General features: G+C 65.3%; 117 protein-coding genes and 4 tRNA genes (1 of these 121 running past the window's edge). 50 read left to right on the top strand and 71 right to left on the bottom strand.

From position 1 onward, the window contains the following. From CH262_RS08575 to CH262_RS08565, 3 genes are all read right to left on the bottom strand, one after another. Nucleotides 1-385, bottom strand: partial view of a transglutaminase family protein gene (locus tag CH262_RS08575; protein WP_027496965.1) — the start only. 524 nt of this gene lie to the left of the window's left edge; only the first 385 of its 909 coding nucleotides appear in the window; it begins with the start codon at nucleotides 383-385; its stop codon lies off the left edge, out of view. Next, nucleotides 382-3066, bottom strand: a complete 2685-nt coding sequence (locus tag CH262_RS08570; protein ID WP_094717444.1) for a circularly permuted type 2 ATP-grasp protein — start codon at nucleotides 3064-3066, stop codon at nucleotides 382-384. The genes CH262_RS08575 and CH262_RS08570 overlap by 4 nt, the downstream gene beginning before the upstream one ends. Nucleotides 3067-3192: 126 nt before the next feature. Beyond that, on the bottom strand, nucleotides 3193-6582 hold the full coding sequence (locus tag CH262_RS08565) for a transglutaminase family protein (protein ID WP_094717443.1): 3390 nt from the start codon (nucleotides 6580-6582) through the stop codon (nucleotides 3193-3195). A gap of 230 nt (nucleotides 6583-6812) precedes the next feature. On the opposite strand from CH262_RS08565, the gene CH262_RS08560 reads away from it, so the two are divergent. Then, nucleotides 6813-7856 carry a hypothetical protein gene (locus tag CH262_RS08560; protein ID WP_094717442.1) on the top strand — a complete coding sequence of 348 codons (1044 nt, stop codon included), beginning with the start codon at nucleotides 6813-6815 and terminating at the stop codon, nucleotides 7854-7856. A gap of 81 nt (nucleotides 7857-7937) precedes the next feature. Here the strand turns inward: CH262_RS08560 and aspS are convergent, their stop codons facing one another. Next, complete coding sequence (gene aspS, locus CH262_RS08555) at nucleotides 7938-9725, bottom strand: aspartate--tRNA ligase (protein WP_027496961.1); 1788 nt, start codon at nucleotides 9723-9725, stop codon at nucleotides 7938-7940. A gap of 169 nt (nucleotides 9726-9894) precedes the next feature. Between aspS and ypfJ the strand changes: the two genes are divergently transcribed. Next, entirely contained in the window at nucleotides 9895-10812 is a 918-nt protein-coding gene (ypfJ, locus tag CH262_RS08550) for a KPN_02809 family neutral zinc metallopeptidase (protein WP_032370624.1), read from the top strand. Nucleotides 10813-10823: 11 nt separating this feature from the next. On the opposite strand, the gene CH262_RS08545 is transcribed toward ypfJ, so the two are convergent. After that, the gene (locus CH262_RS08545; RefSeq protein WP_094717441.1) at nucleotides 10824-11852 is read right to left on the bottom strand and encodes an Rv2578c family radical SAM protein; all 1029 of its coding nucleotides are present in this window, start codon (nucleotides 11850-11852) and stop codon (nucleotides 10824-10826) included. A 128-nt stretch (nucleotides 11853-11980) separates the two neighbouring features. Between CH262_RS08545 and CH262_RS08540 the strand changes: the two genes are divergently transcribed. Further along, nucleotides 11981-12451, top strand: a complete 471-nt coding sequence (locus CH262_RS08540; protein ID WP_032370476.1) for a DUF3237 domain-containing protein — start codon at nucleotides 11981-11983, stop codon at nucleotides 12449-12451. A gap of 13 nt (nucleotides 12452-12464) precedes the next feature. Here CH262_RS08540 and CH262_RS08535 read toward each other — a convergent pair whose 3' ends face one another. The 3 genes from CH262_RS08535 to CH262_RS08525 are packed head-to-tail and all read right to left on the bottom strand — an operon-like array spanning nucleotide 12465 to nucleotide 15059. Then, nucleotides 12465-13103, bottom strand: a complete 639-nt coding sequence (locus CH262_RS08535; RefSeq protein ID WP_032365086.1) for a hypothetical protein — start codon at nucleotides 13101-13103, stop codon at nucleotides 12465-12467. Beyond that, on the bottom strand, nucleotides 13093-14364 hold the full coding sequence (hisS, locus tag CH262_RS08530; RefSeq protein WP_032388471.1) for a histidine--tRNA ligase: 1272 nt from the start codon (nucleotides 14362-14364) through the stop codon (nucleotides 13093-13095). Before hisS ends, CH262_RS08535 begins: the two co-directional genes overlap by 11 nt. A gap of 2 nt (nucleotides 14365-14366) precedes the next feature. Further along, nucleotides 14367-15059 carry an MBL fold metallo-hydrolase gene (locus CH262_RS08525; protein WP_032370475.1) on the bottom strand — a complete coding sequence of 231 codons (693 nt, stop codon included), beginning with the start codon at nucleotides 15057-15059 and terminating at the stop codon, nucleotides 14367-14369. 191 nt (nucleotides 15060-15250) lie between these two features. Here CH262_RS08525 and CH262_RS08520 point away from each other — a divergent pair, with 191 nt between their 5' ends. Both CH262_RS08520 and CH262_RS08515 read left to right on the top strand, forming a co-directional pair. After that, nucleotides 15251-16114, top strand: coding sequence for a peptidylprolyl isomerase (locus tag CH262_RS08520; protein WP_027496954.1), 864 nt, complete (start codon nucleotides 15251-15253; stop codon nucleotides 16112-16114). After that, complete coding sequence (locus CH262_RS08515) at nucleotides 16111-16908, top strand: peptidylprolyl isomerase (RefSeq protein WP_052053307.1); 798 nt, start codon at nucleotides 16111-16113, stop codon at nucleotides 16906-16908. The genes CH262_RS08520 and CH262_RS08515 overlap by 4 nt, the downstream gene beginning before the upstream one ends. Nucleotides 16909-16980: 72 nt before the next feature. Here CH262_RS08515 and CH262_RS08510 read toward each other — a convergent pair whose 3' ends face one another. The 12 genes from CH262_RS08510 to CH262_RS08455 all read right to left on the bottom strand — a co-directional run bounded on the left by CH262_RS08510 (nucleotide 16981) and on the right by CH262_RS08455 (nucleotide 30197). Further along, nucleotides 16981-19236: a RelA/SpoT family protein gene (locus CH262_RS08510; RefSeq protein ID WP_167327864.1), complete on the bottom strand. Its 2256-nt coding sequence runs from the start codon at nucleotides 19234-19236 to the stop codon at nucleotides 16981-16983. A gap of 299 nt (nucleotides 19237-19535) precedes the next feature. Next, the gene (locus CH262_RS08505) at nucleotides 19536-20093 is read right to left on the bottom strand and encodes an adenine phosphoribosyltransferase (protein ID WP_051365142.1); all 558 of its coding nucleotides are present in this window, start codon (nucleotides 20091-20093) and stop codon (nucleotides 19536-19538) included. Continuing rightward, nucleotides 20090-21793, bottom strand: coding sequence for an ABC transporter substrate-binding protein (locus tag CH262_RS08500; protein WP_032365085.1), 1704 nt, complete (start codon nucleotides 21791-21793; stop codon nucleotides 20090-20092). Before CH262_RS08500 ends, CH262_RS08505 begins: the two co-directional genes overlap by 4 nt. A gap of 20 nt (nucleotides 21794-21813) precedes the next feature. Then, nucleotides 21814-22995, bottom strand: a complete 1182-nt coding sequence (gene secF, locus CH262_RS08495; protein WP_094717440.1) for a protein translocase subunit SecF — start codon at nucleotides 22993-22995, stop codon at nucleotides 21814-21816. Nucleotide 22996: 1 nt separating this feature from the next. After that, the gene (gene secD, locus CH262_RS08490) at nucleotides 22997-24766 is read right to left on the bottom strand and encodes a protein translocase subunit SecD (RefSeq protein ID WP_032365084.1); all 1770 of its coding nucleotides are present in this window, start codon (nucleotides 24764-24766) and stop codon (nucleotides 22997-22999) included. Nucleotides 24767-24926: 160 nt separating this feature from the next. After that, on the bottom strand, nucleotides 24927-25352 hold the full coding sequence (gene yajC / locus CH262_RS08485) for a preprotein translocase subunit YajC (RefSeq protein WP_027496947.1): 426 nt from the start codon (nucleotides 25350-25352) through the stop codon (nucleotides 24927-24929). Between the two features lie 138 nt (nucleotides 25353-25490). Beyond that, a complete protein-coding gene (ruvB, locus tag CH262_RS08480; RefSeq protein ID WP_045841916.1) occupies nucleotides 25491-26519 on the bottom strand; it encodes a Holliday junction branch migration DNA helicase RuvB in 1029 nt (342 codons plus the stop codon). Nucleotides 26520-26573: 54 nt separating this feature from the next. Continuing rightward, nucleotides 26574-27179, bottom strand: coding sequence for a Holliday junction branch migration protein RuvA (ruvA, locus tag CH262_RS08475; RefSeq protein ID WP_027496945.1), 606 nt, complete (start codon nucleotides 27177-27179; stop codon nucleotides 26574-26576). Then, on the bottom strand, nucleotides 27176-27793 hold the full coding sequence (gene ruvC, locus CH262_RS08470; RefSeq protein ID WP_032370470.1) for a crossover junction endodeoxyribonuclease RuvC: 618 nt from the start codon (nucleotides 27791-27793) through the stop codon (nucleotides 27176-27178). Before ruvC ends, ruvA begins: the two co-directional genes overlap by 4 nt. Nucleotides 27794-27899: 106 nt before the next feature. Beyond that, nucleotides 27900-28658, bottom strand: coding sequence for a YebC/PmpR family DNA-binding transcriptional regulator (locus CH262_RS08465; protein WP_027496944.1), 759 nt, complete (start codon nucleotides 28656-28658; stop codon nucleotides 27900-27902). 88 nt (nucleotides 28659-28746) lie between these two features. Next, nucleotides 28747-29349 (bottom strand): pyridoxal 5'-phosphate synthase glutaminase subunit PdxT, encoded by a 603-nt coding sequence (pdxT, locus tag CH262_RS08460; protein ID WP_027496943.1) that lies wholly within the window; start codon nucleotides 29347-29349, stop codon nucleotides 28747-28749. Further along, nucleotides 29346-30197, bottom strand: a complete 852-nt coding sequence (locus CH262_RS08455; RefSeq protein ID WP_027496942.1) for an acyl-CoA thioesterase — start codon at nucleotides 30195-30197, stop codon at nucleotides 29346-29348. The genes pdxT and CH262_RS08455 overlap by 4 nt, the downstream gene beginning before the upstream one ends. A gap of 40 nt (nucleotides 30198-30237) precedes the next feature. Here CH262_RS08455 and CH262_RS08450 point away from each other — a divergent pair, with 40 nt between their 5' ends. Next, on the top strand, nucleotides 30238-30891 hold the full coding sequence (locus CH262_RS08450) for a hypothetical protein (RefSeq protein WP_256988745.1): 654 nt from the start codon (nucleotides 30238-30240) through the stop codon (nucleotides 30889-30891). Nucleotides 30892-30913: 22 nt separating this feature from the next. Here the strand turns inward: CH262_RS08450 and pdxS are convergent, their stop codons facing one another. The 9 genes from pdxS to CH262_RS08405 all read right to left on the bottom strand — a co-directional run bounded on the left by pdxS (nucleotide 30914) and on the right by CH262_RS08405 (nucleotide 39115). Continuing rightward, the gene (gene pdxS / locus CH262_RS08445) at nucleotides 30914-31789 is read right to left on the bottom strand and encodes a pyridoxal 5'-phosphate synthase lyase subunit PdxS (protein ID WP_094652899.1); all 876 of its coding nucleotides are present in this window, start codon (nucleotides 31787-31789) and stop codon (nucleotides 30914-30916) included. A 239-nt stretch (nucleotides 31790-32028) separates the two neighbouring features. Then, a complete protein-coding gene (locus CH262_RS08440; RefSeq protein WP_094717439.1) occupies nucleotides 32029-33054 on the bottom strand; it encodes an NUDIX hydrolase in 1026 nt (341 codons plus the stop codon). Next, nucleotides 33054-34178: a glycosyltransferase family 4 protein gene (locus tag CH262_RS08435; RefSeq protein WP_027496938.1), complete on the bottom strand. Its 1125-nt coding sequence runs from the start codon at nucleotides 34176-34178 to the stop codon at nucleotides 33054-33056. Before CH262_RS08435 ends, CH262_RS08440 begins: the two co-directional genes overlap by 1 nt. Then, entirely contained in the window at nucleotides 34175-35080 is a 906-nt protein-coding gene (locus CH262_RS08430) for a phosphatidylinositol mannoside acyltransferase (protein ID WP_032370467.1), read from the bottom strand. Before CH262_RS08430 ends, CH262_RS08435 begins: the two co-directional genes overlap by 4 nt. Further along, on the bottom strand, nucleotides 35077-35760 hold the full coding sequence (gene pgsA, locus CH262_RS08425) for a phosphatidylinositol phosphate synthase (RefSeq protein ID WP_094717438.1): 684 nt from the start codon (nucleotides 35758-35760) through the stop codon (nucleotides 35077-35079). The genes CH262_RS08430 and pgsA overlap by 4 nt, the downstream gene beginning before the upstream one ends. Before the next feature lie 25 nt (nucleotides 35761-35785). Further along, nucleotides 35786-36340, bottom strand: a complete 555-nt coding sequence (locus tag CH262_RS08420) for an HIT family protein (protein ID WP_094717437.1) — start codon at nucleotides 36338-36340, stop codon at nucleotides 35786-35788. 1 nt (nucleotide 36341) lies between these two features. Continuing rightward, complete coding sequence (gene thrS / locus CH262_RS08415; protein ID WP_032388436.1) at nucleotides 36342-38402, bottom strand: threonine--tRNA ligase; 2061 nt, start codon at nucleotides 38400-38402, stop codon at nucleotides 36342-36344. Between the two features lie 101 nt (nucleotides 38403-38503). Further along, the gene (locus CH262_RS08410; RefSeq protein WP_094717529.1) at nucleotides 38504-38896 is read right to left on the bottom strand and encodes a TIGR02611 family protein; all 393 of its coding nucleotides are present in this window, start codon (nucleotides 38894-38896) and stop codon (nucleotides 38504-38506) included. 147 nt (nucleotides 38897-39043) lie between these two features. After that, nucleotides 39044-39115 (bottom strand) — tRNA-Val (locus tag CH262_RS08405). Nucleotides 39116-39380: 265 nt separating this feature from the next. Between CH262_RS08405 and CH262_RS08400 the strand changes: the two genes are divergently transcribed. The 7 genes from CH262_RS08400 (at nucleotide 39381) to CH262_RS08380 (ending at nucleotide 40487) form a co-directional block, all read left to right on the top strand. Continuing rightward, nucleotides 39381-39452, top strand: a tRNA-Gly gene (locus CH262_RS08400). A gap of 17 nt (nucleotides 39453-39469) precedes the next feature. Further along, a tRNA-Cys gene (locus CH262_RS08395) sits at nucleotides 39470-39540 on the top strand. A 38-nt stretch (nucleotides 39541-39578) separates the two neighbouring features. Then, nucleotides 39579-39653: transfer RNA gene (locus CH262_RS08390), tRNA-Val, on the top strand. A gap of 168 nt (nucleotides 39654-39821) precedes the next feature. Beyond that, entirely contained in the window at nucleotides 39822-39983 is a 162-nt protein-coding gene (locus tag CH262_RS27520) for a hypothetical protein (protein WP_179274952.1), read from the top strand. Next, a complete protein-coding gene (locus tag CH262_RS28110) occupies nucleotides 39980-40114 on the top strand; it encodes a hypothetical protein (protein ID WP_256988744.1) in 135 nt (44 codons plus the stop codon). The genes CH262_RS27520 and CH262_RS28110 overlap by 4 nt, the downstream gene beginning before the upstream one ends. After that, on the top strand, nucleotides 40114-40293 hold the full coding sequence (locus CH262_RS08385) for a hypothetical protein (protein ID WP_094717436.1): 180 nt from the start codon (nucleotides 40114-40116) through the stop codon (nucleotides 40291-40293). The genes CH262_RS28110 and CH262_RS08385 overlap by 1 nt, the downstream gene beginning before the upstream one ends. Continuing rightward, nucleotides 40290-40487 (top strand): hypothetical protein, encoded by a 198-nt coding sequence (locus CH262_RS08380; protein WP_094717435.1) that lies wholly within the window; start codon nucleotides 40290-40292, stop codon nucleotides 40485-40487. The genes CH262_RS08385 and CH262_RS08380 overlap by 4 nt, the downstream gene beginning before the upstream one ends. A gap of 300 nt (nucleotides 40488-40787) precedes the next feature. On the opposite strand, the gene CH262_RS08375 is transcribed toward CH262_RS08380, so the two are convergent. Then, on the bottom strand, nucleotides 40788-41018 hold the full coding sequence (locus CH262_RS08375; protein ID WP_094717434.1) for a hypothetical protein: 231 nt from the start codon (nucleotides 41016-41018) through the stop codon (nucleotides 40788-40790). A 53-nt stretch (nucleotides 41019-41071) separates the two neighbouring features. Then, a complete protein-coding gene (locus CH262_RS08370) occupies nucleotides 41072-41329 on the bottom strand; it encodes a hypothetical protein (protein ID WP_094717433.1) in 258 nt (85 codons plus the stop codon). A 53-nt stretch (nucleotides 41330-41382) separates the two neighbouring features. Here CH262_RS08370 and CH262_RS08365 point away from each other — a divergent pair, with 53 nt between their 5' ends. Beyond that, the gene (locus CH262_RS08365) at nucleotides 41383-41601 is read left to right on the top strand and encodes a hypothetical protein (protein WP_143547088.1); all 219 of its coding nucleotides are present in this window, start codon (nucleotides 41383-41385) and stop codon (nucleotides 41599-41601) included. A gap of 15 nt (nucleotides 41602-41616) precedes the next feature. On the opposite strand, the gene CH262_RS08360 is transcribed toward CH262_RS08365, so the two are convergent. From CH262_RS08360 to CH262_RS08310, 12 genes are all read right to left on the bottom strand, one after another. Beyond that, entirely contained in the window at nucleotides 41617-41856 is a 240-nt protein-coding gene (locus CH262_RS08360) for a hypothetical protein (protein ID WP_143547087.1), read from the bottom strand. Between the two features lie 461 nt (nucleotides 41857-42317). Continuing rightward, nucleotides 42318-42776, bottom strand: coding sequence for a phage protease (locus CH262_RS08355; RefSeq protein WP_179274951.1), 459 nt, complete (start codon nucleotides 42774-42776; stop codon nucleotides 42318-42320). A 19-nt stretch (nucleotides 42777-42795) separates the two neighbouring features. Beyond that, nucleotides 42796-43674, bottom strand: a complete 879-nt coding sequence (locus tag CH262_RS08350; protein ID WP_094717429.1) for a major capsid protein — start codon at nucleotides 43672-43674, stop codon at nucleotides 42796-42798. Between the two features lie 13 nt (nucleotides 43675-43687). Next, nucleotides 43688-44053 carry a capsid cement protein gene (locus tag CH262_RS08345; RefSeq protein WP_094717428.1) on the bottom strand — a complete coding sequence of 122 codons (366 nt, stop codon included), beginning with the start codon at nucleotides 44051-44053 and terminating at the stop codon, nucleotides 43688-43690. Continuing rightward, nucleotides 44053-44670: a hypothetical protein gene (locus CH262_RS08340; protein ID WP_143547086.1), complete on the bottom strand. Its 618-nt coding sequence runs from the start codon at nucleotides 44668-44670 to the stop codon at nucleotides 44053-44055. Before CH262_RS08340 ends, CH262_RS08345 begins: the two co-directional genes overlap by 1 nt. Nucleotides 44671-44690: 20 nt before the next feature. Continuing rightward, nucleotides 44691-44870 (bottom strand): helix-turn-helix domain-containing protein, encoded by a 180-nt coding sequence (locus CH262_RS28105; protein ID WP_373453774.1) that lies wholly within the window; start codon nucleotides 44868-44870, stop codon nucleotides 44691-44693. A gap of 203 nt (nucleotides 44871-45073) precedes the next feature. Continuing rightward, nucleotides 45074-45541 (bottom strand): hypothetical protein, encoded by a 468-nt coding sequence (locus CH262_RS27510; protein WP_179274949.1) that lies wholly within the window; start codon nucleotides 45539-45541, stop codon nucleotides 45074-45076. Beyond that, nucleotides 45538-45810 (bottom strand): WhiB family transcriptional regulator, encoded by a 273-nt coding sequence (locus CH262_RS28400; protein WP_179274948.1) that lies wholly within the window; start codon nucleotides 45808-45810, stop codon nucleotides 45538-45540. The genes CH262_RS27510 and CH262_RS28400 overlap by 4 nt, the downstream gene beginning before the upstream one ends. Nucleotides 45811-46186: 376 nt before the next feature. Further along, nucleotides 46187-47650: an AAA family ATPase gene (locus CH262_RS08325; RefSeq protein WP_094717424.1), complete on the bottom strand. Its 1464-nt coding sequence runs from the start codon at nucleotides 47648-47650 to the stop codon at nucleotides 46187-46189. Continuing rightward, a complete protein-coding gene (locus CH262_RS08320) occupies nucleotides 47647-48060 on the bottom strand; it encodes a hypothetical protein (protein ID WP_143547085.1) in 414 nt (137 codons plus the stop codon). The genes CH262_RS08325 and CH262_RS08320 overlap by 4 nt, the downstream gene beginning before the upstream one ends. 144 nt (nucleotides 48061-48204) lie before the next feature. Next, entirely contained in the window at nucleotides 48205-48387 is a 183-nt protein-coding gene (locus CH262_RS08315; RefSeq protein WP_094717422.1) for an excisionase family DNA-binding protein, read from the bottom strand. 211 nt (nucleotides 48388-48598) lie between these two features. Then, nucleotides 48599-49726, bottom strand: coding sequence for a tyrosine-type recombinase/integrase (locus tag CH262_RS08310; RefSeq protein ID WP_256988742.1), 1128 nt, complete (start codon nucleotides 49724-49726; stop codon nucleotides 48599-48601). A 305-nt stretch (nucleotides 49727-50031) separates the two neighbouring features. Between CH262_RS08310 and CH262_RS08305 the strand changes: the two genes are divergently transcribed. Genes CH262_RS08305 through CH262_RS08295 form a run of 4 tightly spaced genes read left to right on the top strand, consistent with a single transcriptional unit; the run spans nucleotide 50032 to nucleotide 52076 of the window. Further along, on the top strand, nucleotides 50032-50382 hold the full coding sequence (locus tag CH262_RS08305) for a hypothetical protein (RefSeq protein ID WP_080732059.1): 351 nt from the start codon (nucleotides 50032-50034) through the stop codon (nucleotides 50380-50382). Beyond that, complete coding sequence (locus CH262_RS08300) at nucleotides 50375-51082, top strand: alpha/beta hydrolase family protein (RefSeq protein WP_032372509.1); 708 nt, start codon at nucleotides 50375-50377, stop codon at nucleotides 51080-51082. Before CH262_RS08305 ends, CH262_RS08300 begins: the two co-directional genes overlap by 8 nt. Before the next feature lie 17 nt (nucleotides 51083-51099). Next, on the top strand, nucleotides 51100-51552 hold the full coding sequence (locus tag CH262_RS28100) for a hypothetical protein (protein ID WP_032372510.1): 453 nt from the start codon (nucleotides 51100-51102) through the stop codon (nucleotides 51550-51552). Then, entirely contained in the window at nucleotides 51549-52076 is a 528-nt protein-coding gene (locus CH262_RS08295; protein WP_032387311.1) for a GNAT family N-acetyltransferase, read from the top strand. Before CH262_RS28100 ends, CH262_RS08295 begins: the two co-directional genes overlap by 4 nt. A 21-nt stretch (nucleotides 52077-52097) precedes the next feature. Here CH262_RS08295 and zapE read toward each other — a convergent pair whose 3' ends face one another. After that, on the bottom strand, nucleotides 52098-53111 hold the full coding sequence (gene zapE / locus CH262_RS08290; RefSeq protein WP_032365070.1) for a cell division protein ZapE: 1014 nt from the start codon (nucleotides 53109-53111) through the stop codon (nucleotides 52098-52100). 34 nt (nucleotides 53112-53145) lie between these two features. On the opposite strand from zapE, the gene CH262_RS08285 reads away from it, so the two are divergent. From CH262_RS08285 to CH262_RS08260, 6 genes are all read left to right on the top strand, one after another. After that, nucleotides 53146-53931, top strand: coding sequence for a pyrimidine reductase family protein (locus CH262_RS08285; RefSeq protein ID WP_032387310.1), 786 nt, complete (start codon nucleotides 53146-53148; stop codon nucleotides 53929-53931). 48 nt (nucleotides 53932-53979) lie between these two features. Continuing rightward, on the top strand, nucleotides 53980-55554 hold the full coding sequence (locus tag CH262_RS08280; protein ID WP_094717420.1) for an alpha/beta fold hydrolase: 1575 nt from the start codon (nucleotides 53980-53982) through the stop codon (nucleotides 55552-55554). Nucleotides 55555-55601: 47 nt separating this feature from the next. Beyond that, complete coding sequence (locus CH262_RS08275; RefSeq protein ID WP_205914089.1) at nucleotides 55602-56879, top strand: glycosyltransferase family 87 protein; 1278 nt, start codon at nucleotides 55602-55604, stop codon at nucleotides 56877-56879. Nucleotides 56880-56906: 27 nt separating this feature from the next. Next, a complete protein-coding gene (gene msrB / locus CH262_RS08270; protein WP_094717419.1) occupies nucleotides 56907-57335 on the top strand; it encodes a peptide-methionine (R)-S-oxide reductase MsrB in 429 nt (142 codons plus the stop codon). Between the two features lie 125 nt (nucleotides 57336-57460). After that, nucleotides 57461-58273, top strand: coding sequence for a polysaccharide pyruvyl transferase family protein (locus CH262_RS08265; protein WP_094717418.1), 813 nt, complete (start codon nucleotides 57461-57463; stop codon nucleotides 58271-58273). 88 nt (nucleotides 58274-58361) lie between these two features. Then, nucleotides 58362-58820: a MaoC family dehydratase gene (locus CH262_RS08260; protein WP_027496923.1), complete on the top strand. Its 459-nt coding sequence runs from the start codon at nucleotides 58362-58364 to the stop codon at nucleotides 58818-58820. On the opposite strand, the gene CH262_RS08255 is transcribed toward CH262_RS08260, so the two are convergent. Genes CH262_RS08255 through hemE form a run of 5 tightly spaced genes read right to left on the bottom strand, consistent with a single transcriptional unit; the run spans nucleotide 58798 to nucleotide 64943 of the window. Further along, nucleotides 58798-61119 (bottom strand): molybdopterin-dependent oxidoreductase, encoded by a 2322-nt coding sequence (locus CH262_RS08255; protein ID WP_256988741.1) that lies wholly within the window; start codon nucleotides 61117-61119, stop codon nucleotides 58798-58800. The two genes, CH262_RS08260 and CH262_RS08255, sit on opposite strands and share 23 nt — an antisense overlap. Further along, entirely contained in the window at nucleotides 61116-61820 is a 705-nt protein-coding gene (locus CH262_RS08250) for an HAD family hydrolase (RefSeq protein WP_228139211.1), read from the bottom strand. Before CH262_RS08250 ends, CH262_RS08255 begins: the two co-directional genes overlap by 4 nt. Further along, nucleotides 61817-62512 carry a hydrogen peroxide-dependent heme synthase gene (gene hemQ / locus CH262_RS08245; RefSeq protein WP_027496920.1) on the bottom strand — a complete coding sequence of 232 codons (696 nt, stop codon included), beginning with the start codon at nucleotides 62510-62512 and terminating at the stop codon, nucleotides 61817-61819. The genes CH262_RS08250 and hemQ overlap by 4 nt, the downstream gene beginning before the upstream one ends. A 5-nt stretch (nucleotides 62513-62517) precedes the next feature. Further along, nucleotides 62518-63873: a protoporphyrinogen oxidase gene (locus CH262_RS08240; RefSeq protein WP_094717417.1), complete on the bottom strand. Its 1356-nt coding sequence runs from the start codon at nucleotides 63871-63873 to the stop codon at nucleotides 62518-62520. After that, complete coding sequence (gene hemE, locus CH262_RS08235; protein WP_032387502.1) at nucleotides 63870-64943, bottom strand: uroporphyrinogen decarboxylase; 1074 nt, start codon at nucleotides 64941-64943, stop codon at nucleotides 63870-63872. Before hemE ends, CH262_RS08240 begins: the two co-directional genes overlap by 4 nt. Nucleotides 64944-65107: 164 nt before the next feature. Here hemE and CH262_RS08230 point away from each other — a divergent pair, with 164 nt between their 5' ends. The 8 genes from CH262_RS08230 to CH262_RS08190 all read left to right on the top strand — a co-directional run bounded on the left by CH262_RS08230 (nucleotide 65108) and on the right by CH262_RS08190 (nucleotide 75290). Beyond that, complete coding sequence (locus CH262_RS08230) at nucleotides 65108-65707, top strand: DUF3000 domain-containing protein (RefSeq protein WP_027496917.1); 600 nt, start codon at nucleotides 65108-65110, stop codon at nucleotides 65705-65707. Between the two features lie 59 nt (nucleotides 65708-65766). After that, nucleotides 65767-67047, top strand: a complete 1281-nt coding sequence (locus CH262_RS08225) for an HRDC domain-containing protein (protein ID WP_032387308.1) — start codon at nucleotides 65767-65769, stop codon at nucleotides 67045-67047. 72 nt (nucleotides 67048-67119) lie between these two features. Continuing rightward, nucleotides 67120-68346 (top strand): thiolase family protein, encoded by a 1227-nt coding sequence (locus tag CH262_RS08220; RefSeq protein WP_032387307.1) that lies wholly within the window; start codon nucleotides 67120-67122, stop codon nucleotides 68344-68346. Continuing rightward, nucleotides 68343-70448, top strand: a complete 2106-nt coding sequence (locus CH262_RS08215) for a 3-hydroxyacyl-CoA dehydrogenase NAD-binding domain-containing protein (RefSeq protein WP_032387306.1) — start codon at nucleotides 68343-68345, stop codon at nucleotides 70446-70448. The genes CH262_RS08220 and CH262_RS08215 overlap by 4 nt, the downstream gene beginning before the upstream one ends. Before the next feature lie 97 nt (nucleotides 70449-70545). Beyond that, complete coding sequence (gene sigJ / locus CH262_RS08210) at nucleotides 70546-71406, top strand: RNA polymerase sigma factor SigJ (protein WP_094717415.1); 861 nt, start codon at nucleotides 70546-70548, stop codon at nucleotides 71404-71406. 92 nt (nucleotides 71407-71498) lie between these two features. Continuing rightward, a complete protein-coding gene (locus CH262_RS08205; protein ID WP_032387304.1) occupies nucleotides 71499-72245 on the top strand; it encodes an SDR family oxidoreductase in 747 nt (248 codons plus the stop codon). 218 nt (nucleotides 72246-72463) lie between these two features. Next, the gene (locus CH262_RS08195) at nucleotides 72464-73861 is read left to right on the top strand and encodes a sugar porter family MFS transporter (protein WP_032365061.1); all 1398 of its coding nucleotides are present in this window, start codon (nucleotides 72464-72466) and stop codon (nucleotides 73859-73861) included. A gap of 100 nt (nucleotides 73862-73961) precedes the next feature. Then, entirely contained in the window at nucleotides 73962-75290 is a 1329-nt protein-coding gene (locus tag CH262_RS08190; RefSeq protein ID WP_037167951.1) for an MFS transporter, read from the top strand. On the opposite strand, the gene dxs is transcribed toward CH262_RS08190, so the two are convergent. Beyond that, on the bottom strand, nucleotides 75277-77157 hold the full coding sequence (gene dxs / locus CH262_RS08185) for a 1-deoxy-D-xylulose-5-phosphate synthase (RefSeq protein ID WP_032387302.1): 1881 nt from the start codon (nucleotides 77155-77157) through the stop codon (nucleotides 75277-75279). The two genes, CH262_RS08190 and dxs, sit on opposite strands and share 14 nt — an antisense overlap. A gap of 180 nt (nucleotides 77158-77337) precedes the next feature. Here dxs and glsA point away from each other — a divergent pair, with 180 nt between their 5' ends. After that, a complete protein-coding gene (gene glsA, locus CH262_RS08180; protein ID WP_094717414.1) occupies nucleotides 77338-79164 on the top strand; it encodes a glutaminase A in 1827 nt (608 codons plus the stop codon). 59 nt (nucleotides 79165-79223) lie between these two features. Here glsA and CH262_RS08175 read toward each other — a convergent pair whose 3' ends face one another. Further along, the gene (locus CH262_RS08175; protein WP_094717413.1) at nucleotides 79224-79982 is read right to left on the bottom strand and encodes an anti-sigma factor; all 759 of its coding nucleotides are present in this window, start codon (nucleotides 79980-79982) and stop codon (nucleotides 79224-79226) included. Next, on the bottom strand, nucleotides 79979-80734 hold the full coding sequence (locus tag CH262_RS08170; RefSeq protein WP_027496905.1) for a sigma-70 family RNA polymerase sigma factor: 756 nt from the start codon (nucleotides 80732-80734) through the stop codon (nucleotides 79979-79981). Before CH262_RS08170 ends, CH262_RS08175 begins: the two co-directional genes overlap by 4 nt. A gap of 164 nt (nucleotides 80735-80898) precedes the next feature. Here CH262_RS08170 and CH262_RS08165 point away from each other — a divergent pair, with 164 nt between their 5' ends. Together CH262_RS08165 and CH262_RS08160 are read left to right on the top strand one after the other, a co-directional pair. Then, entirely contained in the window at nucleotides 80899-81912 is a 1014-nt protein-coding gene (locus CH262_RS08165) for an ATP-binding cassette domain-containing protein (RefSeq protein WP_094717412.1), read from the top strand. After that, the gene (locus tag CH262_RS08160; RefSeq protein ID WP_027496904.1) at nucleotides 81909-82748 is read left to right on the top strand and encodes an ABC transporter permease; all 840 of its coding nucleotides are present in this window, start codon (nucleotides 81909-81911) and stop codon (nucleotides 82746-82748) included. The genes CH262_RS08165 and CH262_RS08160 overlap by 4 nt, the downstream gene beginning before the upstream one ends. A gap of 22 nt (nucleotides 82749-82770) precedes the next feature. On the opposite strand, the gene CH262_RS08155 is transcribed toward CH262_RS08160, so the two are convergent. Beyond that, nucleotides 82771-83292: a CGNR zinc finger domain-containing protein gene (locus CH262_RS08155; RefSeq protein WP_179274947.1), complete on the bottom strand. Its 522-nt coding sequence runs from the start codon at nucleotides 83290-83292 to the stop codon at nucleotides 82771-82773. A gap of 25 nt (nucleotides 83293-83317) precedes the next feature. Between CH262_RS08155 and CH262_RS08150 the strand changes: the two genes are divergently transcribed. Then, a complete protein-coding gene (locus tag CH262_RS08150; RefSeq protein ID WP_037219315.1) occupies nucleotides 83318-83515 on the top strand; it encodes a hypothetical protein in 198 nt (65 codons plus the stop codon). On the opposite strand, the gene CH262_RS08145 is transcribed toward CH262_RS08150, so the two are convergent. Genes CH262_RS08145 through CH262_RS08135 form a run of 3 tightly spaced genes read right to left on the bottom strand, consistent with a single transcriptional unit; the run spans nucleotide 83467 to nucleotide 87772 of the window. Next, nucleotides 83467-84462, bottom strand: a complete 996-nt coding sequence (locus tag CH262_RS08145) for an iron-siderophore ABC transporter substrate-binding protein (RefSeq protein ID WP_256988740.1) — start codon at nucleotides 84460-84462, stop codon at nucleotides 83467-83469. The genes CH262_RS08150 and CH262_RS08145 overlap by 49 nt on opposite strands. Nucleotides 84463-84506: 44 nt before the next feature. Next, entirely contained in the window at nucleotides 84507-85778 is a 1272-nt protein-coding gene (locus CH262_RS08140) for a class I SAM-dependent RNA methyltransferase (RefSeq protein ID WP_094717411.1), read from the bottom strand. Continuing rightward, entirely contained in the window at nucleotides 85775-87772 is a 1998-nt protein-coding gene (locus CH262_RS08135; protein WP_032372799.1) for an APC family permease, read from the bottom strand. Before CH262_RS08135 ends, CH262_RS08140 begins: the two co-directional genes overlap by 4 nt. Before the next feature lie 180 nt (nucleotides 87773-87952). Here CH262_RS08135 and CH262_RS08130 point away from each other — a divergent pair, with 180 nt between their 5' ends. Both CH262_RS08130 and CH262_RS08125 read left to right on the top strand, forming a co-directional pair. Beyond that, nucleotides 87953-88618: a potassium channel family protein gene (locus CH262_RS08130; protein WP_179274946.1), complete on the top strand. Its 666-nt coding sequence runs from the start codon at nucleotides 87953-87955 to the stop codon at nucleotides 88616-88618. A gap of 49 nt (nucleotides 88619-88667) precedes the next feature. Further along, nucleotides 88668-89327, top strand: a complete 660-nt coding sequence (locus CH262_RS08125) for a potassium channel family protein (RefSeq protein ID WP_032365054.1) — start codon at nucleotides 88668-88670, stop codon at nucleotides 89325-89327. Here the strand turns inward: CH262_RS08125 and CH262_RS08120 are convergent. Together CH262_RS08120 and CH262_RS08115 are read right to left on the bottom strand one after the other, a co-directional pair. Then, entirely contained in the window at nucleotides 89301-89960 is a 660-nt protein-coding gene (locus CH262_RS08120; protein WP_027496897.1) for a DUF3159 domain-containing protein, read from the bottom strand. The genes CH262_RS08125 and CH262_RS08120 overlap by 27 nt on opposite strands. A gap of 112 nt (nucleotides 89961-90072) precedes the next feature. Next, nucleotides 90073-90450 (bottom strand): OB-fold nucleic acid binding domain-containing protein, encoded by a 378-nt coding sequence (locus CH262_RS08115; protein WP_027496896.1) that lies wholly within the window; start codon nucleotides 90448-90450, stop codon nucleotides 90073-90075. Nucleotides 90451-90617: 167 nt separating this feature from the next. Here CH262_RS08115 and CH262_RS08110 point away from each other — a divergent pair, with 167 nt between their 5' ends. Continuing rightward, entirely contained in the window at nucleotides 90618-91328 is a 711-nt protein-coding gene (locus tag CH262_RS08110) for an alpha/beta fold hydrolase (protein WP_256988739.1), read from the top strand. Nucleotides 91329-91334: 6 nt separating this feature from the next. Here CH262_RS08110 and CH262_RS08105 read toward each other — a convergent pair whose 3' ends face one another. Beyond that, nucleotides 91335-92162 (bottom strand): DUF3710 domain-containing protein, encoded by an 828-nt coding sequence (locus CH262_RS08105; protein ID WP_094717409.1) that lies wholly within the window; start codon nucleotides 92160-92162, stop codon nucleotides 91335-91337. Nucleotides 92163-92240: 78 nt separating this feature from the next. Further along, nucleotides 92241-92708, bottom strand: a complete 468-nt coding sequence (dut, locus tag CH262_RS08100) for a dUTP diphosphatase (RefSeq protein ID WP_027496893.1) — start codon at nucleotides 92706-92708, stop codon at nucleotides 92241-92243. A 196-nt stretch (nucleotides 92709-92904) separates the two neighbouring features. On the opposite strand from dut, the gene CH262_RS08095 reads away from it, so the two are divergent. Then, nucleotides 92905-93399 carry a DUF3093 domain-containing protein gene (locus tag CH262_RS08095; RefSeq protein WP_032400856.1) on the top strand — a complete coding sequence of 165 codons (495 nt, stop codon included), beginning with the start codon at nucleotides 92905-92907 and terminating at the stop codon, nucleotides 93397-93399. An 86-nt stretch (nucleotides 93400-93485) separates the two neighbouring features. Here CH262_RS08095 and CH262_RS08090 read toward each other — a convergent pair whose 3' ends face one another. After that, on the bottom strand, nucleotides 93486-93788 hold the full coding sequence (locus CH262_RS08090; protein WP_027496891.1) for a DUF4193 domain-containing protein: 303 nt from the start codon (nucleotides 93786-93788) through the stop codon (nucleotides 93486-93488). A gap of 545 nt (nucleotides 93789-94333) precedes the next feature. Here CH262_RS08090 and cei point away from each other — a divergent pair. After that, entirely contained in the window at nucleotides 94334-95014 is a 681-nt protein-coding gene (gene cei, locus CH262_RS08085) for an envelope integrity protein Cei (protein WP_094717408.1), read from the top strand. A 48-nt stretch (nucleotides 95015-95062) separates the two neighbouring features. On the opposite strand, the gene CH262_RS08080 is transcribed toward cei, so the two are convergent. After that, complete coding sequence (locus tag CH262_RS08080) at nucleotides 95063-95962, bottom strand: inositol monophosphatase family protein (protein WP_373453773.1); 900 nt, start codon at nucleotides 95960-95962, stop codon at nucleotides 95063-95065. A gap of 198 nt (nucleotides 95963-96160) precedes the next feature. On the opposite strand from CH262_RS08080, the gene ppgK reads away from it, so the two are divergent. Further along, entirely contained in the window at nucleotides 96161-96985 is an 825-nt protein-coding gene (gene ppgK / locus CH262_RS08075; protein ID WP_094717526.1) for a polyphosphate--glucose phosphotransferase, read from the top strand. 160 nt (nucleotides 96986-97145) lie between these two features. After that, nucleotides 97146-98474, top strand: a complete 1329-nt coding sequence (locus CH262_RS08070; RefSeq protein WP_094717406.1) for an RNA polymerase sigma factor — start codon at nucleotides 97146-97148, stop codon at nucleotides 98472-98474. 78 nt (nucleotides 98475-98552) lie between these two features. On the opposite strand, the gene CH262_RS08065 is transcribed toward CH262_RS08070, so the two are convergent. Continuing rightward, nucleotides 98553-98912, bottom strand: a complete 360-nt coding sequence (locus tag CH262_RS08065) for a DUF952 domain-containing protein (protein WP_094717405.1) — start codon at nucleotides 98910-98912, stop codon at nucleotides 98553-98555. Between the two features lie 71 nt (nucleotides 98913-98983). Continuing rightward, entirely contained in the window at nucleotides 98984-99913 is a 930-nt protein-coding gene (locus CH262_RS08060; RefSeq protein ID WP_094717404.1) for an EamA family transporter, read from the bottom strand. Between the two features lie 233 nt (nucleotides 99914-100146). Here CH262_RS08060 and CH262_RS08055 point away from each other — a divergent pair, with 233 nt between their 5' ends. Continuing rightward, entirely contained in the window at nucleotides 100147-100341 is a 195-nt protein-coding gene (locus CH262_RS08055) for a DUF7455 domain-containing protein (RefSeq protein WP_027496884.1), read from the top strand. A gap of 148 nt (nucleotides 100342-100489) precedes the next feature. Here CH262_RS08055 and CH262_RS08050 read toward each other — a convergent pair whose 3' ends face one another. Beyond that, entirely contained in the window at nucleotides 100490-102229 is a 1740-nt protein-coding gene (locus CH262_RS08050; protein WP_032370441.1) for a DEAD/DEAH box helicase, read from the bottom strand. Nucleotides 102230-102420: 191 nt separating this feature from the next. On the opposite strand from CH262_RS08050, the gene CH262_RS08045 reads away from it, so the two are divergent. Then, the gene (locus CH262_RS08045; RefSeq protein ID WP_045841788.1) at nucleotides 102421-103485 is read left to right on the top strand and encodes a YihY/virulence factor BrkB family protein; all 1065 of its coding nucleotides are present in this window, start codon (nucleotides 102421-102423) and stop codon (nucleotides 103483-103485) included. 38 nt (nucleotides 103486-103523) lie between these two features. Here CH262_RS08045 and CH262_RS08040 read toward each other — a convergent pair whose 3' ends face one another. Next, a complete protein-coding gene (locus CH262_RS08040) occupies nucleotides 103524-103760 on the bottom strand; it encodes a DUF3039 domain-containing protein (protein WP_027496881.1) in 237 nt (78 codons plus the stop codon). A 91-nt stretch (nucleotides 103761-103851) separates the two neighbouring features. Here CH262_RS08040 and CH262_RS08035 point away from each other — a divergent pair, with 91 nt between their 5' ends. The 3 genes from CH262_RS08035 to CH262_RS08025 all read left to right on the top strand — a co-directional run bounded on the left by CH262_RS08035 (nucleotide 103852) and on the right by CH262_RS08025 (nucleotide 106888). Next, a complete protein-coding gene (locus CH262_RS08035) occupies nucleotides 103852-104220 on the top strand; it encodes a DUF3099 domain-containing protein (protein WP_027496880.1) in 369 nt (122 codons plus the stop codon). A 45-nt stretch (nucleotides 104221-104265) separates the two neighbouring features. Beyond that, nucleotides 104266-105747, top strand: a complete 1482-nt coding sequence (locus CH262_RS08030; protein WP_094717525.1) for a N5-glutamine methyltransferase family protein — start codon at nucleotides 104266-104268, stop codon at nucleotides 105745-105747. A gap of 169 nt (nucleotides 105748-105916) precedes the next feature. Further along, nucleotides 105917-106888: a sigma-70 family RNA polymerase sigma factor gene (locus tag CH262_RS08025; protein ID WP_027496878.1), complete on the top strand. Its 972-nt coding sequence runs from the start codon at nucleotides 105917-105919 to the stop codon at nucleotides 106886-106888. Between the two features lie 138 nt (nucleotides 106889-107026). Here the strand turns inward: CH262_RS08025 and CH262_RS08020 are convergent, their stop codons facing one another. Together CH262_RS08020 and CH262_RS08015 are read right to left on the bottom strand one after the other, a co-directional pair. Next, nucleotides 107027-109684 (bottom strand): bifunctional acetate--CoA ligase family protein/GNAT family N-acetyltransferase, encoded by a 2658-nt coding sequence (locus CH262_RS08020; protein ID WP_027496877.1) that lies wholly within the window; start codon nucleotides 109682-109684, stop codon nucleotides 107027-107029. A 64-nt stretch (nucleotides 109685-109748) separates the two neighbouring features. After that, entirely contained in the window at nucleotides 109749-111017 is a 1269-nt protein-coding gene (locus tag CH262_RS08015) for an acetoin utilization protein AcuC (RefSeq protein ID WP_051365138.1), read from the bottom strand. 185 nt (nucleotides 111018-111202) lie between these two features. Between CH262_RS08015 and CH262_RS08010 the strand changes: the two genes are divergently transcribed. Together CH262_RS08010 and galE are read left to right on the top strand one after the other, a co-directional pair. Continuing rightward, on the top strand, nucleotides 111203-111889 hold the full coding sequence (locus tag CH262_RS08010) for a metal-dependent transcriptional regulator (protein WP_027496875.1): 687 nt from the start codon (nucleotides 111203-111205) through the stop codon (nucleotides 111887-111889). A 46-nt stretch (nucleotides 111890-111935) separates the two neighbouring features. Further along, nucleotides 111936-112916: a UDP-glucose 4-epimerase GalE gene (gene galE / locus CH262_RS08005; protein ID WP_032387297.1), complete on the top strand. Its 981-nt coding sequence runs from the start codon at nucleotides 111936-111938 to the stop codon at nucleotides 112914-112916. A gap of 12 nt (nucleotides 112917-112928) precedes the next feature. Here the strand turns inward: galE and CH262_RS08000 are convergent, their stop codons facing one another. From CH262_RS08000 to CH262_RS07990, 3 genes are all read right to left on the bottom strand, one after another. After that, nucleotides 112929-114044 (bottom strand): DUF4192 domain-containing protein, encoded by a 1116-nt coding sequence (locus tag CH262_RS08000; RefSeq protein WP_094717403.1) that lies wholly within the window; start codon nucleotides 114042-114044, stop codon nucleotides 112929-112931. A 169-nt stretch (nucleotides 114045-114213) separates the two neighbouring features. After that, the gene (locus CH262_RS07995; RefSeq protein ID WP_371828541.1) at nucleotides 114214-114888 is read right to left on the bottom strand and encodes a DUF5642 family protein; all 675 of its coding nucleotides are present in this window, start codon (nucleotides 114886-114888) and stop codon (nucleotides 114214-114216) included. Nucleotides 114889-115033: 145 nt separating this feature from the next. Then, a partial coding sequence (locus tag CH262_RS07990) for an MBL fold metallo-hydrolase (protein ID WP_143547084.1) occupies nucleotides 115034-115343 on the bottom strand: 310 nt, incomplete at its 5' end.

Raw genomic sequence — 115343 nt, 5'->3', positions numbered from 1 at the left:
ACTCCACCGCCGATGAACGTGCCGAGTCCGCTGCATCGGTCCTGGTGGGGTCGAACATGGCCATCCGGGCCGATTCCCACGGGGCAGTCGCAGGCCACGACGTGGTCTCGTCCACCGGCCGCGGGTACACCTCGACGAGCGAATCCGCCGTGACGACCAGCTTCTCGTGATCGTTGGTCACGTGGAAGTACACGTCTTCGTTGCCGTAGACATCGACGCCGAACGATTGATCGGTGGGTGGCGGCTCCACCGTGACCGACTTCTCGACGCAGTGCTGCCCGTCCATGTCCCGCGGCGCGAGAAATCCTCGCCCGTAGGACGACGTGACGCGATCGGAGTAGGTGTACGTGGTGATGTGCTTGATTCGGTACCGACGACTCGTCATCGTGCCCCGCTTCCGATCCGCGCACCGACGCTGCCCCACAGCGGCTGGGTACCGCCCGGCAGCGACATGTGCGTCGCGAGAACAACTCGGGACAGTTCTTCGAGCGAATCGTGGATACCGTCCACGAGCTCGATCAGTTCCACCCGCCGCCCGGTGGCGTCGACCGACTCCAGATCACCCGGGTCGACGCGCCGCAACCGAACCCGCATTTGCTCGACGAGCTGTTCGGGCCGCGAGCTACCGGACGCGTCCGGTAGCGCCCCGAGATCGTCACGAAGGCGGTCGAGTTGGTACACCAGTGCGCGAGGATTGCCGGCGTCGAACAGCAGCAGCTGCGCAACTGCAGCCGGCCGTGCACGACCACTGTTGCGTCGGCGATAGATCACCGAGGACTCTGCCGCAGACAGCACCGAATCGATGACCGCCTGTTCGGTGGACGGCGTCAGGGCGTGACTCAGAGTCGCTGACAGCAACGCTGTCAGTTGCAATCCCCGCTCTATTCGCTTGCCCGCGTCCATCAGGTACCAACCGGCGTCCCGAACCATCGACTCCGACGCCAGTCCGGACAGCGCGAGCAGACCACGCAGCACGCTCGATTGCGATGCAGCCAGCTGGGCACCGTTATTGACGGCCGACTCGCCCAACTCCTCGAGCGCGGTGTCGATGCGAGCGAGCACTGCCCAGGTGTCGTTCGAGAGTTGATCGCGCACCGCACGAGCTGCCTGTTGCATCCGGTCGACCGACTGCGCCAGTGAACCGAGGCGCTCCACCGAGAGCATCAGCGAGCGCATTTCGGCCATCGCATCGGCGCGGATCGTCTCGTCGAAGAATCCCGGTCCCGTGCGCGATACCTTCGTGACCGCTTCCAGCAGAATCGGCAGGCTGTCGCTGCCGTCGAGCCACGGCATCGAGCGATAGTCCTGATCCCGCTCCCGGGCGGCGATGAGCAGACGCGTCATGTCCTCCGCGCGTTCGCTGTACCGACCGAACCAGAAGAGATCGCCCAGCACACGCGGGGAACTGACCACCTCGACGTTGGACGCGGCGTACTGCGGCAACTCCTCCACCGTGGCAGGCGGGGTGTGCGGAGCAGAATCGGCCGGAGTGACCCTCTCCACCGACTTGACCCACACGTCCTTGGAGGCGACGGTGATGAGTGGTTCGGTGACCGGCGCCGTGATCATGACCTGACCCAGACCGCCTCGCATCGGGGTGTAGCCGACCCGCTGCGCGACGGTGAACAAGCGCATTCCGACCTGGGCGGGAGCAACCGCCAACTGCTCCCCCGACCCGCTGCCCCAGGACGAACCCACCGGAGCCAGTGAGAACTCCGGCACTTCCTGACCGGTCCATTTCCACGGAGCTGCCTCGACCTCGTCCCACAGCGCCCGGGCCGCGTGCTCGGTGAGATCGTGACCCACGACCGCGCGTCGGGACACGGTGGATCTCAATACCAGCGATCGGAAGCGAGTTCGCATGTGCGAGAGGGCAATCGGATCACCACCCCAATAGGTGGGGACCGAATCGAGAGTCAGATCCTCATCCAGCAGAGCCCGGCTCAGAGCCGGCAGCAACGGTGTCAGTGCGGGATTCTCGAGGACTCCGCTACCGAGAGTGTTGACCACGCTCACCGCACCGCGCCGCAGGACCTCGACCAGACCGACCACGCCCAGATGCGAATCCGGGCGCAGATCGAGTGGGTCAACGAACTCGGCGTCGACGCGCCGCAGCACCACGTCCACCCGACGCAGTGTGCCGAGCGAACGCATCCACAAACAGCCGTCCCGCACCACCAGATCGGCGTTCTCGACGAGCGGAAAGCCCAGAACCGTTGCCAGATAAGCCTGGTCGAATGCCGTCTCGGAATGCGAACCCGGCGTCAACACCACCACGACAGGATCCTCGGCCGATGCAGGTGCGGCGTCACGCAGCGCCAAGCGCATCGCCCTAGCAAAAGTCGACAACGGCCTCGGATTGCTCGCCTGGAACAACTCGGGCATCGCCCGCGACATCACTCGGCGATCGGCCAGCGCATACCCAACCCCGGACGGTGCCTGAGTGCGATCCGCAACGACCGAGAACCGGCCGTCGGACCCGCGCGCGATGTCGGCTGCGTGCATGAACAACTGATGCGGACCCGGGACGGTGATGGCATGCGCCGGTCGAAGATAGCCGGGGTTGCCGAAGATCAGCTCGGGCGGAATCAAACCGCGCCGGACTGTCTCCTGCGCTCCGTAGATGTCGGTCAGGATGGCGTCGAGCAGTTGCGAACGCTGGACCAGCCCCGCTTCGAGCCGATCCCATTCGTCCGCTGCAACGACGTACGGGACGCTGTCCAGTCCCCACCGCACGGAACTGGGCCCGGGCTCGTTGCCGCCCGTCGGAATCGGGTTGTAGGTGATTCCGTGGTCGTCGACGAGCCGGCTGACCCGAGACTGCAACGTCTGCATCGCACCCGGGCCGGCGTCGCGCATACCGTCGACCAGCTCCGCCCAGTGCGGACGCACCGTGTCGTCGGCACCGAGCATTTCGTCGAACAGATCTCTGCGACCCGTCACGGCCTCACGTCGACCGTGGTATTCGAGCCACGGTGACACCAGGTCGGGTGACACGGGGTCGGGCGCACCGGCCGCCGTCTCGTTGCGGCCCGCCTCACTGTGAGCGGTATCCACGGGCACCATCGAGCCGTTGTTCCTTCCGTCGGTCGATCACACTCCGTCGCCGGATGAGGTGTGGTCGTTGCCGAATCCACCCGTTCCGCGTCGGACCGCAATCGCTACCGGTCGACTCGTTCTTTTCTGCCCGCCTCAGGGCGTGTGAACCCCGGTCCGGCGCAGGTCCAGCATGCCGGGCGCAGTCACGTCGATCGCTTGGCGAGCGTGCATCTCGAGCAATCTTGCTATGTCCACCTTGCCGGACGTGAACCCGCCCTCCTCGAAACGACCGTTGCGTCGCGCTTCCGCCTCCACCGAGTTGACCGGTGGACCGTCGTACGACCGTCCGCCGGGGTGCACCACGTGATACGAGCACCCGCCGACTGCGCGTCCGGTTTGCATCTCCACCAGATCGAATCGCAAGGGACTCTGCACCTCGATCGTGGGGTGCAGCGCGCTTGGCGGTTGCCAGGCGCGATAGCGAACTCCGGCGACCTGGACGTCCTGTCGCTCGGTGCGCAACATCGGTACCGGCACCCCGTTGCAGGTCAACAGGTAGCGGCCCACATCGGCACCGGCAACGCGAACCTGGATGCGCTCGACCGAGGAGTCCACGTAGCGCGCCGTGCCCGACGACGTCGACTCCTCCCCGAGCGTGTTCCACGGCTCGATTGCACCGCGCAGTTCGATCTCGGCATCGCCGACGACGGTGGTACCGATGCGCGGGAAACGAAACTCGGTGAACGGGTCCAGCCAGCTGGTATCGAATTCGATGCCGTGCTCGCGGAGGTCCTCGGCGACCCGGCCGATATCACCGATCACGAAGTGCGGCAACATGTATCGACCGTGCAGGTTGGCACCGTGCCGAATCAGTGGTGCTTCGAGCGGGGTATCCCAGAATCGCGAGACCATCGAGCGCACGAGTAAGGACTGCACCATCGCCATCTGATGATGCGGCGGCATCTCGAATCCGCGAAGTTCGAGCAGACCGAGCCTGCCGCGGGTGGAGTCGGGGCTGTACAGCTTGTCGATGCAGAACTCGGCACGGTGCGTGTTCCCGGTGATGTCGGTGAGCAGGTGCCGCAGCGCCCGATCGACGACCCACGGCGATGCCGAACGGTCGGCACCGGTCAGACGCTTGATCTCGCTGAACGCAACCTCGAGCTCGTAGAGCGACTCCTCACGACCTTCGTCGGCTCGGGGGGCCTGCGAGGTGGTACCGATGAATCGACCCGAGAACAGGTACGACAGCGACGGGTGACGTTGCCAGTGTGTCAACAGAGACACCAGCAGGTCCGGTCGGCGCAGCACCGGCGAATCGGACGGTGTGACGCCACCCAGAGTGATGTGGTTACCACCGCCGGTGCCGCGAGTGGTGCCGTCGTTGTCGAAACCCTCGGTACTCAACCGTGATTTACGCGCCTCGAGATACAAGCGCTCCATCAGCTCGTTCTGCTCCGCCCACGACGACGTCGGCTGAACGTTCACCTCGATGACCCCGGGATCCGGAGTGACCGTGAGGGTTTGGATACGGGGATCCGAAGGCGGGCCGTAACCCTCGAGGACGACCGGTGTCTCGATCGCGGATGCGGCGCGCTCCACCCGAGAGACCAGATCGACGAAGTCGTCCAATCGATCCATCGGCGGCATGAACACGTGCAGTACGCCGTCGCGTACCTCGGCGACCAGTGCGGTCACCGCAGTTCCACCCACTCCGGACGTCTCCCGCACCGCCTGCGCGTAGCGCGACTCGGCCGGGTCGACGGCCCGGGGTGGTTGCTGCGTCAGCTGCGGGGTCGGCAGATCGGGTTTCGGTGCGGTGGGATCGGCCGGGTTCTCGACCGGACCCCCGTCCCACGAGATCGCTCGTAGCGGCAGACGGAGCCCGGCGGGAGAATCCCCCTCCAACAACACGATTCGCCCACGTCGCAGCTTCCAGTCTGCGCTCTGCCAGCCAGTGCCGTCCTCGGTCCGCGAGATCGGCAGCACGAATGCCGCCGGTTCGTCGGTACTGGCGTCGAGCCGTTCGAGGAGAAGCCTTCTCGCAGCTGCGGAATCTGTCCCCGGTTCGAGATCGTCGGCGTCGGCCGGAGGATCCCCGTAGGGCTGACGCACCAGATCCAACAGCTTGACGAGCGGATCCTCGTAGGCCGGACGCGCTTGCGAGGCGGGCAGACCCAATCCGTCGACCAGTCGGTCGATCAGCTTCTGCGATACGGAATTGTCGACTGGATCAGGACGCAGATCGTGCGCCGACCACGGATCGGCTATGAGGTCCGAGTCGTGCCACAGTGCCTGGCCGTCGGTGCGCCAGAACAAACCCACCTGCCATCGTGGGAGAGGCTCACCGGGATACCATTTGCCCTGGCTGCGCTGGACCATGCCGTCGGGCGCGTAGATGGTTCGAAGTCGTTCTGCGAGAACGCTGGCCAGCTTGCGCTTGTGCGGACCGTCTGCGGTGGTGTTCCACTCGGGCGCTTCCTGGTTCTCGATGGCGACGAACGTCGGCTCACCACCGACGGTCAATCGAATGTCCTGATCGAGCATGCGCCGGTCGATCTTCTCGGCCGTGGCCTCGATCGCGTCCCACTGCTCGGCCGTGTATGGCAACGTTGTACGCGGATCCTCGTGAACACGCACCACAGTGTTCGAGAAGTCCAGTTCGGCTGTGCATTTGCTCGTCGCGCCGGAAATTGCGGCCGCGGTCGACGGATGCGGCGTGGCCGACAGTGGAATGTGCCCCTCGCCGGCGAACAGGCCCGAGGTGGGGTCCATTCCGACCCAACCGGCACCGGGGAGATACACCTCGGTCCAGGCGTGCAGGTCGGTGAAGTCCTCGACCGGCCCGGACGGACCGTCCAGCGATTTCACGTCCGAGGACAATTGGACGAGGTAACCCGAGACGAAACGCGCGGCCAGGCCCATCTGACGAAGGACCGACACCAGCAACCACGCGGAGTCGCGGCACGATCCCACGGCGGACGTCAACGTCAGGTCCGGGGTCTGCACTCCGGGCTCCATCCGCACGGAGTAGCCGACGTCCGCCATCACGGCCTGATTGGCCATGACGAGAAAGTCGATGGTGCGCAACGATTCTCCCCGCTCGACGACGGCGGCCTGCAGCTTTTCCACCCACGCGGACACGACCGGTCCGGGCCCGGAACCGGCCTTGTCCTCGTCCACCGGGCGAAGATAGGGCTCGAGATCGGGCAGATCGTGTTCCTCGTATGCGAAGCCGAAGTGCTCCGCCCATTCCTCGACGAAAAAATCCAACGGATTGATCGACGCCATGTCCGCAACGAGTCCGACCGTGATGGACAGATGGTCGGTTCGCTCGGGGAACACCACGCGGGCGAGAAAGTTGCCGAAGACGTCCTGCTGCCAGTTGACGAAATGCTCGGCCGGCTCGATCTTCAGCGAATACGCCTCGATGGGAGTGCGCGAATGCGGTGCCGGTCGCAGCCTGATCTCGTGCGGAAAGATCTTGACCGTGCGGTCGAATCGGTAACTGGTGCGATGTTCGAGTGCAACCTTGATGCCCACGGCGAGCCCCTCGTGATAGTCCCGGTATGGGTAGAAACAACAACCCTAGTGGGCCCCGGCCCGGTGCGCTCGGCAAGAATTCGAACCATCGACGATGCCCGACGGTATTCGGGCCCGCACGACCGTCCACGTGTCGAACGCCTTGACACGCCTCATCGGTCTACGGTTCGCTCAGCTTCGAAAATGCGGACGAATCGTCGACGTACCACGCCAGACATGAAGGGTGAACCGTGAGTGAAAACCCGCCCGACGGACCGCAATACGGTCGCGGACCCAACCCGGACCAGCCGGACCCGAACACGCCGCAGACACCGGGAAACGGGTACCCACCACCCGGCAACTACCCGCCTCAGGGCAGCTACCCGCCACCGCCCGGCAACTACCCGCCCCAAGGCAACTACCCGCCTCAGGGCGGCTATCCTCCCCCTCCCGGAAACTACCCACCGCCGCCCGGAAACTACCCACCTCAGGGCGGCTATCCGCCTCCGGGCGGCTACCCACCCCCTCCCGGAAACTACCCACCGCCGCCGGGAAACTACGGGAACTACGGAAATCAGAACTACGGACAGACACCTCTCGGACCCAACCCCGGTCGACTCGACGTCGGTGCTGCACTGAGCTACGGCTTCGACAAGTTCAAGGCCAACACCGGACCGTGGCTCGGTATCACGGCCATCGTGTGGGCGGTCAGCGTCGCCGTGTTCATCGTCACGTTCGCATCGACCCTGACGGCCGCGGTCGCTGCTGCCGACCGAGGTGAAAGTACTGCCGTCGCGGCGACGTCGGGCGCATTCCTGGTGGTGACCACGATCGCGACATTCGTGTCCTACTTCGTGAATGCGGCATACGTACGGGGAGCGTTGGACGAAACGGGTGGGCCACAGAAGCCGACGTTCGGCAGGTTCTTCCAACTCACGAACGTTCCGCAGATTGCGGTACTGGCTTTGATCTGGACGGTGGCCAGCGTCGTGCTGAGCTTCGTTCCTTTCCTGGGCACCGTCCTGCTGGTCGTGATCGGTTTCCTCGCGAACTTCGCACTGACTTTCCTGATCGATCGAAACCAGTCGGCGATCGAGTCGATCAAGTCGTCTATCGACCTGACGGTCAAGAACTTCGGCCCGGTCCTGCTGCTGTTGCTGGCCCTCGCCGCCATCAACTTCATCGGCATTGTGCTGTGCGGCCTCGGTCTGCTCGTCACCCTTCCGGTCTCGGTGATCGCCACCAACTACGCCTACCGCGTACTCACCGGCGGGCCCCTGACTCCCGCGCGCTGATCTCGCACCACGACAGACGCGAATGTCCCCGTAACGCACTGCGTTACGGGGACATTCGTTCTTGCGGACCTCGGGTGGAGGCTAGGCCTCTGTCGGCGCTTCTTCCTTCTTCTCCGGCGTGAAGTCGACGCCCGATTCCTTGCGCTGCTGCGCGGTGATCGGTGCGGGCGCGTCGGTCAACGGGTCGATGCCGCCACCGGACTTGGGGAATGCGATGACCTCACGGATGGAATCGACTCCGGCAAGCAGCGCGGTGATGCGATCCCAACCGAACGCGATTCCGCCGTGCGGCGGCGCGCCGTAGCTGAAGGCATCGAGAAGGAAGCCGAACTTCTCCTGGGCCTCTTCCTTGCCGATCCCCATGATCGCGAACACTCGTTCCTGAATGTCCTTGCGGTGGATACGAATACTGCCGCCGCCGATCTCGTTTCCGTTGCAGACGATGTCGTAGGCGTAGGCCAGAGCAGATCCCGGATCGGTGTCGAATGTGTCCATCGACTCCGGCTTCGGCGACGTGAACGCATGGTGCACGGCCGTCCACGCCCCGGACCCGACGGCGACGTCGCCACTGGCGGTGGCGTCGGACGTGGGCTCGAACAGCGGCGCGTCGACGACCCACACGAACGCCCACGCCTTGGGGTCGATCAGGTCGAGCTTGCGTGCGATCTCGCCGCGGACGGCGCCGAGCAGTCCGCGGGAGGCCTTGACCGGACCGGCGGAGAAGAAGATCGCGTCGCCGTTCTTCGCGCCGACGTGCGCAGCGAGGCCGTCCCGTTCGGCGTCGGTCAAGTTCTTCGCGACCGGGCCGCCGAGGGTGCCGTCCTCACCGACCAGCACGTAGGCCAGGCCCTTGTGTCCACGCTGCTTGGCGAATTCCTGCCAACGGTCGAGCTGCTTACGGGGCTGCGACGCACCGCCGGGCATGACGACCGCACCGACGTACGGAGCCTGAAAGACGCGGAACGTGGTGTCGGAGAAGAAATCCGTGCACTCGACCAGTTCGATGTCGAATCGAAGATCGGGCTTGTCGGAGCCGTACCGGCGCATGGCCTCGGCGTAGGTGATCCGCGGGATGGGTGCCGTGAAGTGGTGCCCGACGAGCTTCCACAGCGACGCCAGAATTTCTTCGGCCAACAGGATGACGTCGTCCTGGGTGACGAAGCTCATCTCGACGTCGAGCTGGGTGAACTCGGGCTGACGATCGGCCCGGAAGTCTTCGTCTCGATAGCAGCGAGCGATCTGGTAGTACCGCTCGATACCTCCGACCATCAGCAGCTGCTTGAACAGCTGCGGGCTCTGCGGCAGTGCGTAGAAGCTACCCGGCTGCAGACGAGCGGGAACGAGGAAGTCCCGTGCGCCCTCGGGGGTGGAACGCGTCAGCGTCGGGGTCTCGACCTCGACGAACTCGTGGTGCGCCAGAACCGATCGGGCGGCGGCGTTGACGTGCGAACGCAGTCGAATCGCATGGCCGGGGCCCTCACGGCGCAAGTCGAGGTAGCGGTATTTGAGGCGTGCTTCCTCACCGGGCTGATCGTCGAGCTGGAACGGCAACGGTGCGGCCTCGGACAGGACCTCGATCTCGGATGCCTCGACCTCGATGGCACCGGTGGGGATCTCGTAGTTCGCGTTGCCTTCGGGACGACCCTCGACCTTGCCGGTCACCTTCACCACGTACTCGGCGCGCAGTCGGTGGGCCTGCTCGAGCGCTGCTCCCTCGCGGAAGACGACCTGAGACACACCGGATGCGTCACGCAGATCGATGAAGATGACGCCACCGTGATCGCGTCGACGGGCCACCCATCCCGTCAACGTCACAGTTCGGTCGACGTGCTCGGGGCGTAATGAGCCGGCGAGATGGGTGCGCAGCACGGGTGTCCTTTCGAGAAAAATCCGCTGATCGTGTTCTTCGCTCACCGATCCTACGGAGCGCATCGCCGCAGAAGGAAACGAGATCCCGTCCCGGCATGCGAAGCTAAGACCGACAGTGGCGGTATCGGTTCGCACGGAGTATGCGGGCTCGGCGGAGGGGAACTCCAGCATGACGTTCAGAGAAGGCTCGCAAACGACACCGGGCCGAGTCTCCGTCGGTGGTAGCGGCGGAGGCGGCGGACGCGGCAAGTTGGCGATCGGCGGTGGCGCGGGTGGGCTGGTCATCATCGTCCTCGCGCTGCTCTTCGGCGGCGACCCGGGAGCAATACTGAACCAAATCAGTGGGGGCGACAGCTCCGCCGGGCAGGGCGAGGACGGGTCGTCCGGAACACTCGACTGCGACGTAGCAGACGCGAACAGCAACGTGAACTGCCGCGTCGACTTCACGGTGGGAAGCCTGGACACCGTCTGGGAATCGCAGCTGCAGCCTCAAACCGGCGTCGCCTACGTCCAGCCGGACGTGCGGTTGTTCTCCGGAGCAACGAACACCGGCTGCGGCAACGCCACCAGCGCCGTCGGGCCGTTCTACTGCCCGGCCGATTCCACGGCGTATTTCGATACGAGCTTCTTTCAGGTCCTGGTCGATCAGTTCGGCTCCAGCGGTGGGCCACTGGCACAGGAGTACGTCGTGGCGCACGAGATCGGCCACCACATCCAGAACCAGTTGGGCGACATCGGGCGCGCACAGCAAGACCCTCAGGGTCCCGAGTCCGGTGGCGTGCGGGTGGAATTGCAAGCCGATTGCTACGCAGGAATCTGGGCGCACTACGCGGCCGAGACCGTCGACCCGAAGAGCGGCGTCCCATTTCTCGAACCGCTGACCTCCGCCCAGATCGACGACGCACTGTCCGCCGCATCCTCGGTGGGCGACGACCGGATTCAGCAGGCGTCCACCGGCCGGGTCAACCCCGAGGGCTGGACGCACGGCTCGTCCGCCCAGCGCCAGGCGTGGTTCTCCACCGGCTACGAGACCGGACAAGTGGCCGCCTGCGACACGTTCTCGGCTCGCGACCTCGACAATCCCTGAACCAGTACTGCTCAGAACAGCGTGAGTGCCGGCCCCGAGGTCACCAACCCGCGGGGTTCGGCAGGCTCGTTCGCGGGCAACGCGCGGGTCTGGTCGGCGGCGAAACCGTAGGTGTCGAGCAGCGGATCGATTCTCGCCTTCAGCCACTGCTTGTACTCCGGAGTGACGTACGCCCCGTGTCCGTAGAGCTGGCGGTATCTGCGTACCAACGCCGGGTGCTCCTTCACCAGCCAGCTCATGTACCAGTCCTTGGTGCTCGATCGAAGATGCATCGGCAGCGCCGTGACGGTCGTCGCCCCGGCCTCGGCCAGCGCAGCGATCAGCCCGTCGAGTTGTTTGGCTCCGTCGGTGAGAAACGGAATGACCGGCGCCACCAGCACACCGCAGTCGAGTCCCGCATCCCGCACGGCGCGGATGAGGTCCAACCTTGCTCGCGGACTTGGTGTTCCGGGTTCGAGCTGCTTCTGCAAATCTGCATCGTGGATCGCCAAACTGATGCTCACGTGTACGTCGACCTTCTGTGCAGCCAGGGTCAGCAGCGGCAGATCCCGTCGCAACAGCGTTCCCTTGGTCAGGATCGAGAACGGCGTACCCGACTCGGTCAACGCGCGAATGATGCCGGGCATCAACCGATATCGCCCCTCGGCGCGTTGATAGGGATCGGTGTTGGTCCCCAGCGCGACCGGCTCCCGCTTCCAGGATCGACGTGCGAGCTCTTTGCGGAGGACTGCCGCAACGTTCGTCTTGACGACGATCTGCGAGTCGAAATCGTTGCCGGAATCGAGGTCCAGGTATTCGTGTGTCGGCCTCGCGAAGCAGTACCGGCACGCATGCGAGCATCCGCACATCGGATTGACGGTCCACGAGAACGGCACCTGCGATTCGCCCGGAACCTCGTTCAGGGCACTCTTGCACAGCACCTCGTGAAATGTGATGCCCTCGAACTCCGGGGTCTGCACGCTGCGGACGAGCCCGGACCGTTCCAGCCCCGGTAGCGCGCCCTCGTCTGCGGCATCGAGAGTCTGACCGGCCCATCGCATGCACACAGTCGAACATTTGTTCTATGCCGTGTCAAGGTCGGCATCGCTCCCCCGCATCCCCCGGTCGGGTCCGGCAGCCGACAAGCGATAGCGTAGGGCCCGAAGTCGATCCTAGGAGTGCACCGCACGTGACCGCCCCGAACACACCGACCCTGGAACCCATTCTGCGCCTGGGCCTCACCCTGGGACCGGCCATCGAGATCGGTTCGGTGCCCGAAGGCGACCGAGTCGTCACCACCGTCCTCGGCGGGGCCGCACCCGGCCCGGACATCGAGGGCACTCTGGCTGCTCGATCGACCGTCGTCAGCGTCACCCGGCCCGACGGGTGCACCGAGTTCAGCAGCGATCTCGTCCTCGAATTGGCAACCGGCGGTTACCTTTCGCTCGACTACCGAGGAGTCCAGTTCGGACCGGCCGAGGTCATCGACGCTCTGAACGATCCCGACCGAGAGGTCGACCCGGCGACCTACTACTTCCGCGGCACGTTGCGAGTGTCGACCGCTGTTCCGAAGTTCACGTACCTCAACCGGGCCCTCGTCGTCACCTCCGGCTCACGATCGGCCGAGGCCGTGGTGCTCGACGCATTCCTGGTGACCTGAGAGCCGTCCGCTCTCATCCGAGCAGCTGCGCGACCTCCCGGTCGGTCAACGTCGCGTGCGGAGTGCGACCCTTGCTGCGAACCAGTTCGATCGCTCGGTAGAGGGGCCGTTCGTCCAGCCCGGCGTCGCGCGCCTCGGCCCGCAGCTGATCCACCAGCACCGACGCGATGGCCGCCGCGGGAACGAGTTCGGTGGTCCACAGCGAATCGGCGAGCGTGCGCAACGCAAGAATCGGCAGTTCGCGGCCGCCACCCCTGGTGTAGAGCGCCAACGGCAGAACGATACGAGTACGACCGTCGTAGAGCCGCAGCGAGATCTGGTCGATTCCGGCCGTGCGGATGGTCATTTCCGCCGTCACCACCTCCGGCATGTTCAGCCGTCGGGTACGCAGTCCCCGAGCGCACAGCCGTGGCCCGTCGATCCACACCCGGCGGCGCAATCCCAGCCAACCCGACAGCGCCGCCGGACCACCGACGATCACTCCGACGAGGACTGCCACCCACACGGGGACGACGAGCGCCAGAACGACGCCCAGCACGACTCCGACCAGTAGCGAACCGACCACGATCTTGCGCAACCGCGGCGCGAGGAACTCCGCCGAGACCAGATCGAGGGCTACCGGACCCGCCGAGGGCCGAGGGTCATCGGCCAAGGTGCACTCCGAGGACGTCGACCACGTCGGCCAACGCGACCGTCTCCTGCTCGCCGTTCGAAAGGTCTTTCATCACGATGGATTCGGCCGACAGCTCTTGATCGCCCAGCACGAGTGCGTATCGGGCTCCCGAACGATCGGCCGCTTTCATCGCTCCCTTCATGCCGCGATTTCCGTACGCCATGTCCACCGCGATGCCACGTTCACGCAACTGCGCCGCGATGTCGACGATCGCGAGTTTGGCCGCGGCACCCATCGGGATGCCGAACACCTGACACCGCGACGTCGTGCCTGCGGTCTTGCCCTCGGCGGCCAACGCGAGGACGGTGCGGTCGACACCGAGCCCGAATCCGATACCCGACAGCGCCTGCCCGCCCAACTGCTCCATCAGGCCGTCGTAGCGGCCGCCGCCGCCGATGCCCGATTGGGCCCCGAGGCCGTCGTGCACGAACTCGAACGTCGTCTTCGTGTAGTAGTCGAGTCCACGAACCATGCGCGGGTTGACCAGGTACGGAACATTCATCACATCGAGGTAGGCCAGCACCTCGTCGAAGTGCTGCTTCGCAGAATCGGAGAGATGGTCGAGCATCAACGGCGCGTCGGCAGTCATCTCGCGAACCTCCGGCCGCTTGTCATCGAGAACCCGCAGCGGGTTGATCTCGGCGCGTCGACGCGTGTCCTCGTCCAACGGAAGCGCAAAGAGGAACTGCTGCAGCAACTCTCGATACTGCGGGCGGCAGGTGTCGTCACCGAGCGAGGTGATCTCGAGCCTGAAGCCGGTAAGACCGAGGGCGCGGAACCCGGCGTCGGCCACGGCGATGACCTCCGCGTCCAGCGCCGGGTCGTCGACGCCGATCGCCTCGACACCGACCTGCTGCAGTTGGCGGTAGCGGCCGGCCTGCGGGCGCTCGTACCGGAAGAACGGTCCGGCGTAGGCCAACTTGACCGGCAGCGCCCCGCGGTCCAAGCCGTGCTCGATCACAGCGCGCATGACCCCGGCGGTGCCCTCGGGACGCAATGTCACCGATCGGTCGCCGCGATCGGAGAAGGTGTACATCTCCTTGCTGACCACGTCGGTCGATTCGCCGACTCCCCGGGCGAACAACCCGGTGTCCTCGAAGATCGGGAGTTCGATATGGCCGTACCCGGCGGCGCGGGCGGCACCGAGGAGGCCCTCCCGGACAGCGACGAATTCGGCCGAATTCGGGGGGAAGTAATCGGGAATGCCCTTGGGCGCGGAAAAGGTGGTCGGCTTGCTCACGGTCACAGCTTTCCTTGCTCGGGGTCGCCGAGTCCAACGAGGAACGGATTGGACCCGCGCTCCTGACCGATGGAACTCTGTCCGCCGTGTCCGGGGAGCACGACGGTCTCGTCGCGCAGCGGCAGCAACCGCGACGCGATGGACCGTAGAAGTTGATCGTGGTCGCCGCCGGGCAGATCTGTCCGGCCGATCGACCCGGCGAACAAGGTGTCGCCGGTCAGCGCCAACGGAACCGTCCCGTCGGGACCGTTGGCCTCGGTGAGGAACACCACCGAGCCCTGCGTGTGCCCTGGAGTGTGCACGACCGTGAAGTCGATTCCCGCGAGGCTCAGACGTTGCTCGTGCGCCAACTCGATGACCTCGTCCGGCTCGTGGAACTCGAGGTCGCCGAGCACGGCAGCGAGCGTCGGACCGGTCCCTTTGATCGGGTCCGCCAACATGTATCGATCCTCGGGCGCGATGTATGCGGGGATTCCGTACTTCGAGCAGACCGGCTCCACGGACCACGTGTGGTCCAGATGACCGTGGGTCAGCAGCACCGCCGTCGGGTTCAGCGAGGATCGCGTCAGGAACTCGACCAACGGATCGGCGGCATCCTGGCCGGGATCGACCACGACGCACTCGGATGCGTCGTCCTGAGCGAGGATGTAGCAGTTCGTCTGAAACATTCCTGCGGGGAATCCGGTGACGAGCAAGACAATCGCTCCTAAGAGGCAGAGGCCGAAGTACCGAGCCAGCTTAGTGGGGAGGTTCTCGTCGGGTCCCCCCAGCATGCTCTCAGGCAATGATGGCAAACTCGCGTTGGCCGATTGTCGGCCGGCTACCACACGACCCACCCGCTCAGCGAGCAGGCGTGGTCGAACCAGGACAAGCGGGAGGACACGAATTGCCCAGCAACGAGCAACGGCGCGAGGCTGCCAAGCGAAAGCTCGAACGCCAACTCGTACGACGTGCAGAGCGAGCACGACGTCGGAAGCAGTTGACGATCGCCGGCTCCATCCTCGGTGTGGTTGCGGTCGTGGCCGTTGTCTCGGTCGTCTTCGTGGTGACCCGCGGTGACGACGACGCGAGCACGGCGCAGGACTCGACCACGTCTGCACCGGCCGATTCGATCATCGCTGCGGGCCGTACGGAACCGCTGCCCGAGACGGTGAACTGTTCCTACCCAGCCGCCGCGCAGCCGGCCGCCAAGCCCAACACCCCTCCCCGCACCGAGAACATCCCCACCAGCGACGAGCCCTTGAGCTACAGCATGGCCACCACCGCCGGCAACATCGGCCTGACCCTGAACAACCCCGAATCCCCGTGCACGGTGAACAGTTTCGTGTCCCTGGCCAATCAGGGCTACTTCGACGGCACCACCTGCCACCGCCTGACGACGGGTGCCGGCCTGCAGGTGCTGCAGTGCGGCGATCCCACCGGCTCCGGTAGTGGCGGGCCGGGCTACCAGTTCGCCGACGAGTTCCCCACCGACACGTACGCCGAGGGCGATCCTGCCGCGCAGACTCCCGTCCTGTACCCCCGCGGAACCCTGGCGATGGCCAACGCCGGCCCGGGAACCAACGGCAGCCAGTTCTTCCTCGTCTACGGCGATTCGCAACTCCCGCCCGCCTACACCGCCTTCGGCACGATCGACGAGACCGGTCTCGCCACCTTGGATGCCATCGCGGCCAAGGGGGCGCAGGGCGGTGCCTCCGACGGTGCACCGGCCGAGCCGGTGGACATCACCTCGATGCAGAGCGACCTGTGACACGCGTACCCGGTCTGGTGATCGCAGCCTCCGCTGCGGCACTTCTTCTCGCCGGCTGCTCCGGATCGACGGAGACCGCTGCCACGCCCACTCCGGCCGGTTCGACGACCGCTGCCTCGACGTCGGCCACGACGACCACCCCGCGGCCGCCTCTGAATCTGTCGCGGTTCGGTGCGCTGCCGCCCGTTCCGCAGCCGACCACCGATACGGTCTCGTGTGCGTACCCGGCGGAGTCTCCGGCTGCCAAGGAGGTTGCTCCGCCTCCGACCGAGAACATCGACGTCTTCGGAACGGTCGACGTGACGCTGTCGACGACCCAGGGCGACATCGGAATGACGCTCGACCGTACCGAGGCCCCGTGCGCCGTCAACAGTGTGGTCAGCCTGGCTCAGCAGGGCTACTTCGACGGCGCACCGTGTCATCGGTTGACCACGTCCCCCGGCCTCGAAGTGTTGCAATGCGGCGACCCGTCGGGATCGGGCCGTGGCGGCCCCGGCTACAGCTTCGCCAACGAATACCCCACAACGGCGTTCGCCGACGATCCCGCGCAGGCCCAGAACCCGGTCGTCTACCCCCGTGGCACCCTGGCCATGGCCAATGCAGGCCCTGACACCAACGGCAGCCAGTTCTTCCTGGTGTACGCCGACTCTGTGCTGCCGCCGCAGTACACGGTGTTCGGCACCATCTCCGATGCCGGCCTGCAGACCCTGGACGCCATTGCGGCCGGTGGAGTCAGCGGCGGTGCAGAGGACGGCGCACCAGCGAATCCGGTGGTCATCACCTCGGCAACCTGAGGTACCGCACGACGACGACAGGGTGAGCAGAAATTTCTGCTCACCCTGTTGTCGTATCGGGTCGGAATTCGGTCAGGCCGCCGACGTGAGCCTGTACACGTCGTACACGCCCTCCACGTTGCGCACGACGTTCAGCACGTGCCCCAGATGCTTGGGGTCACCCATCTCGAACGTGAACTTGCTGATAGCCACCCGATCGCCCGACGTCGCGACGGATGCCGAGAGGATGTTGACCTTCTCGTCGGCCAGAGCCTTCGTGACGTCCGAGAGCAACCGATGCCGGTCCAGGGCCTCGATCTGAATGGCCACGAGGAACACCGAGGAGGCCGACGGTGCCCATTGCACCTCGATGAAGCGCTCGGACTGCTCCTCGAGCGACCGCGCATTGGTGCAGTCGGTGCGGTGGACGCTGACCGACCCGCCGCGGGTGACGAACCCGAGTATCTCGTCCCCGGGCACAGGGGTGCAGCACTTGGCGAGTTTTGCCACGACACCCTCGGCACCGGTGACCAGCACCCCGGCGTCTCCGACCTGACGCGGTCTGGTCGGAATGGTCGACGGCGTAGAGCGCTCCGCGAGCTCTTCCTCGACGTCACCGACACCACCGAGATGAGCGACCAGCCTCTGCACGACGTGGCGAGCAGAAACGTGGTTCTCACCGACCGCGGTGTACAGCGCCGACACGTCCACGTACCGCAGTTCGTGGGAGATGGCCGACATGGACTCGGCATTCATCAAGCGCTGCAACGGAAGTCCGCCGCGACGGACCTCTTTCGCGATGGCGTCCTTACCGGCTTCGAGGGCCTCTTCGCGACGTTCCTTGGCGAACCACTGACGGATCTTGGTCTTCGCACGCGGTGACGCGACGAAGCCCTGCCAATCTCGACTCGGCCCGGCCGTGACGGCCTTGGACGTGAAGACCTCGACCACCTCGCCGTTGTCGAGGGTCCGTTCGAGTGCCACCAGGCGACCGTTGACCCGGGCTCCGATACAGCGGTGACCCACTTCGGTGTGCACCGCATAGGCGAAGTCGACCGGACAGGATCCGGCGGGAAGCGTGACGACATCGCCCTTCGGGGTGAAGACGAAGATTTCCTTGACCGCCAGGTCGTAGCGCAGAGATTCGAGGAACTCGCCCGGGTCGGCCGCTTCACGCTGCCAGTCGAGCAACTGGCGCATCCACGCCATGTCGTCGACCTCGGCGTTGTCCTGAGAGTGCTTGCCCTTGGTCTCCTTGTATCGCCAGTGAGCAGCGATACCGAACTCCGCGGTGCGGTGCATGTCCCTGGTGCGAATCTGCACTTCGAGTGGCTTGCCCTCGGGCCCGATCACCGTGGTGTGCAGCGACTGGTAGACGCCGTACCGTGGCTGCGCGATGTAGTCCTTGAAGCGGCCCGCCATCGGCTGCCACAGCGAGTGCACGACGCCGACCGCGGCATAGCAGTCGCGGATCTCGTCGCACAGAATGCGCACTCCCACGAGGTCGTGGATGTCGTCGAAGTCGCGGCCCTTGACGATCATCTTCTGGTAGATCGACCAGTAGTGCTTGGGACGTCCCTCGACGACGGCGCTGATTCTCGATGCCGCCAGTGTGGCGTTGATCTCGGCCCGTACCTTCTCGAGGTACGTGTCGCGGGACGGTGCCCGATCTGCGACCAACCGAACGATCTCGTCGTACTTCTTGGGATGGAGAATGGCGAAGGCCAGGTCTTCGAGCTCCCATTTGACGGTGGCCATACCCAGCCGATGAGCAAGCGGCGCAATGACTTCCAGTGTTTCCTTGGCCTTGCGGGCCTGCTTCTCCGGGGGCAGGAATCGCATCGTGCGCATGTTGTGCAGTCGATCGGCGACCTTGATGACCAACACCCGCGGGTCCCGCGCCATCGCGATGATCATCTTTCGGATGGTCTCGCCCTCGGCGGCCGTCCCCAGTACGACCTTGTCCAGCTTGGTGACCCCGTCGACAAGATGGGACACCTCGTCACCGAACTCCTCGGTCAACTTGGCCAACGAGTAGCCGGTGTCCTCCACCGTGTCGTGCAGCAGGGCCGCAACCAGCGTGGTGGTGTCCATACCCAGTTCGGCGAGGATGTTCGCCACGGCAAGTGGATGGGTGATGTACGGGTCGCCGGACTTGCGCATCTGTGTGGAATGCAGCTCGTCCGCGACGTCGTAGGCCCGCTGCAGCAGCGTCAGATCGGCCTTGGGATACAGCTCGCGATGCAGACTGACCAGAGGTTCGAGGACGGGCTTGACCGCCGCGCTGCGTCCGGCCGTGATGCGACGAGCGAGCCGCGCCCGAACTCGACGGGAGGCCGAGGTGGGCACGGGTGCCGAATTGCGTGCACCCGACGGCGCCTGGTCGTCGGCCTGCGCCGAATCACTCGACACCGGCTCGCGCACGCCCGGTCTGTCCACCACCGGATCGTTGACCACTGCGGTATCGACGACCGCGCTCGTATCGCCGGACGCGACCGAATCCGCACCGGTTCCCGGCCGATCGGCGACTGCGGGCCGCTCGGGCAAGGGCTGATCGATGTAACGGGTCACTCTCATCACCTCCTGCCACACATTCGCGCCGACGCCAGGACAGATCCGGTCGACGCTGTATCAGTCGACTTTAGTCCTCAGACTCGAACCAGGCAGGCGAGCGGGTAGTCACTGCACTTGCTGCGGCCGTCGAGCGCCTCGATTTCCAACACCACGGTCGCCCCGACCACCACCGCGCCCTGCTCGGCCAACAACCGAGCTGTCGCATCGACGGTACCGCCGGTGGCGAGGACATCGTCGACCACGAGCACCCGTCGACCGGCCAGCTCGATGGAGGTCGGAATCTGCAGTTCCGCGGTTCCGTATTCGAGATCGTAGGTTCGCGAGTGCACGGGCGGCGGCAGTTTGCCCGCCTTGCGTACAGCGAGCACCCCGCAACCGAGCTCGAGTCCCACGCCCGCTCCCAGCAGAAACCCTCGGGCATCGATGCCCGCCACCAGATCGACGTTCTCGAAACCCTCCGCCAATGCCGTGACGACGCTGCGCAACGCGGGCCCCTCCGCGAACACCGGGGTCAGGTCGCCGAACCGCACCCCGTCCACGGGAAAATCGTCCACCCACCGCGTCAACCGATGCACGGCCGACACGGCATCACCGCGCACCCCGCCGTCCTGAGTCACTGTCGCATCGCTCATTTCAGAAGTACCCACCGATCCATGTTCCAGCCGGCACCGGCCGCCGTGGGGTTGGCCACGACGTCCTGCATACCGTCGCTCACGACGGTGGTGCGCGGCTCGCTGTACAGCGGAAGCGACGGCATGTCGTTCCACAGAATGTTCTCGCCCTCGGTCGCCAACGCCAGCACGCGCTCGGGATCGTCGGTCACCGCCAGCTGGTCGACGATCGAGTCGATCCGCCCGTTGCTGTACCCGCCCACGTTGAGGCCGATACCGGTTCGCAACGAGTACCGTGCAACGACGGACGACGCCGAGCCGGTCGGCCCTGGCAGCGACCCCGCGCCGCCGAGAACGGCGTCCACTGTTCCGGCACGAAGCGCGGACGGCGTGAACTCCGGTGAGCTCGCGTCCTCGACGGTGATCCCCGCCGCCGCACAATCGGTCGCCATTCGGCTGACCAGCTGAGCGCGGCGCGCGTCCGGTGCCAGGTAGCCGACGCGTACGGTCAGCGCACTGCTACCCGATGCGGCCAGTTCCTTGCCCGCGCGGTCCAGGTCCGACCGCTGGTACCGGTCGCCGACCGTCGCGGCAACCGAGGGGTACACCAGAGTGTCCGGTTGCATCAGCCGAGAATCGACGACGCTGGAGCCGGGCCCGGCCGGCGGTGCCTCGAAGCCAGGGTGCCCGAGTGTGTCGAACAGGTCCGTTCGCGGGATGCATGCGGCCACGGCCCGGCGAGCACTCGCTTCCGCCAGCGCGCCCTGGGTCGCGAACGTCAGCTGCTCGACGCCTCGCGACGGTTCCGTGACGGTCTCGAACCCCTCTGTCGAACCCAGATCGTTCGCGCCCGCACCCTGGTCGATCACGTCCAGAGATCCATCGTTGATCTTCGCCGGGACGTCGGTGCCCTTGGGCCAGATCACGACTCTCTGCGTCTCGGGCGGAATGCCCCACCAGGCGTCGTTCGCGACCAGAACCAACCCGTCCTCGGCGGTGTACGAGTCGACGCGGTACGGACCGGCCGACGGCAACAGAGACGTGTCGACAGAACCGGGCGTCAACGTCCACCCGGTGTTCCAGAAATCGGCGATCCGAGAGACGACACCGTCATCGCCGGCCACTATGGGATCGACGACGTTCGGTACCCCGGCCGCGCGCGCAGCCACGTGTGCGGGCAACAGATCGGTGGCACCGAACAGAGCTCGCCAGTTCTGGTAGCTGCGGCCCGGGGCGAAGACGACGGTGGCGTCCTTGGACCCGGGGACGCAGTCGATGCTCGCGATGTCGGAGTATCCCGCCGTCGACGCCGCGTCGAACAGGGGACGGTCGGTGGCGAACCGGCCGCTGTTGGCGGCCCACGCCAGCACCAGGTCATCGCACGCCATCGGTGCGCCGTCGGAGTATTTCGCCGCAGGCGCGATCGTGTACTGCAGCGTCAGAACGTCCCCTGGCACGACCGCGACGGTACCGATGTCGTTGTCCGACAGCGCATCACCGTCCGGTCCCAGATAGCTGAACCCGACCTGGACTCGTGTGAACGCCTGACGCGCTCCCGACGCAGCCCCGTCGACGGTCCTGGCGTTGTAGTTGTTCACCACGTTGTCGAACGAGTACCCGATGGAAGGCACCTTGTCCTCCGAGGCCGAACATGCGGTGAGCGACGCTGCGGCCAGACCCGCTGCCAGCAGTGCCGCGCTCCACCTACGTTCCACGTGCACTCTCCATCTCTACGATCTCGCTATCGGCGCTTCTTGTTCCGCTTCCCAGTGGGGCGATTGCCGGGCTGCGATGCCGACGCCTTGCTGACATCCACGCCGACGGCCACCGGTTCGGGTGCGAGACCGGCGGCGCGCGCCGCCGCGTCGGCACGCTTGGAGTGGACCTTGCGAGTGTGGACCGCGACCGGGCCCCACTTCTCCTTCAGGGTCACCAACAGCGGCGTGGCGAAGAAGATGGACGAGTAGGCACCGACGATCATGCCGACGAGCTGCACGAGAGCGAGATCCTTGAGCGTTCCCACGCCCAGCAGCCAGACCGCGACGATCATCAACGCGATAACCGGCAGAACGCCGATCACGGTCGTGTTGATCGATCGCATCAGAGTCTGATTCACGGCAAGGTTGGCCTGCTCCGCGTACGTCTTGCGGTGCAGGTTCAAGATGCCTCGGGTGTTCTCCTCCACCTTGTCGAACACCACGACGGAGTCGTACAGCGAGAATCCCAGAATGGTCAGCAGACCGATCACCGTGGCCGGGGTCACCTCGAAGCCGACGAGTGAATAGACGCCCGCGGTGACGACGAGGTCGAAGCCCAATGCGGCCAGGGCCGCCAGCGCCATGTCCCGTTCGTATCGGATGGCGATGTAGATGCTGACGATCACCAGGAACACCGCGAGGGCTATCAGAGCCTTCTGGGTGATCTGACTCCCCCATGTCTCACTCACGTCGGAGACGCTGATGGCATTGGGCGTTGCGGTGCCCGAGTTGTCCTGCGGCTGGAAGGACTGGAACAGCGCCTGTCGAAGAGTGTCGACTTCGGCTGGATCGAGCGCCTCGGAACGGATCTGCACCGTGGCCGCGGCACCCGAGCCGACCGTCTGGACCGACACCGGGGGCATACCCAGCGAGTCGTTGTAGACGGTTTCGACCTGCTCGGTGGAGATGTTGTCCGCGGCGGGCAATGCGATGCGGGTGCCGCCCTCGAAGTCGATACCGAGCGTGAACCCACGCACGAGGAAGCTGAGCAGGCAGATCAGCACGATGACGCCGGTCAGCACGTAGTAGAACCTGCGGCGTCCGACGATCTCGAATGCACCGGTGCCGGTGTAGAGACGAGATAACCAACTGTGCCTGGGCTGCGTGGACTGGTCGACGCTCGAATCGTCGAGAGGCGATGGGGTCGAGGTGGCCGTATCGGACATGTCATGCCTCCTTCGACGGCGACGCGGCGCCGGTCTTGACGGCGACTGCCTTGTTGGCGGCGCGCTTTCGTTCGAGCGCGATCTGCTGGACCGCGCCGAGACCGTTGACGGACGGCTTGGACCAGAATTTCGACTTCGACGCCAGATTCACCAGCGGCCACGTCACCAGCACCACGACGATGACGTCGAGGATGGTCGTCAGTCCCAGGGTGAACGCGAAGCCGCGCACCTGACCCACTGCCAGTACGTACAGAACGGCAGCGGCGATGAAGCTGACCGCGTTGCCGGACAGGATGGTCTTGCGTGCGCGGGCCCAACCGCGGGGCACTGCTGATCGGAAGCTGCGGCCCTCGCGAATCTCGTCCTTGATGCGTTCGAAGAACACCACGAAAGAGTCCGCGGTCATACCGATACCGATGATCAGGCCGGCGATGCCGGCGAGGTCGAGGGTGAAGCTGATCCACCTGCCGAGCAGGATCAGAATGCCGTAGACGACGAGCCCGGCCAGCGCCAACGACAGAGCCGTGAGCAGGCCGAGGGCTCGGTAGTACAGCAGGCAGTAGACCAGCACGAGTGCCAAGCCGATGGCACCGGCGATCAGGCCTGCTTCGAGTGACGCCAATCCCAATGTGGCCGAGACCGTTTCGGCCTCGGAGGACACGAACGACAGTGGCAGCGAACCGTACTTGAGCGTGTTGGCCAGTTCGGAAGCGCTCTGCGCGTTGAAGTTGCCGGTGATCGACGTGGCACTACCGGCGGGAGTGGCACCCTGAATGACCGGCGCGCTGATCACCTTCGAGTCCAGTACGAATGCGGCCTGCTTCTGCAGGTTCGCAGCCGTGAACTGCGCCCAGGTGTTCGACCCCTCGGAATCGAACGTCAGGCTCACCTGGAACTGAGCCTGCTGGTTGTCGAATCCCGACGTCGCGTCGGCGATCTGCTGACCGTCGATGATCGTCGGACCGAGAAGGTAGACAGCTGTTCCGTCGGTGGAGCAGGCCACGAGCGGGAGTGCAGGATCGTCGTTGCCGGCAAGCGGGTCCGCGGCGTTGCAATCGAGCGACTGCATGGCGAGCTGCTGTATCTGCTGATCCTCGCTCTGACGAAGCGCCTTCGCGTCGGCGATCTCCTGGGCTGCGCGATCGGCGTCGGACAGCGACGCGTTTTCGGCGGGATCACTCGAGGTCGGGGCGTCCGTCGCGGGTGCGTCCGAGGCCGGAGCACCGGTTGTCGGAGCGGGGGTCGGGTCTACCGTCGTCGGATCCTGCGCCGGAAACACCCGACTCTGCGGAGCAGCTGGAGCAGCAGGATCGACGGCTGTCGCCGGATCTGCCGGCGCAGCCGGGTCCGTCGGGGTCTGCGGAGAACCCGGCGTCGCCTGGCCTGCGGATGGTGCAACCGACCCCACCACCGGACGAATGAACAGTCGAGCGGTCTGCCCCAGAGTTCTCGCCTGAGAGCTGTCGTCACCGGGCACCGTGATGACGAGATTGTCGCCGTCGATGACCACCTCGGAACCGGACACGCCGAGACCGTTGACGCGGGTCTCGATGATCTGCTGCGCCTGCTTGAGGCTGTCCTGCGACGGCGCATTCCCGTCGGGCGTGCGTGCAGTCAGCGTCACTCGCGTGCCGCCCTGCAGGTCGATTCCCAACTTCGGCGAGGGGTCTTTGTCTCCGGTGAAGAAGACCAGGGCATACACCGCCGCCATCAGCACCGCGAAGACGGCGAGATAGCGGGCGGGATGCACCGATCCGCTGGAAGGTGCCACGGTGTGTGATTCTCCTCTGGGCGGTGGAAAAGTGTCTGTTCCTGTTGGCTCGTGCCTCGTTGTGTCAGCGGCGGGCGGTGCGATTGTGCACCACGACGCACACCGCAGACGAAACCGCTGCCGGATTGTGTCTCCGACAGCGGTTCGGATCTTCGTTACGTCACTCTTTTTCGAGGCGCTTCGTCGTCTGCTCGACGGTTTCGTCGGCGGGGTTCCCGACGTCCTTGTGCAGCGACGGAGCTGCCGGCTCGGTGGGGCCGACCGCGGCGGTGCCGGCGCCGGGCACCGAATCGAAGGTGTTCTCGTCCGACTCGCCGTCGTCGAACTCGGTGTCGTCGGGCAGAACCTCACGCACGACGGCGCGTGACCACGTCGTGATGACGCCGTCGGCGATCTCGAGGTCGATCGTGTCGTCCTCGACGAGGACCACTCGTGCATACAGGCCTGCGGTGGTGACGACCTCGTCGCCGACCTTCAGCGAGTCCTGCATTTCCGTGGTCTTGGCCAGCACCTTCTTCTGTCGGCGCGCGTTGAGAAACAGCGGTACCAGAAGGGCCACGATCAGCAGCGGAAACAGCAAATCCATCGGAAGGTCAGTCCTCGAAGTTCGGTTCGATAATCGTCATTGTCTCGTGCGAGAACATCGCTGGTGCGGGCCTCGCAGCTACCCAGTGTGCCATCACCTGTGGCCCGCTCGGTCCGTTCGTCTCGTGTTGCGGCCGTTTCACTCGAATAATCCCTGCTGGACCTCGGCCGATCGCACCGAAATTCCCCCGACTGCGAGGTCCGGCGGTGGGGTGAGACCGAGGTGGTGCCAGGCGGCGGCGGTGGCGACGCGACCGCGCGGCGTGCGGGCGATCATCCCGGCCCGTACCAGGAACGGCTCACACACTTCCTCGACCGTCGAGGGCTCCTCGCCGACGGCGACAGCGAGAGTGGACACTCCCACCGGTCCCCCGCCGAAACTTCGGATCAGCGCGCTGAGGACGGCACGGTCGAGGCGATCCAGTCCGAGCTTGTCCACGTCGTAGACCACGAGCGCGGCCTTGGCGGTGTCCTGGGTGACGGTGCCGTCCCCGCGCACGTCCGCGTAGTCGCGAACTCGGCGCAGCAGTCGGTTCGCGATTCGGGGTGTGCCACGCGAGCGTCCTGCGATCTCGGCGCAGCCGTCACGGTCGATGGGGACACCCAGAATCCCGGCGGATCGCATCAGAATTCGTTCGAGTTCACTCGGCTCGTAGAAATCCATGTGCGCCACGAACCCGAAGCGGTCGCGCAGCGGTCCGGTGAGCGCGCCGGACCGGGTGGTCGCACCGACGAGAGTGAACGGGGCGACCTCCAAGGGAATGGATGTCGCTCCCGGCCCCTTGCCGACGATCACGTCGACACGGAAGTCCTCCATGGCCAGATACAACATTTCCTCGGCCGGCCGGGCGATCCGATGAATCTCGTCGATGAACAGCACGTCCCCTTCGACGAGGTTGCTGAGCATCGCGGCCAGATCGCCCGCACGCTCGAGGGCGGGCCCGGAGGTCAACCGCAGTGACGTGCCGAGTTCCGCGGCGATGATCATCGCCATGCTGGTCTTTCCCAGGCCGGGCGGACCCGACATCAGGATGTGATCGGGGGTGCCGCCGCGCATCTTCGCCCCCGAGAGCACCAGCTGCAGTTGCTCACGCACCCGAGGCTGACCGATGAAATCGGTGAGGTTCTTCGGACGCAGACTGGTCTCGATGTCGAGGTCGTCGGACATGGCCTCCGCACCGACCTGGGATTCCCCGAACTCGTCGTCCTCGGTCACGCCGACCTACCTGGACTTACCGAGGTACGCCAACGCGGCCCGCAGTGCGGTGGACGTCGTGGCCTCGGGCTGCTGTGCGAGTACCGCGTCGGTGGCCTCCTCGGCCTGCTTCGCCGGAAATCCGAGACCGATCAGGGCTTCGACGATCTGATCGCGCATCGAGTTGCCGGCCCCGGAACCGGGCACCGCGGAACTGCCGGCGCGGCCGACAACGGCGTCGACCTTGTCTCGCAGCTCGACCACCATCCTCTCGGCCCCGCGCTTGCCGATACCGGGAACTCTGGTGAGGGCCCCGATGTCGCTGTCCGCCAAAGCTGTTCGCAGGGAGTCGGGTTCGTGTACCGCAAGTGTGGCCATCGCAATTCGTGGCCCGACTCCGGAAACCGTGAGCAGCAGCTCGAACAGCTCACGTGATTCCTTGTCGGGAAACCCGTACAGCGTTTGCGAGTCCTCGCGCACGATCATGGTGGTGAGCAGAGTGGACTCGCTCCCCCGATGCAGCGTCGCCAACGTCGCCGGTGTGGCATTGACGCGATATCCGACACCGGCCGCCTCGAGTACTGCGTGATCGAGAGCGATGTCGATCACCGACCCGCGAATGGATGCGATCACCGTGCGCCCGCCTCCTTCTTGGCCAGTTTCTCGATTTTGCGCGCCACGGCGGCGCGAGCTTTGCGTTCCTCGGCCAGACGCGCGTCGTACTTGCGCTTCTGTTCGGCGGCCATCGCCTCGGCTTTGGCCATCCGGGCGATCATCGGGGCGCGCCAGCAGTGACAGATACCCAGAGCCAACGCATCTGCGGCATCAGCGGGAGTCGGCGCGGTCTGCAGCCCGAGAATGCGCATGACCATGGCGGTGACCTGCGCCTTGTCGGCCGAACCGTTGCCGGTGACGGCTGCCTTCACCTCACTGGGAGTGTGGAAGCAGACGTCGATACCGCGCCGGGCCGCAGCCAGTGCGATGACGCCGCCTGCCTGCGCGGTGCCCATGGCCGTCCGTACGTTGTGCTGAGCGAACACTCGCTCGATCGCCACGACCGACGGCTTGTGTGTATCGAGCCAGTATTCCGCTGCTTCGGATATCCGCAGCAGACGCTGCGCGAGATCCATGTCGGCGGGAGTCCGGACCACATCCACGTCGAGAGCGACGACTGTGCGACCGACGCCTCCCTCGATCAAACTGAGCCCACACCTGGTGAGACCGGGGTCGACACCCATCACCCGCACGCCACCACACCTTCCGCTTACGAACTGTTGTTCGATAGCGTAGCGGAGCGCACCGACGGATCAGGGCTACGACACCCGGTCGATCACCGTGAGCAAAAGGACCGGGTCAGTCCTCGTCGTCCAGTTCGGCCATGACCTCGTCCGACAGGTCGACGTTGGACCAGACGTTCTGCACGTCGTCGCTGTCTTCGAGGGCGTCGATCAGCTTGAAGACCTTGCGCGCTCCGTCCGCGTCCACCGGGACGTTGACCGAAGCCTGGAAGCTCGCCTCCGCGGAGTCGTAGTCGATGCCCGCGTCCTGCAGTGCGGTACGCACTGCGATCAAATCGGTCGGCTCACTGACGATCTCGAACGTGTCGCCGTTGTCGTTCACTTCCTCGGCACCGGCCTCGAGAACCGCCATCAACACGTCGTCCTCGCTCTGTCCGTTCTTCTCGAGCGTCACGACGCCTTTGCGTGAGAAGAGGTAGGACACCGAACCCGGATCGGCCATGTTTCCGCCGTTTCGAGTCATTGCTACTCGAACCTCGCCTGCTGCACGATTGCGGTTGTCGGTGAGGCACTCGATGAGGATGGCGACACCGTTGGGGCCGTAACCCTCGTACATGATGGTCTGCCAGTCGGCTCCGCCCGCTTCTTCGCCGGCTCCGCGCTTGCGCGCACGTTCGATGTTGTCGTTGGGAACCGACGTCTTCTTCGCCTTCTGGATGGCGTCGTAGAGCGTCGGGTTGCCCGTGGGGTCACCACCACCCGTGCGGGCCGCCACCTCGATGTTCTTGATGAGCTTGGCAAACGACTTGCCGCGTCGGGCGTCGATCACCGCCTTCTTGTGCTTGGTGGTGGCCCATTTTGAGTGGCCGCTCATGCGATAGAGCCCCTTCCTGCTCGAATTCGGTGTTGTCGACTTTACTCGCCCGTGTCATCGCTCCGCCCCAACCGGCGATTACGGGTTTCTACGCGCTGCGCACCATGTCCACGAAGAGTCGGTGCACTCGATCGTCTCCGGTGACCTCGGGATGGAAGCTGGTGGCCAGCACTCGGTTCTGCCGCACGGCAACCACGCGGCCCGCAGCTGGCCCGTTCGGGACGGTGGCGAGTACTTCGACGTCCGCACCGACACGCTCGACCCAAGGCGCACGAATGAACACTGCGCGCATCGGTCCGCCCTCGATCTCGGCGAATTCGAGATCGGTCTCGAACGAGTCGACCTGTCGGCCGAAAGCGTTGCGGCGCACGGTGATATCGAGACCGTCGAGGTGTTCCGCGTCGGGCCTGGTGTCGAGAATGTCCGACGCCAACAGGATCATCCCCGCGCACGATCCGTACGCGGGCATACCCTCGGCCAGACGAGCGCGCAGCGGCCCGAGCAGATCGAATACACCGAGCAGAGTGCTCATCGTCGTGGATTCGCCGCCGGGAATGATCAACCCGTCGATTCGGGCGAGTTCGTCCGGCCTCCGCACGGTGATTCCGTGCGCACCGCTCGACTCCAGTGCGGCCAAGTGCTCGCGAACATCGCCCTGCAGTGCGAGTACGCCGATCGTCGGCGGCGTCACTTCAATCCGAAGGGATCGACGTGTGGCTTCGAGGTGTCCCGCTCGAAGCGCATCAGTCCCTCTTGGACGACGGCGGCGACCATACGACCGGAGATGTCGAAGATTCGCCCCTGTGCCAGTGCTCGTCCGAAATCAGCGGACGGCGACGTCTGGTCGTAGAGCAGCCATTCGTCCGCTCGGAACGGCCTGAGGAACCACAGCGCGTGATCGAGGGAGGCCGTCTGCGTGACGGCGTCCGGGTGCGGCACCTTGGCCGATCCGATGAGCGTCATGTCGCTCATGTAGGCGAGCGCGCAGACATGGAACACCTGATCGTCGGGCAGCGTGTCGCGGTACCTGAACCAGACCCGTTGCTGCGCAGCGAAACTGGGATGCTTGACGGTCTGATCGTCGGGAATGAGACGGATGTCCCATTCGGACCACTCCTTGTAGTAGGAGGTGTCGTACTCCGCCAGAGTGGTCGGGTCGGGCAATGATTCCGGTCCGACTACCTCGGGCATGAGGTCCTGATGGGAGATCCCGTCGTCGTCGCCGTGGAACGAGGCGGACATCGTGAAGATGGCCTTGCCGTGCTGAATTCCGGTCACTCGACGGGTGCAGAACGACCGGCCGTCCCGAATGCGATCGACCATGAACACGGCCGGCTCGTTCGGGTTACCCGGCCGAAGAAAGTAGCCGTGCAGCGAATGCACGCGGAACTCGGGTGCCACGGTGCGCACGGCCGCGACGAGCGCCTGGCCGGCAACCTGGCCGCCGAACGTCCGCGGCAGCCGGCTCGGGAACGTGCGTCCCCGATAGATGTCGTTCTCGATTCGTTCCAATTCGAGAATGTCCTCGATGCTGGCCATGGCTGTGTCCACCTTTCTGTGACAACGGCTCAGGCTAACAATGAGTGGACCAGGCAAGATGGTCGGTGTGGGTCAACCGATACCGATATTTCCCGATCTTCTGACCAGGTCGATCGTCGATGCGTGCCCCGCCGAGTCGCGAACGATCGTTGTCGTCGACGGTGCCGACGCCGCGAAGCCGGTCGACTTCGCCTCTCGCACAGCCGAACACGCCCGCTCACAGGGCAGGCGTGCCGACGTCGTCGACCTGCACGATTACGTCCGGCCGGCGTCCATTCGATTCGAGTATTCGCGAACGGACGAATTGAGCTACCGCACTGTGTGGTTCGACTACGATGCCGTGATCCGCGAGGTCATCGCGCCGCTGCGTGCCGGTGGCCGAGGTCACTATCTGCCGCGTCTGTGGGATGAGGCAACCGATCGATCCGCCCGCGCTCGTACCGTCGAGGCCGCGCCGAATCACATAGTCCTGATTGCCGGTCCGATGCTGCTGGGCCGAGGACTGGACGTCGATCTTCGAGTGCAGTTGCGGTTGTCCGAGGGTGCGCTGCGTCGGAGAACCGACACGGCCGACCAATGGACCTGCACGGCACTGCTCGAGTACTACGACTCGATCGACGAGTACGCCGAGCGGCCGGACTTCGCGGTCCGGTGGGACCATCCGGACCGCCCGGCACTGGAACGCAGTCAGTAGCTGCGCAACCGGAAGAGGACGGTCACCAACCGCGCTCGGCGAGACGGTGTGCGACGGGCAGGTCGTCGACGTTGATGCCGACCATCGCCTCGCCGAGTCCACGGGAGACCTTGGCGAGGACATCCGGGTCGTCGAAGAAGGTAGTGGCCTTGACGATTGCCTCGGCACGTTCTTTCGGGTTGCCGGACTTGAAGATTCCCGATCCGACGAACACTCCCTCGGCACCGAGTTGCATCATCATCGCTGCGTCGGCCGGGGTGGCGATACCGCCGGCGGTGAACAACGTGACGGGCAGCTTTCCGGCACGGGCGATTTCGACGACGAGATCGTACGGAGCCTGCAATTCCTTCGCCGCGACGTAGAGCTCGTCTTCGGGAAGTGATGTGAGACGACGAATCTCGTCGCGAATCTTGCGCATGTGGGTCGTCGCGTTCGAGACGTCGCCGGTGCCGGCCTCGCCCTTGGAGCGAATCATGGCTGCGCCCTCGGTGATTCGACGCAGTGCTTCACCCAGGTTGGTGGCACCACACACGAACGGAACGGTGAAATTCCACTTGTCGATGTGATTGGCATAGTCGGCCGGGGTGAGGACCTCGGACTCGTCGATGTAGTCGACACCCAGGCTCTGCAGGATCTGCGCCTCGACGAAGTGCCCGATGCGGGCCTTGGCCATCACCGGAATGCTGACCGAGGAGATGATGCTGTCGATCATGTCCGGATCGCTCATCCGCGACACCCCGCCCTGCGCGCGGATGTCGGCGGGAACGCGCTCGAGCGCCATGACGGCAACGGCACCGGCATCCTCGGCGATCTTCGCCTGGTCTGCGGTGACCACGTCCATGATGACGCCGCCCTTGAGCATCTCGGCCATACCGCGCTTGACGCGAGCGGTGCCGATTCCGTTCTCGTTGGACCCGCCGTCAGCGGATCCAGTGGAAGCAGCGGGCGAATTGGGGGCGTGTGGGGTACTCAAGCCAACTCCTGTGTTCTCGGCAGTCCGGATCTTCGCGCAGAGCCGCGGCCCTGCCCGCGAAGGGGCGGGCCGGCGCGGCGACGCGCCCAGAACTGTAGGCCGCTACCGCGTCGTTTCCCATAACCACTTGAAGATTGCTGGACTGGTCGGAAAGGTCCAGATTGTCAGCGGATGGCCCTGACGTCCGGGTCGCCGCGTCGCGCGAGCGCTACGTTGACCTCGTCGAGAAGTTCGGCCAGATCCTGTGGGTACACGTTTTCGCCGACCGCACTCAGCGCCCGGATGTCTGCCTCGGTACACCAGCGATGCCCGGTGACGGTTCGTCGCTCGAAGTCCGTGAACCCGGCACTCTCGGGATCGAACTCCTGCGTCCGATGCGCGAAGAACAGTTCCTCGGACCGAATCAACGTTCCGTTGAACGGGAAGGTCGCAACTCGACGCCACAGCGGTCCGCGCAGGTCGGACGCGTCGACGGTCAGGCCGGTCTCCTCGTGCACTTCGCGTACCGCTGCCTCGCGAAGGGACTCCCCCTTCTCCACCGCACCTCCGATGGTGAACCAGAAGAACGTCTCGGGCACCGTGGGGTCGTGTCCACGCAGGAGCAGGACACGGCCACGCTCGTCGAGCAACACCACCCGGGCCGAGGTACGCGGCGTGGCCCGATTCTCACTGCCGAACGTTGCCGCGGCCGAGCGCTCCGCGATCTCGAAGTACGACGGCAGGGCCGCGGTGCCGCCGAGATGCAGCCACCGGACCGGTCGGCGGACCCGCAGAGCGAGGGTGTCTCGGACGGCGTCGTTGTGGAAGCGTCGTGCGATCAACACGCGTGCTTCGGCGTCGGCGAGTTCGGCGACCAGTTGTGGTGGCAGCGCAGCCGGTTCGACAACGGCGAGTGCCATGGACACCGCGTTCTCCGCTTCCTCCCGCTGAGACCGGTCGGCGCGTTCGGCTCGATCTGCCAGTGCGGCAAGCTCTTTGCTCGACGACACCGAGCCCCGGGTGGCGGCCGACACGGCTCGCGCGACGACGGCTCGGCGCGCGAGTGCAGCATCGAGGGCCTGCCAGGCGAGGTCGGTGCGAACGTGGAGCCGATCGAGTCGGTTGGCGGTTCCGTAGGCCCACAGCCCGACGACGAGGATCAGAACCGCGATCAGTCCGAGGACCAGGATGGTGACGGCAGACAGTGTCATCAGCTCGCGGCTCGCACTTTCTGTCCGCCGAGGGTGACCGTCTCGTACACGCGCAGGATCTGCTCGGCGACAACAGGCCAGTCGTACGTGGACACGGCCGCCGAGGCGGCGTCGACGAGACGCTCGCGGACGGCGTCGTCGGACAGAATGGAGGTGACGGCTGCCGCGAGGGCCGCGGAATCGTCGATCGGAACCAGCAGGCCACATGCGCCGTCGCGTAGGACCCGACGGAACGCGTCCAGTTCGCTTGCCACCACGGGGGTTCCGGCTGCCATCGCCTCCACCAGAACGATGCCGAAGCTTTCGCCGCCGAGGTTGGGGGCGCAGTACACGTCGGCACTACGCATCGCGGAAGCCTTCGTCGCGTCGTCCACCTGGCCGAGGAAGGTCAGATGCGAGGCCAGCGCGCCTGCTTCCTTGCGAAGCTTGTCCTCGTCGCCCCTGCCGACGATGAGAATTTCGATGTCGGGGTGAGATTCGACGAGGGCCGGTAGCGCGCCCAGCAGCACGGCCATTCCCTTGCGCGGTTCGTCGAAGCGGCCCAGGAACAGCACTGTCCGGCCCGGACGCGGATAGCCGTCGAGCACGTCTGCGTCGGCGAACGCCGGCACGTCGACTCCGTTCGGAATTTCGACCGCATCGGACCCGAGCGCCTCGACCTGCCATCGCCGTGCCAACTCGGACACGGCGATCCGGCCGCTGATCTTCTCGTGATAGGGCCGCAGCACGCCCTGGAACGTGCTGAGCACGAGAGACTTGGTGGTGGATGTGTGGAACGTGGCCACGATCGGGCCGTCCGCGGCCTTGAGTGCCAGCATCGACAGACTCGGCGCATTGGGCTCGTGAATGTGCAGCACGTCGAAGTCGTTCTCCGAGATCCACTTTCGGATCCGTGAGTACGTCACCGGGCCGAATCGCAGCCGGGCGACCGACCCGTTGTACGGAATGGCCAAGGCTTCTCCGGCCGACACCACGAATTCGGGGAGCTCGACGCCGTCCGAGGCGGGAGCCAGCACGCTGACCCGGTGACCGCGTTCGATGAAGACCTCGGCCAGCTGCTGGACGTGGGCCTGTACTCCGCCCGGCACGTCGAACGAGTACGGGCACACCATGCCGATTCTCATGTGCCCTCGATTCGGGCCCGGCGCTCTGCCGACCAGTCGCTCATCCACAGCGGCTGCAGCATGTGCCAATCGGCGGGATGAGCGCGGATACCGGCGGCGAAATGATCCGCAACCGTCTGAGTCGCAGCGGCTACTCCCTGCGAGACGTCCACCGCGGGCGAGATGTCGAATCCCCAACCGTCGCCGTCGAAATAGCCGTGTACCGGGAGCAGCGTGGCACCGGTGTCGATGGCGAGCTTGGCCGCACCCGCCGGCATTCGTGTCGGTTCCCCGAAGAAGGTCACTGGTACTCCGTGCTTGGCCAGGTCTCGTTCGCCGAGCAGGCAGACCACCTTGTTCTGGCGCAGTCTGTCGGACAACGCGAGCAGGGGCGGTTGCTCGCCGCCGCTGAGCGGAAAGATCTCGAATCCCAGGCTCTCGCGATACGCCACGAAGCGTTGGTACAGCGACTCCGGCTTCAGCCTCTCGGCCACGGTCGACAGGCCACCGTGCGTCCGTACCAACCACATTCCGGCCATGTCCCAGTTGCCGCTGTGCGGTAGTGCGAGCACCACTCCCTTGCCAGCACCGAGCGCCGCTTCGAGATGTTCCTTGCCGTACACGCACCGATCGATGACGGCCGCCTGAGCGGCCAGGTCCATGGACGGCAGCCGGAATGCCTCACGCCAGTACCGGGCGTAGGAGCGAACACTGTCTCGGATCAGGTCATCCGGGACCTGCTCGGCCGTGGTCCCCAGCACGCGAGCGAGATTGCGGCGCAGCTGATCCGGGCCGCCGTTACGGGACGAGGCGAAGTCCGCGCCGCGGTCGAACAACCGACGGGCGACACCCTCGGGTAACGACCGGACGAGACGCCACCCCGCGGCGTACCCGGCGTCGGACGCGCGTTCCGACAGATTCATGTCGGCTCCACACCGCCGTCGTCGGAGACCGACGGAGCCGGCGGCACGATGATGTCGCGGGCACCCTCGGATCCGCGGACGGCGAGCACTCGTTGGAACACGGTCACGATGCTCAGCGCGGCAAGAATCCACATTGCGGGATAGATGAGACTGTCCAGCCACGGAATGTCGAAATGTCTTCCGACACCGGTGAGCCCGGCCCCGACCAGAACGATGACGAGGCGGTCGGGTCGTTCGATCCAACCACCGTCCGCGGACAGGCCGCTGGCCTCGGCGCGCGCTTTGGCGTACGAGATGACCTGCGAAGTGACCAGGCAGACGATAGTGGCAACGAGCAATAGCTTGTCGTTCTCGGAATACACGGCCCACCAGGCCAAGCCGCCGAAGATCGCTCCGTCCGCAACGCGGTCGCACGTCGCGTCGAGAACGGCACCGTACTTGGTGCCGCCTCCTCGTGCGCGAGCCATCGCACCGTCGAGCATGTCGAACAGAACGAACAGGGTGATGACGATCGAGCCCCACCACAGGTAGCCGGCAGGGAACATCGTCACCGCAGCGGTCACGGTGACGACCGTGCCGATGATGGTCACCGAGTCCGGAGTCAGGCCGGTGCTGTTGAGCGCTCGGCCCAACGGGGCCGTCAACTTCGAGACCGGCGCACGGCCGAAGATGCTCAGCACGCCGCACGCTCCCCTTGCCGGTGGTTCATTCGTTCCAGGCCGAGGCAAGCAGGGCCCGAGTGTCGCGGAGCAGTTGCGGCATCACCTTGGCACCACCGATCACCGTGATGAAGTTGGCGTCACCACCCCACCGCGGCACGATGTGCTGGTGCAGGTGCTCGGCCAGCGAACCGCCTGCAGCCGCCCCGAGGTTGAGGCCGACATTGAAACCGTGCGGGCTCGACACTCGCTTGATCACGCGAATCATCTTCTGCGTGAACGCCATCAGCTCCGAGCTCTCGGCGGGCGTGAGATCCTCGAGCGCCGCGACACGTCGGTACGGCACGATCATCGTGTGGCCGGGGTTGTACGGGTACAGGTTGAGTACGGCATACACCGATTCGCCGCGCGCGACGACCAGTCCGTCCTCGTCCGTCATCTTCGGGATGTCGGAGAACGGCTCGGTCGACTTCGCCGAACCCTCCGCCGAACCCTGTGGGGCCTCGGCTATGTACGACATCCGATGGGGAGTCCACAATCGCTGCAGCCGATCCGGTTCACCGGCACCGGTGGCAACGATCGACTCGTCGTGTTCTTGCATGTCAGCTCACTCCGGCGGTACTGGTCTGCACGAGTTCGGCGGTCGGTGATGCGTTGTTGCGCGCGGCGATCCACTCGGTGATCACGGTCACGGCCTCCGCCACCGGAACCCCGTTGACCTGAGTGCCGTCCCGGAATCGGAAGCTGACGGCACCTGCTTCGACGTCGCGCTCGCCGGCCAGCAGCATGAACGGGACCTTCTGCGCTGTCTGATTGAAGATCTTCTTCTGCATTCGGTCGTCGCTCGCGTCGACCTCGGCCCTGACTCCGCGCTTCTTCAGTTCCTTCACCACCGCGAAGAGGTGGTCCTGATGCACCTCGGCCACCGGAATTCCGACGACCTGCACGGGCGCCAGCCAGGCCGGGAAAGCACCGGCGTAGTGCTCGGTCAGCACACCGAAGAACCGCTCGATGGATCCGAACAGGGCACGGTGAATCATCACCGGGCGCTCCTTGGTACCACCGGAACCGGTGTACTCGAGCTCGAAACGCTCGGGCAGGTTGAAGTCGAGCTGAATGGTCGACATCTGCCAGGTGCGGCCGAGCGCATCCTTCGCCTGCACCGAGATCTTCGGACCGTAGAACGCGGCACCGCCCGGGTCGGGCACCAGATCGAGACCCGACGCCGCGGCCACCTCGGCGAGGGTGTTGGTGGCCTCTTCCCAGACCTCGTCGCTGCCGACGGACTTCTCCGGATTACGAGTCGACAGTTCGAGGTAGAAGTCGTCGAGTCCGTAGTCCTTGAGCAGCCCGAGAACGAATTCGAGGGTGCTGGTGAGCTCGCCGCGCATCTGTTCGCGAGTGCAGAAGATGTGCGCGTCGTCCTGGGTCATGCCGCGCACTCGGGTCAGACCGTGGATGACGCCGGACTTCTCGTAGCGATAAACCGAGCCGAACTCGAACAAGCGCAGCGGCAGTTCACGGTACGAGCGGCCGCGGGAGCGGAAGATCAGATTGTGCATCGGGCAGTTCATCGGCTTGAGGTAGTAATCCTGGCCGGGCTTGCGCACGTCGCCGTTCTCGTCGAGTTCGGCATCCAGGTGCATCGCCGGGAACATGCCGTCCCGGTACCAATCGAGGTGACCGGAAACCTCGTAGAGATGGCCCTTGGTGATGTGCGGGGTGTTGACGAACTCGTAGCCCTCTTCGATGTGGCGCTGACGTGAGTAGTTCTCGAGTTCGTTGCGGATCACGCCGCCCTTGGGGTGGAACACCGGAAGACCGGAACCCAGTTCGTCGGGAAAGCTGAACAGGTCCAACTCGGAACCGAGCTTGCGGTGATCACGACGTTCGGCTTCGGCGAGCAACTCGAGATGCGCATCGAGCGCCTCCGTGGACTCCCACGCGGTGCCGTAGATGCGTTGCAGATCGGCATTGTCCTGGTTGCCCCGCCAGTACGCAGCCGAGCTGCGGGTGAGCTTGAACGCCGGCACGTACTTGGTGGTGGGGATGTGCGGGCCGCGGCACAGATCGCCCCAGATGCGTTCACCGGTACGGGGATTGAGGTTGTCGTACGCGGTGAGCTCTCCCCCGCCGACTTCCATGACCTCGGGATCGTCGATCCCGGACTTGTCGTCGATCAGTTCGAGTTTGTAGGGCTCGTTCGCCAACTCTTCACGGGCCTGATCCACCGATTCGTATACCCGACGCGAGAACCGCTGCCCGGCCTTGACGATCTGCTTCATCTTCTTCTCCAGCGCAGTCAGATCCTCTGGGGTGAACGGCTGCTTCACGTCGAAGTCGTAGTAGAAGCCGTCCTTGATGAACGGTCCGATGCCCAGCTTGGCATCGGGGAAGAGTTCCTGAACGGCCTGAGCAAGAACGTGCGCAGCCGAATGCCTGATGACGCTTCGCCCGTCCTCGGTGTTCGCCGGCACGGGCTCGACCTCGGTATCGGAGTCGGGAGCCCACGACAGATCACGGAGCTTGCCCTCTGGATCTCGCACGACGACGATCGCGTCGGGACCCTTGTTCGGCAGACCGGTGTCGCGTAGCGCCGTACCTGCGGTCGTTCCTGCCTGCACCGAGATGCGGGCGGGCGAGACGGCGGCGACAACGGGCATGCTCACAGCGATGTACTCCTCGATCGGTTCATCTGGCCAGGAAGGCCTCCGACAGCCTATCGGCAACGGGCCACCGCGCGGCCCTCAGCGCGGCGCGTGCGTCACAAGGGACTGTCGAGCCAGGTCCAGTCGAGGCCGAACCAACCTCCGACCAGCGCGAAAGTGCCCAGAAGCCACAGTGTTGCGAGCACGACGACCGTCGTGAACAACACGCCGAGTCCCTTGACGACGATCGACTGCTTCGAGAACCAGGCCATGAACGCGTCGTACCTCTTGCGGACGAAGCGCAGCGCGCCCTTGGCCCACTCGAACTCCGAGGCCAGGATGCCCAGTCCTGCGAACACGATCAGCCAGCCGGGGCCGGGGTACGGAATGGCCAGCACACCCAACGCCAACACCAGAGCTCCGACGACACCGACAGTGATCCGGTAGGCGAGATCGAGCGACTTGTTCTCGGCGATGCGAGACCGAAACCGTCGATGCTTCTTCGCCAGCTGCTCTGCCGGACCACTCGAGTCCGCTGTGCTGGTCTTGCCGTCCGCCTCGCGGGACGTGGATCCGTCGGTGCTCACCGGGTCAGATTACCGGGACAGAACACGAAAAAGCCCGCACCGACAAGCGGTGCGGGCTTTCTTCGTCTGTGGTCCCGGCTGGGATCGAACCAGCGACCTTCCGCGTGTGAAGCGGACGCTCTTCCACTGAGCCACGGGACCGAACGAGGCAAAACATTAACACGAGGTGTCGCAGTGGATCGAATCGCCTGCTCCGGCTCGTCCATGTCGCATTCGACGCCCGTGTCGAGCGCAGAGCTCGCTCCCCCGGACCCGGTCCGACCCCATCTTTCACACGGTTCACAGCCGCCAGAGACCCGAATTCTGGGGCTGACCACGAGATTTGTGAGTTTCACTCCCGTTGGGTTAATGTTTTCCCCGCACCACGGAGACAGCAACTGCCCAGCAGTGATTGCCTCCGGGGTATGCGGATGTGGCGCAGTGGTAGCGCATCACCTTGCCAAGGTGAGGGTCGCGGGTTCGAATCCCGTCATCCGCTCGAGGGTCTCGACCCATGGTGGAGTGGCCGAGTGGTGAGGCAACGGCCTGCAAAGCCGTGCACACGGGTTCGATTCCCGTCTCCACCTCGCTAGTGCATCGGTTGTGAAGGCCGATGCGAGGACATGCGCGATTAGCTCAGCGGGAGAGCGCTTCCCTGACACGGAAGAGGTCACTGGTTCAATCCCAGTATCGCGCACCACAGTTTGTGCAGGTCAGCCCCGGTTAACACCGGGGCTTTTCTGTTTCTGCACAACATATGCACCACTAGCTGGTGCAAGTCAGGGCGAACGGTAGCCGCACAAAAGCGGCCCCGGTACGGGCTTCCCTCCCGTAACCGAGGCCTGCGGCCCGAACGGAAGACACTCCGTTGAACCGTCCCCACACCATATCCACGCCCACCGACACATCGAGTCGGCAACCTCACCCCGCTCTCACCGCTCTGTTCGCCGCCCTCGTTCTCGTGGGCGGCTACCTCGCGTTGTCGGCCGTCTGCCGACTCATCATCGCGCTGGGCTGGTACGTCTCGTGAACTCGGAATCGACCCGCGCCGCACTGGCCGCTGTGGAGCCGCTGGACCGTACCCAACTCTGGGAGGCGTTGAAGTTCCTCGCCTACGCCGATCCCCTCCTCGTTCTCGACGCAGTTGGGACGGTGCGGTGATGGCCTACTTCGAAACCACGTCGGACGTGGACCTCGGGAACGCGACCGTCAACACCGACCCCGAGAGCAACGGGTTCGTCATTGCCTGGGCCGGTTTAGGCCTGTCCGTTGCGCTCAACCGCACCGAAGCGGAACACCTCTTCGAGGCCTTGGACGACGCGCTGGGAGAAGGCGAATGATGCTCGCACTTCTCGTCGCCGTGCTGGCCGTGTTCGGCCACTCCCCCGCCACAATTCTCTCGGAGATCCCCGACGCGCCCGCCGTTGTGCGGATCTCACTCGGAGACGACAACGCCGACGGCGCGATCGACGAGGACGAATCGGGCTGGAGCTGCACCATCGACGGCAACCGTCGATGTGGACCGCCTCGGTAGCCGAGGCCAGTCCACCTTCTCGTAGACCCTCCGTGCTCCACGTCGCTATCTGCACGAGTCCGACGTAACCCGACCGTGCCCTGTTGAAGTGTCGACAATCCCGATGACCAGGCCTCGGGAGCCGTAGCCCCGTCCGATCACCGAGGCCCCGGTCAACTCTCGGCCGCTCACGCCTTCACGCGTGAGCGGCTACGAGTCGTGGGTGCGAACGGTCGGCGGGACAAACTGGGGCGCTCCACTGGGGCATCAAGACACAGGGCGGAGCTCCGTTCGGTGCAACCCCGCCGCCGTAGGCGTCCGCTAAACGAAGGTCGCCCTCGGCTTGATCGTCTGCTTCTCCGGCGCTGGGTCTTCCAGCTTCACCCACGCCCCCGGGCCCCACACGATCTGCCCCTCCACGCCTTCTTGCTCCACAACCAACGCGCCCGAATTGGCCACCTCGTAGATCCCGGTGTACGTCGTCTCGTGCCGACTGGCAACGGGTGAGTGTGTGACCCGAAACTTCCCGATCCCTGTATTTTTGATAGTCATTCGCTCAGTGTGACACCGGGCACCGACAGTATCGGCTCGCCACCAGGTCTCGGCTACGCCTTGACCACGACGACGTTTTCCTTGTCGAGATACCGAAGGATCCGAGTTCCGTCGACCACGCTCACGGATACGGACTGACGTGTGCCTTCGTTCGCGTCATCCACCGAGACCTCCTCGATGACACCCCACATCTCCTGCCCCGCTGTTTTCAAGTGGCCGTTGTAGGCGATCCAGTCCCCAACATGGTCGACCAATTTGGGTGCCTTCACGCTCAGGTGCAAACTCTTGTCCGCGAAGTTCGGTGTTGTCATGGGTGGGACCGTATCGCAGCGCGCGCGTGGGCGGCCGTGGTTGCATTGTGCCCATGTGGAACGAGCGGGCAATACGCGAGCGGTGCGCCGAGGCCGGAATGACCGTGGACCAAGCAGGCAAGCGGTCGGGCATCGTTGACCTGGAACGCGAACTCACCCACGACCAGATCCCGGTGGTTCTAGACGCCCAGGCTTTGGCCAAGACCCTCGGGTGCCACTCCGATGACTTGATCGGAACCATCCCCGAAAGCGGCCACGAGCAGGCTCTATAACGAAATCGTAACGGCTTAGACGCCATCCGAGGCGACGGGGAGCACGTCGAACTCGGCGGCCTCGGCCGCGGTCATGTCGAACGCGTCGGCCCCGTCTACCGGCGCGACAAGAACGGTCCGCCCGTCATCCTGGGCGGCGATGATCCGGCCCCACTTCTCGGTCTCGTAGCGCACGAGGCCGAGGCGGTACTTCCCGAGGTCACGGCCTCGCACGGTGACGATACGAGCCGGGTCGATGATCGTGTTCGTAGCCATGCTGGCACCGTACCCGAACATGTAATGCCATGGGGCGCAACACCTTTGGGTATCCGAAACCCGTTGAAACACAACGGATCCGAAGCCTGAGACCCCGTGGATTGTTGGCCGTCAAACAAAAAAAGGACACTAACCGATGGAGGAGTGTCCACGGGGGGTGCCTGATAAATCCCCAGGTCATGGCCGTACGACCCGCTGTAGGCGTCGTGGAGTCCCTGGCGCTGGCCCCGGGTAGTCCAGTAGACCCCGGCCACACAGGCGAGTACCCCGCCTCCCCAAGGGATGGGAGTCCGCGAAGGAGACGGGGTACTCGTTGGGCTTCGGTTGCGGGTGGGCACTCAACCCCCGTTCACCGAAGCCTGGTTGGTCATAGAGCCCGCCGCGGCTCCATGACCGGTTCCCCGAGCGTCGTGGCCGACACAGGCAAGGAGTTACCAAACCACAACGCTCGGGAAGACTTGTCAGCGAATCCAGGGGGCCGGTTCGACCACGTCCCCGCCGGCATGGGAGTCGGGGCCGGGGTCCGAGTGACCCAGTTCGTCGTGACCGACCGAAACGATCTTCGGCATCGACGCGAGCACCGTTGCGGCTTCGGGCGACTGCTCGAGCAAGGTTCGCCACTTCGGTGCGTTCGATGGTGCGAGCCGGCCTTCCTTGATTGCCTTCTCGATCTTCGACTCTCGGTCCCGCTTGGCGGCGGCGAGACGAAGGGTCTCACCTTGAGCGGCCGCGGCCTTGAGCTCTTCGTACTTGACGATGTCGATGGGGATCGTGGCCCCGCCTGCCGAGGCGGCCAGAGCCGGGTCCGGTGCCGTGGTCACGAGATCCTGGACGGCCAGTAGGACCGTCTCGGCGTCTGCCCCCTCCTCCAGGCCGAGGGCTTCGATGAGGGCGGTGGTCTGTGCTTCGTCGAACTCCATGATGAATCCCTCCCGCCGCTTACGCGACGACTCCGGTGATGCGCTTGATTGCGAACGGGCGGTCGACCGCGAACGCGGGAACGATGTACGTCTGGACCCACTTGGACCGGGTTGTGCGATCGTCGATGACATCGGTGGTCAGGGGCACCTCGAAACCGACCTGCCCTGCTCGGCCCTTCTCCAGCGCGTACGCCGAGTTGAGGTCGATCCTCGTGGAGGTGACAAGCTCCAGGCCGCTGGACTTGAGCACTTCCTCCAGACGATCCCCGTAGACGACGCGCAGGGCGTGGGCACCGGCGGGCGAGACGATCAACGCGTCGTGACGCACACCGAGACGTTGCATGTCGGCCTTGAGCTGTGCGGCGCTCCAGTCGGCGGTGGGACGCGAACCCGGGACGGTCGGGGTGGCACCGTCGAGAACGGTGTCCGCCCAGATGTGGCCCGCCACGATGTTGTCCGACGCCAGGGCCTCCTCCACGGCGGCGAGCGCGGCTTCGTCCACCCGCTGCTGTACCTCGTTCGCCAACTGGTCGATCTTCAAGTCGACGGCGGAGACGTTGTTGCGGATCCGCTCCTCGTCGAGGATCTGGATTCGGCCGCCCCAGTCCTGCGGCTTGGCCAACTTCGGCTCGATGGGGTCGCCGTCGAGGACCTTGTATTCGCCACCGGGCGCGCGCTTCTCGGCCGGGACGTTGGTGTAGAGATCCGAGGCCTTGGCGACCGAGTAGATGAGGCCACCGCCCTCCACGCGTGCGCCTGCCGTCGAGAAGAAGAATGGGGTTACCAAGCCCTTGTCGGCCTGGGTGGCGACCCGATCACGAAGGGCCGTCGGGTGGTTGAGCATCGCGTCGACGGTGAGGGTTCGGCCATTGAGTTCGGGAGAAAGACTGTTTGCCATGGTTCAATCCTGTTCAGTAGAGGGCGATCTCGGCCACGGCGTTGTTCGCGGCCCCGGTGATGGCGTAGCCGAGGGCGACACCGGATGTCTTGGTCACTGCGACTCCGGCCGCGCCGGCTTCGACTTCGGCCCCTGCTGCGATGGCTCCGCCGGCAGTGACGCGAACGACCCCGCCTCGGAGGACGTTCACGAGCTGGCCGATTGCGGCGTCGTCGGCCGCTACGCCGAACGCTCGACCACCGGCGGCGGCCGGTGCGATGGCGACGTTCCCGCCGACGCGGTTACCCGCGATGGCAACGAACCTCCGGTTCACCACTGCGGTGGTCGGTCGGCCGGTGACGTTCTCACCCGGTGCGTAGACGCGATTCTGTGTGGGCATTAGCTGGTCCCTCCGTTGAGCTGGTCGAGAGCGAATGCCGCCCGACGAGAGCGCCGACGAGACGCGGCGACACTCAGGGCGGCGGCTTGCTGGGGTGTGCGAGAGCGTGGGGTCACCCGTGGCCGTGGGGCCGAGGCCTGGACGAGGTGAACCAGTCGAGTCGGTGCCGACGCCGCTACGCCGCCCGAGTAGAGGCGTTCGACATCGGAGAGGCTTCGGATCGTGGGGATGCCCGGGCCGGTCACACCTAGGAGCGCGACGGCCGTCAACTGCATCGTGCCGTCCTTGAACTCAACGGCCTCAACCGATCTCGATGGATACGCCGATGCCATCACGCCCGCCAGCCACGCCGGGACCCCGACGTAGTCACCGACGAGCGTCTGCCCGTTGTCGGCCAATCGCAGGTTGTCGACGTAGCCGACCGACGGCGATCCGCTGAATCTTGGGTCGTCGTGTCCCAGCCTCAACGGCGGTTTGCGGTGCCCGCCGGTCTTGAAGGTCTGGACGGCCGAGGCCAACAACTGGGGCGTGACCTTCCACGTCCCGGTGGAGATCTCCCAGGTGCCGACCTTCGCCAACTCCACGCCTCGGATCGTGCGCAGGTCGGGCCTAGGCACGGTGCGCTCCGGTGATGGCCTTACCGAGTTCTCGAAGCTGCGAACTCGTCCAGGTCTCGTCGTCGGAACAGCCATCGACCGCCGGCCTTGGTTGCAGAGAGTCGGCCACGTCTTCGTAGATCCCGTACTCCGTTGCCGGTAATGCCGAGAACTCGTGCGGCGTCGGCACTGTCGAGAAGCTCATCTCCGCAGTGAATCACAGGATTGGCCGTAATCCACTGGGGCACTGGCGTTCTGGCGTCCACGCCAGTGACGCCGCCAGAGCCTCGAAGACCGGCGCGTACCCGCTCCAGCTCGGGGGTCAACCGTCGACCCTGCTGTCCCGTCCCGAGCACGTCCAAGGCCCTGGCCAACAACTCGGCCGTGGCCGGATCGATGACGAGGTGCCCATCGAGACGGGCGATCACCGCTCGTCCTCGGGATCGAGGTACGACGCGAACCGTGCCGCGTCGGCGCGCGCGGTCTCGATCCGTGCGCGGAGTTGCGCGCTCGTCATGAACACCATGACTGGGAGCAACGCGTCGTAGAAGGCCCGAGCCATCTCCCGCGTGGCCTCGAGATCCTTCCCGAAGACCAGGCGTAGCACTGCCAGCACGTCCCAATCGGATTCGATGCGCTCCGTTGGCGCGAGCCGCACGAGCTCGGATCCCAGAGGGGCATCGGTCCAATCGGAATCGTCGACGGTGACAACGGGATGGTTCAAATAGAACCAGGTGTAGATGGCCGCCTGGGCCGCTCCACGGAGTGGCCATCCGGCGGCCCGCCCGCCTGGTGCCCGTATGCCCTTCTCGATCAGGATCTCGTTCATTCGGGTCTCGACCCACACCGAGGCCTCGGAGGTCACGTCTTCGTACAGTCGGGGCTCGTTCATGATTCGGTTTCTCTTTCTCGTTGACGACGGTTGGCAACGGCAGTGATCGACGGGATGACCATCCCGCCGGCAACAACTCCGTTGAGCTCGTAGTGACGCGAGGACGCGACCCACTCGTGGCAGGGCGCGAACTCAGGACACGCTCGGCAGACGGCTACGGCTCTGTCCGTGCGCTCGTCTCTCGTTCGCGGCGTCTCGGCGGCGTACGTGTCCGAGCTCCACAACTCGGGGTCGGTTCCTACACACGCCGCGCGGGGCAAGTCGGGCACCGAGGCCACGAGAGCCCTCAACGTCCCGTTGGGTCCACGGTTCAACGACTTACTTCCCTTCCGAAACCGATGCCCTTCGAGGCCTCGGATTGAGTTGCTTTTTCTCTCTCGTTCACGGCTCCCCCAGACCCGTCCGCCGCGTCCGCTGCTCTATAGAGCAGCAGCGGACTAGCGGACTGGGAGACGGCCACGTCCGCTAAGGGGGTGTAGCGGACTACAGCGGACACAGCGGACGCGGGTATTGGCCCTGGTGAAGAGCCATATCCGTCCGCTATGCCACTTAGCGGCCCCGGTTGCCGGGAGGCCTCGAAACGTCCGCTAAAAGGTCCGCCGTCGGGGCACCCCTCCATAGCGGACCGAATCGGACAATTCCGGCTCATTTCGAGGCCTCGGAAACCGGGTCGGTTGCGACCGTTTTCGACGTGTCCGGACCGGGATGCATGTACTTCCCCACGCCCTTGGTGACCAGGTGTGCGCGGCCTTGGTCAACGAGCCGATCCTGGGCCGCCTTGATCCGCTTCTCGTCCTTGAGATCCGGTGGGCGTACGTCAGTGCCCTTGTTCTTCTTCGAGGGTGACTCGTAGTACCGAGACCGGGCCAACCCCGGGTTGGTGACGATGGCGGTCAGCACTGCCTCGTCGTCCGCCACGGCCTGCTCCTCGAAGGCCATGATGGCGTCCCCGGCCACGATCACGAGGGATCCGCCGACCGTCTCCAACCCCAGAGCTCGATCCTTCGGCGGCGCGTCGTTCTTCGACTTGGTGGTCTCGAGGACGATCTGGGTCTCGGTCCCGTCCCGGGTCACCGCCCACGCTTGATCGGCGGCGGCGAACAGGGCACCGCTACCTCGGCCGGTCTTGTCGCCGGCCTTCGTCGTGTGATGCACCACGAGCACGTGGGCACCGGTGCGGGCCACGAGCTTGGCCACGTTGCCGTTGACGACCGACATGTCCTTGGCCGCGGACTCGTCGTGTCCCTCGGCGTAGCGGTTGAGTGTGTCGAAGACGATGAGCTTGGGCGGATCGGCGGCCACGCTCTCGGTGAACGCGGTGAACGCGACCCCGTCCTCGAGGCCGATGTCGAACGCCTCGGTGAACACGGTGAGGCCTTCGGCCCGTAGGCCGTGGTGGGTCTCCCAGGCGTGGACCCGCTTCTTGATACCGAGCACGCCCTCACCCGCGCAATAGACGGCGCGCCCCGAGGTCACCTCATGTCCGAGCCAGGCGGTACCGGTGACTATCGAGCAAGCCCAGTCCAGTGCCAGGAACGACTTGAACGAACCCGATTGACCGACCAGGAGCCCGAATGCGGCGGCGTCCAGAATGCCCTCGATCAACGGCTCGGGATTCGGAATCTCGTCCAGCGCGTCCCGGCCGACGAACTTCGCGTCGAACGATGCCAGGAACGCCTCGTTCTGTTCTCGGTCGAGTTCGCGTCGGCCGAGCCGTCGACCACGCTCGGTGGTGAGGAACTTGTCGGCCGCCTCGTGGACGCGCTTAGCCTCGTATACGTTGCGCAGCATGGCCGTTCGGTCCTCGGCCAGTGTCTTGAACTGTTCGATGGCGTAGCGCCAATCGCTCCCGAGCGGCCAGTTCTGGGCGGTGAGGATGAAGAGCGGAAGATCGGCCTGGGTTCGCGCCTCGGCCATGAACCGAGAGACGATCACCCACGCCTCTCGGGGCCAGGCCATCGCGTCCATATAGAGCGGCGGGTCACTGGGGCCGTAGTAGTCGGCCATCCAGTTGAACGTGTTCCGGCGAACGTCGTCGTCCTCACCCAAGGCCAGAACGGCCTTCTCGGCTACGTCCGCGATCAGCAATCGCTCGAGGTCTCGATTCACGACGACACCTCCGCTGCCTTCATCGCGTAGGCGTACTGGAGGGTTCGGTCGAACGACCACTTGGCCTCAGCCGCCGATACTCCGCATCGGCGGTCGTGGTCGATCACGACCCGGCCGACATCAACCAGGCCGGCGCGAAGGTTAGTCACCGCCTCGGGATCGGGCACGTCCGCGAACGCGGCCGGGTACTGCCCCATGACCGCCTCGACCGCGTAGAGGGGCAGCGCGGCGTAATCCTGAGTCATCCAACCCGGCAGGGTGATCGGAGGCTCTGAACGAACGGGCGTCGCCTCGGGGTTGTCCCGAACGTCATCGAGAACAACCTCGTTGTCCCCGAACCAATTCGCGGCCATCGTGATCGACGGAGCAGATCGGGCCTCGGCCAACTTCTCGGATAGTTGTTCGGCCACGCCGCCGGTGTAATCTGGTGCCACAACGAAACCCCATTCGTTCCCTGGACCTCGACGGCCATCCACCGTCGGGGTTCTCTTTTTGTAAGGACTACTTCTGTGGTGGGGTGTTCGAGAGTTATTGAGCAACAACATCGTTCGGGATCACTTGTGCCGACCGATCGGCGTCAACAGGTTGTCGAGATCGCTCTCGTCGACCTTCACCAACCGAGGCCCCATCCGCCACGCGGGAAGTCGGCCGTCCGCGATGTACGTTCGGATCGTTCGGGGGTCGACGCCGAGGTAGTCGGCGGCGAACTCGATACTGCGAAGTCGCTTGCTAGCCATGAGGATTCTCCGTCTCACGTCGTGAGGAATCTTGGTGATTCCGCGTGAAACAGACAGTGGCGAAGGGAAACTCAGCGCACCAGTGATTCGTCGGTGCGCGACATCGAGCCCCAGCTAGCTGCCCTAGTGCTTAGGACGTTTCGGCTAATTGGTGGACTTTTCCTTGGACCAACAGTTGGGCCAGAGCATCGACACCTATTTCCCGACGCTGCTACGAACCGTGCTCTGTTTCAACAAGCTTCGACAGGGCGGAGGCAATCTGAGCGTCCCGGCCTCGGCTCGCATGCTGGTACCGCATTGCGGCTTGCGGGGACGAATGCCCCAGGCGCGCCATGAGCTCGGCCAATGTCGCACCGGTCGACGCTGCCAGCACAGCGCCGGTATGGCGGAGGTCGTGCCAGCGGAGGTCGTCGCGACCCGCCGCCTCACGAGCCTTGTAATACGGCCTGTAGAGCGCGGCCGGGGCCAAGTGCCGGTCCGCGTCACCCGCGGACGGGAACAGGAGCGCATCTCGACCTGGAGCCGTATGGGCTCGAAGGTGATCCTCGATAGCCGGGAGCAGATGTGGCGGAACCGAGATGTCGCGTACCCCCGCTGTGGTCTTGGGCGTAGTCACCTTGAACCCGCCACCCACGCGAACCACTCCCCGACGTACGCGGATGACCCCGTGGATCACCTCCACGTCTTTCCGACGCAGCTCGGAGAGTTCTCCGTAGCGCATGGCGCACCAGGAGGCCAACAGAACCATGACCCGAAGTCGCTCGGGCATCTCCTCCACGATCACGCTCAGCTCGTCCAACGTCGCTGGCCGGATCTTGACGGCGCGCTTCGCTGTACCGGCGCCGGAAATACGGCACGGGTTGGACTCGATCACGTCGTCTCGCACTGCCGTCTCCAGGATCGTCCGCAGCAACGAGTAGGCGTGGGCGCGCATGGTCGGAGTGCCGACGGCGGTGGTGGCGTACCAGCGGCGAACCGCGGCCGGGTCGATCGACGACAGGGCGACCGGTGCGAACGTCGGGAGGATGTGGTTATCGAGGAGCTTGCGGTAGTGCTCCCGCGTCCGATCCTTGATCGAGTGTTGCGCCATCCACCCCTCGGCGTACTCCCCGAAAGGCGCATCGGGAATGTCATTCTGCCCAGACTTCGGGCTCCACAGATCTCGGTCGATTTCTCGGCGTCGATCCGTCAGCCAAGCCTCGGCGTCAATCTTCGCCGCAAAGGTCTCGGGAGCCTCGTAGAGCATCCCGTCGGGGCCCGTATAACTCGCCTTCCAACGGCCCGATCGGAACTGCCGAAGACGCCCGAATCCGCGCCGCGCCGGCTTCTTGGCCGTCACTGGGTCTCCCGCTTGCACCACATATGCACCACATGAGCCTACATCTGAGTCCGCTTGCGTCATCTTGTTTCCAGCGGTACTGTTTCGGCTATCGCCTGGTCAGAGACATTCCGATCCAGGTCAGACGCAATACCCGGAACTCTGACTAGAACTGGTTCAATCCCAGTATCGCGCACCACAGTCAGAATAAAAGGACCCCCTTTCGAGGGGGTCCTTTTTTGTGTCTTACCCAGTCTCGGTGGTGATTCACGCCATAGAAGTGCACAGTGGAGACGACGCACACACTTCGATGGAAGGACACTCACGTGTCGGACGATGCTCGCAGTGCACCCACGGACGAAACACCCACCGACACGGCCGGCCCCGGTAACGCGACCGACACCGAAGAGCCTCAGGTCGACGACGCCACACTCGAAGAAGCGAAGAAATCGGTCGAGGGACTCGACGACCGATACCGACCCGGCGCTCGGCCCACTGTGGCGCTCCCCGGAACCAACGGCACCGTCGCGGGTACGGCCTTTGCCGACATGGTCGACGACAACGGTGAGATGGTGGATGCCGACGATCGGGATGCATCCGACAGCTCCGAAACAGACAGCACGGACACCGATCACGCCGGCAGCGACGAAAAGGTAACGTCCTCGACCGATGGCTGAACACGACGTTCCCGACGCCCCCGCCGACATCGAACTCGGCGGGGGCGTCGCGTTTCTTCACACGCCGCCGATCCCGTCGCGCGGAGGGCTCGCTCTCACTCACGGTGCGGGCGGCAACTGCGGGTCGGTGCTCCTACAGAACATTGCGTCGGTGTGGGCGGCGGCCGGCTTCACGGTGTTGCGGTTCGACCTTCCGTTCCGAGTCCGCAAGGCCAAGGGTCCTCCGCATCCCTCCCGTTCCGAGGAGGACCGGATGGGGATCGCCGCGGCCGTCGATCGACTGCGTGCCGAAACCGACGGGTTCGTCGTGTTCGGCGGGCATTCGTACGGCGGCAGGCAGGGATCGATGATCGCGTCGGAGCAGCCGGGTCTCGTGGACGGTCTGGTGCTGACGTCCTATCCCCTGCACCCACCGGGCAAGCCCGACAAGCTTCGGACCCACCATCTGCCCGACCTACGTACCCCCACTGTTGTGCTGCACGGCACCAGGGATCCGTTCGCTACCACCGAGGAACTCGGGGCGGCGTTCGCTCTGGTTCCCGCTCCCACACTGCTGATCGACATCGACGGCGCGGGCCACGATCTCGCACCGGCGAAGTACGACGCAGCGCAGCGGACTCTCGATGCTGCTGTCTCACTGTTCGAATCGCCGCCCGCCGATCGGCCGGGCGTCGTCCCGCTCTTCGACCCGTCACGCTGAAGTGGTGTACTGACGTTATGCCGACCTGGGGATGGTTCATCGTTGCGCTGGTCCTCGTCGATACCGCGGTGCTCGCGGCCTGGTTCCTCGCGCGTCGAAAGCCGGACAGATCGCGTGCCACGTCCCAGAGCCTGAAGCTGGTAGGACTGGACGACGGTGCGCGGGCAGACATTCACCAATTGTTGGCCGCGGACAAGAAGATTCAGGCCATCAAGGTCTTCCGTGATCGAACCGGTGCCGGATTGCTCGATGCCAAGAACGCAATCGAGACGATGCAACGCGGAGCACCGTTTCCTCCCCCGTCGACCATTCTCGATGCAGCGAGTTCGGGTCCCGTGCGATGGGACGACCTCCTCCCCCGATTGACGGCACTCAAATCGGAAGGCAAAGCGATTGCGGCGATCAAGCTGCTGCGCGATCGAACAGGACTGTCGTTGCGGGACGCGAAGAATGCCGTCGATCAGCTGTGAGCGTTCGTGAGGCGGGCCCGGCGGATGCGCACCGAGTCGCCGAGCTGGCCGCACTGACCTTCCCCTTGGCCTGCCCACCGGGAACGCAACCCGATGATATCGAGACTTTCGTCTCGAACGTGTTGTCGGCCAAGCACTTCGAGGCGTACATCGTCGACCCGAACAGGACCGTACTGCTCGACGAGTCGGCCGAGGCACAGGTACTCGGATACGCGATGCTGGTGTTCGGCACTCCCACCGACTCCGGCATCCGCTCGGCGCTGTCCCACGAGCCGACGGTAGAGATCAGCAAGCTGTACGTCCGACCCTCCGAACACGGCGGCGGAGTCGCAGCGCGCCTGATGACGTCGGCGCTGGACAGTGCTCGTCGGCACGGCTGCCGAGGGGCGTGGCTGGGCGTCAACCAACAGAACGTCCGCGCCCAGAAGTTCTATGCCAAGCACGGATTCGAGATAGCCGGCACCAAGACGTTCGTCGTCGGCGACCGGACGCACGACGACTACGTCATGCAGGTGCAGCTCTGAGCCTGCCTCGACCGAGGCAGGTCAGCCGACGGCAGCGAAACGAGACAGTGCGAGCAGACGGGACGTCGCACGGAGGTACTTCTTCCGGTAACCACCCGCGAGCATCTCCTCGGTGAAGATCTCGTCGAGCTTGCCACCCGAGGCCGTCACCGGAATACCCGCGTCGTACAGGCGGTCGGCGAGGACGACCAGTCGCAACGCAATTGCCTGATCGGAAGCCGGGTGCACGTTCTTCAGGAACACCGCGGGAATACCGTCCAACAATTTGCCGTAGCGCGACGGGTGCAGCGTGCTCAGGTGCGCCAGCAGGTCGTCGAAGTCGTCCAGGGTCGCGCCCTCGATACCGTCGGCACGCTCGACGAGCTCGGCCTCCGACGTCGGCTCCGGGGCCGGCGGCAGATCGCGGTGCCGGTAATCGGGACCGTCGACGCGGACGGACTCGAAGATCGAACCGAGCTTCTTGATCTCCCGCAGGAAGTCCTCGGCCGCGAAGCGGCCTTCGCCGAGCTGGCCGGGCAGGGTGTTCGACGTCGCCACGATGGACACGCCGCGCTGCGAGAGCTCCGACAGCAGTCGCGAGACCAACATCGTGTCGCCCGGATCGTCGAGCTCGAACTCGTCGATGCACAGAACACTGTGGTTCGAGAGCTCTTCGAGAGCCTTGTTGAAGCCCAATGCACCGACGACGTGCGTCAACTCCACGAACGTGCCGAACGCCTTCGGTTCGGGGACGCTGTGATAGATCGAGGCCAGCAAGTGGGTCTTACCGACGCCGAAGCCGCCGTCGAGGTAGAGCCCCGCACCGGTGGCCGGGGTCTTCTTACCGAACAGCCCGCGCTTGCCCTTGCCGCGAATCTTCTGCACCTTGTTCGCGAATTCCTCGGCTTTCGCGACCGCAGCGGCCTGCGTCGGCTCCTTGGGATCGGGAATGTACGAGGAGAAGCTGACGTCGTCGAACATCGCCGGCGGAACCATCTGCGCGATCAGCTGATCGGAGGGGACCACGGGATTTCGGTCGACAAGGCGTGCGGGCATTGATCGAGCGTAACGACGTGGTCTCATGTGACTCATGCAGCTTCTCGATATTGGGACCTACTTCACATCGGAGCAGGCCGCCGCAGCGCTCCCCGCCGTCGGAACCGAAGTGGACGACGACGGTCTGCGATCGCTGTATGCCTACCCGACCGATGTGGGCCGACCGTGGATCCGTACCAACTTCGTCTCCAGTATCGACGGGTCCGTCACCTCCGACGGTGCCTCGGCCGGGCTGGGCACCCCGGCAGACACCCGGTTGTTCGGCATCCTGCGAGAGCTGTGCGATGCGGTGCTCGTCGGCGCCGGCACCGTGCGCGGAGAGAACTACGGCGGGGTCGCCCTGTCTCCCGATGTCATCTCTCGCCGGCAGGCGAACGGTCAGGAATCGGTGCCGACCATCGTGGTCGTCACCGCCTCCGGCTCCATCGATGCGCGGTCTCGCCTACTGACGGACACAGCGGTGATGCCGGTGGTGCTCACGTCCGCCGCGGCGGACCGCTCTGCGGTAGGCGAACTCCGGACGGCCGGGGCGACGGTGCTCGAGGTGTCCGGCGAATCGGTGTCGACCACCGACATTGTCGAGTCTCTGTCCCAGCTCGGGTTCGGTCGCGTGCTGTGCGAGGGCGGACCAGGACTGTTCGGTCAGCTGGTGACCGACGGGGCGGCGGACGACGTGTGCCTGACGATCTCACCGAAGGTGATCAGTGGGCCTGCCGGCCGCATCGCCCATGCCGCACACGCCGCCGATACGTCCATGCAGCGCGCACTCGTGCTCGGCGACACCGACGGCACGCTGTTGACCCGCTGGGTGCGGCCGTGACGAGAGACGCGGGCGCGGCAGCGAAGCAAAAGTAGATAGCCTCGCACCGTGACGCAGAAACGTTCGTTGCTCGCCGCAGTACTCCTCGTCGCCACGGTCTGCGCGGCCTGTGGAGGCGGCCCGTCGATCCGTCCCGAAGTGGCGGTGGAGCAGCGCTCGCCCGGTCAGCCCGCCGAGTCGTCGCCAGAAACCCCGCCCGAACCGGCTGCACTCGCTGTTCCGACCACCGACCTCGATTGGTCCGAGTGCACCTCGGCCACCCTCGGAATGTTCGGGCTCACCGCCACCACGCCGGGCCTGACACTCGAATGCGGTGAGTACGAGGCCGATGTCGACGCCAGCGGTCAGATGTTCGGCACCTTCGCCGTCGGGGCGCTTCGGGCCACGCTCGACCGGACACCCGTCGATGCCGGGCCCCTGGTGTTCACGTCCGGTTCGGATCGTTCGTCGATCGCAACCTTGGCCACGATGGCCGCCGGCCCACTCGCCACGCTGCTCGAGGCACATCCGATCGTTGCCGTGGATCGCCGCGGCATCGGACGCTCGACGGCCGTGGACTGCATCGACGACACCCCCCAGGCGCCTACCAAGGCTGCCGTCGATGCCCTGGGACAGTTCTCCAGATCCGACTCGGACTCCGTCGACCGCGCGGTCGACGCCGGACGAGACGCCACCATCGAATGCACCGACACCCTGCAGCCGCAGGAACTCGCCTTCGGCACCGGGTACGCCGCGGACGATCTCGATCGGCTTCGGCAGTTGTGGGGCGTGGACCGGATCGGCCTGATCGGAGCGGGGAACGGTTCTCTCACCGCCATGGCCTACGCCGCGAAGTTTCCCGACAACGTCGCGCGGCTGATCCTCGATTCGCCGACGGGCGTCAACGCCGACCAGGCAACGCTCGCCGAGCAGCGAACTCAGGGCAAGGAAGCGGCGTTCGCTGCCTTCGCACAGCGTTGCGTCGCGCTGAACTGCTCGCTCGGAAGTGACCCGACGGCCGCAGTGGCACAGTTGATCAAGCGCGCCGCCGGCGGCGAATTCGCACCGCTGTCCACACACGAAATTCTCGACGCGATCACCTTTGCGCTGGCCTCGACCGCGGGAGACGCGTCGACGCGGGCGAGAGATCTGTCCTCGACGCTCTCCGCTGCCGCCGCCTCCGACACGACTGCGCTCGCAGCGCTCGCCGAACGAGGCCGGGCGGCGTACAGCACCGACGGCCAGTTCGTCGCCCGCTGCACGGACGGGCAGCAGTGGCCCTCTCCGCAGGGCGTCCGCGACCTGGCACCGGGGTCGGCCGACCGCTACCCGATCTATGGAACCGACGCTGCCCTGACGGCATTGCTGTGCTCGTCCTGGCCGACAGCTCCCTCCGTCCCACTGCCCACCTCGCTGGACGTTCCGGTCCTGGTGCTGTCCAACGCCGGCGACCCGATCGTCGGCAACGGCGGCCTGTCCTCGGTCACCGGCCTGATCGGTGCGACGGGTGCCGCCGTCGCGTCGGCCGCCTGGCAGGGCAGCGGGCATCCGAGCATCGGCGGGTCGCAGTGCCTGCAGAGTGCTGCTGTCACCTACGCCCGAGACACGACGCTTCCGACCGACGGCACCGTCTGTCCGGCCTGACTCGACTCCTCGGAGGGTCGCGAAAGACACGGGCCCCGCGGGGTGTCCTGAACGGGCGCACCGACCGTCTCGGGTACCGTTCGCGGGTGTCACTTAGCTTTCTGGAGCCGCGTACCGGGCGGACCACCGCCGAAGTAATCAAGTACGCGCTCTGGCCGATCGCCATCATGACCGTCGTGCATCGGGTGGTGATCAGGGCGGTCAACGGCGATGTCACCAACGACTTCAACCCGGTGTACAACGCAGCTCTCGCGTTCCTCAACCGGCAGCCGGTGTACACCGCGAACTTCGATTCGGTCGATCCTCATTACCTGTACCAGCCGAGCGCGACGATGCTGCTCTCCCCCATCGCCATCATCGACCCGGAGCGCTCTCGCTGGCTGTTCATCCTTGCCAGCACCGTGGCCATCCTCGTCGCGCTGTACATCCTGCTGCGCATCTTCGGCTTCCGACTGGACTCGGTGGCTGCACCCGCCCTGCTCCTGGCTGCCTTCGTCAGCGAGACGGTGACGAACACACTGGTGTTCACCAACTTCAACGGTTTCGTACTCCTCGGCGAAGTGGCGTTTCTCGGATTCCTGTTGCAGCGCAAGGATTTGTCCGCCGGTGTCGCGATGGGCTTGACCCTGGCGATCAAGCCGATGCTCGCACCACTGCTGCTGCTCCCCCTGATGACGAGACAGTGGAAGGTGTTCATCACCTCGATCGCCATCCCGGTGGTGATGATGGCCATTGCCTGGCCGTTGTCCGTCGATCCCAAAAATTTCATCGATCGGACGCTGCCGTACCTGCTGCAGACGCGTGACTACTTCAACAGCGCTGTCGTCGGCAACGGCCGTTACTACGGAGTGCCCGAGTTCCTGACCCTCGGCATCCGCGCCGTCCTGGGCATCATGGTGTTGGTCTCGCTGTGGTTGCTCTACCGGTACTGCCGAGAAGATCGACTGTTCTTCTTCGCCACCACCTCCGGCCTGATCCTCACCGCGCACTGGCTGCTGGGCTCACTGGGCCAGATGTACTACTCGATGATGCTGTTCCCGTTGCTCATGACGGTCGTGCTCAGGAACTCGCTACTCCGGAACTGGCCGGCCTGGCTCGCGATCTACGGGTTCATGAACGCCGATCGTTGGTTGTCCGGACGGTGGATCGAAACCGGACGGGCCCTCGACTATCTCCGCACCACCTTCGGTTGGGCGCTGCTGATCGTCGTGATCTTCGGAGTGCTCGTCGGACGCTGGTTCGCCGCGAGAACAGAGGGACGGCTCGACGAGGGAATCGAGCCCAGCTACCTGTTACCGACCGCGTCACCAGCGAAAACGGCATAACCCGGCAAATCGTATTAGCGTGTCAGCATGAGTTCAGCAACAGACAACAATGCCGCTCCGGCCGTCCAGTTCACCGACGCGCAGTGGCGGGAGAAGCTGACACCCGAGGAGTACGCGGTTCTGCGTCAGGCCGGTACCGAGCGCCCGGGCGTCGGCGAATACACCGACACCACCACCGAAGGCATCTACGAGTGCCGCGCCTGCGGAGCCGAACTGTTCCGCAGCACCGAGAAGTTCGAATCGCATTGCGGATGGCCGTCTTTCTTCGACCCGGCCGACAGCGACGCCGTCATCCTGAAAGAGGACACCACCCTCGGTATGCGCCGCGTCGAGGTCGTCTGCCGCAACTGCCACAGCCACCTCGGCCACGTCTTCGAGGGCGAGGGCTACCCCACCCCGACCGACCAGCGGTACTGCATCAACTCGATTTCTCTGGTGCTCAAGCCTGCATCCTGATCGGTCCGGACATCCCGGGGATCGCCGCGCACTCGGCGAACCTGCGCTGAGGATGCGTCGAAACCGAGCCGCGAACTCCGGAGATTACCTCTGCTTGACCCGATCGTTAGGGTAGCTTTGGGGTTGTGGCCACGTCGATCAAGACCTTCTGGTGGCGCCAGGTGAAGATCACCGGCGTCACACCCAATTTCGGTGACGAATTGACGCCGGGACTGGTCGCATCATTGTTCGGGCAGAAGTGTTCCTGGCGTCGCGCGAAGCGCTGCGACATGATCGGGGCAGGTTCCACCCTGGAAATGGTCCAGCTCATGCAGGCCCGGAAGGGTCTCAAGGTCTGGGGCTCGGGTTTCATGCTCAGTGACGCCGCCCACGAACGAGACTTCAGCTACCCCGATTTCGACTTCTACGCGGTTCGCGGACATCTGTCGCTGGGACGCATCAAGTCCGAGCGCGAGGTCGCGGTCGGGGACCCCGGGCTGCTGGCGAACAAAGTCTATGCACGCTCCCCACGTGTACCCGGCCGGATCGGCCTCGTCTACCACTGGGTGCACAAGAAGGATCCCGTAGTGCGCTCGCTTGCGCGAGACAAGAGCGTCACGTTGATCGACCCGTCCAGAAAGCCGGCCAAGGTGATCGCCGACATCACTGCATGTGACTTCGTGATGTCCACGAGTCTGCACGGGTTGATCGTCGCAGACTCGTACGGCATCCCCAACGCATGGATAAAGCTGCCGCAAGACATAGGCGGCAACGGATACAAATTCGCCGATTATTACTCTGCTTTCGACCGACAAGCTGTCCAGCATTCGTCGGACCTAGCGCGAGATCACGATCGAATGGCGCAGCTACAACACGAATATCGGCCGGTCCCGAATCTGAAAGAGATTCAAGACAATCTGATCGGAGCCTTTCCGTTCGCTCCGCCCCACACAGCTTGAATTCGACAGGCCGAAACTCGAGCCGGTCATCGTTCGCTCCCACACGATCGCTTTCGAGCGCCCTATTACGACGGTGCATACTGTGAGCATGCGCACTTTCACCTCACCAGAGCAGATCAAGGCGGCCGTCGGCGAAGAACTGGGAACCAGCGACTGGCTCCAGATCACCCAGGAACGGGTGAACACCTTCGCCGACGCCACCGGCGACCACCAGTGGATCCACGTCGACGTCGAACGAGCGAAGAAAGAAAGCCCGTTCGGTGCTCCGATCGCCCACGGATTCCTGAGCCTGTCGCTCGTGTCGATGCTCAACTGGCAGATCTACACCATCGAGAACACCAAACTCGGAATCAACTACGGCTCCAACAAAGTTCGCTTCATCAACCCGGTCAAGGTCGGATCCCATGTCCGGTTGCGGACCACCCTCACCTCTGTCGAGGACGCGTCGGGCGGAGCGCTGCAGATCGTGACGACCGCAACGCTCGAGATCGAAGGCGAGGACAAGCCGGCCTTGGTTGCCGAAATCATCTCGCGGGTGGTGTTCTGACCGATCGTGTCACCGGTGGATCGAACGCAGTGATCGGCGGCAGCGGCGCGTCGTAGCGTTCGATCTCCACCAGCACGTGTTGCCCGGTGCACCCTCGCGAGAGCGACGACGACCCGACGTCGGCGGTGAGAACGTTCACGCTGCCGTGCACGCACATCGACCCTGGGTCTGCTCGGTCCAGCGGGTCGTACCAGGCACCGGTCGACAACTGCACCACCGATTCCAGCATCCCGTCGTCGACGACCACCCCGGCCAGGCACGAACCGCGGTCGTTGAACACTCGCACCACATCGCCGTCCGACACTCCCCTGGCCCCCGCCGCAGACGGATGCATTCGTATCGGCTCGCGGCCATGAATCTTCGAATTCCGGCTCACCGCACCGTGATCGAGCTGACTGTGCAGCCTGGTGCGTGGCTGGTTGGCGATCAGGTGCAACGGAAACTGCTGGGCGCGTGGCCCGCCGAGCCATTCCTGCGGCTCGAACCACATCGGGTGCCCGCGGCAGTCGTCGTAATCGAACCCCGCGACCGTCGCCGAGAAGATCTCGATCTTGCCGCTCGGTGTCCGCAGCGCGTTGCCGATCGGGTCCTGGCGAAAATCCTCCAGAAACGTCAACTCGTCCTCGGTCTTCATCCGGAACGAACCCTCACGCGTGAAGTCGTCGAATTCCGGGGTCTGCACGCCGTCGGCCCGCAGATACTCGCGCCACTGCCCGTACATGTGCTCGAGCCATTGCTGTGACGTGCGCCCCTCGGTGAACTGCTGCCCCACACCGAGTTTCGTAGCGAGTTCCGCGAAAGTGTCGTAATCGTCGCGCGAATCGGCGAATCGCTCGGCGGCCGGTGCCATGGCCACGAGCAGTGGATCGTTGCGTGTGCAGCTCAGATCCGACCGTTCCAGCGATGTGGTCGACGGGACTACGACGTCTGCGTGCTTGGCCATCGGCGTCCAATAGGGATCGTGGACGACGACGGTATCGGGCCTGCCGAGTGCCCGGCGCAATCGTCCCAGATCCTGGTGGTGATGAAACGGGTTGCCGCCCGCCCAATAGACCACTTTGATGTCGGGATAGACCAAACGTCGGCCGTCGTAGTCGAATTCGTGCCCGGGGTTGAGCAGCATGTCCGAGACAGCTGCAACCGGAATCAGATCGGCCACCGGATTGATTCCCTGCGGCAGTGTCGGCAACGGATAGGGCACAGGAGCGAGGCCGGGCTCGTTCATCGAGCCGTATCCGTGTCCGAATCCCCCACCGGGAACGCCGATTTCGCCTAGCATCGCCGCCAACGTGATGCCCATCCACGGAGCCTGTTCACCGTGCTGCGTACGTTGCAACGACCACGTGACGGTGACCATCGTGCGTTTCGACGCCATGTCCCGTGCCAGCTCTGCGATTACGGACGGCTCGATACCGCAGATCTCCGACGCCCACTGCGGGGTCTTGGGAGTGCCGTCCGAGACACCGAGAAGGTAGCGCTCGAACTCGGGGTAACCCTCGCAGTATTTCTCCAGAAACGCTGTGTCGTGCAGTTTTTCGTCGGCCAGGACGTATGCCAGAGCCAGCATCATCGCCACGTCGGTTCCGGGGCGTGGGGCGATCCACCGCGCCTCGCCCGACATGTCGTTGCGCAATGGACCGACGGTGACGATCTGCCCGCCGCGGGCGCGCATCGCGTCGAGCGAACCGACGGTCGGATGATCCGACGTACCACCGTGGTTGATGCCGGTGTTCTTCACCGGGACTCCGCCGAACGCCACCAGCAGTTCGGTGTGTTCGGCGATCACGGACCAGGATGTGGAGCGCGAGAACATCTTCCAGTGCGCGCCGAGCACGTGCGGCATGATGACGCCGGTCGCACCGAGCGAATAGCTGTGCACGGATCGCGTGTAGCCGCCGATGCAGTTCAGAAAGCGGTGTACCTGACTCTGCGCATGATGAAAGCGGCCGGCACTGGCCCAACCGTACGACCCGCCGTAGATGGCGTTGTTGCCGAATGTGTCGACCACGCGGCGCAATTCGCGCGACAACAGGTCGGTGAGCTCGTCCCACGAGACGTCGACGAACTCGTCGCTACCGCGCCTGTCGGTGGGGCCGGGACCGTTCTCGAGCCAGCCCCTGCGTACCGCAGGCGAGGTGACTCGGGATCGATGGGTCACCGAACCGACGAGGTTGCCCAGCACCGGGGAAGGATTGCTGTCCGTCACCTGAGGATGAATCGCGGTGACGTCACGTCCGTCCGAGTCGGCGCGGAACATCCCCCAGTGGCCCATGTGCTGGACGCCGGTCACTCCGGTCATCGAATCCCGAACGCGCTCAACGCTGCCAGCAGTGCGTCGGGACGCTCGGCCGTCGGCACCGGATCGACGAGTGCGAAACTGCACCCGATCTCCTGTGCCGCGCCGTCGGCCTCGGCACTGTCGCCCACCATCAGCGTCCGCGCGGGCTCGACGCCGAGAGCGGCCACCGCATGTCGGAAGATCTCCGGTTGCGGTTTGACGTGCCCGACCTCGAACGAGAGCACGAATTCGTCGACGTACCGGTCCAGACCCCGAGCAGTGAACGCAGGACGGATGTCGAAGGCAATGTTGCTCAGCACCCCGACGCGAATCGACCGTCCCGCCAATGTCGACAGTGCCGCTTCCGTGTCGGGATAGGGCGTCCAGGAGTCGGCGTCGATGACTCGTCCGTACACCGATTCGGCCTGTGCCTCGGCGGTGATGCCGGACTGCGCCAGAACGTGCAGATACGCCTGCCGATGCAGGGCCGGATCCAGATCGCGATGACGCCATGCGTGCCGAGTGGCGTCGTCGAACTCGACGGTCTCGCCGACCGGAGCGGTCATGCGTCGCATGAGCTCGGCGGCTCCGGCTCCGTCGACCGGAACGCCGTCGGCATCGTGCACACCGTCGAACCACGACGGCTCCTCTTCCAGTCGGAAGAGTGTGCCGGAGAAGTCGAAGAGAACGGCGTCGACGATGGGTGTGTCCGTCCCCGTCACGGTAGTGATTCGACGAGCGCGTCCACCTCGACCCGAGGGCCGGTGAAGAACGGCGTCTCCTCGCGCACGTGTCGGCGTGCCTCGGTGGCCCGGAGATCGCGCATCAGGTCCACGATGCGGTCGAGCTCCGGGGCTTCGAAAGCCAGGATCCACTCGTAGTCACCGAGCGCGAACGAGGGGACGGTGTTGGCGCGCACGTCCTTGTAGTCGCGTGCTGCCTTCCCGTGATCGGCGAGCATCGTCCGACGTTCCTCGTCGGGCAGCAGGTACCAGTCGATCGAGCGGACGAACGGGTACACGCAGATGTACGCGCCCGGATCCTCGCCCGCGATGAACGCAGGCACGTGGCTCTTGTTGAACTCGGCGGGGCGGTGCAGAGCAGTGTTGCTCCATACCGGCGTGCTCGCCTTGCCCAGCGCGGTGGTGCGCCGGAAGTCGGAGTACGTCGCCTGCAGGTCCTCGATGCGCTCGGCGTGCGTCCACACCATGAAGTCGGCATCGGCCCGCATGCCGGCGATGTCGTAGACCCCGCGCACGACGACACCCTTGTCCTCACGGCCCTCGAAGAATGCCCGGGCTTCCTTCGCAGCGGCCGCGCGGTCGTCGCCCAGAACCCCGGGTGTGACCTTGTAGACCGAGAACATCAAGTACCGAAGAGTCGAATTGAGCGCTGAGTAATCGAGGCGTGCCATGGCCCCTATCGTGCCACCTCGACCAGACGGGCGGCAGCGGTGGTGGCGGACGCAATACAGGCCGGTACCCCGACGCCGCGCTGCCACGCTCCGGTCACGGCGAGCCCGGCGAGTTCGGACACTCCGGATTCGATGGCGGCGACGCGGTCGAGGTGTCCGGGAGCGTACTGCGGCAATCCGCCCGGCCACCGCTGGACGGTCACTGCCAGCGGCCTGGTGTCGATACCCGCGACCGTGGCCAGGTCAGCGAGCGCGACGTCGATCGTGTCGTCGTCGGATCGCTGCGCGGTGGTGTCGTCGCCGAAACGCCCGAGCGAGGCTCGCAGCAGTACCGCGTCACGCTGGGCCAGGTGCGGCCACTTTCGACTGGACAGCGTGAACGCCTTCACGTCCAGCCCCGCGTCCGTCGCCACCAGAATTCCCGAATTCTGCGGCAGCTCGGTCGACGTCGGAAACGCCATGGCCACGACCGTCGACGACGCGAGTTCGATCTCACGGGCCGCGCGCGACGCGTCCGGTGCGAGGTCTGCGATGAGATCGGCCAGTATCGGTGCCGGTACCGCCAGCACGACCCCGTCGACCACACCTACCCGATCGACGAACCAGCCGCCCGACTCATGGCGGATCTCGCCGACGCTCGTCTCGCGTAGAACGCGAGCGTCGGTGGCTGTAACTAAGGCATCGAGCAGCACCGCGTAGCCGTCCCGGAGTCCACCGAACACCGGCCCCGGGGACGGAGTCGGGAGTGCCTTCAGCACTGCCTCGGTCAGGTTCGCCGCGCCGTTGTCCAACGCAGCGGCCAGCGTCGGCAGCGCAGCACGGACACCGATGGAGCTCGCCGAACCGGAGTAGACCCCGCCGAGCAGTGGATCGACCGAACGGCTCACCACCTGGTTCCCGAAACGTGTGCCCACGAGATCGGCCACGCTGGCATCGGAGCCCCGGACCCATCGAAACGGCCGCTCGGTCTCCGTGTCGATGATGTGCAGCTCGGACGGATCGACCAGCTCCCGGACGGACTCCGCCGACGACGGGATACCCATCAGGGTGCCCACCGGAAGTGGATGAGTGCGTCCACCGGAGAAGACGAGCGGTCGCACCGTCGACGGGTGCACGAGCTGATCGGTGAGCCCCAGTTCCGCAAGCAGGGCGGGCACCTCCGGACGGCGTCCGATGAATGCCTCGGCACCGACATCGAGCGACTGATCGCCGACCGAGGTGGTGCGCAGGGTGCCGCCCACCCGGGACGATGCCTCGACCAGAGTGATCTCTACGTCGGGTCCGCACGCCTGCCGCAGGCGATACGCCGCGACGAGGCCGGAAATTCCGCCGCCGACGACGGCGTAACGCCGGACGGTCACAACGAATGCACCAACGAGACGACGCGAGTCAGAATGTCGGGGTCGGTATCGGGAAGCACGCCGTGGCCGAGATTGAACACGTGGCCGCGGGCACCGGCCGCGATCGCACGATCCGCCTCGGCGGCAATGCGTCGGACCTCGGCCTCCACTGCGTCCCAGCCCGCGAACAGCACTGCGGGATCGAGATTGCCTTGCAGAGCCTTGCCGTGGCCCACCCGGTGCACCGCGTCGTCGAGCGGAATCCGCCAGTCGACCCCGACCACGTCGGCCCCGGCCTCGCCCATGGCACCGAGCAGTTCTCCGGTGCCGACCCCGAAGTGAATCTTCGGGACGCCGGCCGAGGACACGGCGTCGAACACTCGTGTCGAGTGCGGCAATACGTACTCGCGGTAATCGGCGAGCGACAGTGCACCCGCCCAGGAGTCGAACACCTGAACGGCGTCGACGCCCGCAGCCAGCTGGGCCTGCAGAAAGGTGATCGTGGTGGAGGCCAAGGCGTCGAGCAAAGCGTGCCACGTGGCCGGATCGGACCGCATCAGAGCTTTGGTCTTCTCGTGATTGCGGCTCGGACCACCCTCGACCAAGTACGACGCAAGGGTGAAGGGTGCGCCGGCAAATCCGATCAGCGGGGTGGTTCCCAGCTCACGAGTGAGAATGCGGACGGCGTCGGCCACCGGCTGCACCTGGTCGGAGGTCAGGACGGGCAGAGCCGCGACGTCCGCAGCCGAACGCACCGGATGCGCAACCACCGGTCCGGTACCGGCGACGATGTCGAGATCGATGCCCGCGGCTTTGAGCGGAACCACGATGTCGGAGAAGAGGATCGCTGCGTCGACGTCGTGACGACGTACGGGCTGCAAGGTGATCTCGGCGACCAGATCGGGCCGGAAGCACGAGTCCAACATCCCGATGCCTGCACGGATCTTGCGGTATTCCGGAAGGGACCTGCCGGCCTGACGCATGAACCACACCGGCCGCCTCGACGTCGGTCGACCGTCGATCGCGGCCAGAAACGGCGCCTCCGGAAGTTCTCGTCGGGCGGGGGCTGCGGTGTGCGATTCGGCGTTCATCACCGTCCATGCTGCCACGTGCGACAACCGCCGCTACCCTCGAGGGCGAGACACTCATCGCAGTTCAGGACACTCGGATCGTTCGACGGACGCTCGGCGCAGTTCGATCACGGCTCGGCGCGCCTCCATCGCAGGGCAACGTGACGCGTCTAACGTCCGGTGACGTGACCGAGCACCGATCTGACGCCGAACCTGCGCCTTTCCGCGCCGCCATCGACGCGATGCATCGGGCGCAGGTACACCCGGCAATCGAAATCGGTCCGATTCGGCCGCCGCAGAGACTCGCTCCGTACAGCTATGCGATCGGCGCCGAGGTCAAGCACGCCGACTCCGAGCAGATCGACGAACAGAGCGACGGCGACGCGTTCGGCCGTCTGATCCTGTTGTACGACCCCGACGGTGCCGAGGCCTGGAACGGCACTCACCGCCTGGTCGCGTACATCCAGGCCGATGTGGACGAGTCCCTCGCCGACGATCCACTGCTCCCCGAGGTCGGCTGGAGTTGGCTGGTCGACGCCCTCGAATCGCGATCGGAACCGTTGAACGCGCTCGGCGGCACGGTCACCTCGACCAGCTCGGTACGGTACGGCGACATCGCCGGCCCCCCGAAGGCTCACCAACTCGAACTTCGCGCGTCCTGGACGGCGACGTCGGAGGATCTCTCGACTCACGTCGAGGCGTTCTGCGAGGTGCTCGCCTACGCCGCGGGCCTGCCGCCCGCGGGCATCACCACCCTCGGTCAGCGCAGTTCCAGTCGGACATAGCAGTTCCAGTCGTACATAGTTGCCGGTCCGTTCGGCCCCAGGGCCTAGAGTCACATCTCATGTCAGCCGAGAGTTCCCCGGACACCGCGTCGGATGCAGAAGCGAACGAGCCTGTCGCCGTTCCGTTGTTGGCCCCCGCTGACGGGGTTCCCGACGTCGTCGACACCGCCGATGCCGTTCGCGCAGCCGCAGAGGCACTTGCCGCAGGCCACGGGCCCCTCGCTGTCGACGCCGAGCGCGCGTCCGGCTTCCGCTACTCCCAACGTGCGTACCTCGTGCAGTTCCGCCGCCGCGGCGCAGGCACCGTGTTGCTCGACCCCATTCCCGTCACCGGCGACCTCGCACCCCTGGCCGAGGTCATCAACCCGCTCGAATGGGTATTGCACTCCGCGGACCAGGACCTGCCCGGTCTCGCTGAACTGGGGCTCGTCCCCGCCACGCTGTACGACACCGAACTCGCCGGCCGCCTGGCCGGATTCGACCGCGTCGGCCTCGGTGCGATAGTCGAGCGAACCCTCGGCCTGGCCCTGCAGAAGGGGCACGGCGCGGCCGACTGGTCCACCCGACCCCTCCCCGACACCTGGCTCAACTACGCCGCCCTCGACGTCGAAGTTCTGCTCGAGCTGCGAGACGCGATGGCCACCGAACTCGAGGCACAGGGCAAAACCGAGTGGGCAGCACAGGAGTTCGCACACATCCTCGCCCTCGGCCCGCCCAAACCGAAAACCGACAGATGGCGTCGGACATCGGGAATCCATGCGATCAAGTCACCACGAACGTTGGCTGCCGTCCGCGAATTGTGGACCACCCGAGACGAATTGGCGGCCAAGCGCGACGTCGCGCCCAGCCGGGTCCTGCCCGACTCGGCGATCGTCGCCGCGGCGACGGCCGATCCGAAGTCCTCACGCGAACTCGAACAGCTACCGGTCTTCGGCGGCCCCCGTCAGCGTCGGTCCTCTCGGTTGTGGGCCTCGGCCCTGACCCGAGCACGGGCGCTGCCCACCGCGGAGTTGCCGTCGATGGCGGCATCGTTCGACGGGCCGCCCCCGGTCAACCGATGGGCCCGCCGCGATCCGGACGCAGCGTCCCGACTGGCCGATGTGCGAGCGGCGATGACCGAGCTGAGTGAATCGGTGTCGGTACCGGTCGAGAACCTGCTGATGCCGGATCTACTTCGGCGACTCGTATGGGATTGGCAGACTCCCGACGACGACGGCGTCGACCCAGGAGAGATGATCGACGCTCGGTTGACCGAGGGTGGGGCTCGGCCGTGGCAACGCTCGCTGGTGGTGCCGGTTCTGACGAAGGCACTGCACCCTTCCCAAGTTACCGACGGGTAATACCCGCTACAGTGGGTGGCGCGTCCGGGCACCCGGACGAGTCGTCCGCATCTGTCGGGAGGATCGAAAAGCGTGTCTGTACCCCCGTCCACCAGCTCACAGAGGAATGTTGTCTTCGTCGACGGCATCCGTACCCCGTTCGGCAAAGCAGGCCCCAAGGGCATGTACGCCGACACTCGCGCAGACGACCTCGTCGTCAAAGCGATACGCGAGCTTCTCCGCAAGAACCCCAATCTTCCTCCCGAGCGCATCGACGAGGTCGCGATCGCTGCGACCACACAGACCGGCGATCAGGGCCTGACAATCGGCCGGACCTCCGCTCTCCTGGCCGGGCTCCCCCGCAGCGTCCCGGGGTTTGCGATCGACCGCATGTGCGCAGGTGCGATGACTTCGGTGACCACCACCGGATCGGGAATCGGATTCGGCCAGTACGACGTCGTCATCGCCGGTGGCGTCGAGCACATGGGCCGCCACCCGATGGGTGAGGGTGTCGACCCCAACCCGCGCTTCCTCGCCGACAAGCTCGTCGATCCCAGCGCCCTGGTGATGGGCAACACCGCCGAGAACCTGCACGACCGGTTCCCGAGCATCACCAAGGACCGCACCGACGCCTACGCCGTCGCCAGCCAGAACAAGTACGACGCAGCGAAGAAGGCCGGCTACATCGCCGACACCCTCGTTCCCGTTGCCACCAAGTCCGCCGCAGGGTGGGGCCTGGCCACCGAGGACGAGCCGCCTCGTCCCGGCACCACCGTCGAAGACCTCGCGAAGCTCAAGACGCCGTTCCGCCCTGCCGGCCGCGTCACCGCAGGCAACGCCGCGGGACTCAACGACGGTGCCACCGCCGCGATCCTCGCCGGCGAGGACACCGCGCACGAACTCGGCCTGAACATCGGCATGCGCATGGTCGGCTTCAGCTTCGCAGGCGTCGACCCGGCCGTCATGGGCATCGGACCGGTCCCCGCGACCGAAAAGCTGCTCGGCCGAACGGGATTGAGCATCGAAGACATCGGCCTGTTCGAGATCAACGAGGCCTTCGCCATCCAGGTACTCGCCTTTCTCGAGCACTACGGCATCGCCGACGACGATCCCCGCGTCAACCAGTGGGGCGGTGCCATCGCGTGTGGCCACCCCCTCGCGTCCTCGGGCGTCCGCCTGATGACCCAGCTGAGCCGCCAGTTCGCTCAGCAGCCCGACGTCCGCTACGGCCTGACGACCATGTGCATCGGTCTCGGCATGGGCGGAACCGTCATCTGGGAGAACCCCAACCACGCTGACTACTCGGGAGCAGCCAAATGAGTGACATCACCACCGCGTTCGAAGACGAGGTCGTCACGAACGCGTTCACCAAGATCGTCTCCGTACCGGGGCTCGACGGCTCCATCGCCCTCGTGACACTCGACAACGGCTTCGATCACACCAAGCCGTCGACCTTCGGTCCCGGCGGACTGGCCAAGTTCGACGCCGCACTGGACGAGGCCTTCGCAGCGAACCCGGTGGCCATCGCCGTCACCGGCAAGCCGTTCATCTTCGCAGTCGGTGCCGACCTCAACGGCGTGCCGAACATCAAGACCAAGGACGAGGCGCTGCAGATCGGGCAGCTAGGGCACAAGGTCTTCCGTCGCCTGCGCGAATCCACGATTCCGACGTTCGCCTTCATCAACGGTGCCGCACTCGGCGGTGGCCTCGAAGTGGGACTGCACTCGCACTACCGGACCGTCGCGGAGAACGCGGCCGCACTCGGTTTGCCCGAGGCCTTCCTCGGCCTGGTGCCGGGATGGGGCGGAACCCAGTTGCTGCCCAACATCATCGGAGCCTCGAACGCCGTCACCGTCGTCATCGAGAACGCACTGAACCAGAACCGCGTCCTCAAGCCGCAGCAGGCACTCGACCTCGGCATCGCCGACGCCCTCTTCGGCGGAGCCGACTTCCTCGAGCAGTCCCTCGCGTGGGCCGCTCAGGTCATCAAGGGCGAGGTCATCCCCCACCGTCCCGAGATCGATCGCGGGCAGGCCTGGGACGACGCCATCACCCGTGCCAGGGGCATCGTGGCCGGCAAGACCGGCAATTTCGCGCCGGGACCGGTCGCTGCCGTCGACCTGCTCGAGCTGGCCAAGAACACCGACATCACCGATTCCGCGTCTCTCGACAAGGCCTTCGCGGCCGAGGACGACGCGCTGTCGACGCTGTTGGTCAAGGACGAGTTGCGTGCCGGTTTGTACGCCTTCGACTTGGTTCAGAAGCGCGCGAAGCGTCCCGCCGGTGCGCCCGACAAGTCGCTCGCGCGCAAGATCTCCGGTGTCGGCATCGTCGGTGCCGGTCTGATGGCCAGCCAGCTCGCGTTGCTGTTCGTGCGCCAGCTGAAGGTGCCGGTGATTCTCACCGACATCGATCAGGAGCGCATCGACAAGGGCGTCGGCTACGTTCACAGCGAGATCGACAAGCTGCTCGGCAAGAAGCGCCTGTCCCCCGACGCCGCAAATCGCTTGAAGGCGTTGGTGTCCGGATCGATCGACAAGTCCGCATTCGCGAACACCGACTTCGTTATCGAGGCAGTCTTCGAGAACCTCGACGTGAAGAAGAAGGTGTTCGCCGAGGTCGAGGAATTCGTCTCTGCCGAAACGATTCTCGCGACCAACACGTCTTCGCTGTCGATCACGAAGATGGCGGCCGATCTGAAACACCCCGAGCGGGTCGTCGGTTTCCACTTCTTCAACCCCGTGGCCGTACTTCCGCTGCTCGAGGTCGTCAAGGGCGAGAAGACCGACGATGCCACTCTCGCAACAGCATTCGCCACCGCGAAGACTCTGAAGAAGTCTGCCGTGCTGTCGGCGGATCTCCCCGGTTTCGTCTTCAACCGGCTAGTCACTCGTGCGTCCAACGAGATCATCAGCGCGATCGACGAGGGCACCCCGTTCGATGTGGCCGACGGCGCAGTGGGCGAACTCGGCATGCCGATGAGCCCGCTGACGTTGCTGGCACTCGTCGGACCGGCCGTCGCTCTGCACACCGCGGAAACGCTGGCCGAGGCGTACCCGGAGCGATTCAAGGACTCCGCCGGATTCCGTGCGCTCGTCGAGGCGAAGAAGCCGGGCGTGTGGACCTACGGACCCGAGGGCCAGGTTGTCGACCCCGAGGTGGCCGCACTGTGGCCGCAGGGTGATTCACCGTCGACGGCCGAACAGGTTCTCGAGCGAACCCGTAACGCCTTCGCGGACGAGATCAAGATCATGCTCGACGAAGGGGTCGTTGCCGCGGCCCAGGACATCGATCTCTGCCTGCTGCTGGGCGGAGGCTTCGGATTCTGGAACGGCGGTATCACTCCGTACCTGGATCGCAGCGGCGCGTCCGAGGCCGCCACCGGTCAACGCTTCCTCGCGCCCGGTGTAGCCAGCGTCTAGCTCTACCCGCCGAGTTCGAGGTTATGGACGGATTTCTCCGGATTTTCGTCCATAACCTCGAACTCGGCTTTTTCGTGTCGGGATAAGGTCTGACCCGATGAACAGCGAACGCAGTCGGTTGATCGGCATCGCCTATCGAATGCTGGGTTCCTACAGCGACGCCGAGGACGCAGCATCGGAAGCGCTGCTCCGCTGGTACCGACTCACCGACGCCGAACGTGACGAAATCGACGTCCCCCGTGCGTGGCTCACCCGCGTCGTCGGCCGCATCTGTCTGGACCTGCTCGGATCCGCCCGCGTACGCCGGGAACACTATGTGGGGCAATGGCTTCCCGAACCCGTCCGAGCCCTTGCGACCAGCGACGACGGCACATCGGACCCGGCCGACCGCGTCGCCCTCCACGAGTCCGTCGGCCTGGCGTTGCTCGTCGTGCTGGACTCACTGAGCCCGGCAGAACGTGTCGCGTTCGTGCTGCACGATGCATTCGCGGTTCCATTCGACGACATCGCGAACGTTCTCGGTCGGACCCCCGCCGCCTGCCGCCAACTGGCCTCGGCCGCCCGGCGACGGGTGCACGACGATCGCCGCGGCCCGAGCGCCCCCGACACCCACGACCGCGTCGTCCGCGCTTTCGTGGCTGCCGCCGCCGGCGGAGATCTCGATGCGCTCGTCGCACTGCTCGCCCCCGACATCACCCTCGTCAGTGACGGCGGCGGACGGGTGTCGGCGGCCCGCAACCCGGTTCGCGGGGCCGATCGGGTCGCCCGCTTCGTTCTGGGTATCACCGTCAAGTCCACCGACCTCGACCGGTCGATCGAATCGGTCAACGGCCTGACCGGAGTCGTCCTTCGCCGACACGGTGTGGTCACCGGTGTGATCGGTTTCCGCACCGATTCCGCCGTGGTCACCGACGTGTGGATCGTGCTCAACCCGGAAAAACTTCGACACTGGTCGTGACGGCCATACATTCTCGTGGGCTACGTCGTCAGTGCAGGTGAGGCCCGAACTTCTCGAGCCGATCGACTCCGAACAGGACAGGTGGACACACGATGAAAATCGCCGTAGCCGGTGGAACAGGAACCGTCGGAACGCATGTCGTCGACGTGGCGCGTGAGCGAGGGCACGAGATCGTCGTGCTGTCGCGGTCGGCCGGTGTCGACCTCGCCGACGGGACCGGCCTGTCCGACGCTCTGGCCGGCGTCGACGCTGTCGTCGATGTCGCGTCGACACAAACGGTCTCGGCGAAGGAATCGACGGCGTTCTTCTCCGCCGTCACCCGCAACTTGCTGGCGGCCGAGATCGAGGCCGGAGTCGGCCACCATGTGGCGCTGTCCATCGTGGGGATAGACAAGGCTCCGCACTCGTACTACGCCGGAAAAGTCGAGCAGGAGAACATGATTCGGTCCGGGTCGGTGCCGTGGACGATCCTGCGAGCCACTCAGTTCCACGAATTCGCCGCTCAGATCCGTGCACGCGCGTCGTTCGGTCCGGTGAGCATCGTCCCGAAGATGGTCTCGCAACCGATCGCCGCCCGCGAGGTCGCCGATCGATTGATCGATCTGGCCGAGCACTCCCCCGCGGGCCGCGTTGCCGACCTCGGCGGGCCGAGACAAGAACGGATGGCCGAGATGGTGCGGCGCTATGCACGTGCCATCGGTGCCCGCGGCCTGGTGCTCGAGGTCCCGATTCCCGGCGCATACGGTCGCGCGATCCGAGACGGAACGCTGGTCACCACGACCGGTTCGGATCACGGTTTCCAGACCTTCGATCAGTGGTCGGCCACCCTGGCGCGATAGCCACCTGCCGCCGAACTCGAAGCTATGGACGACTTACGGCAGTTTTCCGTCCGCAACTTCGAGTTCGACAGCGCAATATCGGACAATTCACCTATTTCGGCACTTGGATTGCTGCACGCCACGAATATCGAGGCGATTTCGCTCCCATTCCGTGTGTGCGAGGACGAAGATGGCGATGACCACCATGGACGCTGTTCACCCGAAAGCTGGTTCATGCCATGACGCAATCGACCGATCGGCACACCGCAAAGGTCATCGGAGTCACCATTGCCGCCGCTGTCGGCGGGTTTCTGTTCGGATTCGATTCGTCCGTCGTCAACGGTGCAGTCGACTCGATCCAGGAGAATTTCGCTCTGTCGTCGTTCGTCACGGGGTTCGCGGTCGCAATCGCGCTACTCGGGTGCGCGGTCGGAGCCTGGTTCGCCGGTCGCCTGGCCGACAGTTGGGGCCGCAAGAAGGTGATGCTGCTCGGCTCTGCGCTGTTCACCATTTCCTCGGTGGGGTCCGGGTTCGCCTTCAGCGTCCCCGATCTGATGTTGTGGAGGGTCCTCGGCGGGCTGGGTATCGGAATTGCGTCGGTGATCGCGCCCGCGTACATCTCGGAGATAGCACCGGCTCGCTATCGCGGTGGATTGGCATCGCTGCAGCAATTGGCCATCACGGTCGGCATTTTTGCCGCGCTGCTCTCGGATGCGGTTCTTCAGAACGCGGCAGGCGGACCGTCGAACGATCTGTGGTTCGGCCTCGAAGCGTGGCGGTGGATGTTCCTGGTCGGCGTCGCGCCCGCACTGGTCTACGGATTTCTCGCGACACTCATTCCAGAATCACCTCGGTACCTGGTGGGTAAACACCTCGACGAGGAAGCTGCACGCATTCTGGGCGACATCACCGGCGAAGTGAACCCCGACGAACGCATCCGGGAAATTCGCCTGACTCTCCGGCGAGAATCCAAATCCTCGTTCGCCGATATCCGAGGACCCAAATTCGGTCTGCAGCCGATCGTGTGGGTCGGTATCACGATGGCGATTCTGCAGCAGTTCGTCGGGATCAACGCGATCTTCTACTACTCGACGACGCTGTGGAAGTCGGTGGGCTTCAGCGAGAATCAATCGTTCGTCACGTCGGTGATCACGTCCGTCATCAATGTGTCGATGACATTCGTCGCAATCTTGTTCGTCGATCGATTCGGTCGCCGAAATCTGTTGATGATCGGCTCGATCGGCATGTTCGTCGGTTTGGTCCTGGCCGCAGTCTCGTTCACGCAAGCCGTCGGAAGCGGCGACCAACTGGAATTGCCGTCGCCGTGGGGCCCGGTCGCGCTCGTCGGCGCAAATCTGTTCGTGGTCTTCTTCGCAGCAACATGGGGACCGATCATGTGGGTGATGCTCGGAGAGATGTTCCCCAATCGAATGCGTGCAGTGGCGTTGGGCATCAGTACCGCCGCGAACTGGATAGCGAATTTCGCCATTACATTGGCATTCCCGCCGTTGTCCGACACCATCGGGCTCGGCTTCATCTACTCGTTCTTCGCACTGTTCGCTCTCCTTTCCTTCTTCTTCGTCAAATACAAGATCACCGAGACCAAAGGGATGGAACTCGAAGAGATGGGCGTCTGAATCGAGGTTGTCCGAACGACGGCGGGTCGGCGGTTCTCTCGACCGATAAGGCAGGGTGGGGGGTGCACTCTGTCGGTCGATCTGCCGTCGAAAGTAGGACATGAAGCTTCGTATCGCATGCGCCGTGGGCACCGTCGTGGTGTTCGGACTGAGCCTGCGCCTGCTGTTCGGCAGTACCTCGGCACTCACCTCCGACATCGCCGAGTTCTACTCCGCGAACTCGACATCCATGGCGTTGCTGACCACGGGCCCGGTGATCTGCCTCGGTGTATTCGCCGCCACCGCACGCTATTTCGTGCGCCGGGTCCCTGTCACGCACGTTCTTGTGGTGTGCCTGTTCCTGGTGGCCGTCGGCACAGCTGTACGCGCGGTGCCGTCGTGGCCGATCCTCGTGGTCGGCACTCTCGTCGCGGCGGCGGGTATCGCGGTCGCGAATGTGTTGGGTCCGGTTTTCGTCCGTCTGGTGGTGCGGGAGTGGAGCCTGTCGGAACGACCCAGGGGCAGAGAGTGGAGCCTGTCGGAACGACCCAGGGGCAGGGAGTGGAGTTCGACAGGTGAACCCGATGCGGCGGCGGGGCGACGACTGGGGTTGTTGACCGGGGTGTTGACCGCTGTGATCAGTGCCAGTGCGGGAGTGGCGTCGGGAGTGTCCGTTCCGTTGGCCGAGGCCTTCGACGGTGGTTGGCGGATTGTGCTGGGGCTGTGGTCGATTCCGGTCGTGTTGGCTGCCGGATGTATGGCGATCTTCGGGCGAACGCTGTCGCGCGGGCGGTCGGTGGCCGGGTCGGCGACACTCCCCGACGACGCTCCTGGGAGTCGCACGGGGGTTCTGACATCGCCCGTGGCGTGGTCGTTGACGGCATTCATGGGTTTGCAGTCGTTGATGGCGTATTCGATGATCGCGTGGTTACCTACGATCTTTCGTGATCGCGGGGTGGACGCGCGTGATGCCGGTCTGCTGTTGACGGCATTGTCGGTCAGCAGCGTGCTGACTGCACTCACGATTCCGAGCCTCGCGACCAGGTTGGGGAACCAGAGCGCGTTGGCGGTCGCCGTGACGCTACCGACGTGCGTGGGCCTGCTGGGGATAGTGTCGTCGGCCGATTCCTGGGCCCTGGTGTGGGCGGTACTGCTCGGTTTGGGTCAGGGCGGGCAGTTGTCGCTCGCGATGACGCTGATGAATCTGCGGGCCTCGAACGCCCGTGATGCTGCGTCGCTCAGTTCCATGGCGCAGACGGTCGGATACGTGCTGGCTGCTGCCGGTCCGCTGGTGTGCGGGGCCGTTCATTCGGCGACGCAGCGGTGGGAACCGTCGATTGTGGTTCTTCTGGTGGTGACGATCCCCATGGCTGCAGCAGGTGCGGTGGCCGGCCGCCGCGTCGTGTTCGGAAGCGAAACGGAGCCGGCCGACGCCGTCAGAGGCTCTTGACCCAATCCGAGACTTGCTGCACCACGGTTTCGCAGGTGAGTCCGAACTCGTGGTGCAGTTGCTCCCGAGATGCGTGGTCGAGGAACCGTTGCGGCACACCGAGATCGCGGCAGGGCACGTCGACACCGGCACCTCGCAGCGCGGCCGAGAGCGTCGAACCTATCCCGCCGTGCAGGCCGCTGTCCTCGACGGTGACCACCAACCGGTAATCCTCGGCCATCTTGAGCAGCGACTGCGGGACCGGGAGCACCCAGCGTGGATCCACGACGGCAACCGAAATACCCTCTGCTTCGAGCTTTTTCGCGGCGTCGAGGGCGAGCGACCCGAACACCCCGACGGCAACGATCAGCACGTCGCCGGCGGACTCGGACGGCTCGGTCAGCACGTCGAGTATTCCGTCCAACCTGCGCACCGCAGGCACCGTCTCGGTGACCGCGCCCTTCGGGAAGCGAAGAGCCGTAGGGCCGTCCGAGGTGGCGATCGCCTCGGCCAGCTCCTCTCGAAGAGTGGCGGCGTCTCGTGGCGCTGCCACCTTCATGCCCGGAACGATGCCGAGTAGAGACATGTCCCACATGCCGTTGTGGGACGCGCCGTCGGCACCGGTGACTCCCGCGCGGTCCAACACGATCGTGACGGGAAGACCCAACAGGGCGACGTCCATCAGCAGTTGATCGAACGCGCGGTTGAGGAACGTGGAGTAGATGGCGACCACGGGATGCATGCCGCCGAGCGCAAGCCCGGCGGCCGACGTCATCGCATGCTGCTCGGCGATACCGACGTCGAACATTCGGTCCGGAAACCGCACCCCGAACGCCGCGAGCCCGGTGGGCGCGGCCATTGCGGCGGTGATGGCCACGACGTCCTCGTTCTGCTCGCCCTGCTCGATGAGCGCCGCCGAGAACACCGACGTCCAATCCGGAGCCGATTTGGATCGGGCCAGGCCGGTCGCAGGATCGATGACGCCGGTGGCGTGCATCTGGTCGGCCACGTCGTTCTCGGCATGGATGTAGCCCATGCCCTTGCGCGTCACCGCGTGCACGATGACCGGGCCGCCGTACGCCTTGGCTCTGCGCAGTGCCGATTCCATGGCGTGCTGGTCGTGACCGTCCACCGGGCCCAGGTACTTGATGCCGAGATCGGTGAACATGACCTGCGGGCTGATGGCGTCCTTCACTCCGGCCTTCATGCCGTGCAGCATCGTGTAGGCGGCGCGGCCGACGACGGGGATCCGTCGTACGATCCGGCGGCCGTTGTCGAGAATCTTCTCGTATCCCGGCTGCAGTCGCAGAGCTGCCAGGTGATCGGCCAGCCCGCCGATGGTCGGGGCGTACGAACGGCCGTTGTCGTTGACGACGATCACCAGCGACCGGTCTCGGCCGGCGGCGATGTTGTTCAGCGCCTCCCAGCACATACCGCCTGTCAGCGCGCCGTCACCGACCACAGCCACGACATGCCGGTCGGTCTCTCCCTTGAGGGCGAACGCTTTGGCCAACCCGTCGGCATACGACAAGGATGCCGATGCGTGCGAGGACTCGACCCAGTCGTGTTCGCTCTCGACCCGAGACGGATAGCCGGACAGCCCGCCCTGCTTGCGGAGTGTGTCGAACATTCCTGCGCGTCCGGTGAGCATCTTGTGCACGTAGGCCTGGTGGCCCGTGTCGAAGATGACCGGATCACGCGGTGAGTCGAAGGTGCGGTGGATCGCCAGAGTCAGCTCCACCACTCCCAGATTGGGACCGAGGTGGCCCCCTGTTGCCGATACCTTCTCGACCAGGAAGGCGCGGATCTCGCGAGCCAGTTCGGCCAGCTCCGCACTATCGAGGTCGCGCAAGTCCTCGGGCGTCTGAATTCGCGCTAGGACACCCAACGAGATCGCTCCCTCCGGCCGGAAAACATATTCGAAAAACCAGTCTACGGAGTGGCTGCACCCAGCCGCCCCGTCCAGCATTGTCTCGCCGACACTACCGTCGAGTAGGCAGGTGCCCGGGGTCAGTCGCCCCTAACCTCGAATACGCTCGAAACGGACACCCGACATACAGTGTCGCCCATGAGCAACGTCGTCGATGCCATCCTGACCCGGGTTCACGAACTGTGCCGGGACGACGCGTCGGGACAGGTCGCCGACTACATCCCCGAACTCGCAGCCGTGACGCCGGACGGCTTCGGTATCGCCCTGACGACCACCGACGGCTACCTGTACGAAGTCGGCGACACGAGGATGCCGTTCACCATCCAATCCATCTCCAAGCCCTTCACCTATGCACTCGCGCTGGCCGACCGCGGCCTCGACGTCGTCGCGGGCAAGATCGACGTCGAACCCTCGGGTGAGCCGTTCAACGAGATCAGCCTGGACGCCGTCACGGAGCGGCCCCGAAACCCGATGATCAACGCGGGTGCGATCACGTCCGCGTCGCTCATCGCCGGCCGCACCGCGGAGGAACGATTCGAGCGCATCCGAGCGTCGTATTCCCGGTACGCAGGAAGGTCTCTGAGCTTCAACGACGCGGTGTATCGATCCGAAGCGCGCACCGGACACCGCAATCGCGCCATCGGCTACATGCTGCGGTCCTTCGGCATCATCGACCACGACCCGGAGGCCGCCGTCGACCTCTACTTCCGCCAGTGCTCGATCGACGTCACGGCGGCGGATCTGGCCATGATGGCCGCGACGATGGCCAACAACGGAGTCAATCCCCACACCAAGGAGCGCGCCCTGGCACCCGCACTGGTCGAACGCGTGCTGTCGGTGATGACGACCTGTGGCATGTACGACGGCGCAGGCGACTGGGTGGCGCGGGTGGGTATGCCGGCCAAGAGTGGGGTCGGCGGCGGCATCCTGGCGGTGCTTCCCGGGCAGATGGGCATCGCCGTCTACTCCCCCCGCCTCGATTCGCACGGCAACAGCGTGCGCGGCGTTGCTGCCTGCCGAGAACTCTCCACCAGACTCGAATTGCACTTTCTGCACGTCACTCGGGCCGCGAAGTCGTCGATTCGACGTCGGTACGTCCTCACCGAGGCACCGTCGCGAAAACGACGATCCGAGATCGAACAGGCCACACTCGCTGCAGTCGGCGACCGCGCGCGGGTCTACGAGTTGCACGGGGACCTGCTGTTCTCGGGTGCCGAGACAGCGGTCCGCGAGATCGGCAACCTCGACCGGAATCTCGATGCACTCGTCATCGACGTTCGTGGCGTCGACGAGGTCAGCGACATCGCCCGTTCGATGTTCGAGGACCTACGCCACGATCTCGCCGACCACGGCTGTGTGGTGTGCCTGGTGGATCCCCGAGCCATCATGGGCCACACGACGTCGAGCCTGGACCCGAACGATCCGGCGGGCCGGGTGTACTCGAGTCTGAGCTCGGCCATCCAGTGGGCCGAGAACCTGCTGCTCGATCGGCACTGCTCCGGCGCGCGGCAACCGGCAGAGATCACTCCGGCCGAGCACCCGTTGCTCGCCGGTCTGTCCGCCGAGCAATTCGACTCGGTAATTCCCTATCTGGAGAAACGTCACTACGCACGGGGCGACGTCATCGTTCACCGTGGTGCGCCTGCAGCGGGTCTGTTCTTGATCCTGCGCGGAGAAGTGACATCGACGGCCGTGTCCGCAGACGGGGGCACACACCGCATCACGACGCTCTCCCCCGGGATGAGCTTCGGCGAGATGCCGCTGCTTATGTCGGTGCCGTTCCTGCTGGACATGGTGGCCGACACCCCGGTCGATCTGGTGGTCGTGTCGGTATCGCACTTCGAGGCACTGACTCGGGACGCCCCGGAAGTGAAGCTGGCGCTACTGGAAAATCTGGCCAGCGGCGCGTACGGCCAGATGGCCGCTGTCGTCAAGACACTCGGGCGGTTCGACATCGGCATCTGACCCGACTGTCGAACCGCCCGAGTGGACGTGCATGGCCCCTGATCAGGCGTCGAGCGTGATCAGGCGTCGAGCGTGATCATCGTGAGGACCTCGGTGGGCTGCGCCGAGCCGCCGGCAGGCTCGAGCGAGAACGCGAAGTTGGTCGACGCTCCCATGCCGTCCACCACGGTGCCGTCGCTCGACGTGAGCTGATCCTCGGTGACAACGCCGGCGGAGCGCGGCGCACCGTCGACGAACCACATCTGGTAGACCCGGCCCGAGGGCGGCTCGGGGACACCGTCCAGAGTCACCACGACCGCATCTCGGCTCAGCGAGTACGACACCTTTGCAGTGCCGCCACCCGGGAACTCCGCGGACGCCTCACGAGCGTCGGGCGCTGCGACGATCTGCTCGGCCTGGGAAGGCTGCGGGTCCGAGCCCATGGTCTGCGTGACGACGACGACACCACCGACTGCGACGACGATCGCGGCAGCCGCGGACACCATCGAGTATCGCCACGTCTTGGAACGCTCACGTCGGTGCCGGTGCAGCGGAGTGACGTTCGGCGGAAGTTCTCGGACCGTCGGCTCCTGATCGCTCGCGGCGACACGCGCGAGCACGGCCTCCCGCACGCGTTCGGGTGCGGGAGTCGCGTCTGCCGCCGCAGCCAACGCCAGCGTTTCGTGAATCTCACCCACGAGGATGTCGAATTGTGCCCGGGTCGTCTCGTCGACGCGGATTCGCTCAGTTTCGATGGCGCGCCGCTCGGACTCGCTCATCGCGTGGAGGGCGTAGACCTCCGCTTCGTCCAGCAGTCGTTGCCGTGACGCTTCACTCATTGCGGGATCACCCCCAGGCATGTCTTCAACTTGATCAATCCATCTCGTATGCGCGATTTGATCGTCGGCACGGCTACCCCGAGCCGTTCGGCAACCTCGCGATAGGTGTACCCGCTGTAATAAGCCATTCGTACCGACTCGCTCTGCGTATCGGTCAGAGTGTCGAGACAGGCCACGACCGCCTCCGATTCGAGCCGCTGGGTCACCGTCTCGAGTACCTCGTCGTGCTCGGGTGTGTGACTCACGGCACCGTACGCCGCCTCGCGGTCGGTACCCGACTGTTCGCTACGTACCCGATCGACCGCCCGGCGATGTGCCAGCGTCATGATCCACGCCAGCGGACTCCCCTGGCTCGGATCGTAATTCGGTGCCGCACGCCAGATCTGGAGGAACACCTCCTGCGCGGTCTCCTCGCTGTACCCCGGATCGCGAAGCACGCGCACCACCATCCCGTACACACGGGAGGACGTGGCGTCGTACAGTTCGGCGAAGGCCGACCGGTCGCCCTGGGCAACGGCGGCCATCAGGCGACGGAGACGGTCCGTCTCCTCGGCACGCAGATTCTTCAGCTGGGGGCTCGGTACTGCGCACACCGCATCCTCGACCGAGGTGCTGTCCTCGGACTCGGGCGGCGTTCGGTCACGGCCGGTGCCCGCAGATCCGGAAGCGTCGGAGAACGGCACGCTCATCGGACTGTCGTCCCAGCAGACGGGTTCATGATCGAGTTCATCGATCATGACACTAGTGGTCATGTAGCCCTCATATCGAAACCTCCGCGTTTTCCCGCCGCAGTACATATTCGGAACAAACACCCCGAGGGATGGTCCGCGACCGAAATTCGTTTGCGCAGAATTGGACCGGGCTTCATCCTTGGTGCGAGAATCGGACAAACGCGGGCAATCGGGCGGACAGCTCGATGGAGGGACGGACACGCATGACGGCCATCGAAACCCACGGGCTCGTCAAACATTTCGGCACCACCGCCGCAGTCGACGGCGTGGATCTGTCGATCCCGTCCGGCGGGGTGTACGGCGTACTCGGACCCAACGGGGCCGGGAAAACCACGACCATCCGGATGCTGGCGACACTTCTTCCGATAGACGGCGGCAGCGCACGAGTCCTGGGACACGACGTGGCAACCGAGCCGGAGGCCGTTCGCCGAAAAGTCTCTATCACGGGTCAATTCGCCTCGCTCGACGAGGATCTGACGGGCACCGAGAATCTCGTTCTGCTGGCGCGGCTGCTCGGCTACTCACGTCCGGCCGCCCGAGCGCGCGCTGATCAACTGTTGGAAGCATTCGACATCGCCGACGCCGGACCGCGACAGGTCAAGACCTACTCCGGTGGCATGCGCAGGCGCATCGACATCGCGGCGAGCATCATCGTCACCCCCGAGCTGATCTTTCTCGACGAACCCACCACCGGCCTGGACCCGCGCAGTCGCAATCACGTCTGGGAGATCGTCCGTGCACTGGTGGCAGGCGGCACGACGGTACTGCTGACGACGCAGTATCTCGACGAGGCCGACCACCTGGCCGGGCGCGTGGCGGTGATCGACCACGGCAAAGTCATCGCCGAGGGCACGACGGGCGAGCTGAAGGCATCGGTGGGATCGAACTCACTGCACCTGCGCGTGCTCGATGCCGGGCACCGGAATGCCGCGGCGAGAATCGTTCGAGATCTGGTCGGCAGCACCGTGACCGAGGACGCCGACCCGTTCACCGTGTCCGCACGACTGGACAATCCGGCGCAGGCGGCACCGATCCTTCCTGCTCTCGAATCCGCCGGAATCGCCATCGCATCCTTCACCCTCGGTCAGCCGAGTCTGGACGAGGTGTTCCTGGCGCTGACCGGGCACGACGCGGGAGCGGGAGTGGAGCCGGTGGGTGCGAAAAAAGCTGAAATCGACAACGGGGAGATCGCGTCATGACCACCGAGGCCCAACGATCCGCCCCACAGGCGTCGACGATCATCGATGTTCTCTCAGCCGCAGGTCCGAGGCCGGAGCGTCCGTCGTCGCTGTCGACCTCGCTGAGTTTCGGCTGGCGGGCGTTGCTGAAGATCAAGCACGTACCGGAGCAGTTGTTCGACGTGACGGCGTTTCCGATCATGTTCACGCTGTTGTTCACGTACCTGTTCGGTGGCGCTCTGGCCGGTTCGACCGACGCGTACATCCAGTTTCTGCTGCCGGGCATCCTGGTGCAGACCGTGGTGATGATCACGATGTACACCGGCGTGACGATGAACAAGGACATCGAGAAGGGTGTGTTCGACCGGTTCCGATCGTTGCCGATCTGGCGCCCGTCGCCGCTGGTCGGTGCGTTGCTGGGTGACGTCGTGCGCTACACGTTGGCGTCGGTGATCGTACTGATTTTGGGGCTGATTCTCGGTTTCCGGCCGCAAGGCGGGCTGCTCGGTGTGATCGCGTCAATCGTGCTGTTGCTCGTGTTCTCGTTCTGCCTGTCCTGGATCTGGACGATGATCGCCATGATTGTGCGCACCGAGGCAGCCGTGATGGGGATGTCGATGTTCATCCTGTTTCCGCTGACGTTCGCGAGCAACATCTTCGTCGACCCCAACACGATGCCGGGGTGGCTTCGTGCGTTCGTCGACGTCAACCCGGTCAGCTTTCTGGTGACGTCACTGCGAGGCCTGATGCAGGGCGATGTCGACACCGGCCAACTCGGAGTGACTCTGGTGCTGTCGGCGGCGATGCTGGCGATCTTCGGACCGATCACGATGCGGCTGTACAACCGCAAGTCCTGATCCGCGACTCCCGGTGCAAGCGTCAGGATGCGGCGCGGGCCCGGTGTCGGCGGACTGCGTCCCGGTTCGAGCACACGGTTCCGCAGTACCGCTGCCGTCCGGTACGTGAGGTGTCGGCGAAGGCAGTCGTGCAGTCGGCTGCGGCGCACCGATGGAGTCTGTCCATTCCGCGACCGGTCAAGTGCAGCGCGGTACCGACACCGACCAGTGCCCTGATGACGCCACCCAACGCGATGTTGGGATCGCGATAGTGCATGTGCCAGCCGTCGTCGGCATGGTTGGTCAACCGTGGGTACGCGGATGCCTGTGCAAGGAGGGCGTTCAGGGCCTCGGCCCGCTCCTCGGCTGTCTCTGCATCCACCACGCGAGCCCACTCGCGGAGAAACTCGAGTGTGTCCGCGAGATCGGCGTCGGTGGCAGTCCAGTCGGGAACGAGGCCGGCGTCGATGCAGCGGGCCCCCAATTCGCTCGGCGACGTGGGTGGCCGGTTGAGGAGGTCGATGCCCAGTTTCACGGCATATTCTCCGTAAGGGTTGAAGTGCACAAGACCATTACATCACAGTGGATGCATGGACATCGAACACAGCACACACTCCTGGACCACCCGCTCGCTCCACGACACCAGCGAAGGACTCGTCGGCTACCAGGGCTGCCACTGCGGAGCTCAACGCATCGTCTCGGTACCCGCGCAGACATTCGCCCCGGTTGCCGAAGTGGATCACCCCAGCACGTTCGCCACCGCAGGCACCACCGTGTCGAGTGCATAGCCGATGGACAGCGCCGAGTTGGTGGCGTAGGACTTCGCGACTTCCGGGTCGTCGAACACGACGTAGCGACCGTCCGCGACAGCCGGAATCCGTTGGAACAGCGGATTGTCGGTCACCTCGGACGGCGCCTTCTGGATGGGGAAGACGATCAGTACGTCGGCGTCGAGCAGGTCGAGCTCCTCCCCGGAAATCGGAACCGAAAAGCCGCGCGGCGGAAGAGAATCGATGGTCGGGCTGGTGACGAAGCCGAGCTTCTTCATGAACTCGAGTCGACTGTTCGACGAGATGTATGCGCCGTATCCGGTGCCGCTGTAGGCCCCGACCACCGCTGTCTTGCCGGCGAATTCCGGATGGGCAGCGGCCGCTGCATCGAAACGGTCGGCGATTCCTGCGAGCAGCGCGTCCCCTTCGGACTGCTTGCCGAGTGCCGTGGCCACCATCGTGACCTGCTGCTCGAGCGTTGTCAGGTAGTTGTCCGCCCCCGCCGGTATACCCACCGTCGGAGCAATGGCGGACAGCGTGGCGTACCGATCGGCGTCACCGGAGCTCTTGGTGTCGAGGATCAGATCCGGCTCCAGCGCCGCGACCTGCTCGAACGACGGCTCCTGCGTCCCGATGATCTGCGGTGGTGCGTCGTAGAGCCCGGCCGCCCACGGACCGACGCCGTCGCCGCCGAAGGCGAGCCAGTCGCTCGCACCGACCGGTGAGACACCGAGCGCGAGTGCGGTTTCCGCGTCGCCCCAGCCGAGCGCGACGACGCGCTGCGGGGCACTGTCGACGGTCACGTCGCCGAACTCGGTATCGATCGTGACAGGGAACGCAGCCGCCGATCCGTCGGACGGCGCCTCCGATCCGGGTCCGTCATCCCCGCCCGACCCACACGAGACGACGGCGGTCAGGAACAGCAGGGCGACCGACACAGCACCGACGGTGCGACGAATTCTCACCCGAGAAACGGTACGTCAGACTCGCCAAGATTGGTGAGGCAACCCTATTTACGGACGAAGCGGCCGATACATTCGACGTGGCTGGTCAGAGGAAATGCGTCGAACGCGCGCACGTCCGTCAGCTCGTAACCGGCTGCCCGGTAGAGGCTCGCGTCCCGCGCGAACGATGCCGGATCGCAGCCGATATGGACGATCGTGCGGGGAGACCGCGTCGCGAGACCTTCGATGACGTCGCGTCCGGCACCGGCTCGCGGCGGATCGAGTACCGCCACCGCCACCGATTCCGGCAATGAATCCATCGATCGCTCGACCCGGCCCGGCGCGAACGAGACCTGAGCAAGGTCGTGCAGCGCCGAACGCCCGTCCTCGGCGGCCCGGCGCGAGAACTCGACGCTGGTGACTCGTCCGCTCGATCCCACCCGCTCGGCGAGAGCCGCCGCGAACACGCCGACACCGCCGTAGAGATCCCATGCGCCGTCACCCGGATCGGCGTCCGCCCAGTCGCGCACGACGTCGGTGTACACCTGGGCCGCTCCCTTGTGCGCCTGCCAGAAGCCGGTGGCATCGAGTGTCCACGGCCGCGCCGAGACGAATTCGGTGACGCGACCCGAGCCGATGACAGCCTTTTCCGGCCTGGTCCGGGACGACGCCGCTCGACGCGCCGACGCACCGCGGCGGCCCGGAGACCGGCGTCCGGTTCGCGTCAACTGGGCAGGTGCCACCTCCACCACATGGCGTTCACCCATACCGTCGAGGACCACCTGCAATTCGGCACCTGCGCGCCACTCACGGCCCGACAATCCGTCGAACGCAACCGGATCCATTTGCGGGCACGACAACTCCGTGACGATCGAACTGCTTCGATAGCGGTGGTAGCCGGGCCGTCCACCCGAATCCACTGCCAGCCGAACACGGGTCCGCCATCCGGTGCCGTCGCCGGTGCCCGGCAACTCCTCGACCGGAACGTCCCGCTCGATGCCCGCAACGCGGCGCAACTGTTCGGCGACGACGGAGGACTTGAGTCGACGACCGGCTTCGGGGGTCGCGTGAGAATAGTCGCAGCATCCCGAACCACCGGGCCCGGAGATGGGGCAGCGAGCGTCGATGCGGTCCGGAGACGCGGTGAGGATCTCGATCGCGTCGGCGCGGCAGAACGACCCACCGCGATCCTCGGTCACCTTGGCCATGACGCGTTCCCCCGGTAGCCCGTGGCGGACGAACACCACTCGACCTTCGTGACGGGCCACGCAGAACCCACCGTGTCCGGGAGCGCCCAGTTCGACGTCGAGCACCAGCCCGAACCAGTTCTCGGTCATTTGCCCGCCGGCGGTTCGTAGCCGCGACGCGATGCACCCGGCGCATTTCCGAGCACCTCGCGCCTGGCCTTCTCCGACGAGCGCAGCTGCCACGGAACGCTGGTGACCATCACGCCGGGTTGAAACAGCAGTCGGGACTTCAATCTCAGCGCACTCTGGTTGTGCAGGACCTGCTCCCACCAGTGACCGACGACGTACTCGGGGATGAAGACGGTCACCACATCACGTGGTGAGTCGCGTCGAACTCGTTTGACGTAGTCCAGAACCGGCTTGGTGACTTCGCGGTAGGGCGATTCGACGACCTTGAGGGGTACCGAGACGTCACTGGCCTCCCATTCACGCACCAATGCTCGGGTGTCCACCTCGTCGACGTTGACGGTGACGGCTTCGAGAGTGTCGGGCCTGGTCGCGCGTGCATAGGCGAGAGCCCGCAGGGTCGGCATGTGCAGCTTGGACACCAGCACGATCGAGTGCGTGCGGCTGGGTAGTACGCCGTCCCACACCTCGTTCTCGAGCTCGCGCGCCACGGTGTCGTAGTGCTTTCTGATCATCCGCATCAGGATGAAGATGGCCACCATCGCCACGATCGCGATCCAGGCTCCGGCAGCGAACTTGGTGATCAACACGATCACGAGAACGGTCGCCGTCATGGCCAGACCGACGCTGTTGACCACCCGCGAGCGCTGCATCCTGCCGCGCTGCTCGCCATCGGTCTCGGTTCGGAGCAGGCGGGTCCAGTGCCGGATCATGCCGGTCTGGCTCAGGGTGAACGAGACGAACACACCCACGATGTAGAGCTGGATGAGCTTGGTGACCTCTGCTCCGAACACCACGACGAACACGATGGCTGCACCGGACAGGAACAGGATGCCGTTACTGAAGGCAAGGCGATCGCCGCGCGTGTGCAACTGTCGGGGTAGATACCGGTCCTGAGCGAGCACCGAGCCCAGCACGGGGAAGCCGTTGAATGCCGTGTTCGCGGCGAGTACCAGGATCAACGCCGTCACGGCGGTGATGAAGAAGAACCCAACGGGGAACCCGCTGAACACCGCCTCCGCCAACTGCGCGATCAACGTCTTCTGGTGGTAGCCATCCGGTGCCCCGATCAGCTGCGCCTCCGGGTCCATCGCGTACTTGATGCCGATCTTCTGCGCCAGCACGATGATGCCCATCAACAACGTGATGCCGATGCCGCCGAGCAGCAACAGCGTGGTTGCCGCGTTACGGGACTTGGGCTTCTCGAAGGCGGGCACCCCGTTACTGATGGCCTCGACTCCGGTCAGCGCCGCACAACCCGACGAGAACGCCCGCGCGACGAGGAACGCGAACGCGATCCCGTACAGATGCGAGTCCTCCGCTTTCAGATCGAACGTCGCCGACTCGGCGTGAATGTCGTCTCCGAGCACGTAGACCCGGAACAACCCGTAGCCCAACATCAGGAACATGCCGCCCATGAAGGCGTATGTGGGAATGGCGAACGCGGCACCCGACTCGCGGATACCGCGCAGGTTGATCGACGTGATGAACACGATGGCCACCACCGCGAACAGCACCTTGTGCTGCGCGACGAAGGGTACGGCCGAACCGATGTTCGACGCGGCCGCCGAAATGGAGACCGCCACGGTCAGCACGTAGTCCACCAACAACGCACTACCCACGGTCAGACCCGCCGCAGGACCGAGGTTGGTGGTCGCGACCTCGTAATCACCACCACCGGACGGGTAGGCGTGCACGTTCTGCCGGTAGCTGGCGACCACCACCGCCATCACGACACAGACCGCGAGACCGATCCACGGAGTGAACGTGAGCGCCGATATCCCGGCCACGGACAACACCAGGAAGATCTCTTCGGGTGCGTACGCAACCGAGGACATGGCGTCCGAGGCGAACACCGGTAGCGCGATTCGCTTGGGTAGCAAGGTATGACCGAGCTTGTCGCTGCGGAACGGCTTACCGAGAACCAGCCGCTTTGCGGCAGTCGAGACCTTGGACACGATCAGAAGCGTAGGCCGTCGGGTCGCCGGCGGCGCAACCACGCGCCCTTTGACTTCCATCCGATGCCCACCCACGGTCGAGCCGGTGACGAATCCCCGATACGTTGGTGCTCGCATGCACACGGTGGCAATGTCGTCGGCAGTGTTGGTCGGCAATCGAGATCGGGACGGAGCTGGGCGTTGTACGTAGTTGTGATGGGGTGTGGCCGTGTCGGCGCATCGCTGGCCGGAGCGCTCGAGCGCATCGGGCACGAGGTGGCGATCATCGACCGCGACGAAACCGCGTTTCTGCGCCTCGACCCCGACTTCGGCGGGCATCGAGTAGTCGGTATGGGATTCGACCGAGATGTGTTGATGCGCGCCGGAATCGAAAAGGCGGAGGCATTCGCAGCCGTATCCTCCGGTGACAATTCCAACATTATTTCCGCGCGCGTCGCGCGCGAGACGTTCGGCGTCGAGAAGGTCGTCGCCAGGATCTACGACGCCAAACGCGCCGCCGTGTACGAGCGCCTCGGTATCCCGACCGTGGCCACCGTGCCGTGGGCGACCGACCGGTTTCTGCACAATCTTCTGCGGGACGACCCCACCACCAAGTGGCGAGATCCGTCCGGGAGCGTCGCGGTGGTGCTGCTCGACTTCCACGATGCGTGGATCGGCAAGAAACTGTCGGTACTCGAGGATGCGACCCGGTCGCGGGCCGCGTTCGTCATCCGTTTCGGCACCGGACTGCTGCCCGACAAGCGCACCGTGATCCAGGCAGGCGACGAGGTGTACGTCGCTGCCGTCTCCGGGACCGTCGCCGAGGCCATCGCATTGGCCGGCAATCCGCCACCGTCGGACGACTGATGCTCGCCCGTACGTTGTTCTCCTCCCCCATCGACCCGAACGGGAAGCCATGAAAGTCGCCATCGCCGGTGCCGGCGCAGTCGGCAGATCCATTGCACGCGAGTTGATCCGAAGCGAGCACGAGGTGATGCTCCTCGAACGCAAACTCGACCACGTCGATCAGGCCGCGGTACCCGAGGCCGAATGGGTGCTCGCGGACGCCTGCGAGTTGAGTCTGCTCGAGGCCGCCCATCTCGAGAACTACGACGTGGTGATCGCCGCTACCGGCGACGACAAGGCGAACCTGGTGCTCAGCTTGCTGGCCAAAACCGAGTTCGGCGTGAACCGCGTGGTGGCCCGGGTCAACGACCCCAGAAACGAATGGCTCTTCGACGCGGCCTGGGGTGTCGATGTCGCAGTCTCGACCCCGCGCATGCTGGCGTCACTGGTGGAGGAGGCCGTGTCGGTAGGCGATCTGGTCCACCTGATGACATTCCGCAAGGGACAGGCAAATCTCGTGGAGATCACTCTGCCCGAGAACACGCCCCTGGCGGGCAAGCCGGTACGCAAGCTCCAGCTACCGCGGGACGCAGCACTGGTGACGATTCTTCGCGGTGGCCGTGTCATCGTTCCGCAGCACGACGATCCACTCGAAGGCGGTGACGAGTTGCTCTTCGTCGCGGCGAAAGAGGTGGAGGACGAACTACGTGCTGCGGTCGGTCTGACCTGACGGCAGCTCGTCGGCCTGTTCGTCGTTCGATGCGAGGTCCAGCGCTCGATCTGCCTGACGCACCGCCCACAGAGTCACCAGTAGGGCTACGCCGGTCAGGGGCCACCCCATCCCGATCCGTGCCACTGCGAGCCAGCCGGTCTGGTCCGAGTCGTAGAGCTGGGACTGAACGATGTAGCGCGCAGCGAACACCGACGCCCAGGCGATGGTGGCCACGTCGTAGTAGCGAACCGCAGACCGCTCCCGACGCCACGACGTTCCCTTGCCGTTGAGGTAACCCCAGATGACGCCGACGAGCGGCCACCGGGCGAGTACCGACAGCACGAACGCCCCGCCGTAGACGAGTGATGTATAGATGCCGAACAGGAAGTAGCCCTTGGCGTCCCCGGTGCGGTACGCGATGAATGCGCAGATGCCGACGCCGAAGAATCCGGAGATGGCCGGTTGTATCGGGCTGCGGCGTACCAGCCGCCACACCAGAACGGCCGCGGCGACACCCAACGCCGCCCACAGAGCGACCGACAGGCCGAAGTAGCTGTTGAACGGGACGAAGACGACCACGGGCAGTGTGGAATACACCAATCCGCTCACGCCACCGAGCTGCTCGAGCACGGTGGGGGCGGCGGTCTTCACGGCGTCCGGCGTCGACGCGTCGGGTACCGGTTCCGGCGTGTTCGACGTTCTCGGGTGAGGCACTGCATCGTCGCTGTTCGTCACGAGAACGAGAGTGCCATACCGGGGACGATCAGTTGTCGTCGCGCAGTTCGTAGTACGGGTTGTAGACGATCTTGCGCCCATCGCGTTCGCCGACCCGGCCACGCACCAGGACCGTCTTGCCCGGCTCGATTCCGGCAATCTTGCGCCGGCCGATCCACAGGAGAGTCACCGTGTCGGTGCCGTCGAAGAACTCCGCTTCGATGTTTGCGTTCGCGGCCTTGGAACACGCTTCGACGCTGCGTAGACGACCCAACATCGTGACCTCTTCGCCACGCGAGCAATCGCAGGCGCGTCGAGCTCCGGACGCTTCGGAGGATTCGGCCATCTCCTCGGCGTCGAGCTGATCGATGTCCTCGGTCAACTTTCGCGTCAAACGGCGAAAGTATCCTGCGGCAGCGGGTGCCATTGTGCGCTCCTGCGGGTGGGGGTCGTCTCGCAGCTCCACTCCTGGGAGCAGTTGCGGCGACCTGGGAGTTTCCCTCGTCATAGCTGGTACTTCGCCACTGTAGACCCGATCCGGCGCGCTGACCAACCACCGCCACGCCGTCGAACGGGGGCGTGCACAATCGTCTCGTGCACACCCGATTCGAGACCTCCACCGCGATCGTTCTACCGGGGACGGGATCGGACGCACAGTTCGCGCAGGAGGCATTCGGGCAGGCGTTCGAGGTTGTGGGATTGACCACTGTCGCCGTGGAACCCGACCCGACCGGCGTGGTGAGGAGCTACCTCGGTGCCCTCGACGACGCTGTACGCGCGCACGGTCCCGTCGTGGTCGCCGGAATCTCGCTGGGTGCAGCCGTCGCGGCGCACTGGGCCGAACGCAACCGCTCGAGTGTCGTCGCGTTGGCGCTGGCGCTGCCGGCGTGGACGGGCGATCCCACCGGCTCACCGGCTGCACTGAGTGCACGGTTCACGGCTGGGTCGCTTCGCGAACACGGGCTCGACAGCGTCACGGCGACCATGGCCGAGTCGAGCCCAGAATGGCTCGCGCGCACCCTGGCGCGATCCTGGGCGTCGCAGTGGCCGGCACTCCCCCGCGCGCTGGACGAGGCGGCCTCGTACCGAGGCCCGGAATTGGACCGTCTCGCGCGGATCGACGCGCCGACCGTCGTGGTCGGCGCGGTCGACGACCCGGTGCATCCGATCGCGGTGGCGGAGCAGTGGGCTCGCGCCCTACCGAGAGGCGTACTGCGGACCGTGACGTTGACAGACATCGGACTCGACCCCGCGGTCCTGGGCCGAGAAGCCGTCGACGCTCTGACCGCGGCGCTCGACGTCTGACGCCGATCAGCCCCCCAGTTGCTGAATCGCCGATCCGGACGCCCCGCGGCGCGGAGCGCGCTCGGCACCGGGTTGTTCGGCGTCCGGTTGCGGAGTCGACTGCTGCTGCGCCGCATCGGTGTTCGCATCAGGGGCAGCAGGCTGCGCCGGCGCGGCCTGCTGCGCTGCTTGCTGCTGCGCGGCAGCCGCCAGTTGCTCGGCCAACACCTGCGGCAGAACCACCGGCAACGGAGTACGCACCGGGTGTGGATCGGTGCCGCGGTCGACGACGGTCTGTCGAAGAATCGAGTGCGCGAGCTGGACCAGGGGCTGGCCCTCCGCCACCGCGCCCGACGGCCCGGCGAGGACGCATCGAACCATCCAGCGATACCCGTCGACACCGATGAAGCGCAGATCGGCGTTGGCGGTGACACCGACCAACTCGCGGCCCCACGGCCCGGTCTCCACGGTCGTCTCGGCCTTGTCGTTGCGGAGCGATGTCGCCAGATCGGCCGCCACCTCGCGCCACTGCCCCGGAGACTTCGGGGCAGCGTAGGCGGCGATGGTGATGCGCCCGAACTGGGTGACGATGTGTACTGCCTGCGGGCTGCCCGCCTGAGACATCTCGACCTGCAGTTGCCCGCCCTCGGGGAGAGGGATCAACACCGAGCCGAGATCCAGCCGGTTCGCCGCGACGCTCTCGCGATCCTCGTCCAGATCACCGAGATCGTGGGGCCCCTCGACGGTCGTGCCCGCGGTCGCATCGTCGTTGTCGTCGTCGCGGCCGTCGACGAATGGCTCCGCGCTGGACGCGGAGGCACTGCCGGCGTCGTTCTTCTTACGCCGTCCGAACATGTTCAGCTCTCTTCTTCTCGGTTGCATTCAGTTCGCTGTACACCGACGACCGTCGCGACAGACGCACTACGTAGGACGTCACTGCACCAGACTCGCATGTCCGCCGGTCGAACCGTGACCACCGTCCCCTCGAACGGTGTCGTCGAGTCGATCCACTTCGACGAACTCGACCAATTCGACGCGCTGCACCACCAACTGAGCGATTCGATCGCCGCGATCGAGCACGATGGGCGTCCGGAGATCGTGGTTGATCAAGCAGACCTTGATCTCCCCGCGGTATCCAGCGTCGATGGTGCCAGGGGTGTTGACGACCGACAGTCCCGATTTGGCCGCCAGGCCCGAGCGCGGGTGTATCAGTCCCACCATCCCGAGGGGCAAGGCCACCGCAATCCCCGTGCCCACGAGAACCCGTTCGCCGGGAGCGATCGTCACTGGGGCGGTGATCCGCAGATCCACACCCGCGTCACCCTCATGCGCACGCGTGGGAACCGGTAGATCTGGGTCCAACCGGCGAAGTCGAACCTCCCCGGGGCGGTCCGGGGGCACCTCGAGCTGGTCGCCGGAAAGAGTGTTGCGGGACTCGATGACTTCGTCACTCACGTCGAACGAGACTACGCTGATCTGCTTCGCCGTCGGCGCGGCGACTACCCTGGGTGGGGTGACTGCAGATCGACAGGCCGATCGGGCGAACCCCGAGTCCGACGACCCCACCTCGCGTGCCGGTTCCCCCGGCTCGGAGTCGGTGCTCTACGCCGAACGACTGTGGGTACCCCTCTGGTGGTGGGTGGCCGGCGCAGCGCTGGCGGTACTACTCGCAGCGGAGGTACACATGGGTGCCCCCGGTGTTCGCGCCTGGCTGCCCTACGTGTTGCTCCTGCCCCTGGTCGCCTGGGCTCTGGTGGCGTTCAGCAGGCTACGTGTGCAGGTGGTGGCCACCGATCCGAGCTCGGACTCGGCCGAGTCGTCGTCCGCCGGCCTCGAGCTACGGGTCGGCAAAGCGCATCTGCCTCTCGATGTCGCATCCAAGGCAGCCGTGGTGCCCGCGACAGCAAAAAGTGCGGCGCTGGGAAGGCAGCTGGACCCGCTTGCCTTCGTACAGCACCGCACCTGGGTGAAACAGATGGTGATCGTCGTACTGGACGACCCGGACGACCCGACGCCCTACTGGTTGATCAGCACCAAGCGGCCGGAGGATCTACTCGCCGTGCTCAGTGCCCACGGCGTGGAAGCTCGCTGACCCAGCCGTCGGGCTCTCGCTGCGAAACCTCACTGCCCGGCCGCTCGGCCGGGCATTGCCTGCCCTCGATCAGGGCCTGCCGTCGATCAGGCAGCGCAGTCCCGGCACATGAGGACGCCGTTGGCATCGCTGGCCAGTCGACTGCGGTGGTGCACCAGGAAGCAGCTCGAACAGGTGAATTCGTCCGCTTGCTTGGGAACCACCCGGACCGAAAGCTCTTCGCCGGACAGGTCGGCACCCGGGAGCTCGAAGGACTCGGCGGTGTCTGACTCGTCCACGTCGACGACTGCGGACTGCGCCTCGTTGCGGCGAGCCTTCAGTTCTTCGAGAGAGTCCTCCGAGACGTCGTCGGATTCTGTTCTTCTCGGAGCGTCGTAATCGGTTGCCATTGTTCTCGTAACCCCTCATCTTCGTACGTGTGTGTGGTGGAAGCTGCCGGTGTGGTCGGCTTGTGGCCGTCGGCTGTGAAGAGGGCGCTTGCTCGCTCCCACCGATTTGATTCTCGATCGAACAGGTTCATCACGCGGTGCCGGAAACTACACCGGGTAGTTCCCGAATTCCGCCGGTTGAAACTCGATCGAGATTTCGCTCACCTGATCGACGATTCACCGGCAGCTTTCTGTTTCTTAAGCACTGCGGCCGCCAGACAATAGCCGACGCCGACCCCAAAGCCGAAACCGAATCGCCGATCACTTCATTGCCTCCGTGCACGCCGCATCAACACCGAGATCACCGGCTTCATTCCGCAGTCCGCAGAAGCAGTTCTGCTGCTGGTTTTCGCGGTGCAAACGGGTCGCGTGCACTGCTTTGGGCGACCTCGCGGCCGAGTGTGCCGTCGCCGAGGACCGCGGGCATCTACAGTAGGCACGCGTCGGTGTGAACCGACTCCGTGTACCGGTCTCGGCGACTGCCGACGGAAAGGCGAAGAATCACTGTGGTTTCTCTGATCACCGAAGGCCAGCCGGTCGACGACCGCGGCCGTCCGTTCCGTCGACGCCGCGCACTTCCGATCATCGCCGTGTTCGCAGTACTCGCTCTGCTCGCCGTGGTCGTGTGGGTCAAGGTGTTCACCACCACCGAGACGACATCGGCCACTGCCGAATGCAACACCCCGACCACGACCGCTGCCACCGACGGAACGCAGCCGGTTGCCCTCGGCGAGGAAGTCGACCCGACGACACTTCTCGACGTCGGGCCTGCCGCCCTGTCGGCATCGAAGGTACGAGTGTTCAACGCCAACGGCGAACGCGGCCAAGCTGCACACGTGGCGGCTCAGCTCAGTGACTACGGCTTCGCGAGTGCTCCGGACGTGCAGGTGGGCAACGATCCCGTCTACGTCGACCAGAACATGCAGTGCCAAGGCCAGATCCGATTCGGATCCGCGGGTATCGGTGCCGCGAGCGCAGTGTGGCTCCTCGCACCGTGTGCAGAACTCATCGAGGACTCGAGGACCGACGACTCGGTGGATCTGGCACTCGGCACCTACTTCAGCGAGATTCAGCCGAACGACGACGCAGAGGAAGTGCTACGCACGCTGGCGGGCGCAGCCCCCGGTGCCGCGCCGCAGCCCCTCGACCCCGATCTGCTCGCCGCCGCGCGCCAGTCTCGTTGCTGAGTCGATCGCGCTGCTGAGACGGTTGCACTGCTGAGACGGACCAGTCCGTCAGCTCGGAATCGGATCGAGTGCGCCGACGAGTCGTAGGGCGGCAGTCAGGGGTTCGGCGATTCCCGGGGCCATCGCCACGGTGACGACTCCGTCCGCACTCGTCGACGTCGCTGCGGGCACATCGACGAGGGCTCCGGCCTCGGCAGCGATCAGCGACCCCGCCGCCCAGTCCCACGGGCTGAGCCCGTGCTCGAAGTGTGCGTCGACGGCACCGGACGCGACCATGCACAGATCCAGTGCTGCAGAACCGATTCGGCGAATATCTCGCACCTTCGGCAGAAGTTCGGCGATGATCGCGCCCTGCGCCGCGCGGCGTCGTGATCCGTACCCGAATCCGGTGGCCAACAACGTCATCGACAATTCGGTCACACCCGAACACTGCAGCCGTTCGATACGACCGTCTGCGTACCGAGCCGTCGCCCCATGCCCCTGCGCGGCGGAATAGACCACATCGCGTGCCACGTCGACGACGGCCCCTGCCACGCTCACTCCGTCGATCTGCACCGCAACAGAGACCGCGTACGCAGGAATTCCGTACATGAAGTTGACGGTTCCGTCGATCGGATCCAGCACCCATCGAACTCCGGCGACGGATTCGTCTCCGCCACCTTCCTCCTCACCGAGGATGGAATCGGTGGGACGCAGCTGCGCCAACAATTCCCGAAGAACACGTTCGGTTTCGGTGTCCACGACGGTGACCGGATCGGTCGGTGTGCTCTTGGACTGCACGGCACCTGCCTCCGCAGCGGGACTGCCGCCGAACACCTGCGGACGACGCGTTCGCACGTGTTCGGCTGCCTCCGTGGCAACCCGAACGGCGACCCCGCGCAGTGCCTCCACATCACGTGTCGTCGGTTCGGTATCCGACCGTTCTACGGTTGCCGGCGTCTGCGGCAATTGCTCAGTGGCGGTGTGGGTCTGCGTTCCGTCATGTTTCGACACGCGTACATCGCAACACACTTCGGCAGCGCGGCACCACCGCGCCACTCGGCGGGCGGTCCGCTGCAGCGTCGGCGTCACGTCGACGAACGGACGGCACTATTGTTCCGAAGCGACGGCACACACGAATTCGATCAGGCCAGGAGCGGCATCGACATGACACAGCCAGGTTCGGACAACAGCACCGCGGCGACGGCCGAGCGTCACGGGTTCGGCGTCGACGTCGGTGGCAGCGGCATCAAGGGCGGCATCGTCGACCTGAACACCGGTGAGCTCGTGGGCGATCGCTACAAGATCGAGACGCCTCAGCCCTCGACCCCCGACGCCGTCGCGCGGACCGTGGCCGAGATCGTCGCGCATTTCGAGTGGACCGGGCCGATCGGTGTCACCCTGCCCGCGGTGGTCACCAACGGTGTGGCGCGTTCGGCCGCCAACATCGACAAGAGCTGGATCGACACCGATGCGCGCGCACTGTTCGGGAAGGCCATCGGAAACGAGAACATCACCGTCCTCAACGACGCGGATGCCGCTGGGGTCGCCGAGGACAAGTACGGCGGCGGCAAGGGCAAGGACGGGGTCGTCGTTCTGCTCACGTTCGGCACCGGCATCGGTTCCGCCGTTCTGCACAACGGAGTTCTGCTGCCGAACACCGAATTCGGACACATGGAGATCGGCGGCAAGGAAGCCGAGCATCGCGCGGCGTCCTCGGTGAAGGAGAACAAGGGGCTGTCCTACAAAGAATGGGCCAAAGAGGTCTCCACCGTGCTCGCGACGTTCGAGGCGCTGCTGTGGCCCGACCTGTTCATTGCCGGTGGCGGAATCAGTCGCAAGAGCGAGAAGTGGATTCCGCACCTGACCAACCGAACTCCGGTGGTCCCCGCGACCCTTCTGAACACGGCGGGGATCGTCGGAGCGGCCCTCGCGGCGGACAGTGCCGTCGCGTCCGCCGAGACCGGTACATCGGCTGGATCACCGCACTGACACGCGGTGTCGCCACCTGCGAAGGACGAGGGTAGGTAACAAACTCCTGAGAGGTCGTTACAATGGTGTGTGCCGGTACGCAGCCGGCCGAATCCGAAGACCTCTCCGCCGGAAACAACTCTGGCGTGACGCCGCACGACTTCGTCACGAAAGGGCGTACGTGGCAGCCACCGATATCCGTCAGACCGTAGATTCCGAACCTGGAACTGCGACACCTGAACCTGCTGTCAAGGCACCCGCCGCGAAGGCACCGGCTAAGAAGGCACCGGCCAAACGCGCCGCCGCCAAGAAGGCACCGGCCAAGAAGGCCGCAGCGAAGAAGACAGCAGCTCCCGCCACCGGCGAGGACGTCGACGAGAGCACCCCGGGAATCGAAGACATCGACATCTCCGAAGGTGATCTTGCCGCCGCAGCGAACGACGTCGTCGAGGTCGTCGCCGCAGGCGACGACACCGAAGAGGACGCAACGAGCGAGCCGACCGCCGAGGACAAGGCGTCGGGCGACTTCGTCTGGGACGAAGAGGAATCCGAAGCGCTGCGTCAGGCCCGCAAGGACGCCGAGCTCACCGCATCAGCGGACTCGGTTCGTGCGTACCTCAAGCAGATCGGCAAGGTCGCCCTCCTCAACGCCGAGGAAGAGGTCGAGCTCGCCAAGCGCATCGAGGCAGGACTGTTCGCCGTCGAGAAGATGCGCGAGTCCGCGGAGAAGGGCGAGAAGCTCCCCGTCGCCCAGCGGCGTGACATGACCTGGATCTGCCGTGACGGCAACCGCGCCAAGAACCACCTGCTCGAGGCAAACCTCCGCCTCGTCGTCTCGCTGGCCAAGCGCTACACGGGCCGCGGCATGGCGTTCCTGGATCTCATCCAGGAGGGCAACCTGGGTCTGATTCGCGCAGTCGAGAAGTTCGACTACACCAAGGGCTACAAGTTCTCGACGTACGCCACCTGGTGGATCCGCCAGGCCATCACCCGTGCCATGGCAGACCAGGCCCGGACCATTCGTATCCCGGTGCACATGGTCGAGGTCATCAACAAGCTCGGACGCATCCAGCGTGAGCTCCTGCAGGATCTGGGCCGCGAGCCCACTCCGGAGGAACTCGCCAAGGAGATGGACATCACGCCCGAGAAGGTGCTGGAGATCCAGCAGTACGCTCGCGAGCCGATTTCCCTCGACCAGACCATCGGTGACGAGGGTGACAGCCAGCTCGGGGACTTCATCGAAGACTCCGAGGCTGTCGTCGCGGTCGACGCGGTGTCGTTCACGCTTCTGCAGGATCAGCTTCAGTCGGTGCTCGAGACGCTCTCCGAGCGCGAAGCAGGCGTGGTCCGCCTGCGCTTCGGCCTCACCGATGGACAGCCCCGCACCCTCGACGAGATCGGGCAGGTGTACGGAGTCACCCGCGAGCGAATTCGTCAGATCGAGTCCAAGACGATGTCGAAGCTGCGGCACCCGTCGCGGTCCCAGGTTCTGCGCGACTACCTGGACTGACAATCTTCGAACGACAAGCGACCGTCGATCTTCGGATCGGCGGTCGCTTCCCGTTACTGGCGACTGCCAGGTTTTCGGTCAGAGTACGGGCGTCTGGAAATCCCCGGCGGGCCCCGGTCGGTACTCGACGGCGGCAGTGACGGCCTCGAGCGGTAGCGGTCCGTACAGGTGCGGAAACAGCATCGACTGCGGGTCGGACGGCACACCCGGCTCCCACTGCACCGGCGCACTCAACCGCGCTGGGTCCAGCGCCAGCAGCACCAGATCGGTGCGTCCTGGGAAGAGCCGGTTCGCGGGCAGATGCACCTGCTCGGGTGTGGAGAGGTGAACGAAACCCAGTTCGGCGAACGACTCCGGCGTGTACTCGGTACCGCCCCGGATTCTCGACCACTCCTCCGTGGTGCACAGATGTACGAGGACGTCGGTTCGATCGGTCACACCGCCATTGTGCCGGGTTCTCGGGGCCTCGTGTCCCCTACCCCGCGCGTCCCCGAGCCGTGTCCTGGAAGTCAGGGCGGGGGCAGCGTGGGTACCCCACCGCGCGTTCGGCCCGGCAGGCCGCCGAGCACCACTGCGGCGATGACGGCAAGGATTCCCAGGGACTCGAGCAGCGTCGGCACCTGGGTCAGCACCACGGCACCGACGACAGTCGCGGTCACGGGCAGCAACGCCAACAGCAACGCGAAGCGAGCCCGACCCACTCGGACCAGGACGTACTGGTCGAGAACGTACGGAACGACGCTCGACAGCAATCCGACGCCCAGGCCCAGAACCCAGATGCGCCAATCGCTCAGAACGTCGGTGTGCGCGAATGCGAACGGTGCGAACAGCGGCACGGCGAGAACCACCGATGCGATTCCGAAACCGGCAGCCATGTCGTCGAGCCCCTGCCCGGCGTCGGCCACGGACTTGCCCAGCACGATGTACGCCGCCCACAGAGCCGCCGAACCGAGCGCGAACGCGATTCCGATCAATCCCACCTCGCCGCCCTCGAACTGAGCCGACGCGATGGCGGCAACGCCGGCGACCACCAGAACGACCGCGAGTGCATCGGTGAGCTTCCGAGATCCTGCTGCTGCGACGACGATCGGGCCCAGAAACTCGATGGCGACCGCCGCACCCAGGGGCAGCCGAGCGATGGCCTCGTAGAACATCACGTTCATGCCGATGGTGGCCGCTCCGAACGCGGCAGCGGTCACCGCGCGTCGTACCGTCCATACGGATCCGGCACCGCCGCGTCGACGCCACGGCCTACGCCAGGCAATCAGGACGACAGCGGCACCGAAGCCCCGCAGCCAGGCCACCGCAGCCGGGTTCACCGTGTCGAACAGGAACACTCCGATGGCCGCACCGACGTACATGCATACGGCACCGATCACGAACAGCGACGGGATACCCAGCCTCGAAGCGCCGGACAGCGAAGAAGAAGTCGAAGCCACACCGGGACCCTACTGCCGCCACCCGTCCGATTCCGTATCAGCTGTCAGCGAACAGGATCCACGGCATTCCTGCTCGTAGGACATGTTTCGTGTTAGTGACAACACAAAGAAACGCGCTCGGGAACAACGCGTGACCGCCATACGTCTGACAGAGTGAACGAACCGCGCCATACCGACGCGGCGGACCGGCCCCAGGCGAACGGGACATACCCGCAAGCCAGTACGGAGGAGTCATGCCCGGAACATTGACCAGCCCACAATTGACAGCAGCGGACCGGTGCGACCGGTGCGGTGCAGGGGCTCGCGCGCGTGTCGTGCTCTCGACCGGTGGAGAGCTTCTCTTCTGCGGTCACCACGCCACCGAGCACGAAGCCCGCTTGCGTGAAGTGAACGCAACGGTGATGACCGAATCGGACTCCACGGTGTAACCCACCGACTCGTCGGGGGACGCCAGTTCGCCACAGCTGTACCGATACAACTGCATCAACGCACGATCACAACGACGGACGGTCTCTGGACCGTCCGTCGTTGTCGTGTCACCGGCACAGTCCGCCGGCAGCACTCGACCGTCGGGTGCTACATCTTGCGCAACTGCGCGATTCGCTCACCCAGCTGCTCCGCCGATGCCATCGCCGTCGGCGGGCCACCGCAGATTCGACGCAGATCGCCGTGAATGACGCCGTGCGGCTTCCCCGTCCGGTGGTGGTACACCGCGACCAAACTGTTCAATTCCCGCCTCAGGCCGGCCAACTGGCCGGCACTGGTGGCCCTGTCGTTGACGACGGCAGGCGCGGGGATCGCCGGGCCCGGAGCGGGTTTGTCGATCTGCTCCTGCTGACGCTGGCGAAGCAAGTCGCGCATCTGCGTCGCGTCGAGCAGGCCGGGCAGCCCGAGATAGTCGGCTTCTTCGTCGCTGCCCGAGAACGTCGCGGTCCCGAACGAGGACCCGTCGTAGATCACCTGATCGAGCTCGGCATCCGCGCCGAGGGAGGTGTACGCCTTCTCTTCCTCGCCCAGCTCGTCTTTCTGCTTGTTCGCGTCGGCCAGCAGCTCGTCGTCGAAGCCGTCCTTCTCGCGGTGGGGCTTGCCCAGAATATGGTCGCGCTGAGCCTCGAGCTGTGAGGCGAGGTCGAGCAGGACCGGTACCGACGGCAGGAAGACGCTCGCCGTCTCGCCCTTACGGCGTGATCGCACGAAACGGCCGATTGCCTGCGCGAAGTACAGCGGAGTGGATGCACTGGTGGCGTAGACGCCGACGGCGAGACGCGGAACGTCGACACCCTCGGACACCATGCGAACGGCAACCATCCACCGCTGATCACTCTTGCCGAACTCGGCGATACGAGCCGAGGATGTGGGGTCGTCGGAGAGGACGAGGGTCGGCGTCTCCCCCGTGATCACCTCGATCAGCTTGGCGTAGGCCCGCGCCACCGTCTGGTCGGTCGCGATCACGAGACCACCTGCGTCGGGCATACCGCCCGACCGCAACTGTGCCAATCGTGTGTTCGCAGCCAACAACACCGCAGGCATCCAGTCGCCCTGCGGGTCGAGGGCGGTACGCCAGGCCCGTGCGGTCTGCTCCGCATTCAGCGGCTCGCCCAACCGAGCGGTGTACTCCTCGCCTGCGCTGTCCCGCCACCGCGCCTCCCCGGAATACGCGAGGAAGACGACCGGGCGAACGACTCCGTCGGCGAGGGCGTCGGAGTAGCCGTACGCGTGATCGGCCTTCGACCGCATCAGGCCGTCCTGATCCGGTTCGTAATTGACGAACGGAATGGGACTGTCGTCGCTGCGGAACGGAGTACCCGTCAACGCAAGGCGTCGGGTGGCGTCGCCGAACGCTTCACGGATGCCCTCGCCCCAGCTCTTCGCGTCACCACCGTGGTGGATCTCGTCGAGGATCACCAGAGTCTTGCGGGCCTCCGTGCGCACTCGGTGCTTGAACGGATGCGAGGCGATCTGCGCGTAGGTCACCACCACACCGTGGTAGTCACTCGAGGTCTGCCCGGTCGAGTTGGAGAAGCGTGAGTCCAACGCGATGCCCACCCGCGCCGCCGACTCGGCCCACTGATGCTTGAGGTGCTCGGTGGGTGCCACCACCGTCACCTGATCGACGGTGCGGTGCGCGAGCAGTTCGGCGGCGACGCGCAGGGCGAACGTGGTCTTACCTGCACCCGGGGTCGCCACCGCCAGGAAATCCTTGGGCGAGGCGACGAGATACTTCGTCAGCGCGCGTCGCTGCCAGGCACGTAGCGGTGCCCCGCCGGCGACGGGCGCAGCCGTCTGATCGGTGGATGGTGGTGTGGGATCGAACATGTCAGCGCTCACTGGCCGCCGGTTCCTGGCATCGATGTAAATTCCTCGCGCTCTCGGTAGCCCTGCAGTGTCCGCCGAGGAGCCTATCGCTCCGTACCGACGGATCCCGCATCGCTGGGGTGATGTCGGACGCGACACGGCGCGTCGGTCGTTAGGCGAAGTCGGCATCGGTCAGGAATGCTGGAGGCACCATGAGCGAGTCTGCAGGCCCAACTCCCACGCCGCCGCGATTATCGGCGAGAAACCCGCTACGTGCGGTGTGGAAAGTGACTCTGCGCACGCTCGGCAAGGCCTGGGACGATTCGATCTTCAGCAAGGCCGCGACCGCCGCCTTCTGGCAGACGCTGTCGCTACCGCCCCTTCTGCTCGGGGTGCTGGGCAGTCTCGGTTTCGTCGGAGGATGGTTCGGCCCCAACACCGTCGACATCATCGAGTCGAAGATCATCACCTTCAGCAACACGCTCTTCAGCAGCAGTGTCGTCGATCAGATCATCGCGCCGACCGTCCGAGACGTACTCGCACAGGGCAGTGGCGAAATCGTCTCGGTCGGCTTTCTGCTCTCGCTGTGGGCGGGCTCGTCGGCGATCTCGACGTTCGTGGACTCCATCGTCGAAGCACACGGACAGGCCGACGCTCGAAATCCCGTCTGGCAGCGGTTCTTCGCGCTGCTCCTGTACGTCGGCTTCCTGATCATCGCGGTGTTCGTGCTTCCGCTCGTCGCACTCGGACCGGTGTACGTCCAGCAGATACTGCCCGATTCGTGGCTGACCGTCGGCAGCGAACTCGTCGACTTCCTGTACTACCCGGCCGTCGGCTTGCTGCTGATCATCGGACTGACCACGTTGTACAAGCTGGCGTTGCACACGTCACTGCCCTGGCATCGTCTGCTCGGCGGAGCACTGCTGGCCGGGGTGTTCTTCATGATTGCCAGCGCCGTACTCCGCCGGTACCTGACCTGGGTCACCAGCACCGGCTACACCTACGGTGCGCTGGCAACTCCGATCGCGTTTCTGCTCTTCACGTTCTTTCTCGGCTTCGCCGTGGTCCTCGGAGCCGAGTTCAACGCGACGATCCAGGAGTTCTGGCCGGCCAGAGCAACCCGAATGGATCAAATGCGTGAGTGGCTCGCAGCGCAGGCAGCGGCGGACGACAAGCCGTCGGGACCGGTGACCGCGGTAGCGCGGCGTCTGGCCACAGGCCCGATCAAAGTGGTCGGCGATCGGCAGCGATCCGACCGGCCCGAACCGTCTCAGTGACGGTCGGGCCCGGCGGAGTCACCGTCGAACGTGAGCCGTCACTCGCCCTTCTTGAGGCCCTCGTAGACCTTCTTGCAGTCCGGGCACACCGGTGAGCCCGGTTTTGCAGACTTGGTGACCGGAAACACCTCGCCGCACAGCGCTACCACATGGGTACCCATGACGGCGCTTTCGGCGATCTTGTTCTTCTTGACGTAATGGAAGAATTTCGGCCGGTCATCGTCGGTGGTTTCGTCCGGAGCGATGTCGGGACGGTCCTTCGTCTGAGTGCTCATGAACACAGATTAATCCGTCGCCACACTGTGTTCGAACCGGTCGCACAGCTCGTCGTATGCAATCTGTGAGCGGTAGTGCCACAGTGGAGGTATGACGAGAACCCCAGGGTTCGACGGAAGCGCGTACAGCGACTCGCCGGATGGGCCCGTCCTGATCACCGAGGCGCAACAGTCGGTGGAAGAGCAGCACAAAGCGCGTGTCCGCAAGTACATGTTCATCATGTCCTTCCGCATACCGGCCTTGGTGCTCGCTGCACTGGCATACGGAATGTGGATGAACCCATGGATATCCATGGCGATCGTCGGTCTGTCCATTCCGCTCCCATGGATGGCGGTGTTGATCGCGAACGATCGGCCGCCGCGTACCAAGGACGAAATGAGCCGGTACGACTACCGGACCATCGACAGTCCGGCCATCGAATCGAGCAATCACCGCGTGATCGAAGCCGGCGAGGACTGACAGGAAGCCGACAGGCGGTGCGACACTTGCTCGGTGAACGCACAGATTTCTCCGTCCCCACTGGTCGCTGCCGCCGCTGCCCTCCGTGATGCCTTCGATCGCGCGGGTTACGACGCCGACGGCGTCCTGACGTTGCTGGGCTCCGACGCCCACGCCGCACTGGGACGCAGCGAACCGGTACCGGTCCGCAACGCGAGCCTCGGCGGCGGAGATCTGGGTGTCCTGGTGCGATTGTTCCTGCTGGTAGACGACTGCCCCGAGGCCGAGGTCGCGGCCGCTCTCGCACCGCTGACCGTCTCCGAAGCCATCTCGGCCGGCATTCTCACTCGTACCGGATCCACGGTGCGCACCCTGCTCGACATCCGGCCCCTCGACGCCGGGCACGGAACCCGGTGGATCGTCTCCGATCCCGACGGCAGCATGCGCGTCGCCGACACGGCCACCGATCATGTGCTCGGCGTCGGCCAGGCGTCGCTGTCGTTGTTGCGCGGTACACCGACCTCGCCAGTGGACACCGTCCTCGACGTCGGGACCGGATGCGGCGTCCAAGCCGTCCACGCGTGCGACTACGCAACGACGGTGACCGCGACCGACATCAGCCCGCGTTCGATGGATCTGGCGGCAGCGACGACGGCCCTCAACGGTCTCGACGTCGAATTGCTGCACGGTTCGTGGTTCGAGCCGGTGGCCGGACGTACGTTCGATCGGATCGTCGCCAATCCCCCGTTCGTCGTGGGACGAGCCGAAGTACTGCACTCGTATCGCGATTCCGGCCTCGACCTCGACGGTGCGAGCGCATTGATGATCGCCCAGGCACCCGAGCACCTCACCCTCGGTGGGACTGCTGCCATCCTCGCGTCGTGGGTGCACCTCGAGGGCGAGGACTGGCGTACGAGAGTGGCGTCCTGGCTTCCCGCCCACGGCGTCGACGCCTGGGTGGTCGAGCGTGACGTGGCAGACCCCGCTCTGTATGTGGGCACCTGGATGCGCGACGGCGGTCTGGACCCGCGCGACCCCGATGCGGCCGCGGTGGCCCAGTCCTGGCTCGATCATTTCGCCGCCGCGGGTGTCGAGGGCGTCGGTTTCGGGTTCGTCTATCTACGCAAGACGGACTCTCCGACGGATCTGCTCGCCGAGGAGTTGACGCACGGGTTCTCCGACCCGCTCGGGAACGAGTCGCTCGAGTATTTCTCTCGGCTCGAGTGGCTCCGTGACAACGACATTCTCGACTCGGTACTGACTCTCGACCCCAACACCGCGCTCGAACGGGTGTTTCTTCCCGGCGACGAGGGCTGGGCTCCAGTGGCGATCCGTGTCCACCGGGGAAACGGACCACAGTGGCAGCACGACGTCGACGAGCTCGGTGCCGCGCTTCTGGCGGGCCTGCGTCCGGATGGGCTCGCGGTGGGCGAACTGGTCGAGCTGCTCGCCGCCGCGCACGGTGAGGATGCCGACGAACTGGCGGGGCATGCGGTGACGCTGATGCAGGGTCTGGTGCGGCACGGACTCGTGTTGCCGGCTCGCTGAACGGACCTGGGGCTGCGCTGCCGTTCCCGCTGCGAACGTTCTCAGCAACTTCTCAGGACGGACCCGCCGTATTCCCTGGTCAGGCGGGTATCACAAGGATCGGCGTGGGAACTTATCGGAGCGTCCCGAGCGTTGAACCTGTGAGACACCACCGACCAGGAGGCAAGTCATGACCAGCCCCAGCACCACGATTCGTCCGCGGCCCACCGATGCCGATCTGGACGCCCAGAGCCCAGCAGCCGATCTCGTTCGCGTGTACCTCAACGGCATCGGCCGCACCGCGTTGCTGACGGCTGAAGAAGAGGTCGACCTGGCCAAGAGGATCGAGGCAGGTCTGTACGCCAAGCAGGTTCTCGAGAACACGAAACGGTTGAGCGCAGTCAAGAAGCGCAACCTGGCCATCATCGTGCGGGACGGAAGCGCGGCGCGCAGCCATCTGCTCGAAGCAAACCTCCGGTTGGTCGTCTCGCTCGCCAAGCGCTACACAGGTCGCGGAATGCCGTTGCTCGACCTGATCCAGGAGGGCAACCTGGGCCTGATTCGCGCCATGGAAAAGTTCGACTACGCGAAGGGCTTCAAGTTCTCGACCTACGCAACGTGGTGGATCCGTCAGGCCATCACTCGCGGCATGGCAGATCAGAGCCGAACGATTCGGCTCCCTGTCCACCTCGTCGAGCAGGTCAACAAACTCGCCCGGATCAAGCGGGAGCTGCATCAGCAGCTCGGACGCGAGGCAACCGACGAAGAGCTGTCGAGTGAATCGGGCATCGCAGTCGAGAAGATTGCGGATCTGCTCGACCACAGCCGGGATCCGGTCAGCCTCGACATGCCGGTGGGTAGCGACGAGGAAGCGCCGCTGGGTGACTTCATCGAGGACTCGGAAGCCACGTCCGCCGAGAACGCCGTCATCGCCGGGCTGCTGCACAGCGACGTTCGCGTCGTGCTCGGCACCCTCGACGAACGTGAGCAGCAGGTCATTCGTCTGCGCTACGGCTTGGACGACGGCCAGCCGCGCACCCTCGATCAGATCGGCAAGCTCTTCGGACTGTCTCGCGAGCGCGTGCGTCAGATCGAGCGCGAGGTGATGGTCAAGCTTCGCCAGGGTGACCGCGCCGAGAAGTTGCGTTCGTACGCCAGCTGATTCCGGTTCTCCGACCGGTGGAGCGACGGTGACCACTCCCGTTCGCGCCATCCGACGCGGTGGCCGAACCGACGTTCTTTTCCCCTCGGGACGTCGGCTCGGTCGCCGCTTCTCTCGTTTTCGGCGACACAGTCCTCGTCAACGCAATCGTCGGGGACCCAGGTCTGCCTTCGTCGGTTCGGGCCCGATTCGTACTCGCGCATCGGTGATGTATGCGCCGTCGGCGGATGCCAGCACCGGTTCGCAAGAAATCTCACGGATGTCGGGAATGTCCTCGGCCAGCGCAGATATGCGCTGGACGAGGTCGATCAGCGCACTCTTGTTGACCGGCACGGCGTTTCGGTAGCCCGACAGCAGCGGGGCAGCCTTCGGCGCGTCGATCAACTGTGCCGCTTCGTCCTCGGTCAACGGCAGCACACGGTAGGCACGGTCGCCCAACAGATCCGAGATCACTCCGGCCAGACCGAACGAGATGAGCGATCCGAACGACGGGTCGTCCTGAACCCGCACCACGCAGCCGATTCCCTTGACTGCCATGCGCTGGACGTGCAGTAGCGGCTCTCCGGATTCGGCCGCCAGGTTGCGGTATGCCACACGGACTGCCGAGGCGTCGGCGACGTCCAAGCGGACACCGCCCAGATCGGGCCGGTGCCGCCACCGCTTCCCTGTCGCCTTCACGGCAACCGGGTACCCCAGTTCGTCGGCCGCCGCGACGGCCTCGTTCTCGTCGGTGACGGCGCGGAACGCCACGACGTCGAGGCCGTAACAGGCCAACAGTTCGGCAGTCTCGAAATCCGACAGCCAGCGCCCTTGGCCCCCTGCCGAACGCCAATCCCGGACCAGCTGCTTGGCGCGATCGCCGTCGATGCTCTTGGGCCGAACCAGATTCGACACCGGCCGCGAGCGCCAGGACGAATACCGCCACGCGGCGGCGAGTGCCGCCACGGCTCGTTCGGGGCTCGAATACGACGGAACCGAGCCCCGAACCGGGTGCCCGCCGGGCCCGCGTACAGCCAACACATCCGGGATACCTTCGGTGGCGAGGAATGTCGACAGCACCGGCTTGTCGGATCCCCGGACCGCATTGCCCAGCGCAGTCGCGAACGGTTCGACCTCGACCGCGACCGGGGGCACGAACACGACGATCACTGCATCGATGTCGGAGGCGGCCAGTGCCGACGAGACGGCCGCGGCAAAATCCTCGGGACCGGCCTGCGGTCCGACGTCGGTCGGGATATCGGCATGCAAGCCTTTGGCGCGAGCGGCGTCCACGGCCAGGACTCCCAGGGCTGTGGAGTTGCCCACGACGGCCACGCGTGGGCCGGCCGGCAAGGGTTGGTTGCCGAACAGTACTGCACAGTCGAACAGTTCGGAGATGGTGTCGACCTGGATCACTCCGGCTTGGGCGAACAACGCTCGGACGATGGAATCGTCGATGTCGGCACCGATGGCGTGTGCGGGTGGTACGGCTCCGCGGCCGCTCTTGACCGCGATGATCGGCTTGCTGCGCGCTACCCGTCGAGCGATTCGGGTGAATTTGCGGGGATTGCCGAAGCTCTCCAGGTACAGCAGAATCACCTCGGTCGCCGGGTCGGAGTCCCAGTACTGCAACAGGTCGTTGCCCGAGACGTCCGCTCGGTTGCCGGCAGAGACGAACGTCGACAGACCCAGTCGGCGATTGGCTGCCTCGTCGAGAATTGCGATGCCGAGCGCGCCGGACTGACAGAAGAAGCCGACGTTGCCCGGGGTCGGCAGATGCGGTGCCAATGTGGCGTTCAACCCGAACTCCGGGTCGGTGTTCGCGACGCCGAGCGCGTTGGGCCCGATCAACCGCATCCCGTGGGCACGAGCGGCGAGCACCAGTCTGCGTTCGCTCTCCTGCCCCGCTGGCCCGGTCTCGCCGAATCCACCCGACACCACGAGCAGTGCTTTGACACCTTTGTCCAGGCAGTCGTCGAGCACCGCGTCGATGGCATCGGCCGGAACGGCCGCGATAGCAAGGTCGACCGGGTCCGGGATGTCGTGCACCGTGGCGTACGCGCGGACACCGCGCACCGAGCGGTGGTCGGCGTTGACGGGGTACACCGGGCCCGTGAAGTTACCGGCGAGCAAGTTCGCCAGCACCGCGTTACCCACCTTGGAGCTGTCGGTCGATGCGCCGATGACGGCGACCGATCGAGGGCTGAGTACGTTGCGAACGCTACGGGCCTCGGCTGCGCGCTCGCGAGAGTTCCGCACCGACAGCAACGCCTCGCTCGGATCGATGGCGAATTCCAGACGCAGGACGCCGCCCTCGAAGGAACGGCTCACCTGATATCCGGCCTCCCGGAACACGGTGACCATGTTGCGGTTCTCGGCCAACACCTCGGCGACGAACATGTTGACGCCGTTCTCGGCGGCCGCACCCGCGAGGTGCTCGAGCAGGATGGGTCCGAGTCCGCGGCCCTGGTGGGCGTCGGCGACGACGAATGCAACCTCGGCCGAGTTGCCGTCGCCCTCGGGTAGCCGCTCGTACCGGCCGACCGCGATGATGTCGTCGCCCAGTACTGCAACGAAGGCCACACGGTCGTGGTGGTCGACAGTGGTGAAGTTCAGAACGTCCCGCTGCGGCATCGTCGGATAGGGGCCGAAGTACCTAAGGTATCTGGTGCGCTCCGACAGTCGTCCGTGAAAAGCCACGATGGCCTCGGAGTCCGAGGGCACGATGGGCCGCAGGTGCACGACGCCGCCGTCCGACGTCAGAACGTCGGCGACCCAGTGCCGCGGAAACTCTGTTTCCGCGCGCTCTCGCGCCAGTTCCTTGCTGCTCTTCTCGTCTGTCGCGGCGGCCTGTTCGGCGGCCGGATCGGTACCGGTGGAATCAGTCACGCGGGTCCTCCGGATCGAGTCCGAGCAGCGGAAACACTGCTCGACGAGTGGCGATGATGGCCGAGTCGACGCGTTCGAGTGCCCGGTCGGTGCCGTCCGTTCCGGCCAACGATCCGCCGGGACCGTCCCAGGCGGGATAGTCGACATCCCCACCGTCGCCCATGGTCTGGGGCAGATCCACGCTCGGTGCCATGGTTCTCACTCGTTCGCGCCAGGTGTCGGGTAGGGGTGCCATCGGATCGATGTTGCGGCCGAGGGCAGCGGCGATCAGGTGAGTCCAGGCCCGTGGAACCACCCGAACGAGGCCGTACCCGCCTCCCCCGACGGCCAACCACCGACCCTCCGAGTATCGGTCCGCAAGGTCGCGCATCGCCAGGAAGGCCGCGTTCTGCCCGTCGACGGTGAGCGCAAGGTCTGCGAGCGGATCCTCGCGGTGACTGTCGACGCCGCACTGACTGACGATGATCTGCGGCCGGAACGCTCCGATCGCGCCCGGAACGATCGCGTGGAAAGCGCGCAGCCAGAGCCGATCTGCGGTTCCGGGCAGCAGTGGGACGTTGATCGAGGAACCCTCTCCGCGTTCGGTTCCTACCTCCGTCGACCATCCGGTGTTCGGCCACAGTGTTGCCGGGTGCTGGTGCAACGAGACCGTCAGAACCCGAGGATCACCGAGAAACGCTGCTTGGACGCCGTCGCCGTGGTGTGCGTCGACGTCGATGTAGGCGATGCGATCGAACCCGTTGTCCAGCAACCACGAAATGGCAATGGCGGCGTCGTTGTAGACGCAGAAGCCCGAGGCCCAATCGGCCATCGCGTGGTGCATTCCACCGCCGATGCTCACGGCTCTCCTGGCCCGCCCCGACGCGATCTCACGCGCGGCCGCCAAGGAGCCGCCGGTCAGCATCGCGCTGGCTTCGTGCATGTGCTCGAACACCGGGTTGTCGTCGGAACCGAGACCGTGGACGACGTCGTCGGGGTCTCGCAGGGCCGGACCCTGCGACGGCGCGCGCTTGACGGCCTCGATGTACGCGCTGGTATGAAAACGCAGCAGCTCCGAGTCCGGTGCCGCCGACGGTTCGACGAGCTCCACGCCCGCCAACACACCGAGATCGGTGGCGAGGGCCATCGTCAGATCGAGCCGCGTCGGGTTCATCGGATGGTCGTCGCTCCACCGGTAACCGAGATAGTCCGCGCTCCACACGACGATGTCCTCGGGACGGTTCGGAATGGATACGGCGGCGCGTGTCGCCTGATCAGACATACGGACAAAACTACGTTGCCGCGCGGGATGGTGTTGCCGGGTTCCGGTGTTGTCTTCGGTACCCGGTTGTGACTCGCCACGGCGAGCGGCTTCCGGGGTTGTGATGCGCCGCGCCCGCCGCCATCGGGTGCAGCGCCGATTCAGAGCCGCTGACGGTAGGATCGAACCCGACGAAGGGGTTGAGTGTGAAGGATCTGGTCGACACCACGGAGATGTACCTCCGGACGATCTACGATTTGGAAGAAGAAGGCGTCATCCCGCTCCGCGCGCGGATCGCCGAGCGGCTGGAGCAGAGTGGTCCCACCGTCAGTCAGACCGTCGCCCGAATGGAGCGCGACGGTCTTCTGTCCGTCGCCGGCGACCGGCATCTGGAGCTGACCGAGAAGGGCCGCAGCTTGGCCGTCGCGGTCATGCGCAAGCACCGTCTCGCGGAGCGTCTGCTCGTCGACATCATCGGACTGCGCTGGGAAGATGTGCACGCCGAGGCGTGCCGTTGGGAACACGTGATGAGCGAGGAGGTCGAGCGCCGGTTGGTCACCGTGCTGAACAACCCGACGACCTCGCCCTACGGTAATCCGATCCCTGGTCTGGCGGAGCTGGGTCTGGGTCAGACGACACTGGCACCGGAGGCTCTCATTCGTCTCACCGACGTCCCGCTCGGCGAGCCTACGGCGGTCGTCGTCCGCCGCTTGGCCGAGCACGTTCAGTCCGACCCCGAGGTCATCGCTCAGCTACGCGAGGCGGGCGTGGTTCCCGATGCCCGGGTTACAGTCGAAGCCAAGCCCGGGTCGGTGACGATCACGGTGCCAGGACACAGTGGTGTCGACATATCCGACGAAATGGCGCATGCCGTTCAGGTGAAGAAGGTCTGATCTCTTCCCACGGACGGCCTCTGCCGCGTGTGAGGGAGATCGAACAGTGAAGCTTCTCGTTACCGGTGGTGCAGGGTACGTCGGCAGTGTGTGCGCGGCGGTACTCGACGAACGCGGCCATGAGGTCGTCGTCGTGGACAACCTGTCCACCGGTAATCGGGATGCCGTTCCCGCCGGGGCCACCTTCGTCGAGGGTGACATCAAAGACGTCGCGGCGGAAGTATTGACGGGCGGCGACTTCGATGCAGTTCTGCATTTCGCAGCGCAGTCGTTGGTGGGCGAGTCGGTTGTGTCGCCGGACAAGTACTGGAGTGGGAACGTAGTGACGTCCCTGGCTCTTCTGGACGCGATCCGGTCCTCCGGCACCCCCAAGTTGGTGTTCTCCTCCACCGCGGCCACCTACGGCGAGCCCGAGAAGACTCCCATCACCGAGGACGACCCCACCCGTCCCACCAACCCGTACGGTGCGACCAAACTCGCGATCGACCACGCCATCACCTCGTATGCAGCGGCCTACGGCCTCGCCGCTACCAGTCTGAGGTACTTCAACGTGGCCGGCGCATACAAGGGTTTCGGTGAGAACCGCGTCGTCGAGACCCATCTCATCCCCCTCGTATTACAGGTCGCCCTCGGTCAGCGAGAGAAGATCTCGGTGTTCGGCACGGACTGGCCCACTCCCGACGGCACAGCCGTCCGCGATTACATCCACGTCGCCGATCTCGCCGAAGCGCACATCCTCGCCGTCGATGCCGCCCAACCCGGTCGGCACTCCATCTACAACCTCGGCAGCGGAACGGGATTCTCCGTCGACGAGGTCATCTCGTCGTGCAAGCGCGTCACCGGACTGCCCATTGCCGTCGAACATGCGCCTCGCAGGCTCGGTGATCCGGCCGTGCTGATTGCATCGAGCGCCCGTGCCGTCGAGGAACTGCACTGGACGCCGGAGTTGACCGATCTCGATCGCATCGTGTCCGATGCGTGGGACTTTCTGCAGCAGCTCGGCGACCGTTCTCACGCGGCTCGCTGAGCAGATTCCAGATCAGCGTCGACCGAACGGGTCGCCCGGTAGCCGAATGCCACAGGCTCGCGCACAGGCGAACCCACTCTCGGCGACTTCGCGAACCAGGGCAGGACTGGCACCGACACCGAGCGACCGGTCCAACAGCGACGCCAAACTGTGGGAGCTGTCTGCCTTCAGGGCCGCATCGATCGCGATTCGGGCCATCGGTCCGTCTCCTCGCACGTAGGCACTGAACGCGAGAAGTGTTGCTGCTATTGCTCTTTCGCGGTTCGGAACCACACGGACGAGGTGCGCCCAGAATTCCTCGACGACATCTGCATCCTCACCGAGAGTCAGTGCCAGCATCGCGTCACGGACCTGCACATGCCCGATCGCGACGGCGACCCGCGCGAAGTCGGTCGTCTCGAGCTCGGAGTCGTAGGGAGACCGCGCGAGGTAGGACAACACCGCCGTCAGGTGGTCGGTCAGCGACAATGCACCGCTGCGCCGAAACTTTGCCATCTCGGCGGCGACTGCCTGCACCGTCTCGACCGGGCCGGGTGCGATGAATTCGGCGAGCTCGTCTCTCGAGCGTCGTACCGGATAGCCGTCCAGCACTCTGGCCACCGTCAGCGGCGATGCCGCCGGATCGGCGATACGACCGTGCTGCCGTGGGCCCTGTAGCGACCACCAGTGCGCGGCATCGGCAATGGCCGAGGTTGCGAAGGCGGCTTCGAGCCGCACACCGAACGTCGGGAGGGTGACCTCGAGCTCGTTCACCAGATCCTGAACGTCGAGTGTGTAGTGCGTTCGCTCGTTGCGGCCGAGCCTGTCGTCGACGAACACAGCGATCACCGAGACGATGTTCTCGAATGCGCAGTAGCCCGCCAGGTAGTCGATGACGTCGAGCATGTCCGGCGTGGCGCGAGTGTCGCTACCCGCACGTCGATCGGTGTGTTCGCCGGCCAGCACGAGGTCGTGCCGCATCGTCGGGCCGATGCTGGTGCCGCCGTCCTCGAGCGCGATCAGCACCATCGATCGATGGGGATCGAAGCCGAGCATCGCCGGGATCGCGGCCAACAGTTCGCTCGCGTCACCGATCCGTACGCGGTGTCGACTGGAGAAGGGGTCGTGGGAGTTCGTCGGTGTGTACATGCCTCGAAGTCTTACGAGGCTCCGTGACGCCTTACCGGCTCGACCAGGGGCCGAGCAGCACCCTGTGCATGCCGGACTATCTGTGGATGAAACGGCGTCCACCCGCCTCCGCCGAGCGGACCGTGTCGGTCCGCTCTGCTAGAGAGGCCGCCACTCCGGCAGGAGAACGTCAGCTCTGGTTCACCTTCTGCACCGCGGCCGTGAACAGCTCGTCCAACGTCATTGCATCGGGTGTGGCGGACCCGAAGGACATGAATGTCGCCGAGATCCGCACGCCGTCGACCTGCGCCATCAGGGTCAACATCGACTGGGTGACGGCATCCCCGCCGGTGCCCGACGAGACGGTCTGTCGCACGGCGAGTGTGTCGTCAGCGTCTATCGGCGGTGCGGGTGTCAGCGTGGACGTGACCGTGGAGGTGGCACCGGACTTGGTTGCGGTCACTTCGCCGCACTGTTCGAGCTGCTCTTTGCGCGCCGAGAGCGGCTGGTCGACAGCGGTCAGTTCGATGGAGATCGTGGATCGACTGTCGTTGTCGGTGCCGACGATCATCGCCGTACCGGTCGGGCCGAAGTCCTGGTCCGCGGGTTTGCACCCCGCCGGGCTGACCTCGGCGCCGGCCGGTATTCCGCTGAGATCGGGAGCGGCCTGCGAGATGGCCTGCTGGGGCAAAACCAACGGGTCGTACGGGGCCGGGAAGCTCGCCGGGTCGATGAGCAGTGTGTTCAGGTCCGTGCCGGGCTGCGATGCGGTGGTGCCACCGGCAGTGGGCTCGGCTGTTCCGGTGACGGTGGAGCTGCACCCCACCAGCACGAATGCTCCGATCGCCGCCGACGTGGCTGCGATGGTCAGGCGGGTCTGTGCGGCGCGGCTCACGTGAAGTCCTCTTCGAGTTCGTGGGGACGCCGCAGCGAGCGCTTCGGCGTCCCCACCACTGTCTCATTCCACCTACCTCGAACGCGGCAGGCGAGCTACGGCAGTGTCGTCGGTGTCAGTTCCCGCGGGCGATCCATTCCTCCAGGTGCGGGGACTCGTCCCCGATACTCGTTCCGTCTCCGTGCCCGGTGTTGACCCGGGTCTCGGCAGGCAACGCGAACAACCGATCCCGAATCGAGCCGATGATCGTCGGGAAATCCGAATACGACCGACCCGTCGCCCCGGGCCCACCGGAGAACAACGTGTCCCCCGAGAACAACTGACCGGCCTCGGGCAGATACAGACAACTCGACCCCGGCGAATGACCGGGAGTATGCAACGCCACGATCTCCGTCCCCGCGACGGTGATCCGCTGACCGTCCTCG

Source organism: Rhodococcus sp. 05-2255-1e (assembly GCF_002259025.1).
Taxonomy (GTDB): domain Bacteria; phylum Actinomycetota; class Actinomycetes; order Mycobacteriales; family Mycobacteriaceae; genus Rhodococcoides; species Rhodococcoides fascians.
This window is presented reverse-complemented; position numbering and strand designations above follow the sequence as displayed.

Bases quoted from the DNA above. Each gene is read 5' to 3' on its own strand.
- CH262_RS08570 (WP_094717444.1), bottom strand. From the start codon at position 3,066: ATGGTGCCCGTGGATACCGCTCACAGTGAGGCGGGCCGCAACGAGACG.
- ypfJ (WP_032370624.1), top strand. From the start codon at position 9,895: ATGACGTTCAGAGAAGGCTCGCAAACGACACCGGGCCGAGTCTCCGTC.
- CH262_RS08545 (WP_094717441.1), bottom strand. From the start codon at position 11,852: ATGCGATGGGCCGGTCAGACTCTCGATGCCGCAGACGAGGGCGCGCTA.
- CH262_RS08505 (WP_051365142.1), bottom strand. From the start codon at position 20,093: ATGAGCGATGCGACAGTGACTCAGGACGGCGGGGTGCGCGGTGATGCC.
- secF (WP_094717440.1), bottom strand. From the start codon at position 22,995: ATGTCCGATACGGCCACCTCGACCCCATCGCCTCTCGACGATTCGAGC.
- yajC (WP_027496947.1), bottom strand. From the start codon at position 25,352: ATGGATTTGCTGTTTCCGCTGCTGATCGTGGCCCTTCTGGTACCGCTG.
- ruvB (WP_045841916.1), bottom strand. From the start codon at position 26,519: ATGTCCGACGACCTCGACATCGAGACCAGTCTGCGTCCGAAGAACCTC.
- CH262_RS08465 (WP_027496944.1), bottom strand. From the start codon at position 28,658: ATGAGCGGCCACTCAAAATGGGCCACCACCAAGCACAAGAAGGCGGTG.
- CH262_RS08455 (WP_027496942.1), bottom strand. From the start codon at position 30,197: ATGGCCAGCATCGAGGACATTCTCGAATTGGAACGAATCGAGAACGAC.
- CH262_RS08450 (WP_256988745.1), top strand. From the start codon at position 30,238: ATGAGTGGACCAGGCAAGATGGTCGGTGTGGGTCAACCGATACCGATA.
- CH262_RS08440 (WP_094717439.1), bottom strand. From the start codon at position 33,054: ATGACACTGTCTGCCGTCACCATCCTGGTCCTCGGACTGATCGCGGTT.
- CH262_RS08435 (WP_027496938.1), bottom strand. From the start codon at position 34,178: ATGAGAATCGGCATGGTGTGCCCGTACTCGTTCGACGTGCCGGGCGGA.
- CH262_RS08430 (WP_032370467.1), bottom strand. From the start codon at position 35,080: ATGAATCTGTCGGAACGCGCGTCCGACGCCGGGTACGCCGCGGGGTGG.
- CH262_RS08420 (WP_094717437.1), bottom strand. From the start codon at position 36,340: ATGCAAGAACACGACGAGTCGATCGTTGCCACCGGTGCCGGTGAACCG.
- thrS (WP_032388436.1), bottom strand. From the start codon at position 38,402: ATGCCCGTTGTCGCCGCCGTCTCGCCCGCCCGCATCTCGGTGCAGGCA.
- CH262_RS08385 (WP_094717436.1), top strand. From the start codon at position 40,114: ATGGCCTACTTCGAAACCACGTCGGACGTGGACCTCGGGAACGCGACC.
- CH262_RS08380 (WP_094717435.1), top strand. From the start codon at position 40,290: ATGATGCTCGCACTTCTCGTCGCCGTGCTGGCCGTGTTCGGCCACTCC.
- CH262_RS08375 (WP_094717434.1), bottom strand. From the start codon at position 41,018: ATGACTATCAAAAATACAGGGATCGGGAAGTTTCGGGTCACACACTCA.
- CH262_RS08370 (WP_094717433.1), bottom strand. From the start codon at position 41,329: ATGACAACACCGAACTTCGCGGACAAGAGTTTGCACCTGAGCGTGAAG.
- CH262_RS08365 (WP_143547088.1), top strand. From the start codon at position 41,383: ATGTGGAACGAGCGGGCAATACGCGAGCGGTGCGCCGAGGCCGGAATG.
- CH262_RS08360 (WP_143547087.1), bottom strand. From the start codon at position 41,856: ATGGCTACGAACACGATCATCGACCCGGCTCGTATCGTCACCGTGCGA.
- CH262_RS08355 (WP_179274951.1), bottom strand. From the start codon at position 42,776: ATGGAGTTCGACGAAGCACAGACCACCGCCCTCATCGAAGCCCTCGGC.
- CH262_RS08350 (WP_094717429.1), bottom strand. From the start codon at position 43,674: ATGGCAAACAGTCTTTCTCCCGAACTCAATGGCCGAACCCTCACCGTC.
- CH262_RS08345 (WP_094717428.1), bottom strand. From the start codon at position 44,053: ATGCCCACACAGAATCGCGTCTACGCACCGGGTGAGAACGTCACCGGC.
- CH262_RS27510 (WP_179274949.1), bottom strand. From the start codon at position 45,541: ATGAACGAGCCCCGACTGTACGAAGACGTGACCTCCGAGGCCTCGGTG.
- CH262_RS08315 (WP_094717422.1), bottom strand. From the start codon at position 48,387: ATGGCTAGCAAGCGACTTCGCAGTATCGAGTTCGCCGCCGACTACCTC.
- CH262_RS08300 (WP_032372509.1), top strand. From the start codon at position 50,375: ATGGCTGAACACGACGTTCCCGACGCCCCCGCCGACATCGAACTCGGC.
- CH262_RS28100 (WP_032372510.1), top strand. From the start codon at position 51,100: ATGCCGACCTGGGGATGGTTCATCGTTGCGCTGGTCCTCGTCGATACC.
- zapE (WP_032365070.1), bottom strand. From the start codon at position 53,111: ATGCCCGCACGCCTTGTCGACCGAAATCCCGTGGTCCCCTCCGATCAG.
- CH262_RS08285 (WP_032387310.1), top strand. From the start codon at position 53,146: ATGCAGCTTCTCGATATTGGGACCTACTTCACATCGGAGCAGGCCGCC.
- msrB (WP_094717419.1), top strand. From the start codon at position 56,907: ATGAGTTCAGCAACAGACAACAATGCCGCTCCGGCCGTCCAGTTCACC.
- CH262_RS08260 (WP_027496923.1), top strand. From the start codon at position 58,362: ATGCGCACTTTCACCTCACCAGAGCAGATCAAGGCGGCCGTCGGCGAA.
- CH262_RS08255 (WP_256988741.1), bottom strand. From the start codon at position 61,119: ATGACCGGAGTGACCGGCGTCCAGCACATGGGCCACTGGGGGATGTTC.
- hemQ (WP_027496920.1), bottom strand. From the start codon at position 62,512: ATGGCACGCCTCGATTACTCAGCGCTCAATTCGACTCTTCGGTACTTG.
- hemE (WP_032387502.1), bottom strand. From the start codon at position 64,943: ATGAACGCCGAATCGCACACCGCAGCCCCCGCCCGACGAGAACTTCCG.
- CH262_RS08225 (WP_032387308.1), top strand. From the start codon at position 65,767: ATGTCAGCCGAGAGTTCCCCGGACACCGCGTCGGATGCAGAAGCGAAC.
- CH262_RS08215 (WP_032387306.1), top strand. From the start codon at position 68,343: ATGAGTGACATCACCACCGCGTTCGAAGACGAGGTCGTCACGAACGCG.
- sigJ (WP_094717415.1), top strand. From the start codon at position 70,546: ATGAACAGCGAACGCAGTCGGTTGATCGGCATCGCCTATCGAATGCTG.
- CH262_RS08205 (WP_032387304.1), top strand. From the start codon at position 71,499: ATGAAAATCGCCGTAGCCGGTGGAACAGGAACCGTCGGAACGCATGTC.
- CH262_RS08195 (WP_032365061.1), top strand. From the start codon at position 72,464: ATGACGCAATCGACCGATCGGCACACCGCAAAGGTCATCGGAGTCACC.
- CH262_RS08190 (WP_037167951.1), top strand. From the start codon at position 73,962: ATGAAGCTTCGTATCGCATGCGCCGTGGGCACCGTCGTGGTGTTCGGA.
- glsA (WP_094717414.1), top strand. From the start codon at position 77,338: ATGAGCAACGTCGTCGATGCCATCCTGACCCGGGTTCACGAACTGTGC.
- CH262_RS08175 (WP_094717413.1), bottom strand. From the start codon at position 79,982: ATGAGTGAAGCGTCACGGCAACGACTGCTGGACGAAGCGGAGGTCTAC.
- CH262_RS08170 (WP_027496905.1), bottom strand. From the start codon at position 80,734: ATGACCACTAGTGTCATGATCGATGAACTCGATCATGAACCCGTCTGC.
- CH262_RS08165 (WP_094717412.1), top strand. From the start codon at position 80,899: ATGGAGGGACGGACACGCATGACGGCCATCGAAACCCACGGGCTCGTC.
- CH262_RS08160 (WP_027496904.1), top strand. From the start codon at position 81,909: ATGACCACCGAGGCCCAACGATCCGCCCCACAGGCGTCGACGATCATC.
- CH262_RS08150 (WP_037219315.1), top strand. From the start codon at position 83,318: ATGGACATCGAACACAGCACACACTCCTGGACCACCCGCTCGCTCCAC.
- CH262_RS08140 (WP_094717411.1), bottom strand. From the start codon at position 85,778: ATGACCGAGAACTGGTTCGGGCTGGTGCTCGACGTCGAACTGGGCGCT.
- CH262_RS08125 (WP_032365054.1), top strand. From the start codon at position 88,668: ATGAAAGTCGCCATCGCCGGTGCCGGCGCAGTCGGCAGATCCATTGCA.
- CH262_RS08115 (WP_027496896.1), bottom strand. From the start codon at position 90,450: ATGGCACCCGCTGCCGCAGGATACTTTCGCCGTTTGACGCGAAAGTTG.
- CH262_RS08105 (WP_094717409.1), bottom strand. From the start codon at position 92,162: ATGTTCGGACGGCGTAAGAAGAACGACGCCGGCAGTGCCTCCGCGTCC.
- CH262_RS08090 (WP_027496891.1), bottom strand. From the start codon at position 93,788: ATGGCAACCGATTACGACGCTCCGAGAAGAACAGAATCCGACGACGTC.
- ppgK (WP_094717526.1), top strand. From the start codon at position 96,161: ATGACACAGCCAGGTTCGGACAACAGCACCGCGGCGACGGCCGAGCGT.
- CH262_RS08055 (WP_027496884.1), top strand. From the start codon at position 100,147: ATGCCCGGAACATTGACCAGCCCACAATTGACAGCAGCGGACCGGTGC.
- CH262_RS08050 (WP_032370441.1), bottom strand. From the start codon at position 102,229: ATGTTCGATCCCACACCACCATCCACCGATCAGACGGCTGCGCCCGTC.
- CH262_RS08045 (WP_045841788.1), top strand. From the start codon at position 102,421: ATGAGCGAGTCTGCAGGCCCAACTCCCACGCCGCCGCGATTATCGGCG.
- CH262_RS08040 (WP_027496881.1), bottom strand. From the start codon at position 103,760: ATGAGCACTCAGACGAAGGACCGTCCCGACATCGCTCCGGACGAAACC.
- CH262_RS08035 (WP_027496880.1), top strand. From the start codon at position 103,852: ATGACGAGAACCCCAGGGTTCGACGGAAGCGCGTACAGCGACTCGCCG.
- CH262_RS08025 (WP_027496878.1), top strand. From the start codon at position 105,917: ATGACCAGCCCCAGCACCACGATTCGTCCGCGGCCCACCGATGCCGAT.
- CH262_RS08015 (WP_051365138.1), bottom strand. From the start codon at position 111,017: ATGTCTGATCAGGCGACACGCGCCGCCGTATCCATTCCGAACCGTCCC.
- CH262_RS08000 (WP_094717403.1), bottom strand. From the start codon at position 114,044: ATGTACACACCGACGAACTCCCACGACCCCTTCTCCAGTCGACACCGC.